The 115,022-nt window shown below is 71.6% G+C and carries 99 protein-coding genes, 3 tRNA genes, 1 rRNA gene and 1 other RNA gene (1 of these 104 running past the window's edge); 48 read left to right on the top strand and 56 right to left on the bottom strand.

The features are described 5' to 3' along the window. A protein-coding gene (eccD, locus tag ACX27O_RS22530) for a type VII secretion integral membrane protein EccD (protein WP_458940042.1) crosses the window boundary here: on the bottom strand, positions 1-767 show its 5' portion. The gene continues 637 nt to the left of window position 1, outside the view; only the first 767 of its 1,404 coding nucleotides appear in the window; its start codon is at positions 765-767; the stop codon falls past the left edge of the window. A 101-nt stretch (positions 768-868) separates the two neighbouring features. On the opposite strand from eccD, the gene eccCa reads away from it, so the two are divergent. From eccCa to ACX27O_RS22510, 4 genes are all read left to right on the top strand, one after another. Then, on the top strand, positions 869-4,852 hold the full coding sequence (gene eccCa, locus ACX27O_RS22525) for a type VII secretion protein EccCa (RefSeq protein ID WP_458940041.1): 3,984 nt from the start codon (positions 869-871) through the stop codon (positions 4,850-4,852). Between the two features lie 74 nt (positions 4,853-4,926). Further along, positions 4,927-6,267 (top strand): type VII secretion-associated serine protease mycosin, encoded by a 1,341-nt coding sequence (gene mycP, locus ACX27O_RS22520; RefSeq protein ID WP_030328020.1) that lies wholly within the window; start codon positions 4,927-4,929, stop codon positions 6,265-6,267. 52 nt (positions 6,268-6,319) lie between these two features. Further along, entirely contained in the window at positions 6,320-7,111 is a 792-nt protein-coding gene (locus ACX27O_RS22515; RefSeq protein WP_358127934.1) for a phosphatase PAP2 family protein, read from the top strand. 37 nt (positions 7,112-7,148) lie between these two features. Then, positions 7,149-7,856 carry a phosphatase PAP2 family protein gene (locus ACX27O_RS22510; RefSeq protein WP_458940040.1) on the top strand — a complete coding sequence of 236 codons (708 nt, stop codon included), beginning with the start codon at positions 7,149-7,151 and terminating at the stop codon, positions 7,854-7,856. A 16-nt stretch (positions 7,857-7,872) separates the two neighbouring features. On the opposite strand, the gene ACX27O_RS22505 is transcribed toward ACX27O_RS22510, so the two are convergent. The 6 genes from ACX27O_RS22505 to ACX27O_RS22480 form a co-directional block, all read right to left on the bottom strand. Then, complete coding sequence (locus tag ACX27O_RS22505; protein WP_030328027.1) at positions 7,873-9,051, bottom strand: MarP family serine protease; 1,179 nt, start codon at positions 9,049-9,051, stop codon at positions 7,873-7,875. A gap of 63 nt (positions 9,052-9,114) precedes the next feature. Further along, complete coding sequence (locus ACX27O_RS22500) at positions 9,115-9,807, bottom strand: NUDIX hydrolase (protein ID WP_030328028.1); 693 nt, start codon at positions 9,805-9,807, stop codon at positions 9,115-9,117. Next, a complete protein-coding gene (locus tag ACX27O_RS22495; protein WP_210859676.1) occupies positions 9,804-10,457 on the bottom strand; it encodes a TlpA family protein disulfide reductase in 654 nt (217 codons plus the stop codon). The genes ACX27O_RS22500 and ACX27O_RS22495 overlap by 4 nt, the downstream gene beginning before the upstream one ends. Then, positions 10,454-11,242 (bottom strand): endonuclease III, encoded by a 789-nt coding sequence (gene nth / locus ACX27O_RS22490; protein ID WP_357636082.1) that lies wholly within the window; start codon positions 11,240-11,242, stop codon positions 10,454-10,456. The genes ACX27O_RS22495 and nth overlap by 4 nt, the downstream gene beginning before the upstream one ends. Before the next feature lie 40 nt (positions 11,243-11,282). Continuing rightward, a complete protein-coding gene (locus ACX27O_RS22485; RefSeq protein WP_279515380.1) occupies positions 11,283-12,461 on the bottom strand; it encodes a CapA family protein in 1,179 nt (392 codons plus the stop codon). A gap of 11 nt (positions 12,462-12,472) precedes the next feature. Continuing rightward, positions 12,473-13,180, bottom strand: a complete 708-nt coding sequence (locus ACX27O_RS22480; protein ID WP_358127940.1) for an adenosylcobinamide amidohydrolase — start codon at positions 13,178-13,180, stop codon at positions 12,473-12,475. A gap of 143 nt (positions 13,181-13,323) precedes the next feature. On the opposite strand from ACX27O_RS22480, the gene ACX27O_RS22475 reads away from it, so the two are divergent. The 9 genes from ACX27O_RS22475 (at position 13,324) to ACX27O_RS22435 (ending at position 24,589) form a co-directional block, all read left to right on the top strand. Continuing rightward, complete coding sequence (locus ACX27O_RS22475; RefSeq protein WP_007466162.1) at positions 13,324-14,001, top strand: Crp/Fnr family transcriptional regulator; 678 nt, start codon at positions 13,324-13,326, stop codon at positions 13,999-14,001. 114 nt (positions 14,002-14,115) lie between these two features. Then, the gene (locus ACX27O_RS22470; RefSeq protein ID WP_210859678.1) at positions 14,116-14,859 is read left to right on the top strand and encodes a metallophosphoesterase family protein; all 744 of its coding nucleotides are present in this window, start codon (positions 14,116-14,118) and stop codon (positions 14,857-14,859) included. A 560-nt stretch (positions 14,860-15,419) separates the two neighbouring features. Continuing rightward, positions 15,420-16,025 carry a TetR/AcrR family transcriptional regulator gene (locus ACX27O_RS22465; RefSeq protein WP_458940039.1) on the top strand — a complete coding sequence of 202 codons (606 nt, stop codon included), beginning with the start codon at positions 15,420-15,422 and terminating at the stop codon, positions 16,023-16,025. Between the two features lie 37 nt (positions 16,026-16,062). Further along, on the top strand, positions 16,063-16,860 hold the full coding sequence (locus ACX27O_RS22460) for a TIGR03084 family metal-binding protein (RefSeq protein ID WP_458940038.1): 798 nt from the start codon (positions 16,063-16,065) through the stop codon (positions 16,858-16,860). Next, a complete protein-coding gene (locus ACX27O_RS22455; protein WP_210864884.1) occupies positions 16,857-18,530 on the top strand; it encodes an acyclic terpene utilization AtuA family protein in 1,674 nt (557 codons plus the stop codon). The genes ACX27O_RS22460 and ACX27O_RS22455 overlap by 4 nt, the downstream gene beginning before the upstream one ends. Continuing rightward, positions 18,527-19,723, top strand: coding sequence for an acyl-CoA dehydrogenase family protein (locus tag ACX27O_RS22450; protein ID WP_210864885.1), 1,197 nt, complete (start codon positions 18,527-18,529; stop codon positions 19,721-19,723). Before ACX27O_RS22455 ends, ACX27O_RS22450 begins: the two co-directional genes overlap by 4 nt. Beyond that, on the top strand, positions 19,720-21,321 hold the full coding sequence (locus ACX27O_RS22445) for an acyl-CoA carboxylase subunit beta (protein ID WP_458940037.1): 1,602 nt from the start codon (positions 19,720-19,722) through the stop codon (positions 21,319-21,321). The genes ACX27O_RS22450 and ACX27O_RS22445 overlap by 4 nt, the downstream gene beginning before the upstream one ends. A 71-nt stretch (positions 21,322-21,392) precedes the next feature. Then, positions 21,393-23,429, top strand: coding sequence for an acetyl/propionyl/methylcrotonyl-CoA carboxylase subunit alpha (locus ACX27O_RS22440; protein ID WP_458940036.1), 2,037 nt, complete (start codon positions 21,393-21,395; stop codon positions 23,427-23,429). Then, positions 23,426-24,589: an acyl-CoA dehydrogenase family protein gene (locus ACX27O_RS22435; RefSeq protein WP_357636096.1), complete on the top strand. Its 1,164-nt coding sequence runs from the start codon at positions 23,426-23,428 to the stop codon at positions 24,587-24,589. Before ACX27O_RS22440 ends, ACX27O_RS22435 begins: the two co-directional genes overlap by 4 nt. Before the next feature lie 110 nt (positions 24,590-24,699). On the opposite strand, the gene ACX27O_RS22430 is transcribed toward ACX27O_RS22435, so the two are convergent. Beyond that, the gene (locus ACX27O_RS22430) at positions 24,700-25,914 is read right to left on the bottom strand and encodes a hypothetical protein (protein ID WP_458940035.1); all 1,215 of its coding nucleotides are present in this window, start codon (positions 25,912-25,914) and stop codon (positions 24,700-24,702) included. Then, positions 25,911-26,852 carry a transporter substrate-binding domain-containing protein gene (locus ACX27O_RS22425; RefSeq protein ID WP_458940034.1) on the bottom strand — a complete coding sequence of 314 codons (942 nt, stop codon included), beginning with the start codon at positions 26,850-26,852 and terminating at the stop codon, positions 25,911-25,913. The genes ACX27O_RS22430 and ACX27O_RS22425 overlap by 4 nt, the downstream gene beginning before the upstream one ends. Positions 26,853-27,030: 178 nt before the next feature. Here ACX27O_RS22425 and ACX27O_RS22420 point away from each other — a divergent pair, with 178 nt between their 5' ends. Further along, complete coding sequence (locus ACX27O_RS22420) at positions 27,031-27,363, top strand: hypothetical protein (RefSeq protein ID WP_210864891.1); 333 nt, start codon at positions 27,031-27,033, stop codon at positions 27,361-27,363. Here the strand turns inward: ACX27O_RS22420 and ACX27O_RS22415 are convergent. The 7 genes from ACX27O_RS22415 to ACX27O_RS22385 all read right to left on the bottom strand — a co-directional run bounded on the left by ACX27O_RS22415 (position 27,350) and on the right by ACX27O_RS22385 (position 35,257). Beyond that, positions 27,350-28,846, bottom strand: coding sequence for a serine/threonine-protein kinase (locus tag ACX27O_RS22415; RefSeq protein WP_030328060.1), 1,497 nt, complete (start codon positions 28,844-28,846; stop codon positions 27,350-27,352). The two genes, ACX27O_RS22420 and ACX27O_RS22415, sit on opposite strands and share 14 nt — an antisense overlap. 30 nt (positions 28,847-28,876) lie before the next feature. Continuing rightward, entirely contained in the window at positions 28,877-29,380 is a 504-nt protein-coding gene (locus ACX27O_RS22410; RefSeq protein ID WP_030328062.1) for a hypothetical protein, read from the bottom strand. Between the two features lie 126 nt (positions 29,381-29,506). Then, positions 29,507-33,160, bottom strand: a complete 3,654-nt coding sequence (locus tag ACX27O_RS22405) for an adenylate/guanylate cyclase domain-containing protein (protein WP_458940033.1) — start codon at positions 33,158-33,160, stop codon at positions 29,507-29,509. Then, a complete protein-coding gene (locus tag ACX27O_RS22400) occupies positions 33,157-33,993 on the bottom strand; it encodes an MBL fold metallo-hydrolase (protein ID WP_030328066.1) in 837 nt (278 codons plus the stop codon). Before ACX27O_RS22400 ends, ACX27O_RS22405 begins: the two co-directional genes overlap by 4 nt. A gap of 123 nt (positions 33,994-34,116) precedes the next feature. After that, positions 34,117-34,578: a RidA family protein gene (locus ACX27O_RS22395; RefSeq protein ID WP_210857580.1), complete on the bottom strand. Its 462-nt coding sequence runs from the start codon at positions 34,576-34,578 to the stop codon at positions 34,117-34,119. Next, positions 34,575-34,730, bottom strand: a complete 156-nt coding sequence (locus ACX27O_RS22390) for a DUF4177 domain-containing protein (protein ID WP_007466198.1) — start codon at positions 34,728-34,730, stop codon at positions 34,575-34,577. The genes ACX27O_RS22395 and ACX27O_RS22390 overlap by 4 nt, the downstream gene beginning before the upstream one ends. 44 nt (positions 34,731-34,774) lie before the next feature. After that, entirely contained in the window at positions 34,775-35,257 is a 483-nt protein-coding gene (locus ACX27O_RS22385; protein ID WP_030328070.1) for a hypothetical protein, read from the bottom strand. 355 nt (positions 35,258-35,612) lie between these two features. On the opposite strand from ACX27O_RS22385, the gene ACX27O_RS22380 reads away from it, so the two are divergent. The 3 genes from ACX27O_RS22380 to ACX27O_RS22370 are packed head-to-tail and all read left to right on the top strand — an operon-like array spanning position 35,613 to position 38,529. After that, entirely contained in the window at positions 35,613-36,320 is a 708-nt protein-coding gene (locus ACX27O_RS22380) for an Rv0361 family membrane protein (protein ID WP_245233497.1), read from the top strand. Positions 36,321-36,346: 26 nt separating this feature from the next. After that, positions 36,347-37,324, top strand: coding sequence for an ArsA-related P-loop ATPase (locus ACX27O_RS22375; RefSeq protein WP_210864893.1), 978 nt, complete (start codon positions 36,347-36,349; stop codon positions 37,322-37,324). Positions 37,325-37,377: 53 nt separating this feature from the next. Further along, a complete protein-coding gene (locus ACX27O_RS22370; protein ID WP_458940032.1) occupies positions 37,378-38,529 on the top strand; it encodes an ArsA family ATPase in 1,152 nt (383 codons plus the stop codon). Between the two features lie 6 nt (positions 38,530-38,535). Here the strand turns inward: ACX27O_RS22370 and ACX27O_RS22365 are convergent, their stop codons facing one another. Then, positions 38,536-38,856, bottom strand: coding sequence for a WhiB family transcriptional regulator (locus ACX27O_RS22365; RefSeq protein WP_030328078.1), 321 nt, complete (start codon positions 38,854-38,856; stop codon positions 38,536-38,538). 407 nt (positions 38,857-39,263) lie between these two features. On the opposite strand from ACX27O_RS22365, the gene ACX27O_RS22360 reads away from it, so the two are divergent. Next, entirely contained in the window at positions 39,264-41,708 is a 2,445-nt protein-coding gene (locus tag ACX27O_RS22360) for a penicillin-binding protein (protein WP_387220145.1), read from the top strand. 114 nt (positions 41,709-41,822) lie between these two features. Here ACX27O_RS22360 and ACX27O_RS22355 read toward each other — a convergent pair whose 3' ends face one another. Then, a complete protein-coding gene (locus ACX27O_RS22355; protein ID WP_030328082.1) occupies positions 41,823-42,278 on the bottom strand; it encodes a GatB/YqeY domain-containing protein in 456 nt (151 codons plus the stop codon). 25 nt (positions 42,279-42,303) lie between these two features. Between ACX27O_RS22355 and ACX27O_RS22350 the strand changes: the two genes are divergently transcribed. From ACX27O_RS22350 to ACX27O_RS22335, 4 genes are all read left to right on the top strand, one after another. Further along, positions 42,304-43,197, top strand: coding sequence for a metallophosphoesterase (locus tag ACX27O_RS22350; protein WP_030328084.1), 894 nt, complete (start codon positions 42,304-42,306; stop codon positions 43,195-43,197). A gap of 220 nt (positions 43,198-43,417) precedes the next feature. Then, positions 43,418-43,494, top strand: a tRNA-Pro gene (locus tag ACX27O_RS22345). A 106-nt stretch (positions 43,495-43,600) separates the two neighbouring features. Continuing rightward, positions 43,601-44,233 carry a SigE family RNA polymerase sigma factor gene (locus tag ACX27O_RS22340; RefSeq protein WP_458940031.1) on the top strand — a complete coding sequence of 211 codons (633 nt, stop codon included), beginning with the start codon at positions 43,601-43,603 and terminating at the stop codon, positions 44,231-44,233. Beyond that, entirely contained in the window at positions 44,230-45,681 is a 1,452-nt protein-coding gene (locus ACX27O_RS22335) for a hypothetical protein (RefSeq protein ID WP_458940030.1), read from the top strand. The genes ACX27O_RS22340 and ACX27O_RS22335 overlap by 4 nt, the downstream gene beginning before the upstream one ends. 106 nt (positions 45,682-45,787) lie before the next feature. Here the strand turns inward: ACX27O_RS22335 and ACX27O_RS22330 are convergent, their stop codons facing one another. Then, positions 45,788-46,516, bottom strand: coding sequence for a hypothetical protein (locus ACX27O_RS22330; protein ID WP_458940029.1), 729 nt, complete (start codon positions 46,514-46,516; stop codon positions 45,788-45,790). 379 nt (positions 46,517-46,895) lie between these two features. Between ACX27O_RS22330 and ACX27O_RS22325 the strand changes: the two genes are divergently transcribed. After that, positions 46,896-48,947: an FG-GAP-like repeat-containing protein gene (locus tag ACX27O_RS22325; protein ID WP_458940028.1), complete on the top strand. Its 2,052-nt coding sequence runs from the start codon at positions 46,896-46,898 to the stop codon at positions 48,945-48,947. Between the two features lie 147 nt (positions 48,948-49,094). Here ACX27O_RS22325 and ACX27O_RS22320 read toward each other — a convergent pair whose 3' ends face one another. After that, a complete protein-coding gene (locus tag ACX27O_RS22320; protein ID WP_030328096.1) occupies positions 49,095-49,568 on the bottom strand; it encodes a hypothetical protein in 474 nt (157 codons plus the stop codon). Between the two features lie 150 nt (positions 49,569-49,718). Between ACX27O_RS22320 and ACX27O_RS22315 the strand changes: the two genes are divergently transcribed. After that, positions 49,719-51,002, top strand: a complete 1,284-nt coding sequence (locus ACX27O_RS22315) for an MFS transporter (protein WP_358127965.1) — start codon at positions 49,719-49,721, stop codon at positions 51,000-51,002. A 196-nt stretch (positions 51,003-51,198) separates the two neighbouring features. On the opposite strand, the gene ACX27O_RS22310 is transcribed toward ACX27O_RS22315, so the two are convergent. Continuing rightward, entirely contained in the window at positions 51,199-52,926 is a 1,728-nt protein-coding gene (locus tag ACX27O_RS22310) for a bifunctional metallophosphatase/5'-nucleotidase (protein WP_458940027.1), read from the bottom strand. 276 nt (positions 52,927-53,202) lie between these two features. Between ACX27O_RS22310 and ACX27O_RS22305 the strand changes: the two genes are divergently transcribed. After that, the gene (locus tag ACX27O_RS22305) at positions 53,203-54,000 is read left to right on the top strand and encodes an alpha/beta fold hydrolase (protein WP_458940026.1); all 798 of its coding nucleotides are present in this window, start codon (positions 53,203-53,205) and stop codon (positions 53,998-54,000) included. 170 nt (positions 54,001-54,170) lie between these two features. Here ACX27O_RS22305 and ACX27O_RS22300 read toward each other — a convergent pair whose 3' ends face one another. Together ACX27O_RS22300 and ACX27O_RS22295 are read right to left on the bottom strand one after the other, a co-directional pair. Next, positions 54,171-54,821, bottom strand: coding sequence for a hypothetical protein (locus ACX27O_RS22300; RefSeq protein ID WP_051708125.1), 651 nt, complete (start codon positions 54,819-54,821; stop codon positions 54,171-54,173). A gap of 9 nt (positions 54,822-54,830) precedes the next feature. Beyond that, the gene (locus tag ACX27O_RS22295) at positions 54,831-55,610 is read right to left on the bottom strand and encodes a phosphodiesterase (RefSeq protein WP_030328106.1); all 780 of its coding nucleotides are present in this window, start codon (positions 55,608-55,610) and stop codon (positions 54,831-54,833) included. A gap of 228 nt (positions 55,611-55,838) precedes the next feature. Between ACX27O_RS22295 and ACX27O_RS22290 the strand changes: the two genes are divergently transcribed. Continuing rightward, positions 55,839-57,248, top strand: a complete 1,410-nt coding sequence (locus ACX27O_RS22290) for a GGDEF domain-containing protein (RefSeq protein WP_458940025.1) — start codon at positions 55,839-55,841, stop codon at positions 57,246-57,248. Positions 57,249-57,376: 128 nt separating this feature from the next. Here ACX27O_RS22290 and ACX27O_RS22285 read toward each other — a convergent pair whose 3' ends face one another. Together ACX27O_RS22285 and ACX27O_RS22280 are read right to left on the bottom strand one after the other, a co-directional pair. Beyond that, positions 57,377-58,438: an aspartate-semialdehyde dehydrogenase gene (locus ACX27O_RS22285; RefSeq protein WP_210857585.1), complete on the bottom strand. Its 1,062-nt coding sequence runs from the start codon at positions 58,436-58,438 to the stop codon at positions 57,377-57,379. A 5-nt stretch (positions 58,439-58,443) separates the two neighbouring features. Next, on the bottom strand, positions 58,444-59,709 hold the full coding sequence (locus ACX27O_RS22280; protein WP_030328111.1) for an aspartate kinase: 1,266 nt from the start codon (positions 59,707-59,709) through the stop codon (positions 58,444-58,446). A gap of 257 nt (positions 59,710-59,966) precedes the next feature. Between ACX27O_RS22280 and ACX27O_RS22275 the strand changes: the two genes are divergently transcribed. Both ACX27O_RS22275 and ACX27O_RS22270 read left to right on the top strand, forming a co-directional pair. Then, a complete protein-coding gene (locus ACX27O_RS22275) occupies positions 59,967-60,755 on the top strand; it encodes a hypothetical protein (protein WP_245233500.1) in 789 nt (262 codons plus the stop codon). An 84-nt stretch (positions 60,756-60,839) separates the two neighbouring features. Beyond that, on the top strand, positions 60,840-61,379 hold the full coding sequence (locus ACX27O_RS22270; RefSeq protein WP_357636144.1) for a nitroreductase family protein: 540 nt from the start codon (positions 60,840-60,842) through the stop codon (positions 61,377-61,379). A 12-nt stretch (positions 61,380-61,391) separates the two neighbouring features. Here ACX27O_RS22270 and ACX27O_RS22265 read toward each other — a convergent pair whose 3' ends face one another. Beyond that, on the bottom strand, positions 61,392-62,378 hold the full coding sequence (locus tag ACX27O_RS22265) for an ArsR/SmtB family transcription factor (RefSeq protein ID WP_030328116.1): 987 nt from the start codon (positions 62,376-62,378) through the stop codon (positions 61,392-61,394). 79 nt (positions 62,379-62,457) lie between these two features. Here ACX27O_RS22265 and ACX27O_RS22260 point away from each other — a divergent pair, with 79 nt between their 5' ends. Together ACX27O_RS22260 and leuA are read left to right on the top strand one after the other, a co-directional pair. After that, complete coding sequence (locus ACX27O_RS22260; RefSeq protein ID WP_387220167.1) at positions 62,458-63,729, top strand: MFS transporter; 1,272 nt, start codon at positions 62,458-62,460, stop codon at positions 63,727-63,729. Between the two features lie 236 nt (positions 63,730-63,965). Continuing rightward, entirely contained in the window at positions 63,966-65,717 is a 1,752-nt protein-coding gene (leuA, locus tag ACX27O_RS22255) for a 2-isopropylmalate synthase (protein ID WP_030328119.1), read from the top strand. A 30-nt stretch (positions 65,718-65,747) separates the two neighbouring features. Here the strand turns inward: leuA and ACX27O_RS22250 are convergent, their stop codons facing one another. Further along, entirely contained in the window at positions 65,748-67,241 is a 1,494-nt protein-coding gene (locus ACX27O_RS22250; protein WP_357636153.1) for an MFS transporter, read from the bottom strand. Between the two features lie 107 nt (positions 67,242-67,348). Between ACX27O_RS22250 and ACX27O_RS22245 the strand changes: the two genes are divergently transcribed. Both ACX27O_RS22245 and ACX27O_RS22240 read left to right on the top strand, forming a co-directional pair. Continuing rightward, on the top strand, positions 67,349-67,987 hold the full coding sequence (locus ACX27O_RS22245) for an HNH endonuclease family protein (protein ID WP_210859005.1): 639 nt from the start codon (positions 67,349-67,351) through the stop codon (positions 67,985-67,987). After that, entirely contained in the window at positions 67,981-68,370 is a 390-nt protein-coding gene (locus tag ACX27O_RS22240) for a hypothetical protein (protein ID WP_210859008.1), read from the top strand. The genes ACX27O_RS22245 and ACX27O_RS22240 overlap by 7 nt, the downstream gene beginning before the upstream one ends. Positions 68,371-68,396: 26 nt before the next feature. Here ACX27O_RS22240 and ACX27O_RS22235 read toward each other — a convergent pair whose 3' ends face one another. The 7 genes from ACX27O_RS22235 to ACX27O_RS22205 all read right to left on the bottom strand — a co-directional run bounded on the left by ACX27O_RS22235 (position 68,397) and on the right by ACX27O_RS22205 (position 75,470). Next, on the bottom strand, positions 68,397-69,518 hold the full coding sequence (locus ACX27O_RS22235) for an ABC transporter ATP-binding protein (RefSeq protein ID WP_030328126.1): 1,122 nt from the start codon (positions 69,516-69,518) through the stop codon (positions 68,397-68,399). Then, positions 69,515-70,528, bottom strand: coding sequence for an ABC transporter ATP-binding protein (locus tag ACX27O_RS22230; protein WP_030328128.1), 1,014 nt, complete (start codon positions 70,526-70,528; stop codon positions 69,515-69,517). The genes ACX27O_RS22235 and ACX27O_RS22230 overlap by 4 nt, the downstream gene beginning before the upstream one ends. A gap of 7 nt (positions 70,529-70,535) precedes the next feature. Beyond that, positions 70,536-71,498 (bottom strand): ABC transporter permease, encoded by a 963-nt coding sequence (locus ACX27O_RS22225; protein WP_030328130.1) that lies wholly within the window; start codon positions 71,496-71,498, stop codon positions 70,536-70,538. After that, on the bottom strand, positions 71,495-72,499 hold the full coding sequence (locus tag ACX27O_RS22220) for an ABC transporter permease (protein ID WP_030328131.1): 1,005 nt from the start codon (positions 72,497-72,499) through the stop codon (positions 71,495-71,497). The genes ACX27O_RS22225 and ACX27O_RS22220 overlap by 4 nt, the downstream gene beginning before the upstream one ends. Positions 72,500-72,584: 85 nt before the next feature. Next, on the bottom strand, positions 72,585-74,246 hold the full coding sequence (locus ACX27O_RS22215; RefSeq protein WP_030328133.1) for an ABC transporter substrate-binding protein: 1,662 nt from the start codon (positions 74,244-74,246) through the stop codon (positions 72,585-72,587). A 313-nt stretch (positions 74,247-74,559) separates the two neighbouring features. Then, positions 74,560-75,153, bottom strand: a complete 594-nt coding sequence (gene recR / locus ACX27O_RS22210; RefSeq protein ID WP_030328135.1) for a recombination mediator RecR — start codon at positions 75,151-75,153, stop codon at positions 74,560-74,562. Between the two features lie 8 nt (positions 75,154-75,161). Further along, the gene (locus ACX27O_RS22205) at positions 75,162-75,470 is read right to left on the bottom strand and encodes a YbaB/EbfC family nucleoid-associated protein (RefSeq protein WP_030328137.1); all 309 of its coding nucleotides are present in this window, start codon (positions 75,468-75,470) and stop codon (positions 75,162-75,164) included. 201 nt (positions 75,471-75,671) lie between these two features. Here ACX27O_RS22205 and ACX27O_RS22200 point away from each other — a divergent pair, with 201 nt between their 5' ends. Then, positions 75,672-76,394 (top strand): DUF998 domain-containing protein, encoded by a 723-nt coding sequence (locus tag ACX27O_RS22200; protein WP_458940024.1) that lies wholly within the window; start codon positions 75,672-75,674, stop codon positions 76,392-76,394. A gap of 14 nt (positions 76,395-76,408) precedes the next feature. On the opposite strand, the gene ACX27O_RS22195 is transcribed toward ACX27O_RS22200, so the two are convergent. The 3 genes from ACX27O_RS22195 to ffs form a co-directional block, all read right to left on the bottom strand. Next, the gene (locus ACX27O_RS22195) at positions 76,409-79,504 is read right to left on the bottom strand and encodes a DNA polymerase III subunit gamma and tau (protein WP_458940023.1); all 3,096 of its coding nucleotides are present in this window, start codon (positions 79,502-79,504) and stop codon (positions 76,409-76,411) included. Continuing rightward, positions 79,501-79,671 carry a hypothetical protein gene (locus tag ACX27O_RS22190; protein WP_458940022.1) on the bottom strand — a complete coding sequence of 57 codons (171 nt, stop codon included), beginning with the start codon at positions 79,669-79,671 and terminating at the stop codon, positions 79,501-79,503. The genes ACX27O_RS22195 and ACX27O_RS22190 overlap by 4 nt, the downstream gene beginning before the upstream one ends. A gap of 44 nt (positions 79,672-79,715) precedes the next feature. After that, an RNA gene (ffs, locus tag ACX27O_RS22185) (signal recognition particle sRNA small type) lies at positions 79,716-79,805 on the bottom strand. A gap of 82 nt (positions 79,806-79,887) precedes the next feature. Between ffs and ACX27O_RS22180 the strand changes: the two genes are divergently transcribed. The 3 genes from ACX27O_RS22180 to ACX27O_RS22170 all read left to right on the top strand — a co-directional run bounded on the left by ACX27O_RS22180 (position 79,888) and on the right by ACX27O_RS22170 (position 81,359). Then, positions 79,888-79,972, top strand: a tRNA-Ser gene (locus ACX27O_RS22180). A gap of 245 nt (positions 79,973-80,217) precedes the next feature. Next, positions 80,218-80,772, top strand: a complete 555-nt coding sequence (locus ACX27O_RS22175; RefSeq protein ID WP_210861644.1) for a hypothetical protein — start codon at positions 80,218-80,220, stop codon at positions 80,770-80,772. A gap of 92 nt (positions 80,773-80,864) precedes the next feature. Next, complete coding sequence (locus ACX27O_RS22170) at positions 80,865-81,359, top strand: hypothetical protein (RefSeq protein WP_030328144.1); 495 nt, start codon at positions 80,865-80,867, stop codon at positions 81,357-81,359. Positions 81,360-81,443: 84 nt separating this feature from the next. Here ACX27O_RS22170 and ACX27O_RS22165 read toward each other — a convergent pair. Continuing rightward, positions 81,444-81,530: transfer RNA gene (locus ACX27O_RS22165), tRNA-Ser, on the bottom strand. 75 nt (positions 81,531-81,605) lie between these two features. Between ACX27O_RS22165 and deoD the strand changes: the two genes are divergently transcribed. Further along, positions 81,606-82,313: a purine-nucleoside phosphorylase gene (gene deoD / locus ACX27O_RS22160; protein WP_030328147.1), complete on the top strand. Its 708-nt coding sequence runs from the start codon at positions 81,606-81,608 to the stop codon at positions 82,311-82,313. A gap of 109 nt (positions 82,314-82,422) precedes the next feature. On the opposite strand, the gene ACX27O_RS22155 is transcribed toward deoD, so the two are convergent. Genes ACX27O_RS22155 through ACX27O_RS22140 form a run of 4 tightly spaced genes read right to left on the bottom strand, consistent with a single transcriptional unit; the run spans position 82,423 to position 85,920 of the window. Next, positions 82,423-83,622, bottom strand: coding sequence for an ABC transporter permease (locus ACX27O_RS22155; protein WP_030328149.1), 1,200 nt, complete (start codon positions 83,620-83,622; stop codon positions 82,423-82,425). After that, a complete protein-coding gene (locus ACX27O_RS22150) occupies positions 83,622-84,305 on the bottom strand; it encodes an ABC transporter ATP-binding protein (RefSeq protein WP_458940073.1) in 684 nt (227 codons plus the stop codon). The genes ACX27O_RS22155 and ACX27O_RS22150 overlap by 1 nt, the downstream gene beginning before the upstream one ends. Positions 84,306-84,313: 8 nt before the next feature. Further along, positions 84,314-85,399, bottom strand: coding sequence for an efflux RND transporter periplasmic adaptor subunit (locus ACX27O_RS22145; RefSeq protein ID WP_358127983.1), 1,086 nt, complete (start codon positions 85,397-85,399; stop codon positions 84,314-84,316). Then, positions 85,396-85,920, bottom strand: a complete 525-nt coding sequence (locus tag ACX27O_RS22140) for a hypothetical protein (RefSeq protein WP_030328154.1) — start codon at positions 85,918-85,920, stop codon at positions 85,396-85,398. The genes ACX27O_RS22145 and ACX27O_RS22140 overlap by 4 nt, the downstream gene beginning before the upstream one ends. Positions 85,921-86,049: 129 nt before the next feature. On the opposite strand from ACX27O_RS22140, the gene ACX27O_RS22135 reads away from it, so the two are divergent. Both ACX27O_RS22135 and ACX27O_RS22130 read left to right on the top strand, forming a co-directional pair. Further along, positions 86,050-86,706: a response regulator transcription factor gene (locus tag ACX27O_RS22135; RefSeq protein WP_030328157.1), complete on the top strand. Its 657-nt coding sequence runs from the start codon at positions 86,050-86,052 to the stop codon at positions 86,704-86,706. Beyond that, entirely contained in the window at positions 86,703-87,857 is a 1,155-nt protein-coding gene (locus ACX27O_RS22130; RefSeq protein WP_210860209.1) for a sensor histidine kinase, read from the top strand. Before ACX27O_RS22135 ends, ACX27O_RS22130 begins: the two co-directional genes overlap by 4 nt. Before the next feature lie 14 nt (positions 87,858-87,871). Here the strand turns inward: ACX27O_RS22130 and ACX27O_RS22125 are convergent, their stop codons facing one another. The 4 genes from ACX27O_RS22125 to ACX27O_RS22110 all read right to left on the bottom strand — a co-directional run bounded on the left by ACX27O_RS22125 (position 87,872) and on the right by ACX27O_RS22110 (position 89,727). Further along, entirely contained in the window at positions 87,872-88,318 is a 447-nt protein-coding gene (locus ACX27O_RS22125) for a nucleoside deaminase (RefSeq protein ID WP_279515566.1), read from the bottom strand. A gap of 145 nt (positions 88,319-88,463) precedes the next feature. Beyond that, complete coding sequence (locus ACX27O_RS22120; RefSeq protein WP_030328163.1) at positions 88,464-88,991, bottom strand: tRNA adenosine deaminase-associated protein; 528 nt, start codon at positions 88,989-88,991, stop codon at positions 88,464-88,466. A gap of 117 nt (positions 88,992-89,108) precedes the next feature. Next, the gene (locus ACX27O_RS22115; RefSeq protein WP_167337265.1) at positions 89,109-89,276 is read right to left on the bottom strand and encodes a hypothetical protein; all 168 of its coding nucleotides are present in this window, start codon (positions 89,274-89,276) and stop codon (positions 89,109-89,111) included. Between the two features lie 112 nt (positions 89,277-89,388). Continuing rightward, on the bottom strand, positions 89,389-89,727 hold the full coding sequence (locus ACX27O_RS22110; protein ID WP_030328166.1) for a hypothetical protein: 339 nt from the start codon (positions 89,725-89,727) through the stop codon (positions 89,389-89,391). A 115-nt stretch (positions 89,728-89,842) separates the two neighbouring features. On the opposite strand from ACX27O_RS22110, the gene ACX27O_RS22105 reads away from it, so the two are divergent. Both ACX27O_RS22105 and ACX27O_RS22100 read left to right on the top strand, forming a co-directional pair. Then, positions 89,843-90,604, top strand: a complete 762-nt coding sequence (locus tag ACX27O_RS22105) for a M23 family metallopeptidase (RefSeq protein ID WP_458940021.1) — start codon at positions 89,843-89,845, stop codon at positions 90,602-90,604. Position 90,605: 1 nt separating this feature from the next. Next, a complete protein-coding gene (locus ACX27O_RS22100) occupies positions 90,606-91,679 on the top strand; it encodes a PHP domain-containing protein (RefSeq protein WP_030328170.1) in 1,074 nt (357 codons plus the stop codon). A gap of 83 nt (positions 91,680-91,762) precedes the next feature. On the opposite strand, the gene ACX27O_RS22095 is transcribed toward ACX27O_RS22100, so the two are convergent. Then, positions 91,763-92,743: a DMT family transporter gene (locus ACX27O_RS22095; protein WP_209444463.1), complete on the bottom strand. Its 981-nt coding sequence runs from the start codon at positions 92,741-92,743 to the stop codon at positions 91,763-91,765. A gap of 130 nt (positions 92,744-92,873) precedes the next feature. Between ACX27O_RS22095 and ACX27O_RS22090 the strand changes: the two genes are divergently transcribed. Continuing rightward, positions 92,874-94,544, top strand: coding sequence for a DUF885 domain-containing protein (locus ACX27O_RS22090; RefSeq protein ID WP_030328174.1), 1,671 nt, complete (start codon positions 92,874-92,876; stop codon positions 94,542-94,544). Positions 94,545-94,614: 70 nt separating this feature from the next. Here ACX27O_RS22090 and ACX27O_RS22085 read toward each other — a convergent pair whose 3' ends face one another. Further along, positions 94,615-96,111, bottom strand: a complete 1,497-nt coding sequence (locus tag ACX27O_RS22085) for a DUF6114 domain-containing protein (protein WP_458940020.1) — start codon at positions 96,109-96,111, stop codon at positions 94,615-94,617. 76 nt (positions 96,112-96,187) lie between these two features. Beyond that, complete coding sequence (locus ACX27O_RS22080) at positions 96,188-96,802, bottom strand: DUF6230 family protein (protein WP_030328177.1); 615 nt, start codon at positions 96,800-96,802, stop codon at positions 96,188-96,190. A gap of 400 nt (positions 96,803-97,202) precedes the next feature. Here ACX27O_RS22080 and ACX27O_RS22075 point away from each other — a divergent pair, with 400 nt between their 5' ends. Beyond that, positions 97,203-97,967 carry a class I SAM-dependent methyltransferase gene (locus tag ACX27O_RS22075; RefSeq protein ID WP_051708130.1) on the top strand — a complete coding sequence of 255 codons (765 nt, stop codon included), beginning with the start codon at positions 97,203-97,205 and terminating at the stop codon, positions 97,965-97,967. A 54-nt stretch (positions 97,968-98,021) separates the two neighbouring features. Here ACX27O_RS22075 and ACX27O_RS22070 read toward each other — a convergent pair whose 3' ends face one another. Then, the gene (locus ACX27O_RS22070; protein ID WP_358127988.1) at positions 98,022-99,227 is read right to left on the bottom strand and encodes a PorA family protein; all 1,206 of its coding nucleotides are present in this window, start codon (positions 99,225-99,227) and stop codon (positions 98,022-98,024) included. Positions 99,228-99,338: 111 nt separating this feature from the next. On the opposite strand from ACX27O_RS22070, the gene ACX27O_RS22065 reads away from it, so the two are divergent. After that, the gene (locus tag ACX27O_RS22065) at positions 99,339-100,595 is read left to right on the top strand and encodes an acyltransferase family protein (protein WP_081883664.1); all 1,257 of its coding nucleotides are present in this window, start codon (positions 99,339-99,341) and stop codon (positions 100,593-100,595) included. Positions 100,596-100,712: 117 nt separating this feature from the next. Continuing rightward, complete coding sequence (locus tag ACX27O_RS22060) at positions 100,713-101,891, top strand: glycosyltransferase family 4 protein (protein WP_156057253.1); 1,179 nt, start codon at positions 100,713-100,715, stop codon at positions 101,889-101,891. Here the strand turns inward: ACX27O_RS22060 and ACX27O_RS22055 are convergent. From ACX27O_RS22055 to ACX27O_RS22045, 3 genes are read right to left on the bottom strand one after another with little or no spacing between them, the layout of a single operon-like run. Beyond that, positions 101,876-102,070 carry a hypothetical protein gene (locus ACX27O_RS22055; protein ID WP_030328187.1) on the bottom strand — a complete coding sequence of 65 codons (195 nt, stop codon included), beginning with the start codon at positions 102,068-102,070 and terminating at the stop codon, positions 101,876-101,878. The genes ACX27O_RS22060 and ACX27O_RS22055 overlap by 16 nt on opposite strands. A gap of 35 nt (positions 102,071-102,105) precedes the next feature. After that, a complete protein-coding gene (locus ACX27O_RS22050; protein WP_458940019.1) occupies positions 102,106-103,815 on the bottom strand; it encodes a hypothetical protein in 1,710 nt (569 codons plus the stop codon). Then, a complete protein-coding gene (locus ACX27O_RS22045; RefSeq protein WP_374224220.1) occupies positions 103,816-105,693 on the bottom strand; it encodes a hypothetical protein in 1,878 nt (625 codons plus the stop codon). 167 nt (positions 105,694-105,860) lie between these two features. Here ACX27O_RS22045 and ACX27O_RS22040 point away from each other — a divergent pair, with 167 nt between their 5' ends. Beyond that, positions 105,861-110,273, top strand: a complete 4,413-nt coding sequence (locus ACX27O_RS22040) for an alpha-(1->3)-arabinofuranosyltransferase (RefSeq protein WP_458940018.1) — start codon at positions 105,861-105,863, stop codon at positions 110,271-110,273. Continuing rightward, a complete protein-coding gene (locus ACX27O_RS22035; protein WP_374224216.1) occupies positions 110,270-111,520 on the top strand; it encodes a lipopolysaccharide biosynthesis protein in 1,251 nt (416 codons plus the stop codon). Before ACX27O_RS22040 ends, ACX27O_RS22035 begins: the two co-directional genes overlap by 4 nt. Here ACX27O_RS22035 and nudC read toward each other — a convergent pair. Further along, entirely contained in the window at positions 111,517-112,434 is a 918-nt protein-coding gene (nudC, locus tag ACX27O_RS22030; RefSeq protein ID WP_210864915.1) for an NAD(+) diphosphatase, read from the bottom strand. The two genes, ACX27O_RS22035 and nudC, sit on opposite strands and share 4 nt — an antisense overlap. A 194-nt stretch (positions 112,435-112,628) precedes the next feature. On the opposite strand from nudC, the gene ACX27O_RS22025 reads away from it, so the two are divergent. Further along, positions 112,629-114,449: a VanW family protein gene (locus tag ACX27O_RS22025; protein ID WP_458940017.1), complete on the top strand. Its 1,821-nt coding sequence runs from the start codon at positions 112,629-112,631 to the stop codon at positions 114,447-114,449. A 44-nt stretch (positions 114,450-114,493) separates the two neighbouring features. Here the strand turns inward: ACX27O_RS22025 and ACX27O_RS22020 are convergent, their stop codons facing one another. Together ACX27O_RS22020 and rrf are read right to left on the bottom strand one after the other, a co-directional pair. After that, the gene (locus tag ACX27O_RS22020; RefSeq protein WP_051708133.1) at positions 114,494-114,745 is read right to left on the bottom strand and encodes a hypothetical protein; all 252 of its coding nucleotides are present in this window, start codon (positions 114,743-114,745) and stop codon (positions 114,494-114,496) included. Positions 114,746-114,951: 206 nt separating this feature from the next. Further along, positions 114,952-115,022 (bottom strand): 5S ribosomal RNA (gene rrf, locus ACX27O_RS22015); the annotation flags it as partial.

The raw sequence follows: 115,022 nt of genomic DNA, 5'->3' as shown, positions 1-115,022 counted from the left end.
ACCAGCGCACCGAGCGCGGCCCCCGCACCGATCAGCCCGACAGTGACACCGGCCACGAAGACCCGCAGCCGGCTGGCCACCCCGAGGAAACCGATCAGCGCCACCAGCAGCAGCGCGACCGAGCCGGCCAGCAGTTCCGGAGCGCCCACCCAGCGGGCCGGCCCGAACGGTCCGACCGGGTCGCCGGAGCCGACCGCCAGGGCTCCGGCCGTGAACGCGTAGGGCAGCGCGTAGCCGCCGAGCGTCGCCCCGGCGGCACCGTCGCCGTTGGCCCGGGAGGTCACCGTGGCGGCGACGGTGAGCACCAGCGCCACCGCGCCGGCCGCCAGCCAACCGGCCCGGTGGGTCGGTCCACCGGCGAGCAGCGCGAGCACTCCGACAGCGAGCGGTACGGCGGCACCGGCCAGACCGGCCGCCCGGGTGGCGGTGGGCGACCAGGCGCCACCCCGGCGACGGGCGCCCTCGGCGATCGCCTCGATGACGTCGTCGTACTCCAACTCGGGCCAGTGGGCGCGGGCCGGCACGAGGTGCAGCACCTCACCGTCGCGGACCCCCTGCGGCAGCAGCGCCTGCGCCGTCACCAGCAGCGCCCCGTCGGTGCGGCGGAGCACCCAACCGCCGTGCTGCTCGCCGTCGTCGGCCAGCCCGACACCGGCGTGTCGGAGCACGTCGGGCAGCAGCTCGGCCAGGGGCACCTGCTCCGGCAGGGCGACGTCCACCCGTCGTTGCGGCGCGCTGATGGTGACGCGTGCCAGCCCGGTAGTCATCGACTGATCTCCATATCGACTGGGATCGGAGGCTGCGCGGACGACAGGACTTTACCTACCATGAGCCAGGCTCGGGTTACCCAGCGCTGTCAGGAGGCCGAGTGTCCACCGTCGTCATCAAGCGCCCACCACGCCGACCAGCGCCGGAGATTCCCGCCGGTGAGGTGTCGGTGGAGGCGCCGCCGGAGATCCCCGTGGTGACCGGTGGACGGTGGCAGCAGATGCTCATGCTGCTGCCCATGCTCGGCGGCACGGTGGCGATGGCGATGATGTTCGGCCGCGGTGGCGGCGCCTACTCGTACGTGGTGGGCGGGATGTTCGGGCTCTCCTCGTTGGCGATGCTGGTGACGTCCTGGGGCAGCGCCTCCGGCACCCCGAAGAAGTCCGAGATGATGGCCGCCCGCAGGGAGTACCTGCGCCACCTGGCCACGCTGCGGCGGCGGGTCCGGCGGACCGCCGGCCAACAACGGGCCGGGCTCTACTACCGGCACCCGGATCCGGGTCGACTCTGGTCGACGGTGGACAGCCACCGGGTCTGGGAGCGGCGTCCCGCCGACCGGGATTTCGCCGTGGTACGCGTCGCCGTCGGGCCGCAGACCCTCGCCACGCCACTCGTCCCACCGGTCACCCGACCGTTGGAGGAGCTTGAGCCGATGACCGCCGGCGCGCTGCGCCGCTTCCTGGACGCGTACTCAGTGGTGCCGGACCTGCCGGTGGCGCTGTCGCTGCGCAGCTTCGCCCGGGTGCACGTGCGACCCGCCGGCCGCACCCCGGCGACCACCCCGACCACCGGCGCGCCCCCCAGCGCGGACCCGGCGGCGCAGGCGCTGGTCCGGGCCGTACTGACCCAACTGGCGGTCTTCCACGCCCCCGACGAGCTGCTCGTCGCGGTCTGCGCCGGGCCGGAACGCCGGGCCTGCTGGGAGTGGGTGAAGTGGCTCCCGCACGCCCACCACCCCACCCGCACCGACGCGCTCGGCCCGGTACGGCTGGTCACCAGCTCCGCCGCCGAACTGGAGTCGCTGCTGGCCGACGTGCTGGCCACCCGGTCCCGGTTCAGTCCGGCCGGCCCGGCCACCGACGGCCCGCACGTGGTGGTGGTCCTCGACGGCGGCGACCTGACCGGGGCCAGTGAGCTGACCGGCGACGGCGGCATCGACGCGGTCACCGTGCTGGACCTGGACACTCCGCCGCCCCGACTGCTGGACCGGTACGCGCTGCTGTTGGAGTTGCACGGCCGACGGCTGCACTCGTGGTCGTCCGACGGGCACGCCGAGGTGGGCACCGCCGACCAGTTGGACCTGGCCGACGCCGAGGCGGTGGCCCGACGGTTGGCGCCGCTGCGCCTCGCCGGCACGGCCCGTGGGCCGGACGCCCCGTTCCAGGCCGACCTGGGTCTGCCCGAGCTGCTCGGTCTCGGCGACCCGGAGAGCTTCACAGCGGAACAGGGCTGGTTGCCGCGTTCGGCACGAGACCGGTTGCGGGTGCCGATCGGGGTGGGCGCCGACGGCGGCGCCATCGAGCTGGACCTCAAGGAGTCCGCCCAGGACGGCATGGGCCCGCACGGCCTGCTCATCGGGGCGACCGGGTCCGGCAAGTCCGAGCTGCTCCGCACGCTGGTGCTGGGGCTTGCCGCCACGCACAGCTCCGAGCAGCTCAACTTCGTGCTGGTCGACTTCAAGGGTGGGGCCACCTTCGCCTCGTTCGACCGGCTGCCGCACACCGCGGCCGTGATCACCAACCTGGCCGACGCGTTGCCACTCGTCGACCGCATGGTGGACGCGATCAACGGGGAGCTGGTCCGCCGTCAGGAGTTGCTGCGACGCGCCGGCAACTTCGCCAGCGTGCGCGACTACGAGCGGGCCCGGGCGGCCGGCAGCCCGCTCGCACCGCTGCCGTCACTGCTGCTGATCTGCGACGAGTTCTCCGAACTGCTCTCCGCCAAGCCCGACTTCATCGACCTGTTCGTGCAGATCGGCCGACTGGGCCGGTCGCTCGGCGTGCACCTGCTGCTCGCCAGCCAACGGTTGGAGGAAGGCCGGCTCCGTGGGTTGGACACCCACCTGTCGTACCGGATCGGGTTGCGCACCTTCTCGGCGCTGGAGTCCCGCACGGTGCTCGGCGTCGCGGACGCCCACGAGCTGCCCCGCTCGCCGGGCCACGGCTACCTGCGCGCCGGCACCGACCCGCTGGCCCGCTTCAAGGCCGCGTACGTCTCCGGTGCCGTCCGCCGACGGACCGCACCGGGCGTCGCCGCCGCCGAGGGGGGCGCCCGGCTGCTCACCTTCACCACCCACGTCGTACCGGTGGCCGAGCCGGCGTCCCCGGTCGTACCGGTCGTGGCAGAGGAGGAGGGGGGCAGCACGCTGCTCGACCTGCTGGTGGACCGGCTCGTCGGGCAGGGCCCCCCGGCGCACCAGGTGTGGCTCGCACCGCTCGGTCAGCCGCCGGCCCTGGACGAGGTGCTCGGCCCGGTCGAGGTGCACCCGAAGCGCGGGCTCACCGTCGGCAACCCGGAGCTGCACGGCGCACTCGGCGTGCCGATGGCGATCGTGGACAAACCCTTGGAACAGCGCCGGGACCTGCTCTGGCTGGCACTGGACGGCGCCGCCGGGCACGTCGCGGTGGTCGGTGCGCCGCAGAGCGGCAAGTCCACCGCCCTGCGCACGCTGATCTGCGCGTTGGCGCTCACCCACACGCCGGCCGAGGTGCAGGTTTACTGCCTCGACTTCGGTGGCGGCGGGCTGGCCGCACTGCGCGACCTCCCGCACGTGGGCGGTGTGACCGGCCGCGCCGACCCGACCGCGGTACGACGCACCGTCGGCGAGATGACCACCCTGCTGGTCGATCGGGAACGCCGCTTCGCGGAGTTGAGCGTGGAGTCGATGGCCGCGTACCGGCAGCGGCGAGCGGCGGCGGGGACGGCCGGTCAGCCGGGCGTCGACCCGTACGGTGACGTGTTCCTGGTGATCGACGGGTGGAGCACCATCCGCGGCGAGTACGACGACCTGGAGCCACTCGTCACCGACCTGGCCACCCGGGGCCTGTCGTACGGGCTGCACGTGGTCGCCACCGCGCTGCGCTGGCTGGACTTCCGCCCGGCGATCCGGGACCTGTTCGGCTCCCGACTGGAGCTGCGCCTGGGCGACCCGGCCGACTCGCTGGTGGCCCGGCGTGCCGCCGCGAACGTGCCGGAGCGCCCCGGCCGAGGGGTGACCGCGGAGGGCCTGCACTTCCTCACCGCACTGCCTCAGCTCGGTACCGCCGGTGGCGACACCGCCGATCTGGTCAAGCGGGCCGCCGAGGGGTGGGCGGGTCCCGTGGCGCCCCGGGTGCGGCTTCTCCCGCCGGCGCTGCCGTACGCCGATCTGGACCTCACCTCGACGGCCGGGCTGCGGCTGCCGATCGGGATCGCGGAGGCGGACCTGCGCCCGGTGCTGCTCGACTTCGCCGCCGAGCCGCACTTCGTGGTCTTCGGGGACTCGGAGTGCGGCAAGTCGTCGTTCCTGCGCGCGCTGGCCACGTCGATCATCACCCGGTTCACTCCCGAGCAGGCCCGGGTGATCCTCGTCGACTATCGGCGCAGCCTGCTCGGCGCGATCGAGACACCACATCTGATCGGGTACGGCACCGCCGCCGCGCACACCGCCGACCTGATCGAGTCGGCCGCCGGTTACCTGGAGCGGCGGGCACCGGGGCCGGAGGTCACCCCGCAGCAGCTGCGGGACCGGTCCTGGTGGTCCGGGCCGGAGCTGTTCGTGCTGGTGGACGACTACGACCTGGTGGCGGCGGGGCCGGCGAACCCGTTGCGGGCGCTGGAGGAGCACCTGCCGCACGCCCGGGATATCGGACTGCACCTGGTGCTGGTCCGCCGTTCCGGTGGGGCGGGCCGCGCCCAGTACGAGCCGATCGTGCAGCGTCTGCGGGAGCTGTCCACCGCCGGCCTGGTGATGGCGGGCAGCCCCGAGGAGGGCGCGCTCGTCGGGCCGGTCCGGCCCGGACCACTGCCGCCGGGGCGTGGCCGACTGGTCACCCGACGGGAGGGCGTACGCCTCGTTCAGCTGGCGCATCTGCCGCCGCAATGAGCTGACTCGCCGGTTCTTCCCGTGACGGGTGGGGAAACCGGTAATCTCCGATCGTCATGGTTCCGTCGGGATGAATGGCTGGGGATGTGACTGGGGTGCGGCACAGCGGTCCGTCAGCGGCCCGACGAACGACCGGCCGAGTGCTGCTCGGCGTCGCCGCGGCGCTCGCCGTCGTGGCACCCACCGCGGCGGCCGTGCCGGTCGCCGCGCCCACGAACGGTGGACAGCTCGCCGGCGCGCCGATGGCGTTCGCCCCCGGTGACGCCGTCGCCCGCACCGACCAGGTCCGCGATGAGCAGTGGCAGCTCGACGAGTTGCAGGCCGAAACGGCGTGGCGCAGCTCGACCGGGCGGGGCGTGACCGTGGCGGTGGTCGACTCCGGAGTGGACGGCACGCATCCCGACCTGGTCGGTCAGGTGCTTCCCGGCAAGGACCTGGTCGGCGCCGGCGGCGCTCCGGGCCCGGACCCGGTGGGCCACGGCACCACTGTCGCCGGCCTGATCGCCGGGCGCAGTGACGACAAGCGGGGCGTGGTCGGCCTGGCACCGGACGCCCGGATCCTGCCGGTCCGGGTGCTGGACGAGGAGAACCGTTACGACGACGCGCTGATCGTCGCCCAGGGCGTGCGCTGGGCGGTCGACAACGGCGCCCGCGTGATCAACTTGTCGCTGGGTGGCAGCGGCGACAGCCCGGCCCTGGCCGCCGCCCTGGACTACGCGTTCGTCCGGGACGTGGTCGTGGTTGCCTGCACCGGCAACCTGGCCACCTCCACCAGCACCAAGGTCTGGTATCCGGCCCGGGAGCCGGGTGTGATCGCGGTGGCCGGTCTCGAACGCAGCAGCGACAACCTGTGGTCCGGGTCGATCACCGGCCGGGCGACGGTGCTCACCGCCCCCGCCAGCGGGCTGGTCGGCGCCAAGCCGCCCAGCGGGTACTGGCGGGTGCAGGGCACCAGCTTCGCCGCGCCGCTGGTGGCCGCGACCGCCGCGCTGGTCCGGTCCCGTTATCCGCAGATGCCGGCGGGTGAGGTGGTCAACCGGTTGTTGGCCACCGCCCGGGACCTCGGCCCGACCGGGCGGGACGACCGCTTCGGGTACGGGGTGGTCGACCCGGTGGCCGCGTTGACCGCCCAGGTGCCGCCGGTGACCGTCAACCCGCTCGACGATCAGACGTCGCCGGGCGTGACCGGCTTCGGTCCGGCGCCCGGCTCGGTCGACGACGGTCCGGTGTCCGGTGCCGGTAGCGATCCCCTGGGTCTCGCCGCGTCCGGTCAGCAGAGCCGGTGGACGGCTCGGGCGGCGGGCGGTGCGGACACCCCCGCGCCGGAGCAACTGGCGACCACCGTCGTGCTCCTGGTCGCGCTGGTCGCCGGGGCGGCGCTGGTGGTTCGCCGGCTCCGCCAGCGGACCCGTTGATCGCAGCCAACCGGTAGGCCTGACCGGCCGTCTGGTCGGGTAGAACAAGGTCATGAGGACGCACCGGCCGCCCACGCTCGCCCCCACCGGCCGGCCGTCGTGGCGGCACCGCCGATTCGACCCGGACCACGCGCTGGGGCTACGGCTCACGCTCGCCGCGACGGCGGCGTTTCTGGTGCTGGTGCCGTTCGCGCTGCTCACACTGCTGGTGCTCGACGCCTGGGCACCGCTGCACCGGTTGGACACGACGGTCACCGACGCGCTGCACGGCTACGCCCAGGATCATCCCGCGTGGGTGGTGCTGATGCGGGTCTGGACCGAGGTGTTCGCCCCGATGCCGCTGCGCGCCGTCGTCCTGCTCCTGGTGGTCTGGTTGCTGCGCCGGGGCGCCCGCCGCCTGGCCCTCTGGGCGGCCACCACCATGGTCGTCGGCGGGTTGCTCGGTCCGCTGCTCAAGCTGCTGGTCGGCCGGGACCGACCGGAGCTGCTGGACCCGGTGGCCCGGGCCGCCGGTTACTCGTTCCCCTCCGGGCACGCCCTGAACGCCACCCTGGCCGCCGGGGTGCTGCTGCTGGTGCTCCTTCCGTACGCCCGGCGGTGGCCGGCGCGGGTGGCGCTCTGGGTCGCGGCGGTGCTGCTCACCGTGGTGACCGGCCTGAGCAGGGTGGCGCTCGGCGTGCACTTCACCAGCGACGTGGTGGGTGGATGGCTGCTCGGGGTGGCGGTGGTCGCGGCCACCACCGCCGCGTTCACCAGTTGGCGGGCACACACCGGGCTGCGGCCGGTCCGACCGATTCGCGACGGCGTCGCTCCCGAGGTCGAGCGGCACCCCGGGGCTGCCTGAGGACTGACGACGGGGCCGGCCGGGTACTGGCGCACCCATGTCCGACCTCGTGCTCCAGATCGTTCGGCGGGTGCTGCTGCCGGTGTCCCTCCTGCTCGGACTCATGGTGCTGCTCGGGGTGCTGGTCACCCGGGTGTTCGCCCGCACCTGGCCGTTCACCGCAGAGGACACGGTGAACCGGGAACTGGCCGCCGACCGCACCGGTGACTGGAACAACGTCTCGCTGGTGTTCAGCACGCTGGCCAGCACCCAGATGATCGTCGTGGTGACCGTGCTGGTGGCGTTGGCGCTGCGGCTCTGGCTGAAGCGTTGGCGCGAGCCGCTGTTCCTGTGCGCGGCGGTGACCGCCCAGGCGCTGGTGTTCCTGCTGACCACTCTCGCGATCGACCGGCGGCGGCCGGCGGTGGAACACATGGACGTGTCGCCACCGACGTCGAGCTTTCCGTCCGGGCACACCTCGGCGGCGGTGGCGCTCTACGTCGGCATCGCCGTGCTGATGGCGCTGCGCGCCCGGAGCACCGGGGCGAAGGTCGTCTGGTGGACGCTGCTGCTGATGGTGCCGCTGGGCGTGGCGCTGACCCGGATGTACCGGGGGATGCACCATCCGAGCGACGTGGTGGCGTCCTTCGTCAACGGCGGCACCTGCGTCGCGATCATGGCTCGTGCGGTGCTGGACCGGGGGCTGCGATGGGGTCGGGCGAAGTTGCCGACGGCCGGGAGTCGCGCTCTGCCCGCTCAGACCTGAGCTGACCCGCGGCGACTCAGGTGCACTCGCCGGTGCCGACCTGCCGGTTGCGTTCGGCTCCCGCCAACGCCACCGGACGGGCCTCGGCCGCCGTCACCGCGAAACCGGTGTTCGGGTCGTCCGACGCCGCCGCGAAGATCACGCCGAGCACCAGGCCGTTGGCGGAGAGCAGCGGACCGCCCGAGTTGCCGCTGCGGACCAGCGCCCGGATCGTGTAGATCTCCCGGGTCACCTCGTTGGCGGAGTAGATGTCCGGGCCCTTGATCCGGTCGACGTCCCGGACCCGCGCCGACTGCGCGTTGTACGGGCCGTCGAGCGGGAAGCCGAGCACGATGGCGTCGGCGCCGCTGCCCGCGTTGCCGGCGGCGAACCGTAGGGACGGTCCGGGCAGTCCGGGTACCAGCAGCACCGCCAGGTCACGGTTCGGGTCGTAGACGACCACCTTGCCGTCGTACCGCTCGCCGCCCAGCTCCACGGCGACCGAGCGGGTGCCGGCCACGACGTGCGCGTTGGTCATCACCCGGTCGTCCGCGTAGACGAACCCGGAACCCTCGATCCGGCGCGAACAACTGGGCGCCGAGCCGAGCACCTTGACGACCGACTGCTGACCGCTGACCACCACCTGCGAGCCGGCCAGTGCCGGGTCCGGCGGGTCGACCTGCCGGGCCCGGGTAGGCGCCAGGTCGCCGAAGACGTCCGGGAAGCCGTCGGTGTCGACGGTGTCCTCCAACGCCGTGGACAACCGGTGGGCCTGCTCCGGTAGGACCTGGTTGACCACCGTGATCAACGCGCTGTTGCGGACCGAGGCGGCGAGCCAGGGCACCGAGGACGAGCCGAGCGGCACGGCCACCAGCCAGGCCAGCAGGAGCACCGCGAACAGCGAGACCAACGCCCCTCCGACGTCGTCGGCCCGTTTGCCCACGTCGCTGGTGATCGTCTTGCGCAGGTGCGAGCCGAGCCAACCGGCGAGCGCCTGCCCGACCACCGCCAGCCCGAAGATGGCCACGAGCGAGATCAGCACGCGGGTGCCGGCGTCCACGAACTGTCTGGCGAACAGCGGCCCGAGCTGGAGACCCAGCAGGAGACCCAGGAAGAAGCCGGACAACGACGTGACGCCGATGACGAAACCCTGGCGGTATCCGCTGATCGCGAACACGAGCATGAGCAGCAGCAGGACGAGATCCACGACGGACACGGGTCAAGCGTACGGGCAGTGTGCCCGGCGGATGACCATCGCTTGCGGAAGGTGACCGTGCGGTCAGCGCAAGGCGTTCTCGTCGGCCTCTTCGGTGCCGGCGGACGGGGCCGGTGTCGCCCCGCTCGGCGGAAGTTCCAGCACCCGGCCCGGCGACCACGGACGCGCCCAGCCGCCCATCTCGAGCAGGGTGGCGAGCACCCCCGCGGTGAAGCCCCAGACGAGCATCCCACGCGCCGAGAACGCCGGCCCGATCCAGCCGCTCGGGTGGCGGACCCGCAGTCGGTTGGCCGGATCGACCAGCTCGCTCACCGGCAGCCGGGCGACGTGTGCCACCTCGGCCGGCTCCCGTGGGTGTACCGGGTGCGGGTCGTGCCACCAGGCCAGCACCGGCGTGACCACGAAGTCGCTGACCGGGATCCACAGTTTCGGCAGCTCGGCCAGCACCGTCACGCTGGCCGGGTCGAGGCCCACCTCCTCGTTCGCCTCACGCAGGGCGGTGGCACGGACGTCGGCGTCCTCCGGGTCGGCCGCACCGCCGGGGAAGGCCGGCTGACCGGCGTGGTTGCGCAGGTTGGCGGCGCGTTGCAGGACCAGCACGTCGGGGCCCACGCCGGGCTGCTCGCCGAGCAGCACCAGCACAGCGCTCTCCCGACCGCCCTCGGCCGGGGTGGTGAGCCGGGTGAAGTCCTCGGCGCGGGCGGTGCCCAGCCGGGTCAGCAACGGTTCGATCCACTCGGGTGGCCGACGGGTCACGCCGGCACCGCCAGGTTGAGGTGCTGGCGGACCAGCGTGGCGAGCGTGGCGTCGTCGAGAGCGCCGGTGGCGTCGATGTGCCGGATCTGACCGTCGGCGGCGACGAAGAGGGTCAGCGGAATGGCATTGCGCCTCAACTCCCGCTGCAACGCCTCCCCCTGGTCCACCAGCATCGGGAACCGGACGCCGAAGTCCTCGCCGATGGACTGCGCGCCGCTGCGGCTGTCCCGGCTGTTGACCCCGACCACCTGGAGCTGACCGGCGGCCCGCTCGCTGAGGCGTTGGAACGCGGGCAACTCCTTGCGGCACGGCGGGCACCACGACGCCCACACGTTGATCACCGCCGGTCCGGCCACCGCCCCCAGCGCGACGGGGGCACCGCCGGTGAAGCAGGAGAGCGTCAGCGCCGGCAGTGCCTGCCCACCGGCGGCGGGCGCTGACGTGCCGGAGCCGGGGGTCGCGGAGGTCGACGCGCCGGAGCCAGGGGTCGCGGCCGTGGGCGCGGTGCTCAGCGTGGCGCAGTCCCGGAACGGCGATGGCCGCTCGGCGGCGGCCGGACGGGGGGCCGGCTCGTCGTCGGCAGTGCCGCTGGTGCAGGCGGTGACGGCCAGCAGCAGTGGCAGGACGGCGAGGGCGAGGCGGCGGTTCACGGCACCTCCGCCGTGACCGCCTGCGCGGGCACCAACTCCGGGTCGACCCCGGCGGCCACCGCGAGGTCGCGTGCCCGAGGGCCCTTGAGCAGCTTGGCGGCGGCTGCCGGCTCGGTCGGGCCGGTGCCGTACGAGGGGCAGAGCCTGGCGAGCGTGCACGCCCCGCAGGCCGGTTTGCGGGCGTGGCAGACCCGTCGCCCGTGGAAGATGATCCGGTGCGAGAGCATGGTCCAGTCGCGCTTGTCGTACAGCGCGCCGATCGCGTGCTCGATCTTGACCGGGTCGGTCTCGGTGGTCAGCCCCCACCGGTGGACCAGCCGTTGGAAGTGCGTGTCGACGGTGATGCCCGGGACGTCGAAGGCGTTGCCGAGGATCACGTTGGCGGTCTTGCGGCCGATGCCGGGGAGCGTCACCAGGTCGACGAGCCGGCCGGGGACCTTGCCGTCGTACCGGTCGAGGAGGGCCTGACCGAGCTTGAGCAGCGAGTCGGTCTTGTTGCGGTAGAAGCCGGTGGGCCGGATCAGCTCCTCCATCTCGCCCCGGTCGGCGCCGGCGTACGCGGCGGCGTCGGGATAGCGGGCGAAGAGCTTCGGGGTGACCTCGTTGACTTTCTTGTCCGTGCACTGCGCGGACAGGATCGTGGCGACGGCCAACTCCAGAGCGTTGGAGTGGTCCAGCTCGCAATGCGCGTCGGGGTGCGTCTCGGCCAGCACCCGGCCGATCTTGCGGGCACGGCGTTTGCGCCCGAGGTCGGTCTCGCTGGCACCGGGAGGGCTACTGGTCACGACGGTCAGCCTACGTCGCACCCCGGACGTCCTCCTCGGGTCAGCCGGCGGTTGGCGGCGAGATCTTCCCCTGCCCGTCGAACCGGGCGCCGGCCTTCGGGAAGTCGGCGCGGCTCAACTCGGTGACCAGACCCAGGCCCCGGTCGTCCGGGTCCATCGTCGGCTTGCCGGCGGAGTTCATGTACGTGGAGGTGAACGAACCACCCGCCCAGCTACCGTCCGGCTTGAGCGACACCTTCAGCACCCCGCCCCAGCCGAGGCGACCGGCGTTGCTCAGCGAGTTGCCGCCGCCGGCGAAGTTGCCCAGGCTGTACGCGATCAGCCGGCCCTGGTAGAACTCCATCCCGCGCAGCACGTGCGGGCCGTGCCCGACGATCAGGTCAGCGCCGGCGTCGATCATCGCGTGTGAGAACTTCACCGGGTCGCCCCGGTTCTCGCCCAGGAACATCTCGGTGCCCGGCTTCACCCGGGTCTTGTCGGCGCCCTCGCCGCCCATGTGCACCTGCACCACGACCAGGTCGGCCATGGTGGCGGCCTTGGCAACGACTGTCTTCGCCTTGGCGATGTCGACGAGACTGTTGGACCAGACGTACGACGAGAAGCCGGCGACAGCGACCTTGACGCCCTTGACGTCGACCACGGTGATCTCGTTCGGCGCGCCGGTGTGCTCCAGCTCGTACTTCTGCAGCGCCTTCTGGGTGTTCTCGTAGCCCTTCGGGCCGTAGTCGTAGCCGTGGTTGTTGGCCTGGTTGAGCACGTCGAAGCCGGCGTCGCGCAGGTGCCCGGCGTACTCCGGCGGGGCGCGGAACTGGAAGCAGCGGGTGGAGTTCGCCCCGCACTTGCCGGTGCCGGTGTCGACGGTCAGCGGCTCCTCCAGGTTGCCCATCACCAGGTCGGCCTTGAGCGCCTCGGTGACCGAGTTGAAGAAGCCCTTACCGCCGGCGGCGGGCAGCCGACTGGGCGCGTTGCCCATGATGATGTCGCCGGTGGCGGAGAGCGAGATCGCGCCACCCGTACCGGAGGAGGCGGGCCCGGTGGCCTTCGGGCCGGCGGTGGAGACCGGTGCGCCGGTGCCACCACCTCCCGCGCCGGGCTGCCAGACGGGTGCCTCACCACCGGGGTCGGCACAGCCGGCCACGAGGAGGGCGGCCAGCAGCGCGGCGAGGCCGAGGGCGACGCGGCGACGCGGGCGGGACGCGAGGGGGGCGGGAGCGTACATCGCCCGCGACCCTACCGGTCGTTAAACCCGCCGACGATGGCCGATCGGTTGGACTTTGCACCCGTGAGCTGCTCAGACCACGGCACGACCGGCCGGGCGCCGCCGGCCAGGACTGCCGCGTGCACCGCTCGGGCGAGCGCGGCGCCCCAGGTGGAGCGTGGCCCGCCGTACGCGGCCTCCGGCCCGTCCACCGGGCAGAGCACGGTGACCGCGTCGGTGGGCGTGCCGGTCCCGGGCACCCCCAGCTCGGTGATCGCCTGGGTCTTCGCCTCGGTCGCGGTGGCCACCGCGTTGACGAGTGCCGAGTCGGCGAGCCGGGCCGGCACGTACACCACGATGTTGACTGTGCCGACGCGTTCGGCGAGCGCGGCCGGCGTCGGCGCGGCCGCGGGCACCGGCGTGCCGAGCCCGACCGTCGCCCAGGCCCGCACCCCGGTGTCGGTCCGCGCCACCACCTCGGCCACATCGACGCCGGTCAGCAGACCGACCCCGGCGCCGTCGAGGGCCAGCTCAGCGGCGAGCGAGGCCAGGTGCGCCGCGGGGTCCTCCCGGTCGTACGACATCGGTACCGTCGCGTTCAGCACCCACCGCCGGACCCCGATGCCACCGCCCAGCGGGCCACTGCTCACCGCCCGCAGCGGGACGTCCGCGCGCCAGACGAGCAGCGGGACGTGCCGCCCGTCCTCGGCGCGGCTGGTCAGAATCGGCTCGCTTAGCACGTCGGGCAGGTTACGCCCAACGATCAAGATTCCAGGGGCGACCTCTGATTCATGCTCACGTGCGCCTAGACTTGGCGGCGCGCGAGGGGATCAGCGGACGGCGGCCCCGGCCGACGGACGGCACGCGCAACCGGAGGTGCGCAATGGACGAGGTACTGGCCCGCAGCGGGATCTTCCAGGGTGTTGACCCGGAAGCTGCCGAGGCGCTTGCCAAGGAGATGGAGACGATCGAGGTCCGCAAGGGCGAGATCGTCTTCAATGAGGGCGAGCCCGGTGACAGCCTCTACATCCTGCTGTCCGGGAAGATCAAGGTTGGTCGCCGCGCGGCGGACGGCCGGCAGAACCTGATCGCGGTGATGGGGCCGTCGGACATGGTCGGTGAGCTGTCGCTCTTCGACCCGGGTCCGCGTACGGCGACCGCTACCGCGGTGACCGACACCCGGCTGGTGCGGCTGCGTAAGCAGGCGCTGCGGCCGTGGCTCAACAACCGCCCGGAGATCGCCGAGCAGTTGCTCCGGGTGTTGGCCCGTCGACTGCGCCGGACCAACGACTCGCTCGCCGACCTGATCTTCACGGACGTGCCGGGCCGGGTCGCCAAGAACCTGCTGCAGATGGCGGGTCGCTTCGGCACCCGCGACGGTGGCGTTCTGCGGGTGACCCACGACCTCACCCAGGAGGAGATCGCCCAACTCGTCGGCGCCTCCCGGGAGACCGTCAACAAGGCGCTGGCCGACTTCGCCTCGCGCGGTTGGCTGCGCCTGGACGGCAAGAGCATCATCATTCTGGACCCGGAGCGCCTGGCCCGTCGCGCCCGCGTCTGAGTGGCACAGCACGTCCCCGCCTGCGGCCGGTGCCGGCCGCAGGCGGGGACGTTTGCCATCTGCCTGGCGCAGAATCGCTGGCCCCGGGGCGGTACCAGCGGTGAGGGTGGGGCCATGGTGAACCGTGTTGCGGTGCTCTCCGACATCCATGGTGTTCTGCCGGCGCTGGAGGCCGTACTGGCTGAGCCGGACGTCGCCACCGCCGATCTGATCGTGCTCACCGGTGACATCGCCGCGGGTCCGCAACCGGTCGAGGTGCTGGACGTGCTCGCCGACCTTGGCGACCGGGTGTGCTGGGTCGGTGGCAACGCCGATCGCGAGCTGGTCGAGGCCCGGGCCGGGCATCCCGCGTCGATCGAGGTGTCGAACTGGGCCGCCGGGCAACTGCGTGACGACCAGGTGGCCCGGCTGGGCGCGCTGCCGGCGACGGTGACGTTGGAGGTCGACGGCCTCGGGCCGACGCTGTTCTGCCACGCGACGCCCCGCGACGACGAGGAGGTGGTGCTCGTCGACTCCCGGTTGGCCCGCTGGGCGGAGGTGTTCGACGGTCTTCCCGCCGAGGTTTCCACGGTGGTCTGCGGCCACACGCACATGCCCTTCACCCGGCTGGTCGACCGGCGGCTGGTGGTGAACCCGGGCAGCATCGGCATGCCGTACGGGGGCGCCGGAGCGTGGTGGGCGCTGCTCGGGCCGGGCGTCCAACTGCGCCGCACCGCCTTCGACGTGGACGCCGCCTGCGCGCGGGTGGCAGCGGAGTCGACCTTCCCCGATGCCGCCGCCTGGGCCGACGAGTACCTGCGCTCCCGACACAGCGACGCCGACGCGCTGACCGTCTTCGGCCCCCGCGACGGCCGCTGACCCGGCAGCCTGACGACGCAACGGCGGCGCAACAGCGGCGGGCCGAGGCATGGAGCCGACGGTCCGAGACGGCGCACAGCCGACGGCCCGTCGCTGGGAAGACCGCCCGACAGCCGCTGACACGGCGTCCGGCGGTCGCCGAGCAGGCACCCGACGGCCACGCCGGCAGCACTCCGATTACGGGTCAGGGGCCCTTTGGAGCTGAATCGTTTGCGGCATCAGCGGTCGGTGATCGGCAGGCCGATCCAAGGCAAGGCCAGTGGGCAACGGGCAGTGGGCATCAGGCATCAGCAACGGGCAAGGAGCAAGGAGCAAGGGGCAAGGGGCAGCAGGCAGCGGGCAGCGGGGCCGACGGGTGATTCGTTTGTGACATCAGCTCCAAAGCGAGGCCACTGCCCCCATGCCGTCTCCTGGGCGGCGCCACCATGGCCCACCCGAAGTCCCGTCACCCGTCCACTGCGCCTTCGCGGGGCCCGAGCCCGCCCGGCTCGCGCCCGAGCGACACGGGCCTAGAAAAAGTCAGTCTTGACTGTTTGTTTTGTAGGCCCCAGGCTGTTCGCGTGCCCCCCGCATCGACGCGTGTCCCCCAGCAGGAACGCAGCCGCGCCACCCAGGCCCGGCTGCTGGAGGCGACCGTCGACTGCCTGATCGAGCACGGTTGGTCCGGCACCACGACCACCGTCGTCGCGGCGCGGGCCGGTGTTTCCCGTGGGGCTCAGCTGCACCACTACCCGACGAAGGCGGCGCTGGTCACGGCCGCCGTGGCTCACCTGGCCGAGCGTCGGGCCGACGAGTTGCGCACCGAGGCCGAAGCGTTGCCTGCTGGCCCACAACGGTTGGACCGGGTCGTCGACCTGCTCGCCGTGGCGTTCACCGGTCCGCTTTTCGTGGCCGCGCTTGAGCTCTGGGTCGCCGCCCGCACCGACCGGGAACTCCGCGACGCCCTGGTGCCGCTGGAGGCGACGGTCGGGCGGGAGATGCACCGGCTCACCGTCGCCCTGCTCGGTGTCGACGAGCGTCGACCCGGCGTCCGCGAAGCGGTGCAGGCCACCCTCGACCTGCTCCGCGGGCTCGGGGTGGCCAATCTGCTCAGCGACGACTCGGCCCGCCGGGCCGCCCTGCTGACCACCTGGAAGCGCCAGCTCGCCACTCTGCTCACCCCCTGACCGCCGGCCGCACCGGCCCCCACCGACCGGAGGCACCATGGTCGACCTCAGCGACCTGCTCACGGACCTGGCCGACGAGTCCGCCCAGCTGGACGCCCTGGTGGCCACACTGCCCGCAGCCGACTGGGCGAGGCCGACCCCCGCGCCGGGCTGGAGCATCGGGCATCAGATCGCACACCTCGCCTGGACCGACCACGTGGCACTGTTGGCCGCCACCGACGCGGAGGCGTTCTACGCGACGGTGACCTCCGCGCCGGACGTGACGCGGATGGTCGACGCGGGGGCCGAGGAGTTCCTGGCACCGCCGGCCGAGCTGCTCGCCCGCTGGCGGGCCGGACGAACCGCGCTCGTCGACGCGCTGGCCGCCGTTCCGGCCGGTGACAAACTGCCCTGGTACGGCACCCGGATGTCGGCCACCTCGATGGCCACCGCCCGGCTCATGGAGACCTGGGCACACGGCGGGGACGTCGCCGAGGCCCTCGGCGTGGTCCGCCCCGACAGCGACCGGCTTCGGCACGTGGCGCACCTGGGCGTGCGTACCCTCGGGCACGGTTTCATCGCGCACGGCCGGGAGGCGCCGACGGCGCCGGTCCGGGTCGAGCTGGTCGGGCCCGGCGGCGACACGTGGAGCTGGGGCCCGGCGGACGCCGCCGACCGGGTCACCGGCCCGGCCCGGGACTTCTGCCAGCTGGTCACCCAGCGCCGACACCGTACGGACCTCGCACTGGTCGCCACCGGGCCGGTCGCCGACGACTGGCTCGACGTGGCACAGGCCTTCGCCGGGCCGCCGGGTGACGGCCGCAAGCCGGCCGGCGGGAACGGGGTACGGGCATGATCCGTATCGGCAACGCCTCCGGCTTCTACGGCGACCGGTTCACCGCCTGGCGGGAGATGCTCGACGGCGGTGAGCTGGACGTGCTGACCGGCGACTACCTGGCCGAGTTGACCATGCTGATCCTGGCCCGGGATCGTCTCCGTGACAGCGACCTGGGCTACGCGAAGACGTTCCTGCGGCAACTGGAGACCTGCCTCGGCACCGCCCTCGACCGAGGGGTGCGGATCGTGACCAACGCCGGCGGGTTGAACCCGGCCGGCCTGGCCGCGGCCATCGAGAAGCTCGCCAACCGGCTCGGCCTGCCGGCCCGGATCGGATACGTCGAGGGCGACACGATCCAGCGGCCGGACGCGTTGAGCGCTAACGCCTACCTCGGCGCGTTCGGGATCGCCGCCTGCCTGGACGCGGGTGCCGACGTGGTGGTCACCGGCCGGGTCACCGACGCGTCGCTGGTGGTCGGCCCGGCCATCGCCTGGTACGGGTGGGGCCGCGACGACCTCGACGAGCTGGCCGGGGCCACCGTCGCGGGGCACCTCGTCGAGTGCGGCGCACAGGTCACCGGCGGCAACTTCAGCTTCTTCACCGAACTGCCCGACGGCGGTCACCGGCCCGGGTTCCCGATCGTCGAGGTGCACTCCGACGGCTCGTCGGTGGTCACCAAACATCCGGGCACCGGTGGCGCGGTCACCGTGGAGACGGTCACCGCCCAACTGCTCTACGAGATCGGCGGGCCGTCCTATCTCGGGCCGGATGTGGTCACCCGACTGGACACCGTGGCGCTGCACGCCGACGGGCCGGACCGGGTCCGGGTCTCCGGCGTACGGGGCACGCCGCCACCGCCAACCCTCAAGGTGGGCGTCAACAACCTCGGCGGCTTCCGCAACTCGATGACGTTCGTCCTCTGCGGTCTGCACATCGAGGCGAAGGCGGCACTGGTCCGAGGGCAGATCGAGGAGGCGGTGGGCGCTGACGGGCTGGAGTTCACGCTGGCCCGCACCGACCACGAGAACGCCGCCGACACCGAGGCGGCCAGCGCCCTGCTGCACGTACACCTGCGTGACGGCGACAAGACGCGGGCCGGTCGGGCGTTCTCGGCCGCCGCGGTGGAGTTGGCCCTGGCCTCGTACCCGGGCTGCACCCTGACCACGGTGCCCGGCGACGCGACACCGTACGGCGTCTTCACCGCCGACGCGGTGCCGCAGGACGCGGTGGCGCACGTCGCGGTGCTGCCCGGTGGCGAGCGGGTGCCGATCGCCCCGCCGATCCGCACCGCCCCCACAGCGCAGGACGAGCCCGCCTCGGGTGACGAGGTGGCGGTCAACGGCTCGACCCGGCGCGGGGCGCTCGGCGAGGTGGTCGGCGCGCGCTCCGGGGACAAGGGCGGGGATGCCAACCTCGGTGTCTGGGCGCGTTCCGACGCCGGGTACGCCTGGCTGCGGGCCTGGCTGACAGTCGACCGGCTGGCGGAACTACTGCCGGAGACCGCGCCGCTGACCGTGCGGCGCTACGAGTTGTCGAACCTGCGTGCTGTCAACTTCGTGATCGAGGGTCTGCTCGGCGCGGGGGTGGCCGCGTCCACCCGGTTCGACCCGCAGGCCAAGGCGCTCGGCGAGCTGCTGCGCGCCCGGATCGTCGACCTGCCGGCCGACCTGTCGACGGAGGCGCGATGAGCATCGTGGACACCCCGGAGCGCCGGCAACTGCGCGAACTGACCCGGGCGTTCGTGACCCGGGAGGTGTTGCCGCACCTGGACGACTGGGAGCGGGCCGGCGAGGTGCCCCGGGCGTTGCACGCGACCGCCGCGAAGCTCGGCCTGCTCGGCATCGGCTTCCCGGAGTCGGTCGGTGGCAGCGGCGGTGACCTGCTCGACTCGATCATCGTGACCGAGGAGCTGATCCGCTCCGGCGGCTCGTCCGGGCTGGTGGCGGCCCTGTTCACGCACGGGATCGCGTTGCCGCACATGGTCGCGGCGGCCGGTGCCCGCACCGGCGGCTCGCTGGGCGGTCGGCTCGGCGGCACCGCGTCCCCAGCCGACGACAGCCTGATCGAGCGGTACGTCCGGCCCACCCTGTCCGGCACGATGATCGGGGCGCTGGCCATCACCGAGCCGGACGGCGGTTCGGACGTGGCGGGCATCCGCACGACCGCCCGCCGCGACGGCGACCACTACGTGGTGAACGGGTCGAAGACGTACATCACCAGCGGCCACCGGGCCGACTTCGTGACCACCGCCGTGTGTACCGACTTCCCCGGCAGCGGTGAACTCACCCTGCTGGTCATCGACAAGGGGTCGCCCGGGTTCACCGTGGGACGCCGGTTGGAGAAGCTGGGCTGGCACTGCTCGGACACCGCCGAGCTGTCCTTCGCTGACGTACGGGTGCCGGTCGCCAACCGGATCGGCGCGGAGAACACCGGCTTCCTGGCGATCATGCAGCACTTCGCTGCGGAACGGCTGTCGCTGGCGACCCAGGCGTACGCGACCGCGCAGCGCTGCGTCGAGCTGGCGGTGCGTTGGTGCCGGGACCGGGAGACCTTCGGGCGTCCGCTGGCCAGCCGGCAGCTGATCAGGCACCGGTTGGCCGAGATGCACACCCGCACCGAGGCGGCCCGGTCGTACGTGCACGACGTCGCCGCTCGGGTGGCTGCCGGCGAGCCGGTGGTGACCGAGGTGGCGATGGCCAAGAACATGGCGGTGGCCGCCTGCGACCACGTCGTCGACCAGGCGTTGCAGCTGCACGGCGGCTTCGGCTACCTGCGCGACGCCGAGGTGGAGCGGCACTACCGCGACGCGCGGATCCTCGGCATCGGCGGCGGCACCACCGAGATCATGAACGAGATCATCGCGAAGGGCATGGGCTTATGACGATCCTGGACAGCTCGGTCGACCCGTCCGCGCCCTCGTATGTGGCGAACCGGGCGGCGTTGCTGGAGCGGCTGGCCGAGTTGGACGCCGCGCTGGACCAGGCGCGGGCCGGTGGTGGCGAGAAGTACGTGACCCGGCACCACGCCTGCGGCAAGCTGCTCCCCCGGGAGCGGATCGAGCTGCTGGTGGACGCCGACAGCCCTTTCCTGGAGTTGTCGCCGGTCGCCGCGTACGGCTCGGACTTCCCCGTCGGAGCCAGCGTGGTCACCGGTATCGGGGTGGTCGAGGGCGTGGAGTGCCTGATCGTCGCGAACGATCCGACCGTACGCGGCGGCGCTGTCAATCCGTGGTCGCTGGCGAAGACCCGGCGGGCCGGCGAGATCGCGCTTGCCAACCGGCTGCCCATGGTCAACCTGGTCGAGTCGGCCGGGGCGGATCTGCCCACCCAGGCGGAGATCTTCATCCCCGGTGGTCGGGTGTTTCGTGACCTCACCCGGCTCTCGGCGGCGGGCATCCCCACTGTCAGCGTGGTCTTCGGCAACGCGACGGCCGGTGGCGCGTACGTGCCGGGGATGTCCGATCACGTGATCATGATTCGGGACCGGTCCCAGGTCTACCTGGCCGGTCCGCCGCTGGTGAAGATGGCGACCGGCGAGGTCACCGACGACGAGTCGTTGGGTGGAGCGGCGATGCACGCCGGCACGTCCGGGCTCGCCGATCACCTGGCCGCCGACGAGCGGGACGGCATCCGGCTGGCCCGGCAGTGTGTCCGCCGGCTGAACTGGCGTAAGCAGGGCCCGTCGCCGCGTACGGCGGTGCCGCAGCCGCCGAAGTACGACCCGGAGGAGTTGCTCGGCATCACCAGCGCCGACCTGAAGGTGCCGTTCGACCCCCGGGAGGTGCTGGCCCGGATCCTCGACGGCAGCGACTTCGACGAGTTCAAGCCGGCGTACGGGGACGCGCTGGTCACCGGTTGGGGCGAGCTGCACGGGTACCCGGTGGGGGTGCTGGCGAACGCCCGAGGGGTGCTGTTCAGCGCGGAGGCGCAGAAGGCGGCCCAGTTCATCCAGCTCGCGAACGCCTCGGACACCCCGTTGATCTTCTTGCAGAACACCACCGGCTACATGGTCGGCACCGAGTACGAGCAGCGCGGCATCATCAAGCACGGCGCCCTGATGATCAACGCGGTGTCGAACTCGACGGTGCCGCACCTGACGGTGAACCTGGGTGCCTCGTACGGGGCCGGCAACTACGGCATGTGCGGCCGGGCGTACGAGCCGAGGTTCCTGTTCACCTGGCCGAACGCGAAGTCGGCGGTGATGGGCCCGGCGCAGCTCGCGGGGGTGCTGTCCATCGTGGCCCGGCAGGCGGCTGCCGCCCGGGGGCGCGACTACGACGAGGAGTCCGACGCGGCGATGCGGATGATGGTCGAGCAGCAGATCGAGTCGCAGTCCGGGGCACTCTTCCTCTCCGGCCGGCTCTACGACGACGGGGTGATCGATCCTCGGGACACCCGGACCGTCCTCGGGCTCTGCCTCTCGGCGATCCACAACGGACCGGTGAAGGGCGCCGACGGTTTCGGCGTCTTCCGGATGTAGGCACCGTGAGCGCGAGGAACGCAGCGAAGCGGAGTCCCGCAGTCGCGAACGAAAGGCAGGCTCAGGGGACCATGATCAACCGACTGCTCGTGGCCAACCGGGGCGAGATCGCCCGTCGGATCTTCGCCACCTGCCGTGCGATGGGCGTGCAGACCGTCGCCGTGCACTCGGACGCGGACGCCGACGCGCCGTTCGTCGCCGAGGCCGACCAGGCGGTCCGGCTGCCCGGGAACACGCCGGCCGAGACGTACCTGCGGGTGGATCTGATCCTGGACGCGGCCCGGCGCACCGGCGCGGACGCCGTCCATCCCGGTTACGGGTTTCTCGCCGAGAACGCCGAGTTCGCGGCGGCGGTGACCGACGCCGGCCTGACCTGGGTCGGGCCGCCGGCCAAGGTGATCGCCGCGATGGGCGACAAGCTGGCGGCGAAGGCGCTGCTCGCCGAGGCGGGCGTGCCGATGCTGCCCAGTTGGACCGACCCGGACGAGATCACGGACTTCCCGGTGCTGGTGAAGGCGTCGGCCGGCGGTGGCGGCCGGGGGATGCGGATCGTCCGGACCGCCGACGAGCTGGCCGAGGCGGTCGCCTCCGCGCGCCGCGAGGCGGCTGCCGCGTTCGGCGACGGCACTGTCTTTATCGAGCGGTACGTCGAGCGCGGCCGGCACGTCGAGGTGCAGATCTTCGGCGACACCCACGGTCGGGTGGTGGCGCTCGGCGACCGGGAATGCTCGATCCAGCGGCGGCACCAGAAGATCGTCGAGGAGGCACCGGCGGTCGTACCGGAGCGGGTGCGGACGGCGTTGCACGAGGCGGCGGTGGCGGCCGGGCGAGCGGTGGACTACCTGGGCGCGGGCACTGTGGAGTTCCTGCTCGCCCCGGGTGGCGAGTTCTTCTTCCTGGAGATGAACACCCGGCTCCAGGTGGAGCACCCGGTCACCGAGCTGTGCACCGGCCTGGACCTGGTGGGGTTGCAACTGCTCGTCGCCGAGGGTGAGCCGCTGCCGGCGGACCTTCCGGGGAGCACCGGGCACGCGATCGAGGTGCGCCTGTGCGCCGAGGACGCGGCGGCGGGGTGGCGGCCGGACACCGGGACGCTGCACCGGTTCAGCGTCGGCGCGGTGGTGACCGAGTTCGGTGGGCTGGCCGGGCCGGGGCTGCGGCTCGACTCGGGTGTGGTGGCCGGCTCGGTGGTCGGGGTGCACTACGACTCGATGCTCGCGAAGCTGATCGCCTGGGGTCGTACCCGGGCGGAGGCGACCCGGCTGCTGGCCGGCGCGCTGACCCGGGCCGAGCTGCACGGGGTGACCACCAACCGGGACCTGCTGGTCCGGGTGCTGCGCAGCCCCGCGTTCGCCGCCGTGGAGATCGACACGGGTTTCCTGGACCGGCACCCGGGGGTCTTCGACCCACTGCTCCCCACCGAGCAGGTGCCGCTCACCGCCCTCGCCGCCGCGCTGGCGGGCGCGGCGCACCGTCGGGCGACCGCGCCGGTGCTGTCCGGGCTCCCTTCCGGGTGGCGCAACGTGCCCGCCGTCCCGCAGGTCACCCGCCTCGTCCAGTCGGACGGCCACGAGATCGAGGTCCGCTACCGCCTGGACCGGACCGGCCGGCTCGCGGACTGGGGCAGCACAGCCCCGGGCTCCGACGCCGCTGGGTCGGCGGACCCGCCGGCAGTGGCGCTGGTTCAGGCCGCAGCGGACCGGGTGGTGCTCGACGTCGACGGGGTTCGGCGCGGGTACCGCGTACACCGGGTGGGGTCGGCTGTCTTCGTGGACGGCCCGGACGGGGCGGCGAGCCTGACCGAGCTGCCGCGCCTTCCCCTGCCCACGACGGAAGTGGGTGCGGGGTCGCTGCTCGCGCCGCTGCCCGGCGCGGTGACCCGGGTGCACGTCCAGGTCGGCCAGCGGGTCAGGGCCGGCGATCCGCTGCTCACGTTGGAAGCGATGAAGCTGGAACATCCCGTGCTCGCCCCGATCGACGGTGTGGTCGCCGAGTTGCCGGTGCCGACCGGTGGTCAGGTGCAGGCGGGCGCAGTGCTGGCCGTCATCGACAGCTCCCCCGCATCCGCCGATCTGGAGCCGTCGAATCCCGAGGAGGACCCCCGATGACCTTCGACCTCACCCCCGAACAGGACCAGTTGCGCGACGCCGTGCGGGCCCTGGGCCGCCGCTACGGCCACGGCTACTTCGTCGAGAAGGCGAAGGCCGGTGAGCACACCACCGAGTTGTGGGCCGAGGCGGGACGGCTCGGCTACCTGGGGGTCAACATCCCCACCGAGTACGGCGGCGGGGGCGGCGGCATCACCGAACTGGCCATCGTCTGCGAGGAGTTGGCGGCGGCCGGTTGCCCGTTGCTGCTGCTGGTGGTCTCCCCAGCCATCGCGGCGACCGTGATCAACCGACACGGCACCGAGGAGCAGCGCAAACGGCACCTGCCGGGCCTGGCCGACGGCTCCCAGAAGATCGTCTTCGCGATCACCGAGCCGGAGGCCGGTTCCAACTTCCACCGGCTCGGCACGGTGGCCCGGCGCGACGGTGGCGACTGGGTGCTCAACGGTCGCAAGTGCTACATCTCCGGAGTCGACGAGGCCGGGCACGTGCTGGTGGTGGCGCGTACCGAGGATTCCTCGACCGGCAAGCTCAAGCCGGCGCTGTTCCTGGTGCCGACCGACGCGGCCGGGCTGACCCGGTCCAAGCTGGACATGGAGATCGTGTCTCCGGAGAACCAGTTCCTGCTCTACCTGGACGACGTGCGGGTGCCCGCCGACGCGCTGCTCGGTGAGTCGCTGGACGCGGGACTGCCGGCACTCTTCGCCGGGCTCAACCCGGAGCGGATCACGGTGGCCGCGATGGGCGCCGGCACCGGCCGGTACGCCATCGAGCGGGCCAGCGAGTACACCGCCACCCGCAAGGTCTGGGGTGGTCGGACCATCGGCACCCACCAGGGCGTGTCGCACCCGCTGGCCCACGCGGCGGTGCAGGTGGAGCTGGCCCGGCTCATGATCCAGAAGGCGGCCACGCTGTACGACGCTGGCCGCGACCTGGAGGCCGGGGTGTCCGGCAACATGGCCAAGTACGCGGCCGGTGAGGCCGCCGCGCTCGCCGTGGACACCGCCGTCCAGGTGCTCGGCGGGGCCGGCATGACCACCGAGTACGGGGTGGCGACCCTGCTCGGCGCGGTCCGGGCCGGCCGGATCGCCCCGGTCAGCCGCGAGATGATCCTCAACTTCGTGGCCCAACACGTCCTCGGCCAGGACAAGTCGTACTGACCCGGCCTGCACGGCCACGCCGATCTTGCAGTTTCGGTCGTCGATATGCGTGAGATGCCCTTTACGTCGGGACAGTAGTGCAAGATCGCGGCATAAGGGGCGGGACGGGGTCAGGCCGGCGTACGGCAGGCGGCGTCGATGCGGTGGACCGGGCGGACCCGACGACCCATGCCTTCCAACAGTGAATCCTCGACGTGAAAGTCGTGAATGCGCAGTTGGTGGCGGGGCAACTCCTCCTCGCTCGGGCACAGCACCTGGGCGCGGACCTGATCGACAGGGACGTACCGGACCCCACCCCGTTCCTGGAGAATCACCATGTTGACGTCGTCGGTGGTGACCACGTGCCCGCGGACGTCCTCGGTGGGCCCACTCTCCGGGCCCACGGTGGTGACGGTCAGCGGCAGCACCGGTGTGCTGATCACCGGCACCGCTGCCCAGACCAGGGTGGCGAGCACCGCCACCTCGGTCACCGACGCCAGCGGCCGGATCACCATGCCCGGCAGCGGCCCCGCGATGAACAGGGCCAGCAGCGGAGGCACCACGATGAGCGCGATCACCAGCAACTCGCCACCCTGCTGCACCGCCGCACGCAGAGTCGGCAGCATCAGCCAGCCGTACCCGGCGAGCAGCGCGCCGATCAGCAGCAGCCGAGGCACCACCCGTTCGTGCAGCCGCCCGGGGCGCAGCTGGAACGCGGCCACGAACGCCGGCAACAGCAGCGGAAGGTAGAGCAACGGCCAGGTGATCAGGGCGAGCAGGAAGCTGGCCAGCACCACCCAGGCCGGCGTGATGTCGGCCCAGCGGGCGAAGAGCGGGCGACGCCGGGCGCCCGGCGGGAGTCGGTCCGCGCTGACGGCCAGCACCGCGCCGAGCGCGAACACCGCGACCAGGCCGGTGGAGAGCAGCCGGGCCGCCGTGGTCAGGAAGCCGGCGAGCAGGTTGACCGGCCCGACGTTGGCCACCAGCAGCAGCGTGGTCTGAAGCTCGCCGCCGGCCTCCACGCCGAGGCGGAGCACCGAGAAGATCGCGGGTACGCCCACCACGGCGGTCCAGAACGACTGGCTGGCTCGGGCCCGCCGCTCCGCCGGATCCCAGCGGACCCGCCCGGGCTGCACCTCGGCGACGACCGGTTCGGCCGGTTCGGCGACCGGCACGGCGGCCGGCCAGGCAACCTCACCGTCCGGATTGGCCGGTGGAGGGTCGACGACCGGTGCTGCGGTGACCGTACCGTCGACTCTCGGCGCCTCGGCAGCGCCGCCGGGCACGGAGCTGCGGGGCGGCGGCACCGGCCCGTCGCCGCCGGTGGCGGTCGGTGCCGCGCTCACTTCGCGGGCGCCTTGTCGTCGAAGTCGACGAGCTTCGGCACCTCCAGCGGCTGCGGCTGGCGCTTCTCGGCCTTCAGCCACGGGCCGAGGGTTCGGTTGTACGCGGTCTGCCAGGGGCTGGCATCCCCGTCGCGACCCTGCTCGTAGCTCTTCTGCAGGAAGTACGCGACCAGGTCGCGCAGCGCGGGATCACCGATCGGCACGCCGATGCCCAGCAACTCGCTGGTGCCGAACGGCATGTCGACGATCTCGAACTCCTTGGGGAAGCTGGCCAGGAAACCGGCGAGGATCGACTCGTCGGAGCTGACCGCGTCGTAGCGCCCCTTCCGGATGCCGTCGACGCAGTCGCCGACGTCCTTGACCACGAACGTCTTGACCTGGTGCTTCTCCAGCTCGGCCTCGGTGGTGGAGCCGCCGCTGGTGCAGACCTTGTAGGCCGGGTCGCGCAGGTCCTCAATGGTGCGGATCTTGTCTTTGAGTCGGACCGGCACCATCACCTCCTGCGTGGTGACGAAGTACGGCCCGGCGAAGCTGACCAGCTTCTTACGGTCCTCGGTCATGGAGAAGCTGGACACCACCAGGTCGACGGTGCCGCCCTGGAGCGACGGGATGCGGTCCTCGGTGGCGACCGACACGAACTCCAGCCGCTGCTCACCCTCGTAGCCGAGGGAGGCCGCGATGTACCGGGCGATCTCGACGTCGAACCCGACGTGCTGGCCGTTTCGCAACTCACCCATGAGCGGCTCGTTCGTGGCGACACCGATGCGCAGCTTCGACTGACCGTAGATGTGGGTCTCGCGCATCTTCTCCTGCACCGACGACAACTCCGGTTCCTTGCGGCTGTCGCAACCGGCGGCAGCGGCCAGGGTGAGAGTCAGGGCGACCGCCAGCGTCGACGCGATCGAGCGGAGCCGGGATTGCGAACTGCCTGAGCTCATGGGCGACCTCGCTGCCGGAAGAGCCTGCGGGACACTGAGAGTAGCGGTTCTTGTCCAGTCCGTGTGGGTGCCGTGGGCCATGTCGGCCGGGTCGGCCGGGATCGACGCCGATCGGCACGACAGTCGGCTCTGCGGTTGACAGCCGGCCTCGTCACGACATGCTGGACGGGTGAGCCGATTGCCCAGACCCGATGCGCGCACAGTGGCGGTGCTCGCGGCGCTCGGAGCCCTTGCGCCGCTGGTCATGCTGGTCGTGTGGCGCCGGCAGGATCTGCTCGGCGTGGTTCTCGCGCTGCTCTGCGTGCTGATGACCATGGTCGCCGGGGTGGCCGTCTCCGCCGCTCGTCAGGTCGACGGTCCGGAGCCGGTGGACCGGTCGGCAGCCGTCGGGCCGCCCGAGCTGATGCCGTACGGCATCGACGCGGACACCCTCGACGCGTTGGACAGTCGGGACGCGTTGCGTGCGGTGCGTGACCGCCGACGCGGGTCGAACGGCCTCAGCGGCCGGTGAGCGTGGGCGCGGTGAGGGCGTCCACGCCGCGCCCCGCCAGACACCGGTAGGTCCGGTCGATGCTGCCGTCGACCGGCGGTAGCACCTCCAGGTGCCAGCCGGTCACCTCGGCGATCCCGGTGGTCAGTCGGAACGTGGTGACGCTGCACACCTGCCGCACCGGTTCAGCGGCGGCCACCTCGTCGTAGGTGGCGCCGACCAGCGACACCGGCAGGATGCCCTCGGCGTACGTCTCCCAGGTGTGTCGGCCGGCGCAGGACAGCCGGGCCGCCTCGGCGCGGCTGCCGCGGATCCGCATCGGGCCGAAGCACTCCAGCTCGGGCAGGCACCGGGCGCCCTCGGGCAGGGCGGTGGGCCCACCGGTGCCGGTCGCGCAGCCGGGCAACGGCCCGGTCGCCGGCGCGGCGATCTGGGTGGCGGACGGGTACGGGGTGGGTGGTGGCGCCCGGTCCGCGACCCAGGCCCCGGCGGTCGCGGAGGCGGCCAGGGCGAGCACCCCGATGCCGCCGAAGAGCCACCGCCGCCAACGCCGGCCGGTGGAGAGGGTCGGCTGGGTGTCCTCAACGGGTGGGCGGGGCACCGGCTGGCTGGCCGCGTACGGGCCGGACAGCGTCGCGCCCCCGCTGATCGGAGCGCCGCTGACCGGTGCCGACGGCGAGCCGAGCGGCAGGTTGCTGAGCAGGTCGTGCAACTCCAGGGCGGAGGGGCGCTCGCCCGGGTCGTTGGCCATGCCCGCGCGCAGCACGTCGATCAGCTCGTCCGGCACGCCCGGCAGGGCGGGGAGCGGCTGGTTGAACATCTCCAGCACGGTGACCAGGCTCGGGTTGCGCTCGGACTGCCAGCGCGGCGGTCGGCCGTGCATCACCGCGTAGAGGGTGGCGCAGAGCGCGTACACGTCGACGGCCGGCGATGGCGGGCTGTGGCTGAACATCTCCGGCGGCGCGTACGCCGGGGTGAGCACCTCGAGGGTGACCGAGGCGTCCCGGTGCTCGGCGAGGACGGCGAGCCCGAAGTCGGCGAGCACCGCCGAGTTGAAGCCCGAGTAGAGGATGTTGGCCGGTTTCACGTCCCGGTGCAGCACCCCCGCGGCGTGCGAGTGGGCCAGGGCGTCCGCGATCTTGATGCCCAGGTCGCGGGCCTCCACCGGGCCCAGCGGCGAGGTGCGCATCCGTTCGGCGTACGAGCCGTCGCAGAGTTCCATGATCAGGTAGGGGTGCTGATCGATGGTGACCCCCACGTCGAAGAGGTCCACCACGTGCGGGTGTGACGACATCCGCCCGGCGGCCCGCGCCTCGCGCAGGAAGCGGGCCTGGTCGCGCTCGCTGTCCAGCGTCCGGTTCTCGACCTTGACGGCGACCTCGCGGTCCACGGAGATCTGGGTGGCTTGGTAGACGGTCGCGTACCCGCCCCGGGCAAAGACCCGCAAATCAGTCAGGCCGGGCACGATCGGCACGCGCACGCCGCCGGTCGGGGAGTCGGTCACCGCTCGAAAATACCCAACCCGACCGATGGCTCAGCGCGCCGCGTCCGCCGGAGCCGCACCGGTGGGACCGGTACCCTCCTCGGCGACCGCGGTCGTCCCGGCACCCTCGGACGTTCCGGACCCGCCGGCCGGGATGCCCCGTCGGGCATCCAGACGCAGACCGATGGCGGTGGCGACCGCGCCCAGCCCCTCCCACGCCGCCACCCCGAAGAACCGGTCGGGGGCGATGTCGGCCAGCACCGCGATGGTGAACACGGTGAACGTGACCAGCCGGAAGACCACTGTGAAGCGGAAGAACACCCGCCACTCGGTCACCGTGGCGAGCAGGTAGTAGACGCCCATGTTGAACGCCGCCATCGACGACGCCAGCAGGAACGTCCCGGTGTGGTCACCGACGGCCCGCGTCGCCGGCACCTCGAACCCGAGCATGCGCAGCTGTGCCTCCGGCCAGAGCAGCCCGACCGCGCCCATCACCAGCGCCAGCACGCCGAAGACCGCGATGGTCCAGCCCGCGATGGATCGCGGCAGCTTCATGAAGGGCCTCCCCAGGCACGGCGACGGTCACCACTGTGGACCCGTACGCGGTGGTGACACGCTAGCCCCTCACCCCGGGCACCACATCCCCAGAACCGGCAGAACCTGCACCCTCCCCGGGACGGTTCAGACCAGTGCGGCCAGGCGGGCGTGGAGGGCGTCCGCCGCGGCCCGCTCGCTGCGCTGCTCGGTCGCGTACGCCAGGCGGACCGCCTCCTGCGCACAGGACAGCGCCTCCGCCGGGCGTCCGCAGGCGGCCAACGCCTCGGCCAGCACACTCGCCGCGATCACCTGGCTGCGCACGTCCTCGGCGGGTGCGCCGACCGCTCGGCGGGCCCAGTCCAACGCCTGCTCCCGCTGACCGTGCGCGAGCAGCGCCGCAGCGTACTGGGCCATCGTCTGGCGGCGGGAGAAGAGCAGCGAGGGTGCGTTGGCGGCGGCAGTGGCCACCGGAGCGAGCAGTCCCACAGCGGTCGCCGAGTCGCCGGCGGCGAGCCGGGCCGTCGCCAGCAGCACCCGGGGCGCCACCTGCGCCGGGGCCTGCGGGTTGTGCGGCTCCACGGCGGTCAGCACCGCCCGGGCCACCTGCTCGGCCGTCTCGCAGTCGCCCATGTCCAACGCGACGAAGCCCCGCAGCGTCCCGGCCATCCCGGTGAGCAGCGGGTGCGAGGTGCGCTCCGCGTACGCCAGGGCGTCGGTGAGCAGGTCGGCCGCGTGCTCCGGCTCGCCCAGCCCGCGCGCCACCACCGCCCGCACCACCAGGGCGAAACCTCGGCCCCAGTCGTCGGAGGCGGCAGCGAACTCCCGGTACGCCCGCCGGGCCTCCCGGTCCGCCTCGGCCAGATCGCCCAGCTCGGCGGTGGCGAACGCCGCCACCGCGCGCAACGTCCCCACCGCCCACGCCTCGCCGACCCGCTCACCGAACGGCAGGAACACCTGCGCCATCCGACACGCCTCGCGCAGTCGACCGGCGAGCAGCCGGGCGAACGCCGTGGTGCCGCGCAACCAGGCCCGCCCGTACGGATCCTTCAGCTCGGCGAAGAGCCGGGCCGCCCGGCCGAGCACCGCGTCGGTGCCGGCGAAGTCACCCCGGGTGGTGGTCACCCAGGCCAGGTTCTGCAGGGACCACGCCTGCCCGCGCCTGTCCTGGACGCCCAGGCTCACCTGGTACGCGGCCGCCAACCGACTGCTCGCCTGACTCAACCGCCCGGCCACGAAGTCGGCCATGCCGAGCCGGCGCATGGCCGTGGCGCGCTGGGTGGGCAGCTGACCCTCCGTGGCCACCTGCAACGCCTCCTGCCAGGCGGTCACCGCCCGGCCCTGGTCCCCGAGGGTCTCCTGGGCCTGCCCCGCCAGCAGCAGGGCGCTGACCCGGGTGGCCTCGTCCCGCGCGTTCGCGGCGATCTTCTCGGCGTACGCCAACGCGTCGGAGACCCGGCCGACCTGGAGCAACGCCCGGGCGTGCACCACCTGGTCGGCGGCCGGCACCCCGTCGCGGGCCAGTTCGGTGGCGCGCTCGGCGTACTCGACGGCCATTGCCGGCTCACCGGCGGACAGCGACCGGCGCGCGGCCCGGCCGAGCGCGGCGACGCCGAGCGGAACCACCGCCCGGGCCGGCGCGTCCGGACGCAGCTTCACCGCGTCGGCGAGCGTGGCGGCCCGCTCGACGTGCATCGCCACGAAGTCGTCCCGGGCCTCGTCGGTGAACCCGCCCACCGTGCTCGGCGTGGCATCGTCCACCGGTGCCGCCCAGCGGGCCAGCGCGGCGTGCCGCTCAGCCAACTCGGCCTTGCTCACCCCGGCGTACGCGGCCTCCCGCATGAGCGGCGTCGCGAACGAGTAGCCGGCACGCGAGCGGTGCAGCATCCGGCGTTGCAGCAACTCCTCGACCGCCCGGTCGAGTTCGACGGCGACCACCGCCGACGGCCGGCCGTCGCGACCGGCCCGCTGCTCGCGCATCGCCTCCAGCGCGCCGGTCGGCACCGTGTCACCGGTGACCGCCGCGTCGCGCAGCACCGACCGGGCGTCCGGCGGCAGCGCGTCGATCCGGGCCGCCAGCACGGCGGCGAGGTCGCGGGAGAGCAGCCGGCTGCCCAGCGAACCCGGCACCAACCGCCAACTGGCCGTCCCGCTCTGCTCCCGATCACCGGAACCGGACCGCTCCACGGCGACGCCGCGGACGGACGCGGCACCGGCACCGCGCACCGACTCGGTGGTGAGCGCACCCCGCTCGATCAGCAGGGTGACCAGTTCGGCCAGGTAGAACGGGTTGCCCTGGGCGGTGGCGAGCAACCGGTCGGCGTCGGCCTGGGGCAGCTTGCCGCCGCCGAGGTAACTCGTCAGCAGCCGGGCCGCGTCGGCGCCGCGCAGCGGCGGCAACGAGTGCACCTCGGCGTCCGCGACCCGGGTCAGCGCTCCGGCGGTACGCACCAGTTCGGGGCGGCCGAGCAGCAGCACCAGCACCGGGCCGGTGAGCCTGGACAGCGTCAACCCGAGGGCCCTGATCGTCTCTGCGGTGGCATCGTGCAGGTCGTCCACCACGATCACCAGCGGGGCCTCCGAGGCGAGCCCGCTGAGCAGGTCGGCGACCGCGTTCGGCACCACTTCGGCATCCGCGGCCGGGGTACCCGACCCGCCCCACTCGCCGCTGTCGGTGCCGCCGTGCGCCGGGAGTTCGGCATAGCCGAGCAGGGCGAGCAGCTGCTCGGTGGCGATCGGCGCGGTCTCCGCACCGGATCGGGCGAGCCGCTGCCCGAGCCGACGCAGCCGCTCCTCCACCGCCGGGCGGGTCAGTGCGGTGGACGCGTCGCTGGGCAGGCCGACAGCGGCCCGCACCAGGTCGGCGAGGGGCGCGAGCCGGCGCCGCTCGCCGAACGCGGCACAGCGCACCGAGAGCACCCGGGCCCCGGTGTGCGCCGCGTACCGGCCGGCACCGACGTCGTACCCGGCGGCGAGGCGCTCCACCTCGGCGGCGAACCGGGACTTGCCGATACCCGCCTCGGCGGTCATCAGCAGTACCCGTGGGTCGCCCTGGTCGATCACCTCGGCGAGCCGGCCGGCGACCCGACCGATCTCCGTCTCCCGGCCGACGTACGGCGCCTCGTCGCCGAGCCCCGAGCGGGTGCCCGGCGCGTCCAGCAGACCCAACAGCTCGTACGCCTCGACCGGTTCACGCTTGCCCTTGAGCCGCAGTGGGCGCAACGCCCGCCAGGAGGAGACGTGCCTGGTCGCCGCGGCGGTCCGCCCGCCGGCGTAGACGGCTCCGACCGCGGCGGCGTCGGCGAGCCGGGCCGCGGTGTTCACCGTGTCGCCGATGACCGTGTACTCGATGGCGGCCTGGATGCCCGCGATGACGTCGCCGGTGTTCAACCCGACCCGCAGCCCGAGCGGCGCGCCGCCGCCCCGCTCGTCGTCGAGCACCCGGCGGACGGCCCGCTGCATGGACAGGGCGGCCCGCACGGCGCGTTCGGCGTCGTCCTCGTGCGCCACCGGGGCGCCGAAGACCGCCATGATGCCGTCACCGGTCAGCTTGTCGACGTGCCCGCCGAAGGTCTTCACCGCACCGGCGAGGGCGGCGAGCACCCGGTCGGTGACCGCGCCGACGCGTTCCGGGTCGAGGTCCTCCGACCAGGAGGTGAACTCGGAGAGGTCGCCGAAGAGCACGGTGACCACCCGACGCTCGGCCGCCGGCAACGTGGCGGCGGCCGGCAGCGCGGCACCGCAGTTGTGGCAGAACCGCGCACCGGGAACGGCAACGGTTCCACACACGGGGCAGGTCACATGTGCTCCAACCCACTGACCCCGGGCGGGGATTCCCCGGTGTCGACGCCCAGATACTCCAGCTGGGCACGGACCGACCATTCGGCCGCCCACCAGAGCGAGCGGTCCACGTCCGCGTAGACCGCTGCCACCACGTCGGCGGGAGTGTGGGCACCGGCGGCGACCGCCGCCCGGACCTGGTCGAGCCGGGCCCGACGGTGGGCGAGGTAGAAATCGGCGGCGGCGGCGCAGTCGGCCAGCGCCGGGCCGTGTCCGGGCAACGCCGGAATCCCCCGGTACGCGGACAGCAGCTCCAGGCTGGTCAGGTAGTCACCGAGGTGCCCATCCGGGTGGGCGACCACGGTGGTGCCCCGGCCGAGGATGGTGTCGCCGGTGAGCACCACCCGCTCGTCGTCGTGCTCGACCAGGAAGCAGACCGAGTCGGCGGTGTGCCCCGGCGTCGGCAGCGGACGGATGCGCAGACCGAAGTCACCGAAGCTCTCGCCCGGCCCGGTCAGCGGTTCCACGCCGATGGTGTGCGCCGGGTCGACGGCGAGGACGGGCACCGCGCCGAGCAGCTCGCTCAGCCGGGCGGCGCCCTCGGTGTGGTCGGGATGGCCGTGGGTGATCAGGATCAGCCCGACCGGACCGTGCTCGACGATCCGGGTCAGGTGCCCCTCGTCGGCCGGCCCCGGGTCGACCACGGTGGCGTACTCGGCGGCCGGGGCGCGCAGCACCCAGGTGTTGGTGCCGTCGAGGGTCATCGGCCCCGGGTTGGGGGCACGCAGCAGCGAAACCCAGCGGGGCAACTCGTCGGCAAGCGCCGCCACCGCCCCCGTCACGTGCCCGCTCATGGCTGCGATCGTACGACCCCGCCCGCCACACCCCACGATCTTGCACTGGCGGCCCCTGATTCATCCCCGTTCAGGGTTTTCGTCCGAGCAGAAAGTGCAAGATCGCGGGGCGATGGGGACGCGTCAGGCGACCTCGACGATCAGTTCGATCTCCACCGGGGCGTCGAGGGGCAGCTCGGCCACACCTACCGCACTACGCGCGTGGCGGCCGGCCTCCCCGAAGACGGTGCCGAGGAGGTCGGAGGCACCGTTGATCACGGCGGGCTGACCGGTGAAGCCGGGCGCGGAGGCCACGAACCCGGTCACCTTCACCACCTTGACCACGTTTTCCAGGCCGACCAGCGAGTCGACAGCGGCCAGCGCGTTGAGCGCACACCGCTGGGCCAGATCCTTCGCCTGCTCGGCGGAGATCCCGGCGCCGACCTTGCCGGTCCCGAGCAGCTTGCCCTCGGCCATCGGCAACTGGCCGGAAACGTACACGTGCTGCCCGGACTGCACGGCCGGGACGTAGCTGGCCACCGGCGGCACGACCTCGGGCAGTTCGAGGCCGAGTTCGGCGAGCTTCGCGTGCGGACCGTTGCTCACGCCTTCGGCCGCTTCAGGTAGGCGACCAGCTGGTCCGGGTTCGGGCCGGGGACCACGGCGACGAGCTCCCACCCGTCCTCGCCCCAGTTGTCGAGGATCTGCTTGGTCGCGTGGACCAGCAGCGGGACCGTGGAGTATTCCCACTTCTGCATCGCTGAAGGGCTCCCTCTCGGTGCGGAATTGTTCGAGGGACAGCCTACGGTCCGCTGGCGGGACGGGGTACGGGACGCTGCTCCGACGTGGCCGGCAGTTCCCCGCAGCGCCCTTCGTGCTCGTACCCCTGGGGGCAGCGGGACCGGTCCGGCAGCAGCAGGTCGCAGAAGACCCGGTGCCGGTTGTTCTGATCGTCGGCATTGGACACGGTGGTCTCGCCGGCGTCCAGCTCGGGCAGGAACCCCAGGGACACCGCGACCCGTCCGGCCAGCACCGTCGCCGCCGCCAGGTTCGGCACCCGGATCGGCAGATGGATGACGAAGCCCGGCTCGTCGTCGTCGCGGATCCGCTCGACGGGCTGGCTCGGCACCCGGGCCGCCTCCGCCTGCTCCGGCGTCCGGCGGTACGACCGTTCGTTGATCGGCTGGTTGGTGACCTGCCCGCCGGCCTCGGCCACGGTCCCCGGCCGGCGGGGCCGGTCGTTCGTCGGGAAGTGGGTACGAGGAACGTTGTCCGCGTCGCGCATGCACTGCCTCCGGTCGTACCTCTCGGACCATGCTTCCGGCCCGGCCCCATTCGTCCGTTCCGGCCCCCGCACCGGGGACGAAGGTAGGTCTGTGGCCCCAGTCCCGCCAACAGGACGCGCACAAGAGGTCACCAACAGTCACATATGCGACACACCGCAGGTCGGGGGCCCGACACCGGAACCGACCCGGGTACCGCTCACCGGATCGCTGGACCTCCCGGGCAGGCAGGGGCGACACCGAGGGGGTCATCGACCGCTACCCTTCCGGTCGGACGGTCGCGCAGCGCCCGGACGCCCGCTCGATCACGCTCGGCGCCAGGGGTGGCGGCGGGCGCCGCACCCCTGGGGGAAAGACATGACCCACCCGCCCAGCGGCGACCAGGCCGGCCCACCCGTCCACCCGCCGGCGCACCCGGATCAGCCCGGCGCGCCGGGTGTCCCCAGCCAGTCCACCCCCACCCCGCCGCCGGGGCAGCCCAGTCTCCCCGCGCCCCCCGCCCGGGCGGCGCTGCCCGCCGCCCCGGCCTCGGCCGCCGCGCCGACGTCGGGCACCCCGAACCCCTCGCCGATCCCCCCGGCCCCGCCGGCCTACCCGCCCTACCCGGGCACGGCCGAGCCGAAGAAGAAGCGCGGCCTGCTGATCGCGGCCATCGCACTCGTTGTGATCATGGTGCTGTGCGTGGGCGGCGGCGTGGTGGCCTTCCTGACCCTGCGCAATGCCGAGACCGGCGAGGGCGCCAAGGAGCCGGCGGTCGCCGTCGACGAGTTCCTCACCGCGATCTACAAGGACCGCGACGCGACAAAGGCCGCCAGTCGCGTCTGCGCCGCGGCCCGCGACGACGACAAGATCGCCGCGAAGGTCGCCGAGGTGGACAAGTACGCCTCCGCGTACCAGAACCCGCGCTTCCGGTGGACCACCCCGAAGGTGGACAACCAGACCGGGGAACGGGCCACCGTCTCCACCCGGCTCACCATGACCACCGCCGACGAGAAGGTGGCCGACCAGGAACTGCGCTTCACTGTGGTGCAGAAGACGGGTTGGTGGGTCTGCGAGGTCGCGTGACCCCGATGCCTGGATAGGCTCGACGGGTGTGTGCAGCTGAGCGCCCGATCGACCCGGCCGGTGCCGGATGGCCTGCCCGTCTCCACGTGGTGACCGGCAAGGGCGGCACCGGTAAGACCAGCGTGGCGGCGGCGCTGGCCCTCGCGCTCGCTGCCGGGGGTCGGCGCACCCTGCTGGTCGAGGTCGAGGGGCGGCAGGGCATCGCGCAGCTGTTCGGCATCGACCCGCTGCCCTACGAGGAGCGGCACCTCGCCGACGCGCCGGACGGCGGTGAGGTGCGGGCGCTCGCGGTGGACGCCGAGGAGGCGCTGCTCGAGTACCTGGACATGTTCTACAAGCTGGGCGCGGCCGGCCGGGCACTGCGCAAGCTCGGTGCCATCGACTTCGCCACCACCATCGCGCCCGGCCTGCGCGACGTCCTGCTCACCGGCAAGGTGAAGGAGGCCACCACCCGCACCAACGGGCAGCGGCGCGCGTACGACGCCGTGGTGCTGGACGCCCCGCCGACCGGGCGGATCGGCCGGTTCCTCAACGTGACGGCGGAGACCGCCCGGCTGGCCAAGGTGGGCCCGATCAAGACCCAGAGCGAGGGGGTGGCCGCGTTGCTGCGGTCCCCGATGACCGCTGTGCACGTGGTCACGCTGCTGGAGGAGATGCCGATCCAGGAGACCGTCGACGCGATCGCCGACCTGACCGCGCTCGGCTTCGGCGTCGGGAAGGTGCTCGTCAACGGCGTCCGACCCCCGCTGCCCGCCGGGCAGGCGGTCACCGCCGCGGAGTTGCGGCGCGGACTGGTCGCCGCCGGGCTCCCGGCCGATCGGGACATCGTGGCCGGGCTGCACGACGAGGCACGTGACCAGGTCATCCGGCGCGAACTGGAGGATTCGCTCCGCGCCGACCTGGTGGAGTTGGGGCTGCCGATGATCGAGCTGCCGTTGCTGCCCGACGGGGTGGACCGGGCGGGGCTGGCGACGCTGGCCCAGGCGCTCGTCCGCGCCGAATGACTCACACCTGAGCGCAGCACGGGCGCGCGGGCCCACCGGCCCGATACGCTCGATTGGTGCCTTCCGAAGACGCGGCGCCGCAGCTGGACGTCGACCAGATCCTCGCCGATCCGGGCGTGCGGATCGTCGTGTGCTGCGGTGCCGGCGGAGTGGGAAAGACGACCACGGCCGCGGCGCTGGCGCTGCGGGCCGCCGAGCACCACGGCCGACGCACCGTGGTGCTCACCATCGACCCGGCCCGCCGGCTGGCCCAGTCGCTGGGCCTGACCGAGCTGGACAACACCCCTCGCCAGGTCAAGGGGATCGACATCGAGGGCAGCGGCGGCGAGTTGCACGCCATGATGCTGGACATGAAGCGCACCTTCGACGACGTGGTGTTGCAGCACACCGACCCGGCGAAGGCCGCGGAGATCTTCGCGAACCCGTTCTACCAGGCGATGAGCTCGACCTTCGCCGGCACTCAGGAATACATGGCGATGGAGAAGCTGGGTCAGCTGCACGCCCGGGGCGAATGGGACCTGATCGTGGTGGACACGCCACCGTCCCGTTCGGCACTTGACTTCCTGGACGCGCCGGCCCGACTCTCCCGTTTCCTCGACGGCCGGATGCTGCGACTGCTGCTGGCCCCGGCGCGAAGCGGCGGCCGGAGCATGTTCAGCCTGGTCACCGCCTCGTTCGGGATGTTCTCGAAGGTGGTGCAGAAGGTGCTCGGCGCGCAGCTGCTCACCGACCTGTCCGGCTTCGTGGCGGCGCTGGATTCGATGTTCGGCGGTTTCCGGCAGCGCGCCGAGCAGACGTACCGCATCCTGCAGGCGCGGGAGACGGCCTTTCTCCTGGTCGCGACGCCGGAGCCGGACGCGGTCCGGGAAGCCGCCTACTTCGCGGGCCGGCTGCGCGAGGAGCAGATGCCACTGGCCGGCCTGGTGCTCAACCGGGTGCACCGCCCGGCGGTCCCGGAGCTGGACGCCGAGCAGAGCCGGGTCGCCGCCGAGCGGCTGACCGAGCTGGGTGGGCACGAGGCCACCGCCGACGTGCTGCGGGCGCACGCGGCGCTGGCGCGCCAGGCGGTACGCGAGCAGCAGGTCGCCGCACGCTTCACCGAGGCGTTCCCGGCCGTGCCGGCGGTTTCGGTTACGGCGCAGCCCGCCGACGTGCACGACGTCGACGGGCTACGGACGATCGGCGCGGCGATCAGCCGGCCGTGACCGGCGTCAGTTGGCCGCGCTGACGAGAATCTTGTCCTTGCCGGCCTTGTCCTTGCTGTTCTTCTTCATCGCGGCCTCGAACATCTTGCGCCAGCTCGTCACCTGCGGGTGACGACGCAGCAGCGCCCGCCGTTCGCGTTCGGTCATGCCGCCCCACACACCGAACTCGATCCGGTTGTCCAGCGCGTCGGCCAGGCACTCGTACCGAACTGGGCAGCTCCGGCAGATCCGCTTCGCCACGTTCTGTTCGGCGCCCTGTACGAACAACGCGTCCGGGTCCCCGTTCTGACATGCCGCCAGTGACGGCCAGTCAGTGATCATGCCCATGTGTACACGTCCCCCCTTGCAGTACCTACCGACCTCGTCGATGCACGTCAGCCGGCAATTCCCCCCGATCGCCCGGCCCGCCTTCCCCAAGGCGGCGCGGACGACATGTGGCGCTGTCGCCGCCCCCATCATGCTCTGTAGTCGACCGATTACGCAACGTTGTCGACGAAATCCATCATTCCGGACACTCCCGGCTTCCCGGGCCTTCGACCGCCGGTTACCCCGCCGAGGTCAGCGATAACGCTGCGCCGCCTCACTGAATCGGAGGAGACTCACGCCAGGTCACACGCAACCAAGCACCGGGGGTCGTGCGTTTAGCACAACGAGGGCAGCGCGCGCAGGAAATGGGGAAAGAACGCCCCAGCGCCCCTCGTTCCCTACTCGCGTACCCTGTCGAGGTGACCTGGATGCGGAAACGTGACCACAATGTGCTGACCAACGCCGCATCGCTACTCGTGTGTGGCCTGCTGGCCGGCGTGGTGGTCGCCGCGGCGGCCTTCCCCGCGGTAGCGATGTCCGGCCTGGCCGCGAAGGCCGGCGCCGAGACATTCGGTGCCCTGCCCACGGAGCTGACGGTGGCCCGCGCGCCACAGATCAGCTACCTGATGGCCTCGGACGGCAAGACCCCGCTCGCGACGATGTACGACGAGAACCGGCGGGACGTGAAGCTCCCAGACATCTCGCCGGCAATGCAGAAGGCCATCATCGCGGCCGAGGACCACGACTTCTACAAGCACAACGGCGTCGACATCAACGGTGTCGCCCGCGCGTTCGTGAACAACCAGAGCGAGGGCGCCGGTCGGCAGGGCGCATCGACGCTGACCATGCAGTACGTCCGGCTGGCCATCGCCTACTCGGCCACCCACCCGGCGGACGTCGTCGCGGCGACCGAGGACACCAGCGCCCGCAAGCTCCGCGAGATGCGGCTGGCTCTCCAGGTCGACAAGGAATTCTCCAAGGACGAGATCCTCACCCGCTACCTCAACCTCGCCTCGTTCGGCAACGGCGCGTACGGCATCTACGCCGCCAGCCAGGTCTACTTCGGCAAGCCGCCGAGCAAGCTGAAGATCGAGGAAGCGGCCCTGCTGGCCGGCATGGTCAAGGCGCCGACGACGAACGACCCGACCACCGAGGCCGGCTACCCGCTCGCACTGGAGCGGCGTAACTACGTCATCCAGAACATGGTCGACATCAAGGCCATCACCCAGCAGGAGGCGGACGCCGCCAAGGCGACCAAGCTGGTCGTGAAGGACAAGCGCACCCCGAACGGCTGCGTCGCCGCCAACGTCAACGAGTGGGGCTTCTTCTGCGACTACTTCTACCGCTGGTGGATGGATCAGGAGACGTTCGGCTCGACCACGTACGACCGGGAGCGTCGGCTCAAGAGCGGCGGCTACACCGTCGTGACCTCGCTCGACGTCCAGGCGCAGCGCGGTGCGGACAAGGCCGTCCGTAAGGCCAAGAGCGTGAACAGCAAGGAAGCGGCAATGGTCGCGGTGGTCGAGCCGGGCAGCGGCCGGGTGCGGGCCCTCGCGGTCAACCGGCAGTTCAAGCTCGACGACCCGAAGAACCCGAAGAACAAGCTCTCCAGCGACCCGGCCAAAAGCAGGAAGGGCATCCGGGGCAACTACCCGGCGACAGTGAACCCGCTGCTCACCGGCGGCAACGGCATCACCGGTTACCAGGCCGGCTCGACCTTCAAGATCTTCAGCATCCTGGCCGCGCTGGAGAAGGGCATTCCGCTCAGCTACACGATCAACGCGCCCCAGCAGTTCAAGTCGGAATACATCATCGACAGCAGCAGCCCGGCTGCCTGCAAGGGCACCCACTTCTACTGCCCGACCAACTCCGGCCTGAAGGCCGGCGGCGTGCAGAACATGTGGAGCGCCTTCAGCGCGTCGATCAACACGTACTTCGTCCCGCTGCAACAGCAGGTCGGCGCGGAGAACGTGGTCGACGCCGCCCGGCGGGCCGGCATCCAGTTCCGGGCGAGCAACGACGCCAAGTTCGCCGCGACCAAGGATGCCGCCCACCAGTGGGGCGCGTTCACCCTCGGTGTCTCCTCCACCACGCCGCTCGACCTGGCCAACGCGTACGCCACCCTCGCGGCGGACGGGAAGTACTGCGAGCCGATCCCGGTGCAGGAAATCCGCGACCCGGAGGGCAACAAGCTGGACATCGCCAACCCGCGCTGTGAGAAGCGGTTCAGCACCGAGGTGGCCCGGGCCGCCGTGGACGCCGCCCGCTGCCCGGTCGGTGACAACTCCAGCACCAGCAAGTGCGGTGGCAGCCGTACGGCCCGCGTGGTGAAGGGCATCGTCGACGCGCCGGTGGCCGGCAAGTCCGGCACCACCGACTCGGAGAAGACGGCCGCCCTGGTCGCCATGACCAAGCAGTACTCGGTGGCCGGCATCATGGCCGACCCGGACTGGCCGCAGACGAACGTCAAGATGAAGCACGCCGAGAAGGACGGCATCAACCCACCGGTGTACGAGACCCTGCGCGATGCCATGAAGGGCAAGGACCGGGTCCAGTTCACACCACCCGGCCAGAAGATCTCCGAGGGTGACCAGCGCAGCATCCCCGACGTGAAGTGCGTGTCGGTGGAGCAGGCGAAGTCCCGGCTCAAGGGCGCCGGCTTCGAGCCGGTCGTCTCCAGCACCAAGGTGCCGTCCTCCTGCAAGGCGGGCGACGCGGCCGGCACCAGCCCGGACGGACGCACGATCAAGGGTGGTGTGGTCACCATCCAGGTCAGCAGCGGCGGCGGCACGCCGGGCAACACCGACGGCACTCCGGGCAACCCGCCCGGCAACCAGCCAGGTAGACCCGGCAACGGCCGCCCCAACGGCTGAGCCGACGGGTAGGACACGACGGGCGGGCACCCTCCTCGGGTGCCCGCCCGTTTCGTCTGCCCGGACCAGCTGGCGGCTACGACCACAGTCGTGCCGCGCCACCGACCCGGTGAGTCAGAGACCGAGCTGTCGGCGTACCTCGGCGGCCACCCGGCCACCCTCGGCCTGGCCCGCCACAGCGGCCTGGGCCGCCTTCATCGCCGGGCCCATCTGGGCCTTGCCGGTGAAGCCGCCCGCGGCGAGCGCCCCCGACACCAGCTCGGTCAACTCGGCGTCCGAGAGCTGCTTGGGCAGGTAGCGGTCCAACACCTCGCCCTCGGCGCTCTCCTTCGCGGCCTGCTCGGCGCGGCCGGCGTCGGCGAAGGCGGTGGCCGCCTCCCGACGCTTCTTGGCTTCCTTGGTCAACACCGCGAGCACCTCGTCATCGGTGAGCTCGCGCTTGGCCTTGCCGGCGACCTCGGCGGTGCCGACGGCGGCCAGGGCCATCCGCAGCGTGGAGGTGGTCAGCTCGTCGCGCGCCTTGAGCGCGGAACGCATGTCGGCGGTGAGGCGGTCCTTCAGCGTGCTCATGGACGGTCAAACTACCCTGAACGCCATGCGAAAGCGCACACTATTCCGGCTCGCCGCCGGAACCGCCACGATCGGCGCGGCCACCCTCGCGTACGCGTCGCTCATCGAGCGCAACATGTTCACACTGCGGCGGTACGACGTGCCGGTGCTCCCGACCGACGCGGAGCCGCTACGTGTGCTGCACCTGTCGGACCTGCACATGATGCCCGACCAGGCGCGCAAGCAGCGCTGGGTGGCGTCGCTGGCCGCCCTCGACCCCGACCTGGTGGTGGTGACCGGCGACAACATGGCGCACCCGGGCGCGGTGCCCGGGGTGCTGCGGGCCCTGCAACCGCTGCTGGACTACCCGGGCGCGTTCGTGTTCGGCTCCAACGACTACACCGGGCCGGTGTTGAAGAACCCCTTCACCTACTTCCTGCCCGACCGGGAGTACACCGAGGGCGTGGAGCTTCCCTACGAGGAGCTGCGTCAGGTCTTCACCGGCGCCGGCTGGGCGGACCTGAACAACGCGCGGACGAGCCTCAAGGCCGGCGGCCGGGAGCTGGACCTCGTCGGCGTCGACGACCCCCACATCGACCGGGACGACTACCCGTCCGTGTCGGGCCGGGTGGCGTCCTCCGCCGACCTGTCCATCGCCGTGACGCACTCCCCCGAGCCACGGGTGCTCGACCAGATGGCGGCGGACGGATTCGGCCTCCTGCTGGCCGGGCACACCCACGGTGGTCAGGTGTGCGTACCGGGCTTCGGGGCCCTGGTGACCAACTGCGGCCTGCCGCGCTCGATGGCGCAAGGGCTGCACCGGTGGCCCGGCTCGGACTCCTGGCTGCACGTCTCCGCCGGTCTCGGCACCCACCCGACCGCCCCGGTCCGCTTCGCCTGCCCCCCGGAGGCCAGCATCCTCACCCTCATCCCCCGCTGACCCCTCTCGCGCCACCCGTCGCGGCGAGACCAGGCAGCGGTCGTTGATCGACTCGGGTTCCTGAAAGTTGGGGTGTCCTGGTCACGTCGACAGCCCGACTTCCTGGAACCCGAGTCGATCAACGAACCAGCCCGGCCGGCGTTCGCGCTGACGGGTCCGGTCGGCGGGGGTACCGAGTTTGACCATCGGGGCGGGTGGGCTACTATTTGTCGGCACGCCTCGGGGTGTGGCGCAGCTTGGTAGCGCGCTTCGTTCGGGACGAAGAGGTCGTCGGTTCGAATCCGGCCACCCCGACCAGAGGTAAGAGGGCACATCCGATCACGGATGTGCCCTCTGGCGTTTGTTGACCATGCACGGCCCAGCGCTGTGGCGATGCTGCCCAGCTGCGGCCATCCGGGGCACGTTGAACGCGCCCGCTGCCGCCTTCAACCTTTTGACCCCCGGCGGGGTCGTGACAGGTAACCAATCGAGGCGGGGGCTTATGGCAGCTGACGACGAGCATTTCCGAGAGTTCGTCGACACGCGCTACATGGATCTCTTGCGCGTGGCGTACCACCTCACCGGGTCGGCACAGGATGCGGAGGATCTGGTGCAGGCGGCGCTGGTGAAGGTGATGCGTCGGTGGCGGCGGGTCGAAGATCCGATGGCCTACCTGCGGCGCGTCATGATCAATCAGCACATCAGTAGTTGGCGCCGCTACCGGGTGCACGAGTTGGTGACGACGATTCTGCCGGAGCGGTCCACCCGGGACATGACGGATGCGGTGGCGGAGCGGCACGCCCTGTACGCGGCGATGCGGGCACTGACGCCGCGCACCCGGGCCGTGATCGTGCTGCGGTACGTGGTCGATCTGCCGGAGGCGGAGGTCGCCGCCACCCTGGGCTGCTCGGTCGGGTCAGTCAAGAGCCGTGCGTCGAGGGGCCTGGCTCGCCTGCGGCTGGCACTGGCAGCGGACGCGCCGCCGTCGACACCGGCATCAACGGCAGCTCAGCCGGCACCGGACGGCACAACGAGGATGACGGGGGCAACGCCATGACTGTCGACGAGGAGCTGGGCCGGGCCCTGGCCGAGCTGAGCAGCACGCTGACCCCGCAGCCGGATCCGTACGGTCGAGTCCTGGCGCGTTATCGACGGAGGCGGCAGCGACGCCTCGGCGGGCTGGCCCTGGCCCTCGTGGTCTCGGTGGGTGGCACAGCCTTCGCCGTGGCCGGCCCGGCCCGGACCACGCAGCCACCACCAGCGAACTCGAACGAGTCCATCGCACCCGTACTGGCCTGGTCGGACAAACTGCTTCAGTCGCCGCCACGCGGTGCGGTCGCCCGGGACACCAGCTATGTCCGCCAGCTTTCCGACCTTCTGTTGGACGCCCAGCGCCGAGGAGACTTTCCCAACCTGACGGTGCCGGTCAACGCGGTGAAGGTCCTCTTCATCGAAGACGTCAACGACCAACGGATCGCGCTCGCCGCCTTCGTCCGTGCCCAGCCCGATCCGGTCACCGGCTGGCCCAGCGCCGCAGTGTGGCTCGTCGCCGAGAAGGGCGCCAGCGCCGAGAAGCTGGCCAGCACCGGCTCTGTTCGGGGTACGAGCGACGCTCTGGAACCCTACGAGAGCCTTGCCGTGGACGACCCGTCCGGTCCGGGAAAGGCGATACACGTGGCGATCGCACCCGCCGGCTGCGCCTTCCTCACCTCACCGGTGCTCAACGGCAACGCGTTCCAGTGGGCCTCGGAGCCGACCGGTTCCTACCTGATCCGCACGCCGCAGACCCAGCGACCCGAGTGGTGGCGGGTCAACTGCGGCGCGGTGACGCGCAAGATAACTCCCGGGCCGGGCTCACTGGCGGCCAAGCCGATCACCGACGCCCAGCTCGCGACCGCGATGTCCCGGGTACGGGGAGATGTCACGGCGCAGCGGGCCCGAGAGCTGGTGTACCAGTCGGCCCAGTCGGCGGGCTACCGCCTGACCGCCCTGCCGAGCGTGGTGTGGGGCGGGCACGTTGCCGGCATCCCGACCGGCGGATCACCAACCGCCGGCGAGCCGTCGGTGACGAACGGCCAGGTGACCGTCCTGGCTGCTCCCGCAGTCGACGGCAGCTGGGTCGGCGAGGTGACGATCGAGCCCGATCAACCACGGTCCGACAGCGTCATCAGCACCGGCACCTCGTTCACCGTGCCGACGGATCCGACCGATCCCGCAAGCGTGCTGGCCGTGCCGATCGACGGCGACGCGGCCGGTGGCGGGGACCAGCAGTTCCTGCTGGTGGTGACCCCGGTTGCGGCCACCACTGTGCGCGTCCTACGGGACGGGCAAGAGGTGGCGAGGGCCCCGGCCAGCGGCTCCGGGGCGGCGTTGACAGTGCCCCGACCCACCGCGGGTCTCGTGGTGACGGCGCTCGACGGCTCCGGCAGGACACTCGCCAGCGCGCAGGTGTCTGACGAGGGTGCGCAGGGGACACCGGAGACGGATGCCTGGAACCAGGAATGACCGCGAGGAAGTGGCCCGGTCCGAACGACCGGGCCACCTCCGGGTACGCCGTCAGTCCGTCTTCCGCTTCACGTGAGGCAGGTCTGCGCCGGGTACGGAAGCCTGGTCACTCGACCACGATCCTGGTGCGTCGGCATCGGGCAAGCCCCACGACAGTGGCGCCAACGACGAGCAGCAGCAGGCCACCAACAGTCAGAGCGGTCACCGGGGTGCCGGTCACCGGAAGCCCCCCACCGGATTCGCTGCCCCCACCGGCACCGCCGCCGGGGGAAGAGGTGCCGGTTGGCTGGACCGTGCCATCACCATCCGGGGACTGTCGCGTGGGCGTGGGCGTAGTCGTGGGTTGGGCGGCCGACGGGCTCGGAGTCGGTGTCGCTCCAGCCGTCACGGTGACGTCGAGCGACTGGTCCTCATACGGGTGGTCACCGGACCAGACCCACTGGGTGATGGGCACGGTCGGGGTGATCTTCCAGCTGCCATCCCTGTTGCGGCCCACATTGCGGTAGGACGTGTTCGCGGGCATGTAGTAAAGGCCGACCGGGTAGGTCCCCGCCTTGGCCGTCGGCGGTGCCGTGACCCGGAATGGGTTGCTGGCCCCCCACGTCTCGGACGTCTGCCCGGGGGTGATCACCTCGGGGAGGTAGCAGAGCAGCTCGACGTCTCCGGTGCACGTCGCGCCCGTCGGGCCCGTCAGCGTCAACGGCGATTTGCCATAGGTCTGGATGGTCACGAAGGCCCCCTCGGCGTCGTAGTTGCCGAGGACGCTGAGGGGCACCGGAAGCTCTGCGGATTGCCCCGGAGCCAAGGTGATGTCGGCAATCTGGGGTGCCGACATGAACGTCCGGTACTCGACGTCGGCTCTGGCCGGGGCTGCGACAGCTAGCGGAACGCACATGGCCATAAGGGAGGCCAGACCGAACCGTGCCACCGCTGTACTTCGTTGCATGAACTGTTCCTTCGGGGTGCCTGAAGGGCGATGACCGTACAGGGGGGGGTGAGCAAGACCTACGAAGCTAGCGAATGACCAGCAACCTCGTTGTCCCACAAGCCGGAATCTGGATCAGTTCAACCAAACGAACGATGTCCCTCCCGGCTTTTCCCTCGGTCTGGGCCACGTTCGTTGAGCTGTCCGCCGTCCCGTCCCCGCGTGACGATCCCGAATGTGCCAGCGCTGTACGAGCGGCTGCCCGTACAAGCCCTCGGGGGATCTGGAGATGCGTATGTTGTCGCAACTGCGGTTGCTGAATCGTGGCGTGCTGGCCTTACTGACGGCCCTGCTGGTGTTGGTTGCGTCCGGTACACCGGCGTTCGCGGCGGCCCTGCCGCCACCCGCTCCGGTCAGCGCGAAACTGGTGTCCGAGACCCAGGTCGAGGTGAGCTGGCCGGCGGTGGCGGGCGCCAGCAGCTACGAGGTACGGCGTGGGACCGTCTCGGGTGGCCCGTACACGACGGTGGGTACCGTCACCGGGACGTCGTACCTGGACGGAACCGTCGCCGCCGAGACCACGTACTACTACGTGGTGCGGTCCCGATCCGGCAAGCGGGCGTCGGGTGACTCGTCCGAGGTGTCGGTGCAGACCTCGCTGGCGAAGCCCGTTAACGTACGGGCGACCGCGGCGGAGACGAGCATGACCCTGCGGTGGAAGGCCGTGGCCGGCACCGCGCGTTACGAGATCGTCCGCCTGAGTAACGATGCCCCGGTGGAGACGGTCGTCGGCACCACGACGTCAACCGAGTACGTGGACACCGGCCTCACTGTCGCCACCCGCTACGTCTACTGGATCCGGGCGGTCGCCACGGGCGGCGCCACTGCCACGTCCGACGCCGTGCGGGTCTACACCGGACCTGCCACCACGACGACTGTCACTGTGTCGCCGGGCTCGGTGGAGCAGGGACAGCGGATCCTGCTCATCGCGAACGTGCGGTACGCCGACGGTCGGATCCCTGGCGGTGAGGTCGCGTTCATGTCCGCCGCCGGAGCTGTCGCGTTCGCCACTGTCAACGGCACCGACGGCACGGCGATCGCCATGGTCAACGGCGCCGGCTGGACTCCGACCTCGGTCTACGCCCAGTTCCAGGGCTACGACTGGCCGGCGGCCGGGGCGAGCGTGTCCGGCGACGCGGTGCCAGTGGTCACCCAGCCCTACGGCGCGGTGGCCTTCAACGGCCCCTCGTGGCTGAAGCTCGGTTCCTGGGAGGAGGCGGTCGCCGCCGGCGACCTGACCGGCGATGGCCTCTCCGACGTGGTGATCACGACGACCGAGTACTTCGACGACGCCAACGACCATTCCGCTTTCCTGTTCGTGCAGGAGGCGGACAACCAGCTCGTGATGAAGCAGCAGGTGGCGATGTCCACCTCCAGCGGCGGCAGTATGTATCCGGTGATCGGCGACCTGGACGGTGACGGCGCGAACGAACTGGTCGTCGCCACCGGCGACGGTGTCGACGTGTTCCGTCGTACCGGATCGGGGCTCTCGGCGGCGGAGCACCTGTCGTTCGGCGACGACCTCATCGACCTCAGGCTCCGCGACCTCGATGGTGACGGCCGGACGGACATCGTCGCGGTGAGCGACAACGGCGTCCTGGTCCGGTACGGCGACGACAACGGCAGCTTCGCGCCGGCGGCCCTCGTCTCCGCGCACCGTGGCTTCGTTCTGGACGTGGTCGACATGACCGGGGACGGCCGGGCGGACCTGGTGGTGCAGCTCGGGCAGCTGATCCAGATCAGCGCCCAGGCGCAGCCCCGGTCGTTCGCGGCCCCCGTGGGATATCAGGCGCCCGCCGGGCATCAGCAGACGGTGGCTTCCATGGCGGTCGGCGACGTGACCGGCGACGGCAGGAAGGACGTCGTCGTCACCGTGTCCGGCAACGCGCCGAACGCCCAGGTGCAGGTGCTCACGCACGACAGCGCCGGTGTGCTCGGACGGTGGATCCGCTACCCGGTGTACGAGATGCCGGACGCCATCGCGATCGCGGACGTCAACAACGACGGTCGGGACGACGTCGCCATCACCCACGGCGGTTGGAGCGCGGCGAGTGTCCTGTTGCAGCGGCCGGACGGCTGGCTGGGCAACGAGTTCCGGGTCTCCCAGTTGCCGCCCGCCAGCTCCTTCACCCCGCGTGGCCTCGCGGTGGCCGACATCAACAACGACGGCCTGAAGGACCTGCTGATGGCCAACTACAACTACGGTCTGGTGGTCGTACCGCAGCGGCCCGCAGCCACGTCGGCGGCAGCGTCACCGAAGGTCCAGGTGGGTCGGGCCTGAGCGACGGTGGCGACGGGCCCGCTTCCCGGGCCCGGGCGGGCTTTGCCTGCAACCACCAGTGAGCACGAGGAACGGCCCGGTCGCTTCGACCGGGCCGTTTCCTCGTACGCAGCGAGTTCGGCGCCTTCTCAGCGGCGTTCGCGCCTGTCAGTCCTGTCGTTCGGTGCGTTCGATCTCCGCGAACGCGGCGGCCAGGTAGTCGCCCAACGGCACGCTGGTCGTCGCCAACAGGTCGGCCACCAGCAGCGGGGCATGCCGGGCCAGCGCCGACGCGTCAGGCGGTGCCTCGTCGCCGTCGGGGTCGTACACCCCGAGCGCGCCGGCCAGCAGGACGAGCACCACGTGCGGGTCGACATCGGAACGCCACCGCGTCGACTGCTGCACGCAGCGGGTCAACACCTGGCGGATGTCGTCGCCGGTCAACCCGTCCGGATGGCTCTCCTCCAGCAGCAGTCGGACCACCGCGCCGAGCACCAGCCCGGACCGCTCGTCCGCGGCGAGACCGCCGACTGCCTCGTCGTACGCCTGACCGTCGCGTGCCTGGGCGGCGGCGACGGCCGTCGTGGCGGTGACCGCGATGGCGCGGGCGGTAGCGGGCAGGTGTCGCCAGGTGCCGGTCATCGGGTCAGCATCGCAGACCCGGCGGACAACGCCGGACCGCCGTCAGCCGAGTGGATCATCGTGGGATTGGTCACCCGGCGGCCTGCGGCCAGCGGGGCGACGTCCAAAAGTGTTCGCGCGGTGTCGCACCCGGCGAACAGAATGCCGGACATGCTGCGTCGTGCCCTACCCCGCCGTTTCGAAGCTCGCCGACTCCTGATCGGCACCCTGTTGTCGGCGATCGGGCGCGGTCTGACCCTGCCGTTCCTGTTCATCTACTTCACCGACGTACGCGGACTCACCGACACCCGGGCGGGCCTGGTGATCGGCTGGTACGGCGCGGTCACCCTGGCGCTGTCACCGCTGGGCGGGACGCTCATCGACCGATTCGGCGCCCGCCGGGTGGTGGTGCCCTGCCTGCTGATCGAGGCCATCGGCACCGGCTCGCTGGCGCTGGTGAACTCGACCGGCTCGGCGGTGCTGGTGATGACGGTGATCGCCGTCGGCAGCTCGGCGATCTGGTCCGGGCAGAACACGATCCTCGCCTCGTTGACCGGAGACGACGAACGGCAACGGGTCTTCGGGCTGAACTTCGCCCTGCTCAACCTCGGTATCGGCATTGGTGGCATGACGTCCGGCGCGATCGTCGACACCGCCCGGCCAGGCACGTTCCAGATCATCTACGTGCTCGACGCGGTGAGTTACCTGATGCCGGCGCTGATCCTGCTGACCCTGCCGGGCGTTGGTCACCGACTCGTCCGCCCCAGGACCGGCGGCGAGCCGTCCGCCGGTGGCTACCTGACAGTGCTCCGCGACCGCCCGTTCCGCCGACTGGTGATCTTCGGTCTCATCCTCACCACCTGCGGGTACGCCCAGATCGAGGTGGGCTTCGCCGCGTACGCCGTGCGGGTCGTCGAGGTGACGCCCCAGGTGGTCGCCTGGGCGCTCGCGGCCAACACGGTAATGATCGTGCTGGCCCAGCTCCTGGTGCTCCGCCGGATCGAGGGGCGTAGCCGTACCGGTGCACTCGCCGTGGTCGGGGCGGTGTTCGCCGGCGCCTGGTTGGTCCTCGGTGCCGGCGGCCTGGTCAGCGCCGAAAACGCCGTCTTTGCCGCGCTGTGCGTGGTGGCCTGCTCGGCGATCTTCGGCTTTGGCGAGACGATGCTGTCGCCGGTGATGCCCGCGCTGACGAACGCTCTGGCCACCGACGAACTGCGCGGCCGGTACAACGCCATGAGTTCAATGATCTTCGGGATCAGCGGCGTGATCGGACCGGTGACCGCCGGCCCGCTCCTCGGCGCCGCCCACGGCAGCGTCTGGGTGGCGACAGTGGTCGGCGGTTGCCTGATCGCCTCGCTGGTCGCCCTCTCCCTGCGCCGACTGCTCACCGCCGAGCAGGACGGCGTAGCGACGACCGCCCCGTCGTCCCGCACCGCCGCGCCCACCCCCGCCTGACGTGCTCGATCCTGGATGTAGTGGCCTCGATGCGTGTCAATGCCACTACATCCATGTTCGAGCGCGATCCTGCAGCAGGCGGCGGGCGCGCGGCGGGCGGCGAGCGGCGGGCGCGGGCTGATGCGGGGCGGCGGGCTTTGGAACGGGTCGGGCCCCGGAGCTGGTGCTCCGGGGCCCGATCTCGCGGGGTCGGCCGTCAGGCGGCGGGGACCTCAGCGGTGGTGCGGATCCGGTCCAGCGTCGGTGCGGAGACCGGCGACTGGGCGGTCAGGTAGTCCACGAACGCGTCCAGGTCGATCTGGCCGGTGACCAGGTTCGTCCCGGCGGTGAGGGCGCTGAACCCGTCGCCGCCGCCAGCCAGGAAGTTGTTCACCGTCACCCGGTAGGTGGCGGCGGTGTCGACGGCGGTGCCGCCGAGGGTGAGGCTGCCCCGGACGACGCGGGTGCCGGCGCACGGGTCGGCGGTGGGGGCGGTAGTGCCGTTGAGGTCGACCACGTAGCCCACGGTGGAGGACGGGTACAAGATCCGGCCGGTGACGAACTGCTGCTCCAGTACGCAGTAGAGCTGCGCACCGGTCAGGTCCAGCGTCACCAGGTTGTTGGCGAACGGCTGCACCGTGAACGCCTCCTCGTAGGTGACCGGGCCGGCGTCGAGGTCGGCCCGGACCCCGCCCGGGTTCATGAAGGCAGCGACGGCGTTCTGCTCGTCGTCGGTGGCAGCAAGCTGCGCGTCGGCGATCAGGTTGCCCAGTGGCGATTCACCGCACGAGGCTGGCACCTGCGGCGAGCAGGTGGCGAGCAGATTCTCCTGGGTCTTGGTGATCGCGGTCGTGGTCTCGCCGACCTGGCGGTCGGCGACCGGGCCGAGCACGGTCTTGTACCGCTCGATCAGCGCGGTCTGCTTCTGGTCCGGGTCGACGTCCCGGCTGACCACCACGTTGTTCGCGCTGGCGGAGACCACGTCACCGCTGTGCCGGTCGATCTTGAGGTCGATGTCGGTGACCAGGCGACCGAACGAGCTGGCGCTGGTGACCAGCTTGCCGTTGATGTCGCAGTTGTACGCCTGGTGGGTGTGCCCGCTGACCACCACGTCGATCGACGGGTCCATCCGGTTGGTGATGTCCACGATGGGGCCGGTCATGCCGACGCAGTCGTTGATCCCGCCGGTCGCCGCCTGGGTGCCACCCTCGTGCAGCAGCACGACGATCGCCTCCACGCCCTTGCGGCGCAGCTCGCGAGCGTACCGGTTGGCGGTGTCCGCCTCGTCGGCGAAGCTGAGACCGGCGACGCCCTGCTGGCTGACGATCTGCGGGGTGCCCTCCAGGGTCATGCCGATGAAGCCGACCTTGACGCCCTGCACCTTGTGAATCGCGTACGGGGCCATCAGCGGCTTGCCGGTGGCGGTCGTGAAGGCGTTCGCGGACAGGTACTGGAAGTCGGCCCCCCGGTACGGGGTGCCGTCGACGCAGCCGTCCACCGGGTGGCAGCCGCCGTTCTGGATCCGCAGCAGCTCGGCGGCGCCCTCGTCGAACTCGTGGTTGCCGACGCTGGCGTAGTCCAGCCCGGCCATGCTCAGCGCCTCGATGGTCGGCTCGTCGTGGAACGCGGCCGAGAGCAGCGGGGACGCGCCGATCAGGTCACCGGCGGCGACCGTGATGGTGTTCTTCTTCTTGGCTGCGGCGCGCAGCTCGGCCAGGTGGGTGGCCAGGAACTCGACGCCACCCGCGGTCTGCCCGGCGATGGTGCCGCTGGACCCGCTCGGCGGTTCGAGGTTGCCGTGGAAGTCGTTGAGGGCCAGCAGGGTGACGTCGACCGGCTTCGGCCGCGCGTCGGCTTGCTCAGGGCTGGTGGCGACCGCGCCGAAAGCGGCCACCGCGAGCGCGGTCAGGCCGACAGCGGCCCGGCGCATCCCGGGTATGAACATGGATCTCCTCGTGAGAATCGGCGCGGACGGTGCCCGGCCTCTGGGTCGACCGGGCCGCCGACGGACGCCGTCGGAAGGGTCGCGGTTGGGCGGCGGTTGAGCATGGCCCCCGCCCCGACAGCCTCTCATCCGTACGCCGACCGGTCGAGCCGGGCAGCACATCGGAGCAGCGCGTACGCCGGGACCAGAATCGATCACCGTTTACCGCGGTCTGCCGGACAGTGTCGGAGCCAGGGTCTAGAAAGGACGGGACAGTCATCGCGGGCAGGAGGCATCGTGAGCGGAACGACACCGGTGGCGGAGCAGGTGCGATCGGCCGACGGCACGCCCATCGCGTTCGAGCGGTCCGGTGCCGGGCCGGCGCTCATCCTGGTCGGCGGCGCGTTCGCCGATCGCCAGGCGACCCGTGACCTGGCCGCCGCGTTGGCGACGGATTTCACCGCCTTCGGCTATGACCGTCGGGGTCGCGGCTACAGCGGCGACACCGCACCGTACGAGGTCGGTCGTGAGATCGACGACCTGGCCGCCGTGATCGCCGCGGCAGGTGGTTCCGCCGCCCTCTACGGCATCTCCTCCGGTGCCGTCCTGGCCGCCCTCGCCACCGCACAGGGCCTGCCGGTGACCAGGCTGGTGCTGTTCGAGCCACCGTTTCAGGTTGGTTCGCACGTGGGCGTCAGCAAGGACATCACCCCGCAGCTCATCGAGCTGATCGCCGCCGACGACCGGGACGGCGCGGTGACGACCTTCCTCAGCGCCTCGGTGGGGCTGCCGGCCGAGCAGATCACCGCGATGCGGTCGCAGCCGATGTGGGCGGGGCTGACGGCGCTCGCGCACACCCTGGTGTACGACGCGATCGTCACCACCGGAGGGCGACTCCCCGCCGAACGGCTGGCGGCCATCACCGCGCCGACCCTCGCCCTGGACAGCACTGGCAGTCCAGAGTGGTTGCGGGACGCGAGTCGGGCGGCGGCCGAGGCAGTGCCGGGCGGCCGGTCGGTGAGCCTCGACGGCGGCTACCACGACGTGCCGCCGGCGACGTTGGCCCCGGTGCTGCGCGAGTTCCTGCTCGGCTGACGACACCGGCGCGCCGCCCGACCAGCGCACCGCCGACCAGCACACCGGCGACCAGCGCACCGGCGGGCCAGCGCACCGCCGACCAGCGCACCGGTGGGCCAGCGCACCGACGGCCACCGCACCGACGGGACATGACTGGCGGGCCACCTGGCCGGCGCGAGCCCGGCGGGTCAGCCGTCGATCAGTGCCTCGTCGACCAGTGCCGTCACGGCGTCCGGTGGCCAGGTGCCCGCGACGCCGGGGCGGGCCGACAGGTAGGTGGCGATCCGCTCGGCCGGCCAGCCGTGCGACTCGCGTAGCCCTTTGGCGATCATGCCGAGGTAGATCGGCGCGGGTGGCCGGCACCGCGCGGCAGACGCCCTCTCGGGGGCGGTGAAGGTGAGCAGCGGAACGCCGTCGCGGTGGCCCGGGCAGACGAGCGTTTCGTACCGGCCCGGGCCGAGGGTCGCCCGTCCGTTGGCGACGGCGGCGGCAATGGCCGCGCCGGTCGCCGGAATCAGGTCGGTCGGGTCGCCCGGCGGGCGGTACATCTCCTGCGCGGCGATGTCGGTGAACTGCTCCAGGGTGACCAGGTAGGCGCGGGCGGCGGCCTCGCCCGGTAGGTGCGGGTCGTAGAAGGCCATGCCGCCGGTCCAGGCACCCGACTCGCCGGCGAAGTAGATGCCGCCGGGCAGCGACACGGCCGCCGACCGGCTCGGTGGGCGCCGGTCGCGGCAGCCGGGGTACGTCCGCTTTCCGCCGGGTGGGCAGCCACCACCGATGTACCAGCCCAACCGGGCGGCGTGCATGTTCGAGCCGTACGAGACGTACCAGACCAGCACGACGACGCCTCAGAAGCCGCAGGTCTGCCCGGCGGAGTGGCTCACCGGCACGGTGTGGGTCACGCAGCCGCCGGCCTGAACGGAGTGCAGCAGGAAGGCGGTGGGCTCGTGGACCCAACCGATCTGCTCGTCGGCGCTCATGGTGAGCGTGCTCTGCTTCCAGGTGCTGGGTGCCACGGTGAGGACCGTGCCCGCGTACGCCGTGGTGACCGGGCGGTGCAGGTGGCCGGCGGCGACCCGTACGACGTGCCGGTGCCGGCCGATCACCTCGGCGAGCGCGTCACCGTCGGCGAGCCGGATGGCGTCCGCCACCGGGATGCCGACAGCGACGGGTGGGTGGTGCAGGAAGATCAGTGCCGGCGCCTCGGGTCGCCCGGCCAGCACCCCGTCGAGCCAGCCGAGCTGTTCCTCGCCGAGTTGGCCACCGTCGCTGCCGGGGACGAGCGAGTCGAGCACCACGACGGTCGCCGCCTCGTGGTCGACGTGGTAGTAGGCCGAGAAGCCGCCGCCGAGCCACTGAGTGCCGCCGAACGCGTCGAGCAGGGACTCCCGGTCGTCATGGTTGCCGGCGGCCAGGTGCACCGGCAGCGGGAACCGGCCGATGACCTCGCGCAGCGCCGCGTACTCGTCGGGCTGGCCGTGGTCGACCAGGTCGCCGCTGATCACCACGCAGTCCGGGCGGGGTCGTATCGCCAGCACCCGGCCGAGCGCTCGGTGCAACCCGGCGGCCGGTTCGGCGGCGAGCAGGCCGGTGGTCAGGTGCGGATCACTGAGCTGGGCGATGAGCATGGGCTCGCCTCCTCGGCGCCGGATGCCTCACGCTATCGCCGGACGCGGCATCCCGGGAACCGGGTTACCGGGATGCCGGAGCTGCGGCGGCGGGAGTCCACAGGCTGCGTCCACAGCCTGTGGATAGCACGTGTGTACGAAGACGGATTGGTCCCCGCCGCCGTGAGTACGCTTGATCGAGCGGCTCGGCGTCAGCCGGGCCCCTCCCCTACCTGGAACGACGTGCGAGTGGATCATCAGCGAGTCATCCGTGACGTCACCGTCCGCCTGCCGATGGCGTCGAGCACGCCGGAGGCGTGTCGATGGACGGTCACCGCGCTGTCCCGCCACACCCCGGCGACCATCTCCGTGCTGCTCGCGGTCCACGACCGCCTGCGCTGCGTCGCGGCGACCGGGGCCTGGCAGGTCTTCGCCACCGTGCCGGCGCGCACCGGCATCGTCGGCCGGGTGTACGCGACGGGCGTTCCCGCCGTCGTCCCGGACGTCAGCGTCGACCCGGACTATCTACCGGTGCGCCCGGACGTGACGGCCGAGCTGTGCGTACCGGTGCTGGACCCGACGGGCCGGGCGATCGGCGTGCTCGACCTGCAGTGGAGTGAGCCGACCGACCTGGAGCCGTGGCGGGGGACCGCGCAGCGGCTGGCCGACGGGCTCGGCGCGCGGATCGCCGCCCTCGGCGGCCCACCGGCGGAGAGCCGCAGCGAGACGTTGCTCCGGCACGCCGCCGCGCTCTCCTCCGCCCCGACCGAGGGGGAGGTGATGGGGGCGGCGGCCCGCGCCGCCCGGGAGGTCTCCACGCTCTCCACAGCGCTGCTGCTGATCGGCGGTCAGCTCGGCCCGTCCCCGGCGACGCCGAGCGATCTGGAGACCCGGATCCGCGCCGAGTTGGCCGGGGCGGGTCCGGTTGCCCTGGACCGGATGGTCGACCGAGCTCACCGGTACGGCGCCGGGTACACGCTGGGCGAGGCCGGGCACCCGCCGACCGAGGACTACCGCCCGCTGACCCGAGCGGGGGCACGCACGCTGGTCGCCGTGCCGGTCGGGCCGGCGGATGCCGGTGGGGTGTTGCTGGTCGCCGACGAACGCGCGCTGCGCCCGGACCCGACCACCGTCAGCCTGATGGAGTTGCTCGCCGGGCAGGCCTGGACGAGCGTGGACCGGCTGCGCACGCTGGCCCGGTTGCGCGAGCAGGCCAGCTCCGACCCGCTGACCGGGTTGCGGCACACCGGCCCGTTCGGGCAGCGGATCGCGGCGGCCACCCCCGGCCGTACGGCCCTGCTGGCGATCGACGTGGACGGCTTCAAGACCGTGAACGACACGTACGGCCACCAGGCCGGCGACCGGGTGCTGGTCGGGTTGGCCCGGGCGTTGGAGGCGGCGTTGCGGCACGGCGACGAGTTGTACCGGATCGGCGGCGACGAGTTCGTTGCGGTGATCGAGGTGAGCCGCCCGGAGGAGGCGGTCCGGATCGCCGAACGGCTGACCGAGGCCGCCCGACGGATCGGCCGCACGATCAGCGTGGGTGTCGCAGTACCCCGCCCCGGCGAAGCCCCCGAACGCACCCTGAGAAGAGCCGACCAGGCCCTCTATGCGGTGAAACGGCAGGGCCGAGACGGCGTACACCTCTCAGCAGCCTGACCCCCTGCGGCCCGCAGCCGTCGATCTTGCGCTTTCGGTAGGCGTTTTGCCGCTCTTACCCCTTGTGTCGGCACCGAAAGTGCAAGATCGCCGCAGTCGGGGAAGGGCAGGGCCGGGAAGGGCCGGGGTTAGGGGGTGTGGAGTTCCTTGGCCAGGAGCTCGGCGATCTGGGCGGTGTTGAGGGCCGCGCCCTTGCGGAGGTTGTCGCCGGTGACGAAGAAGTCGAGGGCGCGCGGGTCATCCAGGGCGCGGCGGATCCGCCCGACCCAGGACGGGTCGGTGCCGACGGCGTCGATCGGCATCGGGAACTCCCCGGCTGCGGGGTCGTCGACCAGGATCACCCCGGGAGCGTTGCGCAGCGCCTCGCGGGCGCCCTCGGCGTCCACCTCGCTGGCGAAGACCGCGTGCACGGCCACCGAGTGCGCGGTGACCACCGGCACCCGGACGCAGGTGGCGGAGACCTTGAGGTCGGGCAGGCCGAGGATCTTCCGCGACTCGTTGCGGATCTTCACCTCTTCCGACGACCAGCCGCTGTCCGCCGGGGAGCCGGCCCAGGGGACCACGTTGAGCGCCATGGGTGCCGGGAACGGACCCAGGTCGTCACCGACCGCCTGGCGTACGTCGCCGGTGCGCGAACCGAGCGTCCGGTCGCCGGCGACCTTGGTGAGCTGGTCGTGCAGGATGTCGACGCCGGACTGACCGGCGCCGGAGACCGCCTGGTAGGAGGCGAGCACCAGCTCTCGCAGGCCGTACTCGCGGTGCAGTGGCGCGACCGCGACGATCATCGCGAGGGTCGTGCAGTTGGCGTTGGCGATGATGCCCCGGGGCCGGTTGCGGACCTGCTCGGGGTTGATCTCGGGAACGACGAGCGGGACGTCACGGTCCATGCGGAACGCGCCGGAGTTGTCGACGGCGATCGCGCCCCGGGCGACGGCGATCGGCGCCCACTCGGCGGAGACCTCGTCGGGCACGTCGAACATGGCCACGTCGACACCGTCGAACGCTTCGGGGGTCAGCGCCTGGACGACGAGTTCCTCACCCCGACAGCGCACCCGACGCCCGACGGAGCGCTCGGAGGCGAGCAGGCGGATCTCACCCCAGACGTTGCGCCGCCCGGTGAGCAGCTCACACATCACGGTGCCGACGGCACCTGTCGCTCCGACCACGGCGAGGGTGGGCAGCGCCGTCATCGGCGCTACCTACCCGTCCCCGCGTAGACCACGGCTTCGGTGTCGCCGCCCAGCTCGAACGCGTCGTGGATGGCGCGGACGGCGGCGTCGAGGTCGGTGTCCCGGCAGACGACGGAGACCCGGATCTCGGAGGTGGAGATCATTTCGATGTTGACTCCGGCCGCGCCGAGCGCGGCGAAGAAGCCGGCTGCCACACCGGGGTGCGAGCGCATGCCGGCGCCGATCAGCGAGACCTTGCCGACGTGGTCGTCGTAGAGCAGGCCCTTGAACTTGACCGGCTCCTGGATCTTGCTGAGCGCCGCCATCGCGGTGGGCCCGTCGGCCTTGGGCAGGGTGAACGAGATGTCCGTCCGGCCGGTGCCCTCGGTGGAGACGTTCTGCACGATCATGTCGATGTTGATCTCGGCACCGGCGACGGTGTCGAAGATCCGCGCGGCGGCACCGGGCTCGTCGGGCACCCCGACGATCGTGATCTTGGCCTCGCTGCGGTCGTGTGCGACCCCGGTGATCAGTGCCTGCTCCACGGAAAGGTCCTCCATCGATCCGGTGACCATCGTGCCGGTGTTGGTCGAGTATGACGAACGGACGTGGATCGGCAACCCCGCCCGGCGGGCGTACTCCACGCTACGCAGGTGCAGCACCTTCGCGCCGCAGGCGGCCAGCTCCAGCATCTCCTCGTAGGTGATGTCCTTGATGTGCCGGGCGTTGGGCACGATCCGCGGGTCGGCGGTGAAGACGCCGTCCACGTCGGTGTAGATCTCGCAGACGTCGGCGTGCAGGGCGGCGGCGAGCGCCACCGCTGTGGTGTCCGAACCACCACGGCCCAGCGTGGTGACGTCCTTGGTGTCCTGCGAGACGCCCTGGAAGCCGGCCACGATGACCACCGACCCCTCGTCGAGCGCGCCCTTGAGCCGCCCGGGGGTGACGTCGATGATCCGGGCGCGGCCGTGCACCGAGGTGGTGATCACGCCGGCCTGCGAACCGGTGAACGAGCGGGCTTCGTACCCCAGGTTGTGGATGGCCATGGCCAGCAGGGCCATGGAGATCCGCTCCCCGGCGGTGAGCAGCATGTCCAGTTCGCGACCCGGCGGCAGCGGACTGACCTGGTTGGCCAGGTCGAGCAGCTCGTCGGTGGTGTCGCCCATCGCGGACACCACCACCACCACGTCGTCGCCGGCCTTGCGGGCGGCGACGATGCGCTCGGCCACCCGCTTGATCCGCTCGGCGTTGGCGACGGAGGACCCGCCGTACTTCTGCACCACGAGTGCCACGACGGTGCACTCCCTCCCAGCGACCCTGAGCGTGCCGACGCCGCCGGAACCGGGGCCGGCGGCGCGTGTCAGACCCCTTGAGGGTATCCGGCGGGTAACGAGGCCGGGTCAGGTGATCCCACCATCCGGCCCGCCGGACGCCGGCGGGGCCGGTCCCACCAGGTCGGGCGGTACGCGGGAACGGCCCGCCCGACACGCCGGGACGAGCGCGGTACGCGCGGCGCCCACCGATCGCCCGCACCCACCAGAATGGGCCGGTGCCCGTCCTCCTCCGCTCGGCCGGCCGCGTGCTCGGGCCGCTCGTCCTCGCCCTACCGACGCTCCTGGCCGCCTGCACCAGTGAGCAGCCACCGGCTCCACCACCCGCCGATGCCGCGCCGGTCCAGGTGGACGCCGCGTGGGACGAGTTGGCCGCGCTGGCTGCGGCTGCTCAGGACCGCCACCTGGTGGCGCAGTACGTGTACGGCCGGCCCGGTCAACCGGACCGGACCATCGTCTTCACCAGCGCGAACGACGGCAGTTGGCGGGTCGACGTGCCGGGGGGCGCGTTGGGCGGCACCGCCGATGTCTCGATGGCCAGCACGGCCGACGGGCTGTTCCAGTGCGCCCTGCCGTCGGCCGGTCACGCCGGGTCGGCGAGCTGCGTACGCCTGGGTGACCGCGACGACGCGGTGCCGCGCCGGTTGGACCCCCGGGTGCAGCACCCGCTCACCGACTGGCTGGATGTGCTCACCGACCGACGTGCCCCGCTGGCGGTCGCCCCGGCCACCGCGCCCGAGGGCGTCACCGGCACCTGTTACTCGGTGGAATCCACCTCGGCGTCGCTCAACGCCCCGCTGGACGTGGGCATCTACTGCTACGACCGGGACGGCACGCCGACCGGTGTCCGGACCGGGGCCGGGACGCTGCGGCTGGCCGCTCCCCCCGCCCCGGCACCGGCCACCGTGCAACTGGCCGGCCCGGTGGTGATCGACCGGGAGCCGCTCGACACCGCGGCGCCGCCGACCCCGGACCCGTCGGAGAGCCCGAGCGCGGGAACGCCCTGATCTTCGTCCCGTTACGGGTGCTCTTGCCCACATTTCGCCACCCCGTCCTGAGCGACGAATCACCCATACGGGACGATCCGTCTTATGGCCGATCTCACCCCGCTGCTCGCCTACCGCTGGAGTCCGCTGGCGTTCCACCCCACCGCGGAGCTGAGCGCGGCCGACGCGTCCTCCCTGCTGGAGGCCGCCCGCTGGGCACCCTCCCTGGGCAACCGCCAGCCCTGGCGGTTCACAGTGGGCTACCGCAACGACGACACCTGGAAGCGCATCCTGGTCAACCTGACCGAGCGCGACCAACGCTGGGCGCACCGGGCCGCCGCGCTGCTGCTCGCCGCGCACGTCGACCCGGACGCCGCGGCGGCTGACGGGATCGCGTACGACCTGGGCCAGGCGGTCGCCCACCTCACCGTGCAGGCCACCGCGCTGGGGTTGCACGTCCGGCAGGTGCTGAGCGTGGACCGCGGCGGGCTCGCCGCCGACCTGCACCTCCCCGCCGACGTGCGGCCGTACGCGGTGCTCGTCGTCGGGCAGCTCGGCGACCCGCTCAGCCTGCCGGCGGACCTCGTCGCCGAGGAGACCGGCCTGCGCCGCCGCCGACCGTTGGCCGACCTGCTGCTCGGCTGACCGGTCAGCCGGCTACCCGCCGCGGCTGGCGCGCAGCAGGACCACTGCGGCCTCGGTGTTGCGATAGAGCACGTGCCGGCCCTGTCGGGACCGGTTGACCAGGCCGGCGGCGTGCAGCGCGGCCAGGTGTTGGGAGACGTTCCCGGCGGACATCCCGGTGAGTCGGGCCAGATCGGTGGTGGTGGCCGCCGTGTCGAGCCGGTGCAGCAGCACGGCCCGGCCGGGGCCGATCACCCGCCCCAGCGGGTCGCCCGGCGGCGGCGCTGTCGCCTCCCAGAGCGTCCCGACCGCTCGGACCGGGTACGCGCCGGCCGGCAGCGAATCCTCCAGCAGGTTCCACAGCACCCGCCGCCCGCTGAACACCGTCGGGTTCAGCGCCAGTCCACGACCCCGCAGGTCGAAGTCCCGCTCGAACGGGTCGTCGCTGACCACCCGGTCGCCGAGCCAGCGCAGGCTCGGGTGCAGCTGCTCGAAGAACCGGCCGGCGCCGTTCTCCGCGAGCTGGGCGGCCCGGTACGTCACGTCGGCGTCGAGCAGGGCCTGCATCCGTGGCCAGTCCGGGGCGATCGCCTCGTCGTACCAGACCCGCACCGCGTCGACGAGCTGCGGCAGCAGCCCACCGGGGTCGGCGAGCAGCGCCTGCCCGAACGTACCCAGCGGCCGGCGCGGGGTGGTCGCCAGCAGGTCCTGGACCACCACGGCCGGCGGCGTGGCGGCGATCTGTTCGAGTTGCTCGGCCATCTCCACGTTCGGCCGGGCGGCCGGGGTGAGGAAGTCGGGCAGCCAGCAACGCGGTCGGGCCAGCTCCACCAGCGGTCGGACCCGGGAGGCCACCTCGGGCCGACGCAGGGTCACCCGGGCGCGGTCGATCCAGGGCAGGTGCACCGCGTAGTGAATTGGGCTGGCCAGCGCCCACATGCTCATGACCGTCTCGTTGACCGGCGACACGGCCAACCGCACTCCCGCCACGTCGGCCACGTTGAACCGCAACTCGGACACGTACCCTCCCCGGGAGCAGGATTCGGTTGAGCCTAAAAGACTCGACCACCGTCATGGGGGCACGGTTCACTCACCGGCCATGGGGGCCAGAGACACCATTCGCACCGTTGTCCACCACGTCGTACCGCCGGCCGGGCTGACCCGCGCGCTGGCCGTGCAGGCCATGGTCGGAGCCGTCGGCAGCGGCCTGTTCCACGCCGGCAGCGCCGTCTTCTTCACCCGGGCACTCGGGCTCAGCGCCGCCCAGGTGGGGCTGGGCCTGTCCGTAGCGGCGGGGGTGTCGCTGCTCGGCACGGTGCCGCTGGGTGGGCTCACCGACCGGTACGGGCCGCAGCGGGTCTGGATCGTCGGGCTGGCACTGGACGCGGCGCTCTTCGCGACCTACCCGTTCGTCGGCGGCTTCACGGGTTTCCTCGCCGTGGTGGTGGCGCTGGCCGCCGTGGAGGCCGCGACCGGTGTGGCCCGGCAGGTCTACTCGATCAACGCGCTCCCCCCGGCCGAACGGGTCACGGCGATGGCGTACCAGCGCTCGTCGTTGAATGTCGGCTTCGGGCTCGGCGCGGTGATCAGCGGCGTGGTGCTGGCGGTCGACACGATGGCGGCCTACCGGGGGATGGTCTGGTTCATCGCGACGGTCTTCCTGGTGACGGCCCTCTTCGTGCGACGACTGCCCCGCCTGCCGCAGGTGGCCCGGCCGGTTGAGCCGATGAGTCGGCTCGCCGTGCTCCGGGACCGCCCGTTCATGGCGGCATCCCTGCTCTCCGGGCTGCTCACCGCGCACCAGACGCTCTACCTGACGGTGATGCCGCTCTGGATCCTCACCCACACCGACGCCCCGAAGACGGTGATCGCCGCCCTGGTGCTGCTCAACACGATCCTGATCGTGCTGCTCCAGGTACGCGCCAGCCGAGGCGCTGACACCGCGTCGGGCGCGGCCCGGGCCTCCCGCCGGGGCGCCCTGCTGATCGCCCTGTTCTGTCTGGTCCTGCCGATCTCCGGGCTGACCCGGGGCGGCCTCACCGTCGTGGTGCTGGTGGCCGCCGCGACGCTGCTGATCCTGGCTGAGCTGATCGAGTCGGCGGGCGCCTGGGGGCTCACCGCCACCCTGCCGCCGGCCGCCCAGCGCGGCGCGTACGTGGGGGCGTTCCGGCTCGGCTCCCAGGTGCAGTACTTGATCGCCCCGGCGGGGTTGACCGCGCTCGGGGTGAGCACCGGCGGCTGGGGTTGGTTACCGACGGCAGCGATCTTCGCGCTGGTCGGGCTGGCGATCGTGCCCGCCGTGGCCTGGGCCGAACGGACGCCGAGGCTGGGTTGCCAGGCCCCGGAGCCGGCGATGACCTCGGTCCCATAGTCCGGACCGGCCTTTCCACCCCCCGTTCCATCACGTAGGGTGACCTGGTCATGTGGCAGGCGCTGCTCCTCCTTAGCCGCCGCGACGAGGCCTGACCGGCCGGCACCTCGTCGCGGAGTCGCATCGCGCCGTCCAGCACATCTGAGTTTCCTCTCGGCACCGCCGCGCATCGTCGCCCGGCATCCGCCGACACCTTCCGATCTGCTGACGCCACATGTTCCAGGGAGCACTCTGAGATGGCTCAACCTGTCACCGACACCGAGTCCAATCCGTTCGCCCGGCAACGCCCCAGCCGGATGCCGTACCACCGCTACCAGCCCTACCAGGAGCAGTTCCGGGTCGACCTGCCGGACCGCACCTGGCCCACCCGCACCGTCGACGCCGCCCCCCGGTGGTGCGCGGTGGATCTCCGCGACGGCAACCAGGCCCTGATCGACCCGATGTCGCCGGAGCGCAAGCGCCGGATGTTCCAGCTGCTGGTCCAGATGGGCTACAAGGAGATCGAGGTCGGCTTCCCGTCGGCCAGCCAGACCGACTTCGACTTCGTCCGGCAGCTCATCGAGCAGGACATGATCCCCGAGGACGTCACCATCCAGGTGCTCACCCAGTGCCGGGAGCACCTGATCGACCGGACGTTCGAGTCGCTGCGCGGCGCCAAGCGGGCCATCGTGCACTTCTACAACTCGACCTCCACCCTGCAGCGGCGGGTGGTCTTCGGCCTGGACAAGGACGGCATCGCCGACATCGCCACCACCGGGGCGCGGCTCTGCCAGAAGTACGCGGAGATCCACACCCCGGACACCGAGATCTTCTACGAGTACTCGCCGGAGTCGTACACGGGCACCGAGCTGGAGTACGCGCTGGAGGTCTGCTCCCGGGTGATCGACGTGATCGACCCGACCCCCGACCGGCCGCTGATCATCAACCTGCCGGCCACCGTCGAGATGGCCACCCCCAACGTGTACGCCGACTCGATCGAGTGGATGCACCGGCACCTGCCGCGCCGGGACAGCGTGGTGCTGAGCCTGCACCCGCACAACGACCGGGGCACCGGCGTTGCCGCCGCCGAGCTGGGCCTGCTGGCCGGCGCGGACCGCATCGAGGGCTGCCTGTTCGGCAACGGTGAGCGCACCGGCAACGTCGACCTGGTGACCCTGGGGCTCAACATCTTCTCCCAGGGCATCGACCCGATGATCGACTTCTCGAACATCGACGAGATCCGGCGGGCGGTCGAGTACTGCAACCAGCTGCCGGTGCACGAGCGCCACCCGTACGCGGGCGACCTGGTCTACACCGCCTTCTCCGGCTCCCACCAGGACGCCATCAAGAAGGGCTTCGACGCCCTCGCCGCCGACGCGAAGGCGGCCGGCGTGCCGGTGGACGAGCACACCTGGGCGGTGCCGTACCTGCCGATCGACCCGAAGGACCTGGGCCGCACCTACGAGGCAGTGATCCGGGTCAACTCGCAGTCCGGCAAGGGCGGCGTCGCGTACATCATGAAGAGCGAGCACCAGCTGGACCTGCCGCGCCGGCTCCAGATCGAGTTCTCCGGGGTGGTGCAGCAGGTCACCGATCACGACGGCGGCGAGGTCGACCCGGCCGCCATGTGGGAGATCTTCGCGACGCACTACCTGCTCGACCACCAGCCCGACCCGGCGGTCCGGCTGGCCGGCTACACGATCGGCACGGCGGACGGCAAGGTCGAGATCGAGGCCCACGTCGGGGTGGGCGGCGAGCAGCGGTCCCTCGCCGCGGTCGGCAACGGCCCGATCGACGCGTACGTCAACGCGCTGCAGTCGGTCGACGTGGGCGTGCGGGTGCTCGACTACCACGAGCACGCGCTCTCCTCCGGCGGTGACGCGCAGGCCGCCGCGTACGTGGAGTGTGAGGTGGACGGGAAGACGGTCTGGGGTGTCGGCACCGACGCCAACATCGTCACCGCGTCGATCAAGGCGGTCACCAGCGCCGTCAACCGCGCACGTCGCTGATCCCAGGCGTCGCGTCCCCGAGGTGGTCCGCTACCTCGGGGGCGTGGCGGCGGGCAGCGAGTGGCAGGGCTGCGACGGCGGGGCTTCCCGGGGCGGTCGGTGGACCAGCACGAGGGCCAGCACCGCGCCGGCCAGCAGCAGCCCCGCGCACCAGACCAACGCCGCGCGGTACGCGTCGGTCAGGTCGGCCTTCTGCTCGTAGCCGGCGCCGGAGAGACCGACCAGCAGCGGCAGCGCCGCCACCGCGAGCAGGCCGCCGGCACGGGACGCGGCGTTGTTGAAGCCGCTGGCGACACCGGAGAAGCGGTCCTGCACGGCGGCCAGCACCGACGCCGTCAGCGGTGCCACCACCAGGGTCAGCCCGATGCCGAAGAGCAGCACGCCGGGCAGCACGTCGCGCCAGTACGACGCGCCCGGTCCGACTCCGCGCAGCAGCAGCAGACCGACGGCGGCGATCACCGGTCCGACGGCGAGGGGCAGGCGCGGGCCGATCCGCGCCGACAGCGCGCCGGCCCGCGCCGACCCGACCAACAGCAGCAGCGTCATCGGCAGCAACGCGATGCCGGTGCGGAAGGCCGACCACTCGACCACGTTCTGCAGGTAGACGGCGAAGAAGAAGGTGAAGCCGCCGAGGGCCGCGTAGACGACCACCGTGAAAAGGTTCAGCACCGAGAAGAGTCGGCTGCTGAACAGCCCGGTGGGCAGCATCGCGGCGTCGCCCCGCCGCCGCTCCAGCAGCACGAAGGCCACCGCGGCGAGCACACCGACCGCTGCCGCGATCAGCACCTCGGCGGAGTCGAACCCGCGAGCCGGCGCGTCGATCAGGGCGTAGGTGACGCCGGCGAGCGCGAGCGCTCCGAGGAGGGCTCCGGCGACGTCGAACCGACGTCGGGTCCGATCCCGTCCCTCGATCCGGGAGGCGCTCTCGTCCCGGCTCTCCGGCACCCAGCGCAGCGCGGCCAGCAGCACCAGCACGGCGATCGGCAGGTTGAGGAAGAAGATCCAGCGCCAGGAGAGCGCGTCGATGAGCCAGCCGCCGATGAACGGGCCCAGCGCGGTGGACACGCCGGACAGCCCGGCCCAGGCACCGATCGCGCGGCCCCGGTCGTCGGGGTGGAAGCTCGACTGGAGCACCGACAGCGACCCGGGCGTGAGCAGCGCGCCGCCGGCGCCCTGGAGGAACCGCGCTCCGATCAGCCAACCGGTGTCCTGGGCGAGCCCACAGAGCACGGAGGCGGCGGTGAACCAGACCACGCCGATGAGGAAGATGCGTCGCCGGCCGAAGCGGTCCCCCAGCGCACCACCGAGCAACACGAACGCCGCCAGCATCAGCAGATAGCCGTTGATGGTCCACTGGAGATCGGCGACGTTCGCGCCGAGATCCTGCCCGAGCCTCGGCAGCGCCACGTTGACGACAGTGCTGTCGAGGAAGACCATGCCAGAGGCGAGTACGGCGGCGAGCAGCGTGCCCCGGCCGGCGGTGGTGCCCATCCGGAGGGCTGCGGCCGGCACGGGTGCGGTCATCCCACCAATCTGCCTTGCATCATGTGGGAGACGCCACGAAACGCCGAAACCGTTCCCGGGTACTGTGCGCAATCGCCGGGAGCCCCCAAGCTGGAGAGGTGTCGTCTGTGCGTACCAGATCAGGACCGCGAGCGGCGGTGGCTGCGCTTGCCGCGGCGCTGGCGCTCGGCGTGGCCGGTTGCGTCCCGCCGGATGAGCCGGCCACCCCGCCGCCGAGTGACGGCGGCAACGCGGTGGAGCAGTTGAGCGAGCTCACCGTCGCCACCGCCGGCTCGATGAAGGGCTACAGCCGGGACCGCTTCCCGCACTGGCGGGACACCGGCAAGAACTGCGACGTCCGGGACAGCATCCTCCAGCGCGACGGCAAGGACGTGAAGCTCTCCGGCTGCAACGTGGTCGGTGGGCGCTGGGAGAGCGTGTACGACGGTCGCAGCTTCTCGGATCCCTCCGACGTGGACATCGATCACATGGTGCCGTTGGCCAACGCGTGGCGCTCGGGTGCCGACGAGTGGGACAACGCGAAGCGCGGCGACTTCGCCAACGACACCACCCGTCCGCAGCTGTTCGCGGTTTCCGCCTCGTCGAACCGGGCAAAGGGTGACCAGGACCCGTCCCAGTGGAAGCCGGCAAACCGATCGTACTGGTGCAAATACGCCCAGGATTGGGTGACGGTCAAGCACTACTGGCGGCTGACGGTGACCAGCGCCGAGAAGGCCGCACTGACCGACATGTTGGAGGGCTGTTGAGTGGGGAGCGAATCGTGACCGCCGCCGGGGAGGGCGTCCCGTCCGCCGCCGGCATGACCGCCGACGGCACCGCCGAGACTCCCGCCGCCGTGCCAGGTGCCGGCATGGTCGCGGATTCCGGCGGCGCGGCCGGCCCGCAGAGCCGCACCACCGACATCGTGCCCGGCCCGGGCGGCGTGATGACCGACGAGGTCGGCGTCGTCACCGGGGACCTGACGCTGCGCACCGAGTACGCGGACGGCAAGGTCACGGTGCGGGTGCAGTACAAGGACGCGGACGAGTGGTACGCGGTGACCGGCACGTCGGTCACGCTGGCCGACCCGGCCGGGCTGGACGCGGTGCACGGCGTCGCGGTGGGGCTGCTGAACCGCCCCGAGGGCTGACGACCGCCGGCACCGCGTCCTGCGGCTCAGACGTACGAACCGGGCTCGGTGGGCGCGGAGACCACGCCCGGCGCGTCCCCCTCGCCCTCGGGCCGGACGATCTGCGCGCTGACCCCGTGCGGACGCAGTTCGCCACTGGCGATCTGCTCGGCGAAGTGACACGCCACCCGGCTGCCACCGATCTCCCGCAACACCGGTCGCTCGTCGGCGCAGCGGGTGGGCTGCGCCCACGGGCAGCGCGTGTGGAAGCGGCAGCCGGACGGCGGGTTGGCCGGCGACGGCAGGTCACCGGCGAGCAGGATCCGCTCCCGGCGGTCCTCCACGTCCGGGTCCGGCACCGGCACCGCGGACATCAGCGCCCGCGTGTACGGGTGCAGCGGCTCGTTGTAGAGCCGGTCGCTCGGCGCCTCCTCGACCAACGCCCCCAGGTACATGACGCCGACCGTGTCGGAGATGTGCCGGACCACCGCGAGGTCGTGCGCGATCACCAGGTAGGTCAGCCCCAGGCTGTCCTGGAGTTCGTCCAGCAGGTTGACCACCTGGGCCTGGATCGACACGTCGAGCGCCGAGACCGGCTCGTCGGCGACGATCAGCTCCGGCCCGAGGACCAGCGCGCGGGCGATGCCGATGCGCTGCCGCTGCCCGCCGGAGAACTCGTGCGGGTAACGGGACAGCGCCCAGCGCGGCAGCCCGACCGCGTCCAGGGTCTCGCCGATGATCCGTCGACGGTCGGTGCGGTCGGCGCCGATCCCGTGGGTCTGCAGGCCCTCGGTCAGGATCGACTCGACGTTCTGCCGGGGGTCGAGACTGGACATCGGGTCCTGGAAGATCATCTGCATCCGGCGACGCATGCCGCGCAGCTTGCCGGGCGGCAGCGTGGTCAACTCGACACCGTCGAAGCTGACCTCACCGGCGGTCGGCGGGGTGAGCTGGAGCAGCGCCCGGCCCAACGTGGACTTGCCGCAGCCGGACTCACCCACCAGGCCGTACGTCTTGCCCCGCGCGATGCTCAGGTCGACCCCGTCGACGGCCTTCACCTGGCCGACCACCCGGTCGAAGAGCACCCCCCGTTTGATCGGGAAGTGCACCTTCAGATCGCGCACCTCGACGAGGACGTCGTTCTCGGTTCGCTCGCTACGCTCGCTCACGCTGATTCCTCCTCGCGCGGGGCGGGCACCGTGCCGGGCACCGGCTCCGGGTTCACGCACCGGTAGCTACGTCCGTCGTACGCCTGCACCAGCTCCGGCGGCTCGCCCACGCACTCGTCGATCCGTCGGGAGCAGCGCGGGGCGAAGGCACAACCGTCCGGCCAGGGCAGCAGGTCGCGGACCGAACCGGGGATCGGGTTGAGCTTCTCGCCCCGCCCGGCGTCCAGGCGCGGCACCGAACCGAGCAGACCCACCGTGTACGGGTGACGCGGCTGGCGGAACAGCGGGCGTCGGCGGGCCGTCTCCACCACCCGGCCGCCGTAGAGCACGTTCACGGTGTCGCACATGCCGGCCACCACGCCCAGATCGTGCGTGATCATCAACAGCGCGGTGCCGGAGTCCCGGACCAGTTCCTTCAGCAACTCCAGGATCTGGGCCTGGATGGTGACGTCGAGCGCGGTGGTCGGCTCGTCGGCGATCAGCAGCCGCGGCTGGCAGGCCACCGCCATCGCGATGAGCGCACGCTGACGCATCCCACCGGAGAGCTGGTGCGGGTACTCCTTCAGCCGCCGCTTCGGGTCGGGGATGCCGACCCGGTCGAGCAGCGCCGCCGCCTCCTTCGCCGCGGTCTCACCCTTCATCCCCCGGTGCCGGGTGAGCACCTCGGTCACCTGCAACCCGATCGGGATGACCGGGTTCAACGAGGAGAGCGGATCCTGGAAGATCATCGCGATGTCCCGACCCCGGATGTCCCGCCGCGACCGGTCGTCGAGCTGGAGCAGGTCGGTGCCGTCGAAGACGGCCTTGCCGCCGACCCGCAGGCCCGGCTGCTTGGGCAACAGACCCATGATCGCGAGCGAGGTGACGCTCTTGCCGCAGCCGGACTCACCGACCAGGCCGACCACCTCACCGGCGTCGACCGAGAAGGACACCCCGTCGACAGCGTGCACGGCCCGCTGACCGCGGCGGGCGAACGTGACGGCGAGATCTTCAACTTCGAGCAGTGCCATCAGGGGCCTACTTCCGCAGCTTCGGGTCGAGGGCCTCACGCATCGCCTCACCCAGCAGGGTGAAGCCGAGCGCGGTGATGATGATCGCGACCGCCGGGTAGATCGCCAGCGACGGCCGGATGCCGAGGTACTGCTGCGCGTCGGCGAGCATGACCCCCCACTCCGGTACGGCGGTGTCCGGGTTACCCAGACCGAGGAACGACAACGCCGCAGCCTCGATGATCGCGGTGGCCAGAGTCAGGGTGGCCTGCACGATCACCGGGGCGAGCGAGTTCGGCACCACGTGGGTCAGCGCGATCTTCGACTTCTTGACGCCGAGCGAGGTGGCCGCCAGCACGTAGTCGCTGTTGGCCTGCGAGATCATCGAGCCGCGCAGCAGCCGGGCGAACACCGGCACCGAGACCACACCGACAGCGATCATCACAGTGGTCAGGCTGGCCCCGAGCAGGGCGGCGATGCTCACCGCCAGCAGCAGGCTCGGCATCGCCAGCAGCATGTCGATGAAGCGCATCAGGGTGGTGTCGACCCACCGCCCCCACCGGCCGCCGAGACCGGCCGCGGCACCGGAGATGCCACCGATCAGCGCGCCGATGGCCAGACCGATCAGGGTGGAGACCACACCGACCAGCAGGGTCTGACGGGCTCCCACGATCATGCGGCTGAACTCGTCACGGCCCTGGTGGTCGTAACCGAACCAGTGATCGCCGTCGGGCCCGGGGATGACACCCGGCTTGATCAGCCCTTCCCGGATACCGATCGTGTCCGTCGGCGCGTACGGCACGAGGAACGGGCCGAGCACCGCTACCAACACGAAGAGCGCCAGGATGACCGCGCCGACGATCGCGGCCGGGTTGCCGCGCAGCCGCCGGAACGCCTCCTGCCAGAGGCTGACACCCCGCTCGTCGTCGCGGGCGGCCAGTTCGGAGAGCCGGTCGATCTTTTCGCGCTTCTTGCCCGGGCTGAGGGTCATCGCACCCTCACCCTCGGGTCGATGAAGCTGTAGGAGAGATCAACCAGGAGGTTCACCAGCACGTACACCACCGCGATGATCAGGATGAAGCCCATCAGCACCGGATAGTCGCGCTGGCCGATGGCCTCGGCGACGAACGCTCCGATGCCACTGAAGGCGAAGACGGTCTCGGTCAGCACGGCGCCGGAGAGCAGGCCGCCCGCGAGCAGACCGATCGAGGTGGCCACCGGCAGCATGGCGTTGCGCAGGACGTGCCGGCGACGGACCGTCTGCTCGGTCAGGCCCTTCGCCTCGGCGGTGCGTACGAAGTCTTCGTTGAGCACCTCGAGCACGCTCGCCCGGGTGATCCGGACGATGATCGCCAGCGGGATGCTGGCCAGCGCGATGGCGGGCAGCACCAGATGCCAGAGGGCGTCGGCTGCGGCGTCCCACTCCCGGGTCATCAACCCGTCGAGGACGAAGAAGTTGGTCACCCGGGTCGCCCCGAGCGTCGGGTCCTGCCGGCCGCTGGACGGGAACCAGTGCAGGTTCTCCGAGAAGATCGCTTTGAGCACGTAGCCCAGGAAGAAGACCGGGATGCAGATGCCGATCAGCGAGCCGCCCACAGACGCGTGGTCCAGGAAGCGGCCGCGACGACGGGCGGCCAGGTAGCCCAGCGGGATGCCGACACCGATCGCAATGATCATCGCGGTGATGGTCAGCTCGACGGTACCGGGGAAGCGCTCGATGAACTCCGTGGTGACCGCCCGCTTGGTGGAGGTCGAGGTGCCCAGATCGAGCTTGATCATCCGCCGTACGAAGCGGCCGTACTGGACCAGGATGGGCTCGTCGAGCCCCATGTTGCGGCGAATCGCGGCCCGCATCTCGGGGGTGCCGCGCTCGCCGAGGATGGCGGTCTCGGGGCCGCCGGGGAGACGGCGGAGCCAGATGAAGAGCAGGAGGGAGAGCCCGAACAGCGTGGGTATCAGCTGAAGCAGGCGCCTGACGATGAACCGGAACACGGCGGCCTCGAAGGGGTGCGGAGGGTTGCGGGCGGGCGCTGTGCGACAGCGCCCGCCCGCGTTCCTTGCTGCGTCAGATCAGGACTTACTTGAACTCGGCGGTGGCGAAACGCTCGTCGGTGAGCGGGCTCGCCTTGACGCCGGTCACGTCCTTGCCGAACACGATCGCCGGCGGCGAGTGCGAGATCGGCACACCGGGCAGGAACTCCATCACGGACTTGTTCAGGGCCTTGTACTTCTCGGTACGGGCCGCGATGTCCGCGGTGGTGTCCGCGTCCTTGAACTGGTCGAACAGGGCCTTGTTGTTGAAGCCCCACTCGTCCTTCGGCCGGTCGAAGAAGGTGCCGATGAAGTTGTAGGCGTCGCCGTAGTCACCGGTCCAGCCCAGGAAGTGGATGTCGTGCTTGCTACCCGAGGTGGTGGCGTTCAGGTAGTCCGGGCTCCACTTCAGCGGGATCGCCTCGACGGTGATGCCAACGGCCTTCAGGTCCGCCGAGAGCAACTCGAAGATGTCCTTCGGGTTCGGCATGTACGGCCGGGTGACCTCGGTCGGGTAGTGGAACTTCAGGGTCAGGTTCGACGCGCCCGCCTCGGCCAGCAGCGCCTTCGCCTTGGCCGGGTCGTAGGTGTACTTCGGAACGTCGCCGTTCCAGCCCTCGACGGTGTCCGGCATGAAGTTGTCGGCGACCTTTGCGCCCGGCGGCAGCTTGGAGGTGACCAGCTGCTCACGGTTCAGGGCGTACGCGATGGCCTGCCGGACCCGGAGGTCGGCGAGCTTCGGGTTGCCCTTCTGGTTGATCGCCAGGTAGAGCACGTTGAACGCCGGGCGGGTGAGCATGTTGAAGCCCTCGGACTTCAGCGGCTCGACGTCGGCCGGGCCAACCAGGTCGTAACCCTGGATGTCACCGGAGCGCAGCGCCTGCTTGCGGGCGTTCTCGTCCGAGATCGTCTTGAAGATGAGGGTCTTCAGCTTGGCCTTGGGGCCCGAGTAGTCCTCGTTGCGCTCCAGGGTCAGCGTCTTGTTCGCGACGTCCCAGGCCTTGAACTTGAACGGGCCGGTGCCGGTCGGGTGCTCCGTCGCGTACGCCGGGTACTTGATGTCCTCGGCGCTGCCCGCGACGTTGCTGGCGTCGAACTCCTGCAGCGCCTTCGGGCTGTGGATGGAGAACGAGGGGAGCATCAGCGCGGCCGGGATCTTGCTGGAGACCCGGGTGAACGAGAGGTCCACAGTGGTCGCGTCCTTGGCGGTGCACGACTTGAAGAGGCTCGGCGGAAGGTCCGCGTTCTCGTTGTTGGCGAAGCCGCCCATGACGTCCTGCCAGTACGCGGTGACGTCCGGGCTCTGCATGAGGCCCTTGGCGTTGTACCAGCGGTTGAAGTTGACGCAGACGGCCTCGGCGTTGAAGTCGGTGCCGTCGTGGAACTTCACGCCCGAGCGGAGCTTGAAGGTCCAGGTGGTGCCGGCGGCGTCCGGGGTCCAGGACTCGGCCAGGCCGGGGGTGACCTTCGTGCCACCCTCCTCCGGCCGGACCAGGGTCTCGAAGACCTGACGCGCCACACGCAGCGACTCACCGTCGCTGGCGAAGCTCGGGTCGAGCACCTTCGGGTCTCCGGCGACGCCGAAGACGAGGGTGTCCTTCTTGCTTCCACCGGATTTGTCGTCGCGGTTGCTCTCGGCGCAGCCTGCTACCGCGAGGGCCGCGACCGCGACGGCCGCGATCGCGACCTTCGGCCTGGGTGCACGCATGTGTGCTTCACCTCGTCCTTGGGGGTACGGACAACGTGGTGACAGGGGTCACCGATGGCGGTGACCATAGCTCCCGATGCGACCAGCCGGAAACAGCCGGGTGGACTGTTGGTATCGGATCGTGCCTCAACCGCCGCTTGACATTCGATTCGTAGGTAAACGGCGGCCAAAACCGATCAATCAGCACCCGCGATGCCAAACTGTTACGTCGAACAGCCCCGATGAGGGCACAGGTGTCAGATCATTTCCGGGCAGGGACACAGCGGTGGCCGGCACCCACCCGGGTGCCGGCCACCGGTCGTACGCCAGGGGGTCAGACCGCGCGACGCCCCTCGAAGGCCCGACCGAGGGTGATCTCGTCGGCGTACTCCAGGTCGCCGCCGACCGGCAGCCCGCTGGCCAGCCGGGTCACCGAGATGCCCATCGGCTTCACCATCAACGCCAGGTAGGTCGCTGTCGCCTCGCCCTCGGTGTTCGGGTCCGTGGCCAGGATCAGCTCCCGCACCCCGCCGCCACCGAGCCGGATCATCAGCTCCCGGATGCGCAGATTGTCCGGGCCGATCCCCTCCAGCGGATTGATCGCACCGCCCAGCACGTGGTAGCGACCGCGGAACTCACCAGTCCGCTCGATGGCCACCACGTCCTTGGGCTCCTCCACCACGCACAGCACCTCGTCGGTGCGGCGCGGGTCGCGGCAGATCCGGCACTGCTCGGACTCGGCCACGTTGTAGCAGGTAGTGCAGAACCGGACCAGCTCCTTGACCTTGCGCAGCGCGCCGGCCAGCCGGTTGACGTCGGCCGGATCCGCCGAGAGAACGTGGAACGCGATCCGCTGAGCGCTCTTCGGACCCACGCCCGGCAGCCGACCCAGTTCGTCGATCAGATCCTGGATGGCACCTTCGTACATCTGCCGGCTCAGAAACCGGGCAGGCCGAGGCCGCCCATGCCGCCGGCGACCGGGCCCATCTTGCGCTCGGTCAGCTCCCGGGCCGCCTCGGCGGCATTGTGCACGGCCGCGATGACCAGATCCTCCAGCGTCTCCACGTCCTCCGGGTCGACGGCCTTCGGGTCGATCTTGATGGCCTTCAGCTCACCGGAGCCGGAGACGGTCGCGGTGACCAGCCCGCCACCGGCGGTGCCGGTCAGCTCGGCCTCGGCCAGCTCGGCCTGCGCGGCGGCGATCTGCTGCTGCATCTTCTGCGCCTGCTTCAGCATCTGCTGCATGTTCGGCTGTCCACCTGGGCGCACGGGATGGCTCCTTCTCGCACTCGTCTGCTCGACCGCCGCTCAGCCTATCCGCTGGGACCGACCTCGCCCCGCCCGGTGCGTCCGCCCACGCCGGCGCTCCGGGTACGGCTACCCCTACCCCGAACCGGCCATCTGGTGGTAGTGCGCCCACCGCCGTCGCACTGGTCTGCTCGGGGTATGAACCTCACCCGTACTGGCCGGGTCGGCGCGCTGTGCTGGCTGGCGGCCGCGCCCGTCTTTCTGGTCGCCAGTCTGGTCACCGGGCTGCGCTGGCGCGAGCCGACCTACAGCTGGGCCACCCACAACATCAGCGACCTCGGCAACGTCCACTGCGGCAGCTGGGACACCACCCGCCCCCGCTACGTCTGCTCGCCGTGGCATCCGCTGATGAACACCGCGACCCTGGCCACCGCCGTACTGCTCGCCGTCGGGCTCCTGCTGACCTGGCGGATCCTCGGCCGCGGCCCGGTGGTGCGGTCGGCTCAGACCCTCCTGTTGCTGGCCGCCGGCGGATACGCCCTAGCGGCCGGTTACCCGGCCGACGTCGACGAGAACCTGCACGTTCTCGGCGCATTCCTGATCATGGGTCTGGGCAACGTCGGTCTGCTCCTCGCCGGCTTCGCCCCGAGCGGCACGACACTGGGCCGGTACCGACGACTCACCCTCACCGCAGGGCTCATCGCGCTGGTCGGGACGGCATTGTTCGCCGCCCAGCAGGGCCTGGGAATCGGGGTAGGCGGCATGGAACGAATAGCCGTCCTACCCTTCCCCCTCTGGGCCTGCTGCCTGGGAGTCTCGCTGGCCGAACCCCCTCCCCTGCGCGATCTTGCACTTTCCGCGCCGACACCGGAGGGCATTCTGCCCATCTCGACAACCGAAACTGCAAGATCGGGGAGCTGAGGGCGGGGCGGGGGCTAGCGGGCGTCGACTTCGTTGATCTTCTCGGCGCCGAAGGTCTCCCGGAGCAGCCGTACCGCCTGCTCCTCGCTCGACTCCCGCGCGGTCTTCTCGTCGATGATCTCGTCCAACGGCTCGTCGCCCGGGTCGAACCCCTCATAGACCGGGGTCGCCGCCGGTGCCGCGCCGCCGGGCCGGCCGGCTCGCGTCGGACCATCGAAGTCCGGATCGTAGGGCGGCTCGCCGGCCCATTCGGCGTCCGCGATGGGCCGGGCCGCCGCTCCGGTACGCGCACCGCGCCCCGCCGCCGCCGCGCGAGCCGCGGCGATGGCGCTGCTCACCGGGGCACCACCGGCTGTCGCCGGCTGCCGGGCCGCCGGCGTCGGGTTACCCCGCCCGCCCGGCCTACCGCCACCGGCCGCCGCCCCGGGACCACCCGAACCGCCGGGTCCGGCACCGTTCGCACCGCCGCCGCCGTTGGTGCCGGTGCCGTTGGTACCGCCGCCGTTGGTGCCGCTGCCGTTCGCGCCCCCGCCGTACGCGCCGGTCGACGCCGATGCAGGCTGGGAGCCGTCCGGGCTCGACCCGCTGCCGGCCGACGCGCCGCCGGGTCGGGCGGCCTCCGGCCAGTCCTCGTCATCCGTCGCCTCGGCGACGGGCGCACCGCCGCCGGGGCGGGCCGCCTCCGGCCAGTCGCCCTCGTCGTCCGCCGCCGGGGCGGACGGCACCGCACCCTGACCACCGCTACCCGCGCCGACACCGCCCCGCGAAGCCGGGCCGGCAGCGCCGGTCGGGTTCACCGCAGCGTTCGACCCTGACGCAGGGTCGAAGCCTGACGCGGGGTTCGAGCCCGGCGCGGGGTTGAAGCCAGAGGCAGGGTTCGAGCCCGGCGCAGCGTTCGACCCTGACGCAGGGTTGGAGCCCGGCGCAGGGTTCGAGCCAGGCGCAGCGTTGAGGCCTGACGCAGGGTTCAAGCCCGGCGCGGAGTTCGAGCCCGGCGCACCGTTCGACCCTGACGCAGGGTCGAAGCCTGACGCGGAGTTCGAGCCCGGCGCAGGGTTGAAGCCAGAGGCAGGGTTCGAGCCCGGCGCGGAGGGCGAGCCAGGGGCGTTCGAGTTCGGAACGGCTGGCGGCGCGCTCGTCGGGCCGACCGTCGGGGTCGCGGCGGGCGGGGCTGCGGAGCGGGCCGGGGCGGCGGGTTGCGAGCGCGGAGGGCCGGACAGCGACGCGCCACCGCGCTCGCCGGCCACCTCACACCGGATCTGCCAGCGCCCGCCCAACTCCTCGTAGAGCGCGTCGGTGAGCACCGCCGCGTGGTCGGCCATCATCTTGGCCAGCACTGTGGACTTCACCGTCAGGACCAGCATGTCGCCGTCGAGTTCACGGACCACCGCGTCCCGCATCAGGGCGGCGATCCGCTTGTTGGTCCGGTTGACCTTGCCGACCACGTCGGGCCAGACGCGGCGCACCGCGACCGCGTCCAGCGCGGGGGCCGGTGCCCCCGGGCGGGGCGGCGCGGGCGTGGCCGGGTCGGGAAGCACCGCCGACGGTGGCACCACGCGACGCGGGGCCGGCCCGGCGGGCGAGACGGGGACGGTCGGGTCAGCGGCGGCCGAGCCGGTCGACGCGCCCGGGGACGCCGGGATCGGCGAGTCGGCCGTCGACACGTACGAGGCCGGCGCACCGGAGGTCGGAGCACCCGAGCTGGGAGCGCTTGACATCGAAGCGCCGGAGGCGGGTGCCCCGGTGGCCGAGGCGGCCGGCGCGGGAGCACCCGGGGCCGCAGCGCCCCGGATCGGGGACGCGGCCGGGTCGACCTCCCACGGCGGGGCGGAGGTCGGGGCGTTCGCGGGGGTGGCGGCAGCCGGGACCGGTGCGGCGGGCTGTGGGCGTACCCCTGGGTGGTTCGCGGGCGCGGAGGCGGCGGCTGCCGACGGCGCGTCGGTGCCGCCCAGGGTGAGCCGGCGTTCCATCCGTTCCAGGCGCTGGAGGAGGCCGCCGGTGGAGTCGTCGACGCCGGGCAGCAGCATCCGGGCGCAGATCAGCTCCAGCAGCAGGCGGGGCGCTGTGGTGCCGCGCATCTCCACCAGGCCGTCGTGCACGATGTCGGCGCAACGGGAGAGCGTGGCCGGGCCGAGTTGCGAGGCCTGGGCGGCCATCCGCTCGATCTGGTCGGCCGGACCGTCGATCAGGCCCTTCGCGGCGGCGTCCGGCACCTGCTGGAGCACGATCAGGTCGCGCAGCCGTTCCAGCAGGTCGGAGGCGAACCGGCGCGGGTCGTGACCGGCCTCGGCGACCCGGTCGACGGTGGCGTACGCGGCGGCGCCGTCCCCGGCGGCCAGCGCGTCGCACATCTCGTCGATCAACGCGGCGTCGGTGACCCCGAGCAGCGCGGCGGCCCGGGCATAGGTGACCCCCTCCGGGCCGGCCCCGGCGATGAGCTGGTCGAGCACGGAGAGGCTGTCCCGGGCGCTGCCGCCGCCGGCGCGGACCACCAGCGGGAAGACCGCCGGCTCGACGGCGACGCCCTCGGCCTGGGTGAGCTGCTCCAGGTACGGGCGGAGCACCTTCGGCGGGATCAGCCGGAACGGGTAGTGGTGGGTCCGCGACCGGATCGTCCCGAGGACCTTCTCCGGCTCGGTGGTGGCGAAGATGAACTTGACGTACTCCGGAGGCTCCTCGACCAGCTTGAGCAGGGCGTTGAAGCCCTGGGTCGAGACCATGTGCGCCTCGTCGATGACGTAGATCTTGAAGCGGCTGCTGGCTGGCGCGAAGAAGGCGCGCTCGCGCAGCTCACGGGCGTCGTCGACACCACCGTGGCTGGCCGCGTCGATCTCGATCACGTCGATCGAGCCGGCACCGTCGGTGGCCAGCGAGCGGCAGGACTCACACTTGCCGCACGGCTCCGGGGTGGGGCCCTGCTCACAGTTGAGCGACCGGGCCAGGATCCGGGCGCTGGAGGTCTTGCCGCAGCCGCGTGGGCCGGAGAAGAGGTAGGCGTGGTTGAGCCGTCCGCTGCGCAGCGCCTGCGACAGCGGCTCGGTCACGTGCTCCTGACCGATGACCTCAGCGAAGGTACGCGGCCGGTACTTGCGGTAGAGCGCCAGCGTCACTCGTCCCGCCTCCTCTCGACCGAGCCATTCTGCGCCGGTCGGGCGCGGGTGACCACCCACCCCGCCGCGGCGCCCGGGCCTACGGACTTGATCGACTCGGCTTCCTGGCCGCCGCGCTTGATCGACTCGGCTTCCTGGAAACCGCGGTGTCCGTCTGGCCGGGACACCGCGACATCATGAATGTCGAGTGGATCAACCAGCCCACAGACAAAAAGGCCTCCCGTGCACCCGGCAGAGCTCGCTTATCCTTGCTGCCTTCCGGCCCTGGGGAGGTTCACGAGATACCGCCGCACGGGAGGTAACGCCCAGCCTACCCGACCGCCCGTCGATCTTCAGGGGGTGGTGGGGTGGCCCGGCCGACACGGGCCTGTATCCTGGCTCGCGGAGGATTCGCCTAGAGGCCTAGGGCGCACGCTTGGAAAGCGTGTTGGGTTTACACCCTCACGAGTTCGAATCTCGTATCCTCCGCTCGCCTGAGCAGCACGAACGACAGGGCCGGCCCCAAACGGGACTGGCCCTGAGTCGTCTGTGCGGTGGCGTCAGCCGACCACCTGGACGTGCCGGGGCGTCGCCTTCAGCAGGGACACCTTGTGGTGCTGGAGCACGACGCCACCCCGGGGTGAGCGCGGACGGCGGGTACGGTCCCGGGGCCGGTGGAGCCCGCCGCCGTCGTACACATGTTCTATCCACACCCTGTGGACGACGGGGGATTGATGAGTTACCAGCTCAGCGCGGTGGTCGCGGACGCCGAACTGCTCCGCGAGCAGACCGCCGAGCTGGACCACGCCGTCCTTGGCGAACTGCGTCAGGACTTCGCGTTGCTGCCGGTCACCCCACAGTTGGTGATCGAACTGACCGGGTCGTTACCGGATTTCGCGACTGACGACCGGAGCGCCGAGCGTCCGTTCGGCCTGGTGCTGTCCACGGCCCTGGTCGAGGTGCTGAGCCGCTGGTCGCGGTCGGGGCCGGTGGCGTACCTGGAGGCGGAGTTCGGTGCCGGCGCCGGCTACCAGTCGGCGGCGGTGTGGTTGGGCGGGGAGCTGTCCTGGGGCCCGTGCTTCGACGACGAGTTGGAAGCGCCGCGCCCGCTCTGGCCGATCAACGGGGCCCTGACCCGGCTCGGCGTCGAGCCCGGCACCTGGATCGACCCGTTCGCCGAACTGGGGTTGCACCTGGAGCGAAACACCGACGGCTGGTTGGCACACGGGCGGCGCCGGCTCAGCGCCGACTACTGGGACGAGCTGGTCGAGCAGTGGGAAAATCAGTAATCCGGCCACTGGCAGCAACCTGAATGCTCCCGTTCCGTTGGGGACTGGGGGATTCCATGAAATTGCGACAATTTGCGTTTATCGCCACGCTGATGACTGCTGCCTCAATCGCCGGCAGCGGCGTACCACCAACCGGGCCGATCCCGGACGGCCGGCCCGTCGGCAGCGTGGAGATCATCGACCTGAACGGCCTACGGAACATCGAATTCGGTGCCACCGAGGACGAGCTGACCAGACGCGGCATCCTGCGTACCAGCCTGGACGCCTGCGGGCCGGTGCTCGCCGGCCACGACACCGTCAGCCCGGTCTTCATGGACGACAAACTCGTGCTGCTCTGGGTCGGCGACCCGATGCGGACACCGGAGGGCATCACCGTCGGCTCGCCCGTCGACCAGGTCTGGGACAGCTACCCCCAGGTCAGCCGACTTCGCGCTCCACAGGGGACACATCGCCTCGACGGGCTGCTCGCCCGCAGCGGCGACCGCGCGTACCTGTTCCTCCACGACGGGCGCACGGTCCGGAAAACCATCGCCGGGTACGCCGACTGGGCCCGCCGCCTCTTCCACGACGGCGTCGGCCCCTGCTGACCCACCACCACCGCCCTACCGGCCGACGAAGAAACGCCCGACTCGATCCTCGCGGGTCGAACCGGGCGTTTCCGCACTACAGAGCGGTGGCGGAGGGATTTGAACCCTCGGAGGGCGTTAACCCTCACACGCTTTCGAGGCGTGCTCCTTAGGCCGCTCGGACACGCCACCGCCGACGAGGGTACAGGACCGCTGGTTCCGACGCCGAACCGGTATCGCCCGGGCCGGCCTGGCAGGATCTTTGCCATGAGTACGCACATCGGCGCGAAGCCGGGCGAGATCGCCGAGCGGGTCCTGATGCCGGGTGACCCCCTGCGGGCCAAGTGGATCGCGGAGACCTACCTCGAGGGCGCCACCTGCTACTCGACGGTCCGGGGCATGCTGGGCTTCACCGGCCGCTGGAACGGCGTCGAGGTTTCCGTCCAGGGCTCCGGCATGGGCATGCCGTCGGCCTCCATCTACGCCCACGAGCTGATCAACGAGTACGGCGTGAAGACGCTGATCCGGGTCGGCTCCTGCGGTGCCCTCAGCACCGACCTGCAACTGCGGGACGTGGTGGCGGCGATCGGGTCGTCCACCGACTCGAACATGAACCGGATGCGCTTCGACGGGCTGATCGACTACGCCCCGGTGGCCGACTTCGGGCTGCTGCGGACGTCGGTCGAGGTGGCGGAGCGGCGCGGCATCAGCATGCACGTCGGGCCGATCCTGGCGGCGGACGCCTTCTACACCGACCGGCCGGACCTCTACGACACCCTCGCCGACTACGGCGTGCTGGCCGTGGAGATGGAGTCGGCGGCGCTCTACACGATCGCCGCGCGGTTCAAGGCCCGCGCGCTGACCGTGTTGACCGTCAGCGACCACATCAAGACCGGCGAGAAGACCACCTCCGAGGAGCGGGAGCAGACCTTCAGCCAGATGGTCGAGATCGCCCTCGACACGATCATCGCCTGACCCGTTCCGGCGGCAATACCGCAAAGAGCGTGATGACTGTGTGGCATCAAGATGCCTCAGAGTCATCACGCTCTTTCGCATCAGGCCGCCGGGCCACAGCCGCAGAAAGTCAGACGGCGGCCAGCGCCTCGGTCGGTGAGAGGCGAGCGGCGCGCACGGCCGGGTAGAGGCCGGCGAAGCCGCCGATGATCAGCGTGGCACCCACCCCGCCGAGCATCGCCCAGGCCGGCACCACTGTCGGCCAGTGCTGCGACAGCGCGTATCCCGAGGTGACCAGGATGCCCAGCACCACCCCACCGATCCCGCCGAGCGCGGAGAGCAGCAGCGACTCGGCGAGGAACTGGGTCCGAACCTGACCACGGGTGGCCCCGAGTGACCGGCGTAGGCCGATCTCGGCTCGGCGTTCCAGCACCGAGATCACCATGGTGTTCGCCACACCGACCCCACCGACCAGCAGGGCGACCGCGCCCAGACCCAGCAACAGACCGGTGAACGCGTCGTCGGTCGCCTCGGCGGCGGCCAACGCGTCCGAGGGCCGGGACACCTCCACCTCGTTCGGCGCCTCCGGGTTGGCGGTCGCGCCGAGCACCGACCGGACCGCCTCGACCTGCGACTCCTCGGCCCGCGTGTAGACGATGGTGGGGTGGCCGTCGAAGCCCAGGTATTCGGTCGCCGCCGACCAGCCGATCAACGCCGAGGTGTCCAGCTCCGGGGCGAGAGGTGCGGCGGCGAGGGTTCCGACCACGGTGAACGGGCGTCCACCCAGCCACACCTGCACCTGCGGGTCGGCCGCGGTGATCCCGAGCCGCTGCGCCGCGGTGGCGCCGAGCACGACCGCCGGGTAGCGGGCGGTCGCCTCGTTGAGCCAGGTGCCGGTGGCCACCTCGGCCCCGACGGTGCCGAGCAGATCCAGCCCTGCCGCCCGGGTGGCGATGCCGCCGGTCTCCGCCGCCGGGATCCGGTCCGAGCGGTACACCTTGGCGTCGGAGACCTGCCCGGTCGCGGACACCTCGGTCACCGGGCCGATCCGCCCGATCATCGCGATTGACTCCTCGGGCAGTTGCGCGTCCGCACCAAACAGGGTGCTGCCCGGCTCGACGGTGAGCAGGTTGGTGCCGAGCGCGTCGAGCGCCCGGTCCAGTTCGGCCCGGGACGACGAGGAGATGCCGACCACCGCGATCATCGCGGCGATGCCGATCGCGATGCCCAACGCGGAGAGGAACGCCCGCAGCGGACGGGTCCGCAGCCCCACCCCGCCGACGCGCAGCACGTCCGCCGGTCCCAGGCGGGCCGGGGTCAGCGTCGCCATCAGCCGACCCCGTCCGACGTGCGGGCCGAGTCGTGTCGGACCGCGCCGTCGCGCATCCGCACCTGCCGGGGCAGGCTTGCCGCGATCTCCCGGTCGTGGGTGATCACCACGACGGTGGTCCCGGCCCGGTGCAGGTCGTGCAGCAGATCCAACACCTCGGCACCGGAGTGGGAGTCCAGGTTGCCGGTCGGCTCGTCGGCGAGCAGCACCGCCGGCTCGCCGACCACCGCACGGGCCACGGCGACCCGCTGCCGTTCCCCACCGGAGAGTTCGTGCGGCCGGTGCCCCAACCGGTGGCCCAGGCCAACCCGGACCAGCGCGGCCTCCGCACGGTCGCGCCGCCGCCGCAGCGGTACGCCGGAGTAGAGCAACCCGTCGGCGACGTTGTCCACCACCGGAACGCCCGGGGCGAGGTGGAACTGCTGGAACACGAAGCCGATCCGGGTGGCCCGCAACGCGGACAGCTCCCGGTCGGTCAGCTTCGCCGCGTCGTACCCGTCGATGAGCACGCTGCCCGACGACGGCCGGTCCAGGGTGCCGATCAGGTGCAGCATCGTCGACTTTCCCGACCCGGACGGGCCGACGATCGCGACCAACTCGCCGTGGCCGATCCGCAGCGACACGTCGTCCAGGGCGACGACGCCGCCGGCATACCGCTTGCTGACCCGGTCGAGCACGATCACCTCGCCGCTCACGTCGGCACCACCACCGTCGCGCCCTCGGTGAGGCCCGTGCCGGTGACCTCCACCCGCCCACCGGCGAACAACCCGGTGGTCACCGCGAGGATCCGGCTCGTGCCACCCTCGGCGACCTGGACGCCGTAGCCGCCCTCGGCCAGCGCCAACAGCGCCGCCACCGGCACGGTGAGCACGTCGCGGCGCTCCGAGACGGTGAACGTGACGTCCGCGCTGGCCCGGTCGAACCCGGTGAGGGCCTTCGGGTCGGTCACCGCGACGGTCACCTCGATCTTCGTCTCGGCGTCGCCGGACTGTCCGTTGGCACCGGCCGTACCGGCCTGGACGATCGTCTCGACAGTGCTGATCGTGCCCGCCACCGTCTGGCCGTCGGGCAGCCGCACGGAGACCTTCGCGTCGCGCTTGGCCAGCCGCTGGTCGTCCACGTCCAACTCGACTGTGACAACCCGGCTGGTGCCGGTGTAGGTCAGCACCGCCTGGCCGGGCTGTGTCAGGTCGCCGACGTCGGCCTGGTGGCCGTCCACCCGGACCTCCCGGTCGGCGTACACGATTCGCCCTGGCTCGACCCGACCGGTCTCGGTCAGACCCAGGTCCTCCTGCCACTGCCGGACCGCGTCCGCGGTGGCGCCGGTGTACTCGTCGTCGACGGTGAAACCGGTGTAGCCCAGCGCGTCGAGGTTCCGCTCGAACTGCGCGACGTCGGCGCCGTCCACCCCGGGGGCGAGGGTCCGGTACGCGGGCAGCCCGCCGTAGAGGAGCACCACGGCCTCGTTGTCGACCCGGTAGAGCGCCTTGCCCCGCCGTACCGTCGACCCGGTCGCCGCCAGCGCGGTGACGGTGCCGCTGAGCTTCGCCGTGGCGGTACGCGTGGTGCCGTACCCCAGCTCACCGTCGGCGGTCTCCGAGTCGGCGAGGGTCTGCCGGGTGACGGTGGCGGTGGCGGGTGGTGCGCTGCCGGCCTGGGCGCGTCCGCCGTCGGCACCGCCGCCGAAGCCCACCGCGGCGACCACGCCCACCGCCGCGACCAGCAGGACGATGCCTCCGGTGACGGCGGCGCGCAGCCGCGAGCGTCGGATCGTCACCGGTCACCCCCGAACTGCGGTGCGTGCTGCCGGCACTTCTCCAGCGCGGCCTTCATGGCCGGGTCGCCGATGTTGATCGCGTTGTCCCCCGCCCCGATCCGGACCCGTCCGTCGGCGTCCGGGTCCGGGAAGTCGGGCACCCCGTTCTCCCGCATGCACTTGGCGAGCGTGCGCATCCGCTCGGCCTGCTCGGGGTTGAGCTGCGGTCCCTGCCCGCCGTTGGGCAGCTTGTCCTGGCACTTCTCCATGGCCGCCTGGACCTTCTGCTGATCAACGTCAGCGCCGAACCGGAAGCCGGGACGGCCGCCCGCCTCCGGGTCGGGCAGGTCCACCCCGTTCTCCCGCATGCACCTGGCGAAGGCGAGCTGCCGGTCCGAGTCACTGACCGGCGTGCCGGTCGCCGTCGCGTCGGCCTTCGTCCCGCCGGCGGTAGCGACCCCGCCGCCGTCGTCACCTCCCGCGCCGCACCCGGACAGCGCCAGGGCGAGCAGGACGGGGATCGCAAGCAGATGTCGTCGCATGATGTCCACCTCCGCTCAGGTCCGGCGCGGTTCGCCGAACGTGGCACCCAGTGCACGGCAGCGCGCGTATCCCCGGCGTTACCGTCGGCGGTTATGCCGCCGTTACGGAGCCCCGAGCACCATTGAGGGGTGAGAGTGCTGGTGGTCGAGGACGAGAACGTGCTGGCGGACGCCATCGCCGAGTGGCTGCGCCGGGAGTCGTTCGCTGTCGACGTGGCGTACGACGGGGACGCCGCGTTGGAACGGCTCGGCGTCAACGAGTACGCGGTGGTGGTCCTGGACCGGGACCTGCCGGTGGTGCACGGCGACGACGTGTGCCGGGCGATCGTGGATGCGGGCGGGGAGACCCGGGTGCTGATGCTGACCGCGTCGGCGGCGGTCCGGGAGCGGGTGGCCGGGCTGGCGCTCGGCGCCGACGACTACCTGACCAAGCCGTTCGCCCTGGTTGAGCTATCGGCCCGGGTGCACGCGTTGACCCGCCGGTCTCGCCCGGCGGCGCCGCCGACGCTACGGCGCGCCGGCATCCAGCTCGACCCGGCCCGACACGAGGTACGCCGGGACGACCGGTACGTGGCGCTGTCCCGCAAGGAGTTCGCGGTGCTGGCCGAGCTGCTGCGTGCCGACGGCGCGGTGGTCTCCGCCGAGGACCTGCTGGAACGCGCCTGGGACGAGCACATCGACCCGTTCACGAACGTGGTCCGGGTGACAGTCATGAAGCTGCGCCGCAAACTCGGCGACCCGCCGGTGATCGAGACGGTGCCCGGGGCGGGGTACCAGATCCGATGAAACGCCTGACGATCCGCGCCCGGCTCACCCTCATCTACGGCGGGCTCTTCCTGCTGGCCGGCGTGGTCCTGCTCGCCGTCACGTACGTGCTGGTGGATCAGCGGATGCCGCAGCCGTTCGGGGTGAGCCTGCGCGACCTGCCGAGGACCACCCCCACGACGCCCAGCGGGCAGAACCTCGACAACCTGCGCGCCCTGGTGCAGGAGGTGCAGGACGAAGCGAAACGCAACGCGTTGGAGTCGCTGCTCACCCAGGGCGGCATCGCGTTGATAGTGGTGTCGACGGTGGCGATCGCGTTCGGCTGGTTGCTCGCCGGCCGGGCGTTGCAGCCACTGCACCAGATCACCGGCACGGCCCGCCGGATCGCGGGCGCGGACACCGCCGGCCGTGGTCTGCACGAGCGCATCGCGCTGACCGGCCCTCCCGACGAGGTACGCGAACTCGCCGACACGTTCGACGAGATGCTGGAACGGCTGGACCGTTCCTTCGACGGGCAGCGCCGGTTCGTGGCGAACGCCTCGCACGAGCTGCGTACCCCGCTGGCGCTCAACCGCGCCCTGGTGGAGCTGGCGGTCACCCGCCCGGACGCCTCGGCCGAGACCCGGCGACTGGGTGAGTCGCTGCTGGCGGTCAACGAACGCCACGAGCGGCTGATCGACGGCCTGCTGACCCTGGCCGACTCGGAGAACGAGCTGACCGAGCGTACGCCGGTCGACCTGGCCGAGGTCTGCGCGCACACCACCGATCAGGCCGGCGGGCAGGCACCCGGCGTGCGGGTACGGCGGGCGCTGGCCCCGGCGCCGACGAGCGGCGACCCGGTGCTGTTGGAGCGGCTCACGTTCAACCTGGTGGAGAACGCGTTGCGGCACAACCTGCCCGCCGACGGCTGGGTGGAGGTGCGTACCGGGCTGGTCGGGGGTCGGCCCACCCTCACGGTGACCAACACCGGCCCGGTCGTTCCCGGCTACGACGTGGAGACGATGTTCCAGCCGTTCCGGCGGCTGTCGCGGGAGCGGGTCGTCGGCGCGCGGGGCTTCGGGCTGGGGTTGTCCATCGTCCGCGCGGTGGCCCGCGCCCACGGTGGCATCGCCGAGGCGCAGCCCCGTCCGGGCGGAGGGCTGGTCGTCACCGTCACCCTGCCGCCGGCCTGACCGGCGACCCGGCCTCAGCGGAAGAACGCGCGCAGGACGGTGGCGGTTTCGGCCTCCAGCACCCCGCCGTAGACCTCGGGGCGGTGGTTGAGCCGGCGGTCGCGCAGCACGTCCCAGAGCGATCCGGCCGCGCCGGTCTTGGGTTCCCAGGCGCCGAAGACGACGGTGGAGACCCGGGCGAGCACCAGCGCCCCGGCGCACATGGTGCACGGTTCGAGGGTGACCACCAGGGTGCAGCCGTCGAGCCGCCACCGGCCGGTGCGTTCGGCGCCTCGGCGCAGGGCCAGCACCTCGGCGTGCGCGGTGGGGTCCCCGGTCAACTCCCGTTCGTTGCGTCCGGTGGCCAGCTCGGTGCCGTCCGGGCCGTAGAGCACCGCCCCCACCGGCACGTCGTCGACGTCGGTGCTGACCGCGTCGTCGACCGGCGGACCGGCGACGGCGACCTCCAGGGCGCGGCGCATCCACAGTTCGTGCCGCTGCCGCCGGCCGATCTCACCAGTGTCGGCAAGGCCCTCGTGGGCACCGGGCCCGGCGCGGCCCACCGCACCGGGGGTGGGTTGGCCCGGCCGGATCGACTCCAGCGATGGATCGGTGGCGTCGGCCGGCTCAGACCTCACGCAGCTCCTCGACCTCGTCGGCGCAGCCGAGCACCTGGCAGATCTCGGCGGTGACGTCCGCCGGCATCATCCCCTCGTGGGTGCAGAGGGTCAGCAGCTTCTGCGCGGAGATGCCGAGGTTGGCCAGCAGGTCGGCGTCACCGACCGGGTCGGCCTCCGGGTCGACGACGGGCTGCTCGCTCTCGTCGTCGCCGGTGCTCGCCGGGCGGGGCTCGTCGTCACCGTCGAGCCCGGTGACCGAGGTCTTCAGGTCACCGACCAGCAGCGCCCCCAGCTGCGACTCCTCGGCGTACGCGGAGTCCGAACCGAACACCCGCAGGTCCTCGCCCTCGTCCAGGCGCAGGATCACCAGGTACGCGTCGTCGGCCTCGACGAAGAGCAGCGACACGTCGGCCTCCTGGTCGACGTCACGCAGCCGGTCGGCGACCTCGTCGATGTCGGTCGCGCCACGCAGGCTGACCTCGGCGGCGGTCCAGCCACTGTCGTCGCGCACCACGGCCGCAGCGAAGTACGACACGGTCCCCCCAATAGCCCTCGACACAGCGTCGACTCGTTACGCGTGCACGTTAGCCGGTCGGGTCGGCAGGCGACCCGTCAACGCCCCGAAGGGCGGGTCATTCCTGACAAAGTCGAATCAGCCGACGACTCGACGGCGGGTGGCGATGAGTTGCCGCAGGCGCTCGGTGCGCTGCCGCTGTGGTCGGCTGCGCTGGCGGACCGCCCGGGCACCCGCCAGCTCGGCCAGCAACTGCAGGCGGCGGCGGCTGCGATCGGGATCCTGTCGCGGAGTGGTCCAGACCATAGTGCCGAGCGTGCCGAGTCTGGGCGGCCACGTCAAGACGGCGTTCGCTACGCAGCCAACCGGGCACGCGGCGCAGTCAACCGGGCGACGTTCCGGGGCCGGTCCGTGCTGGTCACCACAGCGGCCAGTCACCACTGGTGGCCCAGCGGACCGCCACCACGGCGGCGGCGATGCTCCAGCCACCGGCCGTGACGATGGCGACCCCGGTGGCCACCCCCCGGTCGCCGTAGCGGACCAGCACCAGGGCGGTGACCCAGGCCAGCAGGCCGGCGAACACCGTCCACCAGGCGTAGCTGGCCACGTCGGTGCCGAGCAGGCCGAACAGCAGCAACCAACCGGCTGCCGCGCCACCACCGGCGGCGACGCCACCGCCGGTGACCGGGTGCGGCTCGCGGTAGGTGGGTCGGGTCGGAGGACCGGAGGGGAAAAGACCCGACGGGGTACGCGGCATCGGGCGGGCGGCACCGAAGTCCGGGCCAGGTTCGGGTCGGGCAAAGGTCACCGTCGCTGCCCTCCCTCACGCGTGCCGCTCGTGCCCACGGTACCGGCTCTGCCAGGATGACCGGATGGCCTCGCCGACGATCAGCCGCCGCGCTCGTCCGGCGTACCCCATCCTGCTGCTGCTCGCCCCGGTGCTGGCCGCCGGTTGCGCGACCACCCGGCCGGGGGTGCCCGACGGCGCCGCGCCGACGCCACCGGCGGTCTGGGCGACAGCCGACCAGCCGGCGTCGCAGCCGCCGTCGCCGGCGGCGACCGACCCGAGCCCGCCCGCGCCGTCGTCGGCCGCGCCGTCGGCGACGGCACCCCGCGTCGGGCTGAAGCATGTCTTTCCGGTACGCGCCGACAACGTCGACTACCACCCGACGCACGGGGCGTACCCGGCGACGGACCTCTTCGCCGACTGCGGCGAGCCGTTCGTGGCGGTGACCGACGGGACGGTGCTGGAGGTGAGCCGCGTCGACCGGTACCGCAAGCGCGGGCCACAGGGCCCGGACAACGGCGGCCTGTCGGTCTCCCTGCTCGGCGACGACGGGGTGCGGTACTACGGCTCGCACCTGAGCGCCGTGACCAGCGGTGTCGACGCCGGGGTGCGGGTCCGCGCCGGGCAGCAGCTCGGCAAGGTGGGCCGCACGGGCAACGCGAACAACGTCTGCCACGTGCACTTCGGCATCTCGCCGGGGTGCACCGGTAAGGACGGCTGGTGGATCCGGCGTGGGGTGATCTGGCCGGCGCGTTACCTGGACTCCTGGCGGCGCGGCGGCAACCGGGAGCCGGCCGCCGAGGTCACCGCGTGGCAACGCCGGCACGGCTGCCCGAAGGCGCCCTGACATGGCTCGCGCGAGAGATCCCATCGCCGACCTGCGCCGGATCGCGTTCCTTCTGGAACGGGCCAACGAGGCCACCTACCGGGTACGCGCGTTCCGGTCGGCGGCGAAGGCGTTGGCCGGCCTACCAGCGGCCGAGCTGACCGAACGGGCCGGCAACGGCACGCTCACCGAGCTGGCCGGGGTCGGTGACGTGACGGCCCGCTGTGTGGCGGAGTCCCTCGCCGGTGAGGAGCCGGTCTACCTGCGCCGGCTGGTGGCGACCGAGGGCAGCGACCTGGACGCCGAGGCCACGGCGCTGCGCGCCGCCCTGCGCGGCGACTGCCACACCCATTCGGACTGGTCCGACGGCGGTTCGCCCATCGAGGAGATGGCGTTGGCCGCGGTGGAGTTGGGCCACGAGTATCTGGTGCTGACCGACCACTCGCCCCGGCTGACGGTGGCCCGGGGGCTGACCGCGGCCCGGCTGCGCCAGCAGCTCGACCATGTGGCGCAGGTCAACGCGGCGCTGCCCGAGGGTTTCCGGATCCTCACCGGGATCGAGGTGGACATCCTCGCTGACGGCTCCCTGGACCAGGACGACGACCTGCTGGCGCGCCTCGATGTGGTGGTCGGGTCGGTGCACAGCGGGCTGAAGGACGAGCGGTCGAAGATGACCCGGCGCATGGTGAAGGCGGTTGCCAACCCGCACCTGGACATCCTCGGCCACGTCACCGGCCGGATGGTGTCGTCCCGGCCCGCCGGGGTGACCGGTCCGGGCGATCGGGGGCACCGGGCGCGTACCCGGGCGGAGAGCGACTTCGACGCGGACGCCGTCTTCGCCGCCTGCGCCGAGCACGACACCGCCGTCGAGATCAACTCTCGGCCGGAGCGGCAGGACCCACCGAAGCGTCTGATCCGCCGCGCGTTGGAGGCCGGCTGCCGGTTCGCCATCAACACCGATGCGCACGCGCCCGGCCAGCTCGACTGGCAGCGGTTCGGCTGCGAACGCGCGGCACTGTGCGGTGTCCCTGCCGACCGGGTGGTCAACACGTGGTCGGCGGAGCAACTGGTGGCCTGGACGCACGACCGGCGCTGATCCACTCGCGTTTCTGGACATCGGGGTGTCCGGGTCCGCCGGACACCCCGATTTCTGAAAAGCCGTGTCGATCAGGTGGTCGCTCAGCGGCGGGCGGGTTCGGCGGCCGGGGTGGCGGGTGCGCCGACGCCGACCACCGGGCTGGTCCGGCGGCGACTGAACATCCCCTGCGAGACCGCGACCCCGAGCAGCACGATCAGCGCGCCGACCGGTTGGTGCCAGTTGAGTCGTTCGTCGAGCGCCACGGCACCGATCAGCACCGCGAAGATCGGGATCAGGTACGTGACGGTGGACGCGGTGCTCGCGCCGGCCACCCGGATGTTGCGCATGTTGATCACGAACGCGAGGCCGGTGCCGAGCGCGCCGAGGGTCAGCACGCTCGCCACCACCCCCGCCGAAAGCTCGGTGGGCAGCGGCGGCAGGCCGGCGACGAAGGGGGTGACGATTGCCAACTGCGCGGCGGCGAGCAGCAGTTGCGCGGTGGAGAGCGACAGACCCGAGTGCGTGCTGCCGGCGACGAACCGCTTCTGGTACGGGATGGCCACGCCGTAGCAGGCCGCCGCGCCGAAGCACATGAGCTGCCCGACGAAGTGGGCCCCGCCGATGCCCTCCCAGACCCCGAGCACCACCAGCACCCCGACGAAACCGAGCCCGAGCCCGACCGCCCGGCGCACCGTGAGCCGCTCGGTGCGGAAGACCAGCACCGCCAGCGGCAGCACGATCAACGGGGTGGTGGCGTTCCAGATGCCGGCCAGCATCGACTCGACCCGCTGCTCCCCGTAACCGAAGAGGGTGAACGGCACTGACACGCCGAAGGCGGCGACGACGGTCAGGTGCGCCCAGACCCGGGGCTCGCGGGGCAGTCGGTCGCGGAGCACGGCGAGGACCACCAGCAGAGTCAGCGCCCCGGCGAGGACCCGGTAGAGGGTGAGTTGAACAGGGTGCAGCTCGGCCACCCCGACCTTGATGAACAGGAAACTGGAGCCCCAGATCGCGGCGAGGGCGACGAAGCCGGGCAGCCAGGCGCGGACCGGCGCTTTGTCAGGAGTGGTATCGGTGGTCACCCCTGACACTCTGCCGTAACCGTACGACAAAGTCGCGCGCCTTTCGGCCGTCACGCCGTGCCCGAACCCGCAGCTCGAACACAACAAACGTCGGCGACAAAGCGGTGGGGCGGTCACGTAGTGTCGCAGCGTGGGACGAATTGATGAACTCGCCAACCGCTACGTGGCCGAGTGGGCGCCGTTGAGCCCCACCGGCGCGACCTTCGTCGGCATCGCCGGCCATGACGATCAGCTCGACGACCTGTCGCCCGACGGCTACCGGGCCCGCGCGGACCTCACCCGCCGGACGCTCGCCGAGCTGGAGGTGACCGAGCCGGAGACCGAATCGGAACGGACCGCCAAGGAGGCCATGCAGGAACGACTCGGCCTGGACCTCGCCCGGTACGACGCCGGCGAGGTGACCAGCGAGGTCAGTGTGATCACCAGCGGGCTGCACGAGATCCGCATGGTGTTCGACCTGATGCCCACCGCGACCAGCGACGACCAGGCCAACATCGCCGCCCGGCTCAACGGTTTCGGCGCCGCGCTGGAGGGCTACAAGACCACCCTGCGCGAGGCGCTCGCCGTCGGTGCGGTCAGCTCGAAGGTGCAGTTGGTCGAGGTGGCCAAGCAGTGCGACATCTGGGTCGACCCGACCGGTGACAACTTCTTCCACGGGCTGGTCGAGCGGCTGGGAGCGGAGGGCACGCTCGGCTCGGAGCTGCGTCGGGGCGCGGCATCGGCGACGGCGGCGACCGCCGAGTTCGGCCAGTTCCTGCGTACCGAGCTGGCCCCGCACGGGCGGGACAAGCAGGCCGCCGGCCGGGAGCGCTACGAACTCGCCTCTCAGTACTTCCTCGGCGCCAAGGTCGACCTGGACGAGACGTACGCCTGGGGTTTCGCGGAGCTGGCCCGGCTGGAGGAGGAGATGCGCGTCGTGGCGGGGCGCATCGCCGGCTCCGGTGCCACAGTCGACGAGGCAGTGGCCCGGTTGGACGCCGACCCGGCCCGGACCATCCAGGGCAAGGAGGCCTTCCGGGACTGGATGCAGGCGCTGGCCGACAAGGCGATCACCGAGCTGCACGGCACCCACTTCGACATCCCGGAGCAGGTCCGCCACATCGAGTGCTGCCTCGCCCCGACCAGCGACGGCGCCATCTACTACACCGGCCCCAGTGAGGACTTCTCCCGCCCGGGTCGGATGTGGTGGGCGGTGCCGCAGGGCATCACCGACTTCTCCACCTGGCGGGAGGTGACCACGGTCTACCACGAGGGCGTGCCCGGTCACCACCTCCAGGTGGCGCAGACCGCCGTCCGGGCCGACCTGCTCAACCGCTGGCAGCGGCTGCTCTGCTGGGTCTCCGGGCACGGCGAGGGCTGGGCGCTCTACTCGGAGCGGTTGATGGACGAGCTGGGTTACCTGGACGACCCGGGCGACAAGCTGGGCATGCTCGACGGCCAGGCGATGCGCGCGGCACGGGTGATCGTGGACATCGGCATGCACCTGGAGCTGGAGATCCCGAAGGACAATCCCTTCGGCTTCCACCCGGGCGAGCGCTGGACGCCCGAGCTGGGCTGGGAGTTCATGCGGGCGCACTGCCGGGTCCCGGACGAGAACCTGCGCTTCGAGCTGAACCGCTACCTCGGTTGGCCGGGGCAGGCGCCGTCGTACAAGGTGGGTGAGCGGATCTGGTTGCAGGCCCGCGAGGACGCCAAGGCCCGCAAGGGTGCCGACTTCGACCTGCGGGAGTTCCACCGGCAGGCGTTGGACCTGGGTGCGCTGGGTCTCGACCCGCTGCGTCGGGCGCTGGCCCGGCTCTGAGTCTCTGACGGCCCGGGTGCTGGCGGTTCGTCGTACCGCCAGCACCCGGAGCCATCGGGACGGTTGTCGTTCAGCCGAGTGCCAGCGCCAACGAGGGCCGGGCGGTCAGCGTGTCACTGGTGACGAACGCCAGATCGATGACCGGGTCGGTGAACGTGATCGAGATCGGCAGGGTGACCGGGATCCCGTCCGGCAACGGCAGGTCCGGGGTCAGAGTGAGCTTGATGCCGAGCAGCTTGCCGACGAACCGGGTGGAGTAGAAGGCCACGTCACCGCGGACGGTCAGCCGGTCGGTCTTGTACCGCTGGGTGCGCCCGTCGGGGCCGTCGGCGACCAGCAGGAAGTCGTCGGTCACCGCCTCCCGCATGCTGAACTTCAGCACCTTGAGGCTGCCCTTCTCGGTCCGCAGCTCGGTGGTCCCGTCGAACCGCAGCCCGGTCATGGTGACCTTGGAGCCGGTGAGCTTGGACGGCGTCTCGCCCACCATCGGCAGATTCGGGTCGGCCGCGATGCGGGGCAGCGGCTTGCCCGGCTCCGCTTTGTCTGGCTTGTCGGGTGTCGTGGTCCCGGGCTTACCTGACCCGCCCGGGTTCGGTGACGGGCAGGCCGTGGACCCGGGACGGGCCGTCGGCGTGACTGTCGGCTTCGCCGACGGGTTGGCGGTCGGGGTGGCCGCCGGCGTCGCGGTCTTCTCGTCGCGTCCACCGTTGAGCAGGTCCCCGATTCCATCCAGGATGTCGGTGATGATGTTGCCGTCCCGCTCCGGGCTGACGCTCGGTGTCGGGGTCGGCGTCCTGGTGGGAGTGGAGGGGCTGCGCGACGGCGTGACGGACCGGGACGGGGTCGGGCAGGCGGTCGCGGCGGGTCGGGTCGGTGCGGCCTGCACCGCTCCGGGCTGGGTGGCCAGGCCGGCCGCGGCGAGGCCCAGCACCAGCAGCGCGACTCCGAACACCCGCGGATCAGCAGGACGTCCCGGCCACTCGGGGGGTGCTCCCGCGTCGGTCGCGTCGCTCGCCGGGCGGTCCACCGGTTCGCCGGCCGCGTCGGTCTGCCCGACTCCGATCCGCTCCGTGTCGAGCCGCTCGACTCCGCGCTGATCCGCGTCTGCCTGATCCGCATCGATTCGTTCGGTGAGGGGCAGTTCGGTGTCGGACAGGTCGGCAGCGGCTGGCGCGGGTCGGGTCGGGGTCCAGGCGAAGGCGAGCGCGCTGCCGACGATGCCGAGCAGAAGACCGACGAAGAAGCCGCCGAGGTTGAGCCCGATCAGCGAATAGACCGTGGTGACCGCCGCGACGACCGAGTAGAACAGCCGCTGCGTCGGGCTCAACCAGAGCAGCAGGGCGCAGGTCACCAGGATGACCGGGATCAGGAGCGAGAGCAGACCGGTGGCTCCGCTGTGGAAGCTCAGGCCGTTGATCGTCATCCGGGTGGAGGCGAACATCTCCACCCCGGCCAGGGCGACGAAGAGGCCTCCCCAGAACGGTCGGCTCCGCTGCCAGCGGCGGAAGGTCTGCCACGCCTGGGCCGTGCCGCCGGGCCGGGCGTGGGACGCGTTGGCGGTTGTCACGTACTCCTCCTGGCGGAGCGGGGACGGGGAAGGGGACGGCACCCCCGGTGGTCGGCCACCGCGGGCCCGACTCACCTCAGAAGCACTCCTTGCCCTTGGCCTCGTCGCCCACGTTGACCTTCAACCGGAGTCCGACCAGGTTGAAGGTGGCCGCCGTGGTGTACCGGGACACCTGCTGCAGGTTCGTGATGCTGACGTGGTCGGAGTTCTGGCCGAATGAGCCCTTCTGCGCCGTGGCGTTCAGGTCGCTCGCGTCCCGGCCAATCTTGATGTTGGTGAACGTCGCGTTGCCGTCGAGCGAGTCCATGGCGATCAGCAGGTCCTTGGCCCGGGCGGGCTCCTTGCCCTCACCGGCGTTGATGGTGAGCACCACGGGCAGGCCGGGCAGGTCGGAGCGGATGGACTGGCAGAGGTTGTAGAGCTCCGCGCTGCTGATTTCGGCGACGGCGATCGGGTGGGTCCTGCCGTCCTCACCCTTCTCGCGGACGACGCCGCCGTACTGCTTGAAGCCGTCGCCCTCGAGGCGCGCCGCGCCGATCTTGAACGTCTGTCCGGACACGGTGACGTCGGACGCGATGGCGCCGGTCGACATGCCGAACAGGATGGCGCCGACGGCGGCGGTGGCGGGGACCGCCATGGCGGCGAACCGCCGCCAACGGGTACGGCCCTGATCCTCAAAGCGATCCTGCACGGGTTCCTCCTCAGGTGGCCGGTCCCGGACTGGCGGCCTCGCACCGGGCACGGCATGTGTTACCGGCGGGTAACGATCGAGCCTGATCGTGCACCCGTTGCGGCGCGACTCACAACCCCCTGACCATCCGGCGGTAACAGGAGGGCGATCCAACAGACGGTCGACGTCACGATTCGTGGAACTACCTGTGTGGACAGAAGCCTCGGCAGGCGACAAAAGCGGCACAACCCCGCCCCCCGACAGCAGAGAGTCGCAGGGCATCGAGGAATTACAATTAGGTAACGGATGTAAAGTACGCAGGCTGCGGAGAGCCGTTCGGCTCGTCCTCTCGCCCGAACATCCAGGCGATCCCGGAGACAGCAGGACCCCACCGAGCGGCCCGAGGTCCTAGGGTTTCGGCGTGCATCTGAACGACGTGCGACGCGACTGGACCAAGCTCGGAGCTGAAGATCCGCTCTGGGCCGTACTCGTCGAGCCCGGCAAACGCGGCGGACGGTGGGACGTCGGGGAGTTCCTGGCCACCGGCCGCACCGACGTCGAGGAGACGACCGGCCAACTTCGCCAACTCGGCCTGCCCACCCGCTGGGAGCGGGTGCTCGACTTCGGCTGCGGCGTCGGGCGACTGTCGCAGGCACTCGCCCCACACGCGGACGAGGTCGTCGGTGTGGACATCGCTCCGACGATGCTGGAGACCGCCCGGCGACTGAACCAGAGCGCCGAGAACATCCGGTTCGTCCTCAACGACGCACCGGACCTGAGCCAGTTCCCCGACGGTCACTTCGACCTGGTCTACAGCGCCCTGGTGCTGCAACACCTACCGCGCCCCGCCATCGATCGCTATCTGGCCGAGTTCCTGCGCGTGTTGCGGCCAGGCGGCACCGCCGTCGTGGGATTCCCCACCGAACCGGCGCACACGGCCAGGGGCATCGTCTGGCACCTGGCGCCGGCCCGCCTGATCAGCTGGGCACAGCGTCACCTGCTCAATTACCCGGCGCCGATGAAGATGACGGTCGTACCGCACGCCGACATGGTGCGGCTCATGGCCGCACACGACGGGGAGATCGTCGGGCAGTGGCGCGATCGGCTGTACAGCGAAGACTGGGTCTGCACGCGGTACGCCGTGCGCCACGCAGGGCATCCGAGGCAGACGCCGCCTCACGACTGAGGGGTGGACCGCACCCGCGGTCCACCCCTCGAACGTGCATCGCGTCGTACCCGTCTAGCGCTGCTCGACCTCGCCGTGCGCCGGACGCTGGGTCGGCACCGTCGGGTCCTCGGACTTCCAGTTCGTCGACGCCGGCGGGATCTCGTCGGTCAGTGGACCGCCTGCGGGCTCGGTCCGGGGCTGCTCGGCGGTGTCCGCGTCGCGTACCGGCTCCTGGTCCACCCGGGTACGGGTCGGGTCGGTGCCGGGTGCCACAGCCGCGTCGGCGCGGTGCCGGGCGGCACCGTCGTCGTTCCGCATCACCAGCCACACGCCGACGACGAGGGCGATCAGACCGAGGACACCGGCGGCGATCGGGCCCCAGAAACTGATCAGGCCGATCTTGAAGCGGTTGTCCTTGACCGTCTCGACACTGCGGCTGACCGTGTCGTCGTTGTAGTTGAAGTCCGCGTCCAGCAACACCGTGGCGGTGCCGGTGTCCGGGCGCAACTCCTTCTTCTGCTGTTCCCGGACGTTCACGTAGGAGCCCGTCACCGGGTCGACCCAGAGCGTACGGGTGTTGCTGTAGACGATCTGACCGCTGGTGGCGGTGGGGGCGAACCTGCCGAGCAGCGGCTTGAGGCTCGCCTCCGGGGTGTTGAGCGCCTCGTTCTCGATGCGCTGCTCGAAGCGGTACGCCTCGATGCCCTTGATCTTTTCGGTGCCGACGAACTTCGCCGGGACGGCCCGCTTCAGGTCACGGTCGAAAACCTGGTAGTCCCGCTTGTCGGTGCCGAACGGGAACTTGTAGATCTGGCCGGAGTAGGTCACGTTCCCGACCGGAGTCTGCTCCGCGCCGCTCTCGTTGAGCCACTGCTCCTTCCACGGGGCGGCCGCGCCGGAGATCCGGTCGAGAGCCAGCTCGGTGCTGTACTGGCTGACCACATCAGGGGTGTCGGCACGCCTGACGGTCTGGTAGACGTCCCAGATCACCGCGTCGCCCTTGAGGTCCTCGGGTAGCCGGTCCCTTGTGTCGTCCGGCTGAGGAATGACCTCGACGCTGGAGACGAGGTCACCTTGCAGGACCTCGATGCTCACCGACTCGCCGACGCGAGTGATCTTCAGGAACTTGGCGTTCTTTGCCTCCGCGACGGACGTCGTTGGTTCAAGGTCATACGGGAGCTTGGTCACGGAAGGGGCCACGTAGAACGGCAGCCCAGCCGCGAAGACCAGCAACAAAACACCGAGCCCGAAGAGCGCGGCGCCCACGCGAAGCTTCACTCATCCTCCTGTAGCCTGCCGCCCTACGACCTGTTGTCCGGGGCACCCGATCCTTAACATGGCGGGAGGTTACTCCCCGGTCACCTTCAAAGCGACCCCCTGGATGTCCAGATGTCCACAGCCGCCGCGCCAACAATTCCGCAGACTTCGGTTACCGACCGACTCCCCGCACTCGACGCGCTGCGAGCAATTGGCGCCGTGGCGGTCGTCGGTCACCACATCGGGTTCCAGACCGCTGCCACCATGAACACCCCGTGGGGCGGTTGGCTGGCTCGGCTCGACGTCGGCGTTGCCATCTTCTTCGTGCTCTCCGGATTCCTGCTGTTCCGACCGTGGGCCCTGAACGCCGCGACGGGACAGGCCCGACCGCGCGCCGGGCGGTACCTCTGGCGGCGGGCGCTACGAATCCTGCCCGCCTACTGGCTGGCGGTGCTGGTCTGCCTGATCGTCCTGCCGCAGAATCGGCCGGCGTCCGTCGGTGACTGGATTCGCCATCTCACCTTCACCCAGATCTACGAGCCGGGCCAGTTGCGCTCCGGGCTCAGCCAGACCTGGAGTCTCGCCACCGAGGTCGCGTTCTACCTGATCCTGCCGCTGATCGCCGTGCTCGCTGTTGGTCGGTCGTGGCGTCCCGTCCGAACCGTCGTGATCGTCTGCGGGGGTTTGTTGGTGACCGCCGGATGGCTTGCGCTGCTGGGGATCGGCTGGCTCAGCAATGGCCTGCACACCATGTGGCTCCCCTCGTACGCGGCCTGGTTCGGCGCGGGGATGGCCCTGGCGGCGGCGCACGTCGCCCTGCGCACCGGGACCGCGCCCGCCGCCTTCCGCGTACTGGACGACCTCGCTTCGGCGCCGATTGCCTGCTGGGCAGCGGCGGTCGCCCTGATGGCGATCGCGACGACGCCCATCGCCGGACCCCGCGACCTCACCGGTCCGACAGCCGCCGAGTTCGCGGTCAAGCTGGCCCTGTACCTCGCGATCGCGACGCTGATCCTGATCCCGGTGGCCTTCGGCGGGCGGACGCGGGCCAAGGAAATCTTCGCCGCCGAGTCGGCCCGATGGCTCGGCACCGTCTCGTACGGGCTGTTCCTGTGGCACCCGCTGGTCATCGAACTCATCTACCTGATCGACGACCGACCGCTCTTCACCGGCGGACTGTTCAACACCTTCGCACTCACCATGGTCTTCGGCCTGATGTACGCCACCGTCAGCTACTACGGCGTCGAGCGGCCCCTGCAGGTGCTCGGATCGCAGCGTCGGAAGCGACCGGCCAGGCGCGGGCAGGCGTCCGGCACACCCACCGTCGACGTGGCCGCACCGGCCGTCGCGGCGCCGACGGTCACGCCGGCACCCACTGTCGGCACGTAACGCCAGTCGATCAGCGCTGCCCCATCAGGGCATTGCCGGCCGGCACCCCGGCCCCCTAGTGTGACGCGCGTCCCTAAATTACTTGAGAGTAGGGTTCGCGTGGAGCGTCGCTTCGGCATGCCCGGACACGTGCTGTTCCTCAACTGGCGAGACACCCGCAACCCCGAGGGTGGCGGTTCCGAGGTGTACGTGGAACGGATCGCCGCCGAGTTGGTGGCGCGCGGTTTCCGCGCGACCCTCTTCTGCGCCGCCCACAGCGAGGCACCCGGCGACGAGGTCAACGAGGCAGGCGTTCGGCTGGTGCGGCGCGGCGGCAGACACACCGTCTACCTCTGGGCGGCGCTCAGCTACCTGGCCGGCGCGCTGGGCGTGGGCCCGCTGTCGAGCCGTCGGGGCGGCCGGCCCGACATCCTGGTCGACGTCTGCAACGGGTTGCCGTTCCTCTCCCCGCTGTGGGCACGGCGCCCGGTGGTCAAGCTGATCCACCACGTGCATCGCGAGCAGTGGCCGGTGGTCCTTCCGAAATGGGCCGCCCGGTTCGGCTGGTGGGTCGAGTCGTCGCTGGCTGTGCGCGTCTACCGGCGGTGCCGGTACGTCACCGTCTCTGAGGCCACCCGCAGCGAGCTGGCCGTGCTGGGCGTACCGCCGGAGCAGGTCGCCGTGGTGCACAACGGCACCCCGGCGCTGCCCCGCACCGACGCCGAGCGGGCGCCGTTCCCGCTGCTCGTGACGCTGAATCGGCTGGTGCCACACAAGCGGGTCGAGGTGGCGTTGCGGGCGGTCGCGGCCCTCGCCGACGAGTTGCCCCAGCTGCGGCTGGTCGTCGCCGGCCAGGGCTGGTGGGAGTCACACCTGCGTGAACTCGCCGCGGAGCTGGACATCACCGAGCGGGTGGACTTCCGGGGCTTTGTGACGGAGGAGGAAAAAGCCGCTCTGCTCGCCTCGGCCTGGGTCGCCCTGACCCCGTCACTCAAGGAGGGCTGGGGCCTGACGATTGTCGAGGCGGGTTCCGCCGGCACGCCAACGGTTGCGTTCCGGGAAGCGGGTGGGGTCGCCGAAGCTGTCGTCGACGGGCGTACCGGCCTGCTGGCCGACGACATCGACGACTACCTGGCGAAGGTGCGCACGCTCCTGCGCGAGGACGACATGCGGCGAGAGATGGGGGCGCAGGCCCGGGAGCACGCGGCGAGCTTCACCTGGCAGGTCGCGGGTGGGCGCTTCGCGGACCTGCTGAGCGGGGTGGAGTCGCCCCGCCCAGTGCAGCAGCGGGGCGAGCCGTCCTACCTGTCGCCGTAGACCTCGGGGGCGTACGGGTCCTTCTTTCCGGCACGCTTGGCCGCTTCCGAAACACTCTTGGCCTCGTTGGCCGCCTCTTTGTCGGTGGCGGTCGCGGCGGCCGAGAGCCCGCCGAGGGCCAGGATCCCCAGCAACGCCGCCACCATGCCGGAGACGACCAGGGTCAGAGCTCTACGCATGCCAATCCTCCAATGGCGAGACGTGCGAGCGGACGTTACCACGCGGTAGGACGCCGGTGTAGTGCCGAAATGGCGGCCGCCATGACCACCAGAAGGGCAGCGCCGAGCGCCATCACGACGGCCCACGCACCACGTCCAGGGGCGTCCGATTCCGGAGGAACAGCCGGGTTTCGGTAGAGAGTGAGAAACGGTCCCTCGTGGACGACTTCGAGATCACGAAGGGTCGCCGGGTCGACCTCGCTGGGCCCCTGGTGCTGCACGACCACCCAGCGCACACCGGTGGCCGAGGCGGGCCGCCCCTCGGCCAGCACCCGGCGCACCTCGCGGAGCCGTGGGTTCTCCCCGGCCACCGCGACGTCGCCGACCCGGAGCGTGTCGTCGGTCAGCACCGTCCCCGGCAGATAGCGCGGCGCCGGATCCAGGACGATACGTCCCGGGTTCCATGGGTAGGCCCGGTAGGCGGACAGCGGCAGCGCGAGGATCTCCCCCGGCTCGCCGGCCACCCGCTCGGCCACCGCCTGCCAGTCCGCCGGATAGCTCACCGGACGAAGCCGACCGGCACCGCCGAAGGCAAGGTCCGGCATGACGGCCACCGGCAGGAGCAGCAGGCCGACCAGAACCACCCCCGCCACCTCCCGGTCGATCCTGGCCACCAACCGCTCGGCTCCCAACGCGGCACACACCACCAGCAGCAGAGCGTACGGGGCCAGGAATTTCTGGCCGTCTCGAAGCAGCCCCGCACCCGGCAGATGCACCACCGCCCAGCGCAACACGGCGGCCCCACCGGGGAGTACCCCGAGGGCAGCGAGAAGACAGGCGATCCCGGCGAGCAGCGCCAGCCGCACCGCCACACCCGGGGGCACCCGGCGCCGCAGCAGGCCGGTACCGACACCGGCCAGGACCAGCAGGAGCAGGGTCGCCAGCGGTACCAGCGGCGCAGCGCGACTGGCGGGGGTCGCCTGTGCGCTCCAGACGCCACCCGTACCCGCGAGCGCCACCAGCGGACCGGCCCAGTTCTCCGAACGCGCCGCGAACGCCGCCACCCCCGCCGGATCGGATGACCCGCCAGCGCCGGTGACCAGGGCCGCGGTCACCCAGGGGGCGTTGAGTAACGCGACGCCGCCCACCACGAGCGCCGACCGGCGAAGGCGCGTCCGGTCCGGCACCAGCAGGGCCACAGTGCCCAACGCGATCAACCCACCGGTCGGGGTGATCGCGGCGGGAGCCGCGGCGAGCACCACCCGGGCGAGCGCGCCGTCACGACCCGCCCGCAGGTCCAGCGCCGCCCGGACCAACCAGGGCAGCGCGGCGTACGCGAGCAGCAGCCCCCACTGTCCGATCAGCAACCGCTCGGCCAGGTACGGCGTCCACGCGTACGCCACCGCGGCCAGCAATCGGACCGCGAGCCGTTCCGTCGGCACCAGACGGCCGGCACCGACCGCGGCCAGGAGAACCGCTCCACCGAGCGCCACCCGCTGCACCGCCCAGCCCGGCACGAGCTGGGTGACCAGGGACATCAGTGCGTCCATCGGCACCGCCCGGGGCAGAGTCTGCGCAGGGGCGACGAGATCCCAACTCAGCGGCTGCCGGGGTACGAACACCATGTCGTACAGCAGCGCGTATCCCGGTGCCGCGAGCGGGGCCAGCACCAGCACCGTGACAGCCGCCGCAACGGCGTACAGCGGCAACGTGTCCCGCGCCCGCCGCACCGGTGGGGCCCCGACGCCGGTGGTCTGCTCAACCATTCACAGTGCCGGCACCGCGCGGCCGACGGTGATCAGTTGGGTGCACACCCGGACCCCCGAGGTGCTCACGGTGACCTCGACGGCGTCCCCAGCCCCCTCCAGCAGGAAGAACACGTCGTTCAGCCCGCGCTTCAGGGTGATTACCCGGACCGCGTCCCCGAGACGGAAGAGTGCCGTCGAGTCGCCCGAACTGACATAGCCGAAATGGACCGCGTACGGCCACTCCTCCAGGTACCCGTCCAACGGGATCCGGGCGGGTACACCACCCTCCGCCAGGTGCCCGCAGTTGGGCACCGTCCCGGGCACGACCTTCCGCCCCTGAACCACTACCGGACGGATCCGGCCGAAGTCGTCGAACATGAACGGCTTCTCGGCCTCCTCCACGAAGGTGGGCCGCCGCTCGGCCGGGCGGAAGAAGTGCGACTGGAGATTGTCTGGCCAGAAGTAGCCGGCGATGACGCGGTCCGGGACGGTGGTCTCCAGGAAGACGGTGCCCGGCGCGGCGGCGGCAAGCTCGATCTGCGTCGTCGCGAGGTAGTCCCGTCCGTACTTGGTGCTCCAGTTGTCCCCGAAACGGGCCGTGCTCCACAGCGTGCCCACCCCGATGGTGGCCAGGACGACGATTATCGAGACCAGACCGACCGCGAAGGCACCCGGCTCCCGCAGAACGGTCGGCAGCGGCCACGCGGACACGTCGTCCTCATCGGCGTCCTTCGTCCCCAACAGGGCCGCGCCGACACAGATCGCGGCGACCAGCACCACGTCGGCGACGTACCGGGGAATGATGCCCACGAACGAGCCGAGCGGCCCACCGAGGCGGGTCACGGCGAAGAGCGCGGCGACCAGCCCGAGGTAGCACGCGAGCAGCAACCAGGCCCGCCGGGCCGACGGGCGCCGCCGCGCGGTGACCACGATGAGAGCCCCCAGCACCGCCCACGACAGCCACTTGGCGATGTCGTACGGGTTCACGGCCGGCGGACCGTCACCGGCGTACGCCCAACGCCAGGGTCCGCCGAGCAGACCCGGAACGACGGTTTCGCCGACCAGGTCACCGAGGAATTTGAGGACCTGACCGACGGATGTGGGTTCGTCCAACTCGCGGGCGGGACGGGTCAGATAGAACGCCAGGTACGCCCCCGAGAGCGCACCGAGCACCAGCCACGCCGGCCAGTGCCGGCGGACCGTCGTCACCAGGCTGCGCCAGGGGCCGCCCGACGTGAAGAGGAAGACGGTCAGCAGGAACAGCAGCGGCACGATCAGCAGGGACTTGGTGTCGAAGAGCAGGCCGAACACCACCCACAGGACAACCACCACGAGGTGTCGCAGCCGACCGGTCCGCACGTACCAGACCTGGGCCGTCGCCGCCATGACCAGGGCCAACTGCATCGGCATCACGAGCAGCCCGACCAACCACAGCGAGGAGACCTCAAGCGTCAGCGGGCTGAACACGAACAGGCACAGCGGGATGAGCAGCCCCCAGCCTGGTCGGAGCAGATCGCGCAGCAACCGGTAGACGGCGAACCCGATCGCCGCCTGGCCGACCGCCAGCAGCAGCACCCAGGGCCAGGTGACAAAGCCCGCCACCCGCACCATCGCCCACGCCACCAGCAGGCCGCCGGGCATGAGGTGGTTGTTGAAGGTACGCAGGAGGAAGTCCGCGTCCAACCGGGTGTCGAGGACCTGGGCGGCGATGACGAACTCGTCCTGCGAGAACCAGCCACGGGTGGCAAGGCCGGCGCGCCAGGCGACGGACACGACGATGAGGGCGATCGCCACCGCGCGGACGCGGTCGGCACGGACCCATCGGCCGATCGGCCCCGGCCGGTCACCGTCGGACGTGACGCCTTCCGGATGCGTCTCGGCCTCAGCTTCTGGCATTGACATGGTCGGCAGCCTGCCACACGCTTACACGCCGTGGGGACGGCCGTTCTCCCGATAACGCCACCGCAGCGCCCCTGGTCGCCCGTCCGTGCCCGGTCCGGATAACGTCGCGCGACAGTAGTCGGCTGCAGGTGCGCGTCCGGCCGGTGAAGACAGGAGCCGAAATGCGTGCAGAGGTGACCGGTGGCGCCGCTCCGGTGTCCAGTCGAAGCCGGCACACGGCCCGACGGTTCCGGCACCTGGTCATCTGCATCGCGCTGACCGCCCTCGCCTTTCAGCAGGCCCCGGGCCAGGTCGTCCCCGACACCAAGATCGACCTGAGTGTCAACCCAGCCGGCTGGCTGCTCCGCTCGCTGCACCTCTGGGACCCCAACGGCACGTTCGGTCAGCTACAGAACCAGGCGTACGGATATCTCTGGCCGATGGGCCCGTTCTTCCTGCTCGGATCGGAACTTGGCATCGCGCCGTGGGTGGTCCAGCGGCTGTGGTGGGCGCTGATCTTCTGTGTCGCCTACCTGGGAGTGGTACGGCTGGCGGGCAGGCTGGGTATCGGCACGCCCGCCGGACGCATGATCGCCGGTGTCGCCTTCGCGCTGTCACCCCGCATCCTCACCCAACTCGGCTACGCCTCGGTCGAGTCCTGGCCCAGCGCCATCGCCCCCTGGGTGCTCATCCCGCTGGTGGGCCTCGCCGGCGGCACCCCGCTGCGGCGCGCCGTCGCCGGGTCGGCCGTAGCCGTCGCCTGCGCCGGCGGAGTCAACGCCACAGCCGTGGCCGCGGTGGTGCCACTCGCCCTGCTCTGGCTCGCCACCCTCCAGCCCGTACGCCGCCGCGTCACCGCCATCGCCGCGTGGTGTGGCGCGGTGGCGCTGGCCACGGCGTGGTGGTTGGTTCCGCTGCTCGTTCTGGGCCGGTACAGCCCACCCTTCCTGGACTACATCGAGACCGCCCGGAACACGACCAGCGTCACCGACGCGGTGACGACCCTCCGCGGCGCCTCCTACTGGCTCGCCTACCTCGCCACCCCGTTCGGGCCGATCCTTCCGGCCGGCGCACGACTCGCCAACGAGGCGCTACTGGTCGCCGCCACCCTGGTGGTCGCCGCCCTCGGTGTCCTCGGGCTGTCCCGACGCGGGATGCCGCACCGCCGGTTCCTCATCACCGGTCTGGTGCTGGGCGCCGCGCTCGTCGGTCTCGGGCACGTCGGTGACCTGCCGAACATCCTCGCCGGCCCGCAGCGGGAGTTCCTCGACGGCGTCGGTGCCCCCCTGCGTAACGTGCACAAGTTCGACGTTCTGCTCCGCCTGCCCCTGGCCCTGGGTATGGCGCACCTGATCGGCCTGGCCATCCGCGCGGCACGCACCGCGCCCGAGCAGCACCGCCCACGAACTGTCGCACGCGCCTGGCTCACAGCCGGTGTGGCCATGGTCGCCGTCACGGCGGTTGCCACGCCCGCGCTCGCCGGCGGTCTCGCCACGCCAGGCGGCGTCAAGGCGGTGCCCGGCTACTGGCACGAGGCCACCGACTGGCTCGACGCGAACACCGGGCGCGGGCGGGTACTCGTCGTACCCGGGGCGCGCTTCCCCTCGTACGACTGGGGCAACACCACCGATGAGATCGCCCAGCCGCTGCTGAACAGCCGGTGGGCGGTACGCAACTCCATCCCCTTCACCCCACCGACCACGATCCGGCTGCTGGACGCGATCGAGTCGACACTCGCCACCGGCGCCGGGTCGGCGGGCCTGGCCGACCTGCTCGCCCGGTCCGGGATCAGCCACGTCCTGTTCCGCGCCGACCTGGACCACGGCCGCTCGGACACGGCCCGCCCGGCTGTGGTCCGCCAGGCACTGGACCGCTCACCCGGATTGACCCGCGTCACCTCCTTCGGCCCCCTGCGCGGCGGGCCCTCGTCCCCGGACGAGTTCCGCGACCAGGGGCTCGACGTGCCCGTGCGAGCGTTGGAGGTCTACCGGGTCGACCGGCCGGTCGAGCCGGTTGTCGCGTACGACCGTGACGCCATGACCACAGTTGTGGGCGGCCCCGAGTCGCTCCTCGACCTCGCCGCGGCAGGGCAGCTCGGCACGGCGCCGACGGTCCTGGCCGGCGATGCGACGGCGGCCGGCATCGCCGGGCCGGTCGCGATGACCGACGGGCTGCGCAGGCGCGACGTGTCGTTCGGCCGCTCGCGCGACAACGCCTCACAGACTCTCACCGCCGACGACACCTTCGAGGTGACAGCGCCCGCCCACGACTACCTGCCCGAGTGGGGGGCGCAGCAGTCCACCGTCGCCCGTTTCGAGGGCATCAGCGCGATCCGCGCGTCGACCGCCCGCTCGCAGGTGGACTCCCCCGGCGGTGCCCGCCCCGAGCACCAGCCGTACGCGGCGATGGATGGCAATCCGGAAACGTCCTGGCAGTCCGCGCCGTACTCGCCCAGCGACCGTCAGTGGGTCGAGGTGGGCCTCGCCAACCCGACCCGGGTCACCCGGGTCGAGGTCTGGTTCGACCTGAAGGCCGACGCCCTGCCCACGACGGTGACCGTCGCCGCCGGGTACGAGAGCCGCACCGTCGAACAGTTCAGCGATCACATGGTCTTCGAGCTGCCCGGCGTCCACGCCACCCGCACGGTCAAGATCTCGATCGACGACGCGTACGACCTCCGCTCGTTCGGCAACGGGTCGGTCGGCCTCGCCGAGATCACGATTCCCGGCGTCCAGACGAGCCGGACCCTTGTCCTTCCCGCCGCACCGGCCACCGACCGGCCGGCGACCGTCGTCGTGTCGGCGCCGCCCACCACCCCGGCCTGCTTCACCGTCGACGGCCACCCCCACTGTTCCACCGACGCCGTCCGCGGTTCCGAGGACGCCTCCAGCATCGACCGGACCCTCACCCTGCCCGCCGCCGGGGCTTACGAGGCCAAGCTGTGGGCGCGGCCGACGGCCGGCCCGGACCTGGACAACACTCTCGACAAGCTGGTGGCCGACGCACAGCCACTGCGCCTCGCGGCGCAGGTCAGCGCCTCCTCGACGGCCGTTCCCGACCCGACAGGTCGGGCCGGCGCGGCACTCGACGGGGACCCGACCACCAGTTGGTCACCGGCGGTCAGCGACGAGGCACCGATCCTGCGCCTCAAGTGGCTCAAGCCGCAGACCATCACCGGACTCCGGTTCTCCGTGGACGACGAGGCGGCCGCCACCCGCCTCGGCAGTGTGCGGGTGGTCGGTGACGACGGTTTCCGAAGCAGCCTGCTCGGCGACGACGGGCTCCTTCGCCTGGACCCGCCGATGCGGACCGACGAGATCACCATCCAGTTCCTCGACAAGCCGGCCGCCACCAGCACGGACCCGTACAAGCTGCGGTTGCCGGAGAAGCTGCCCGTCGCGGTCGGCGAGGTGACAGTGCTGCCCGGAGCGTCAACGGTCAAACCGCGCCCCGACGCACCAGTGACGCTGGCCTGCGGGTCGGGTCCGACGCTGCGGATCGGCGCGTCCCGGGTGACCACCACGCTCCGCGGGACACTCCGCGACCTGCTGGAACTGCGCGAGATGGCGGTGACACCGTGCGGGCGGGACACGCCCCGACAGCTCGACCTGGGCCGCGGGGAGCACCGCATCGTGACCACACCGAGCAAGCTCGCCTCGCCCACTCGGGTCGCCCTGGTGCCGCGTACGCCCACGCCGACCCCTGCGGCGGTCGCCAGCGCCATCGAGGTCGGCTCCTGGACGGCCACCGAGCGGCGGGTACGGGTGGCCGACCACCCCGTCGACCGCGTACTCGCCGTTCGGGAGAACACCAACACCGGCTGGGAGGCGACCATCGGCGGGCGGACGCTGAAGCCGCTGGTGGTGGACGGATGGCAGCAGGGCTGGATTCTTCCCGCTGGCACCTCCGGGGAGGTGGTACTCCGCTTCGCCCCGGACACGACGTACCGGGCGGGCCTTCTGCTCGGCGGCGTCCTGCTGGCGGCGGTGGTCCTCCTCGCGGTGCTGCCCGCCCGCCAGCCCACCGGGCGAACCTCGACGAGCGCCCTACCGCGTGGCAGACGCCGGGTCACCCGCTCACTGCCACTGCTGGCGGTCGGGGCCGGCGCGTTGGTGCTGTGGAGCGGCCTCATCGGCGGCCTGCTGGTCGCCGCCGGATTCATGCTGGCGGTGCCCGGGCCACGCCGCCTGCCCTGGTCGGCTGACCCACGTCGGGCCAGGACGATCAGCCGGGCCGTGGAGACCTGGCTGCCGGGAGCGCTCCTGGTGCTCGCCGGGTGGCTCTACCTGAATTCGACGCAACGCGACACCGACGCCCTGCTGCAACTCACGACCGTCGTCGCCCTGGGTGCTCTCTGGCTCTCCACCGCCGCCCGCCGACGACCCGTACGCCGGACCACGCCGACCGCCGTGACCTCGGCCGTTGCGGCGACTGCGCTGGTCGCGGAGGAGTCGAAACCGGACGCGGCGAAGCCCGACCAGACCGAGCCCGACCAGACCGAGCCCGACGCGGCCGAGCCCGACCCGGCGACCGGCCCGGACCAGGCGACCGGCCCGGCCGACGGGCAGCGTCCGACCTTCTCGGAGATCACGTGAGCCTTCGGCGACCCGTCCGTCCGAAGGCGACAGAGCGGACGGCGGAGACGGAGGAGCCGGGCCGACGGAACAACGGTCTCGGTGCGGCCGGGATCAGCGTCACGGTGGCCGGCGTACTCGTCAACGGCCTGGCGTACGTGGTGCCGGTGCTGGCCGCCCGGCGGCTCGACCCGGCCGACCTCAGCGCGCTCGCCGCCGCCCTCGGTCTGGTGGCCATCGCCGGTGTGCCCGGGCTCGGTCTGCAACTGGCCGTCGCCGTGCACCACGCCCGACACGGGTCCTCCGACACTCGACGGCTCACCGCGATCACCGCTGCCGTCTGCGCGGGGGCCCTCATCGCGGCGACGCCACTGCTGGTCACCGCCCTGGACCTCCCGGTCGAGATGCCCGCACTGCTGGCGGTCAGCACAGCGGCGATCGTGCTCTCCTCCCGGTCCCTCGGCGAGTTGCAGGGTGGCCAGCGCTTCGTACGACTCGCCATCGGGATGGCAGTGCTCGCCGCCGGCCGCTACGGCGGCGTGATCGCCGGACTGCTGCTCGGCGCGGGACCGACCGGCGCGCTGGCGGCCGGCGCGCTGACCGCCGCGCTCGCCCCGCCGGTGCTGGCCCGACTCGCCCGCGAGCCCGGACGACAGTCCGACGTCCCACGGCTGGCCGTCGCTCAGATTGTCGCCGGCTGCGGTGCGACGCTGGCGATGCTCGTCGTCTCCTACGCCGATCTGCTGCTGGCCCGGCAACTGCTGCCCCCGTCGGATGCCGGGGCGTACTCGGTCGGCACCGTGCTGAGCAAGGGCGCGCTCTGGGCGCCGCAGGTCGCCGCCGTCCTCGCCCTACCGCGGCTGGCTCGCGGTGACCGGCGCAGCCGAACGGTTGCGCTCGCGGTGACCGGCGGATGCGGCCTGGTCCTGGTGCTCGCCTCGGCGCTCGCCGGAGGGCTCGCCTTCCGCCTCGCCGGTGGGCCCGACTACGACCACCTCGGCCGGTACGCGCCCCTCTTCGCGGCGGTCGGCGCCCTCTACGCGGTGACGTTCGTGCTGCTCAACGACCGGCTCGCGGCCGGCACGCGGTGGGCGGCGACGCCGTTGTGGGTGGGCATTGCCGGCCTGGTGGCCGTCACCGCGACGCTGCGGCCGCACACCGTCCCCGGTCTCCTTCTCGCCGCCCTGGGCACGGCTGTCGTCGTCACCGCCATCATGGCGGTGGCGGCCCGTCGGCCAGCCCGGGCACCGGTGGGCGAGCCCGACTAACCCTCCGCGAGCCAGTCCGCCAGGAGGCGGTGGTCGATCGCGTCCACCCGACCGAGCTGACGACCCGAGGCCACCCGGTCCCGCAGCTCCGCCCGCGTGAACCAGCGCGCCTCCAGCAGTTCCTCGCCGTCGACGCGTACCTCGTCGGACGTGGCGGTGGCCCGGAAGCCCACCATCAGGCCGGCGGGGAACGGCCACGCCTGCGACCCCTGGTAGGTCACGTCGGTGACGGTCACGCCCGCCTCCTCGGCCATCTCCCGACGGACCGCGTCCTCCAGGCTCTCGCCGACCTCGACGAAACCGGCGAGCGTCGAGTACGCGTCCTCGGCCGCGCCCGCGTGCCGGGCCAGCAGACACCGCCCGGGCGGACCGGGTGCCTCGACCAACACGATGATCGCCGGCTCGATCCGGGGAAACAGCAGACGCCCGCACTCCGCGCCGGTGCAGGTCCGCAGGTGCCCGCCGCCGCCGGTGACGGCCGCCGCGCCGCACGTCCCGCAGAATCGCTGCTGCCGGTGCCAGTGCAACAAACCCCTGGCGTACGCCTGGACGGCCGCGTGACCGGGTTCGAGTCGCCCGACCAGGGCCCGCACGTCGACGGACCGCACCGCACCGGCCAGTTCGACGGCGGACCGCTCGGGCAGGTCGGAGAGGTCTGCGGCGAACACGGCGGTCTCCGCGTCCAGCCCCAGGAAGACGGTCTCGGCGGCGGCGGATCGGACCAGCGCCGCGCGCTCCGCGCTGAGCCGAACCGGCCCGTCGCCGTCGACGAGACAGCGGTCCCGCCATATGGCCAGCAGCACCGTGGTCGGCTCGGCGAACAGCTCGCTCAACCGCGTCGGATCGGTGCGCAACGGGCCTGCCCGGTCCAGCCAGCCGCCCCCGTACGCCAACACCCGCTCCGCAGTGCCCACCCGGTCACCGTGCCACGTCGGTGATCCGCCCCCGGCACCGCCCCCGGCACCGCCCCCGGCTCGGTGCGACACGCCGTACGACACGCGGTGGCAGCGCCTGGTGGGCGCAGCCACGAGGACGGCTGGGCATTCGTTACCGTAGGTGGCTCCGGGAGGGAAGGACCTCCCGCGGCACCCTGGCGATCGAGGTTGCAGTGACGCTGTACGGCGAAAACAGTCCACCTGTCGACGACCGGCCCACCGTGCAGGTCACCGCCGTCACCTGGCCGGACGATGGACCTGAGCCGGTCACGACAGCCGCTCCCGGCGAACCCGACAACGGCCCGCGCCGGTCACGCCGGGTGCGGATGCTGCTCGCCGCCGGCATCACCGGTGGTGTCCTCGCCGCCGTGGCGGGCGCCGGCGCCTGGGCGTACGCCGGTGACGTTCCCCGTGGCACCAGCGTGCTCGGCACCGAACTGGGCGGCCGGAGCCGCGCGGACGCCGACCGGGAGTTGCGGGCGGAGCTGGACCGGCGGGCGGCGACGCTGGCCACACCGCTGAAGGTGACCGTCGACGGGCGTACCGCCGAGATCAAACCGGCCGACGTGGGGCTGGCCGTCGACGTGCCGGCGACCGTCGCGGCGGCGGCCGAGGCCGACGCGCACCCGGTCAGCCGGCTGGTCGGCTCCCGCACCGTCGAGCCGGTGGTGACGGTCGACGTGGGCCGGTTGGACGACGCGCTCCGCAAGGTGCTCGGCGACCAGGCCCAGGGGATGACGATGCCGGCGATCACCTATCAGGGCACCACCCCGAAGGTGGTGCAGCCCAAGCCCGGGCTGGCCTTGAACCCGGAACGCTCCGCCGAGGTGGTCCGCGCCGGCTGGCTGGCCGGCGAGCCGGTCACCGTGCCCCTGGTGGAGACCCACCCGGCCACCACCCCGGAGGAGTTGGATCGGCTGGTCAACGAGCTTGCGAAGCCTGCGGTGGCCGCACCGGTCACCCTGCGCACCAGCAAGGGCTCGGTGACGGTCCCGCCCGCCGCCATCGCGAAGAGCCTGCGGTTCAACGCCGACAAGACCGGCAAGCTGACCCCCACGGTGGACGTCAAGCGCCTGCGCACCGCGCTCGGCGAGAAGTTGGCCGCCATCGAGGTGCCGCCGAAGGACGCCACGATGACGATTGCCGGTGGCCGGCCCACCGTGAAGGACGGACAGTCCGGGCAGCAGCTGGACACAGCGGCGCTCAGTCGGGACCTGCTCGCCGTGCTGCCAAAGGCAGACGGTCGCGAGGTGACCGGAGAGCTGAAGCCGACGCCGCCGCAGCTGACCGCGGAGAAGCTCGCCGGCCTGGGCATCAAGGAGCGGGTCTCCACCTTCACCACCCGGTTCACCGGCGGCATGGCCTCGTCGCGCAGCCAGAACATCGCCACGATCGCGAAGAAGGTGGACGGCACCGTCGTGCTGCCCGGGAAGACGTTCTCGCTCAACGGTCACACCGGGGAACGCGGCTACGCGCAGGGCTACCGGGACGCACCGGTCATCCTCGACGGCAAGTTGGTGCCGGGGGTCGGTGGTGGCACCTCGCAGTTCACCACCACGCTGTTCAACGCGACCTACTACGCCGGCTTGGAGGACGTCGAGCACAAGCCGCACTCGTACTGGTTCGACAGGTACCCGGCGGTCATCGAGTCGACCATCTTCTGGCCCAACCTGGACTTCAAGTTCCGCAACAACACCGAGTACGGCGTCCTCATCGACACGTCGTACACGTCCAGCTCGGTCACCGTGTCGATCTGGAGCACGAAGATCTACGACAGTGTGAAGACGGAGTACGGCCCGCGCCGCAACATCACGACGCCGAAGCAGATCCACCTGACCCCCGGGCCCTCGTGCATCGAGACCAACGGCATCAACGGCTTCACCCAGGACGCCTTCCGGGTCATCAAGAAGGGCGGCGTGGTGGTCAAGCGGGAGAAGTTCACCTGGCGCTACGACGCGGAACCCCGTTACGTCTGCGGCCCGAAGACGTCCTGAGGTCCACTCCAGGTCGGCCTTTTTCCTGAAGTCACAGGTGTGGGTCAGCTCGGCGGCGTTGCCGCCGGGCCCCCATCGCGCCTCCCACCCTGTGGCGGCATCGGCACCGTGCGGCTCTCCTGCACCCGGATCTCGGCCCGGAAGCGGTGCGCCGCCGGGTGCCACATCTCCTCGAACGGGCCCATGACCTCGCCCCCAATGCCACGACGACGGACCCGGGATGCGAGCCACCACAGGGTGCTCAGGACCGCGGCCACGCAGCCCGCGAACACCACGAATATCAGGACCTCGTCCACAGACCGAGCCTATCCGTGGGCACCCGGCCCAGGGGCGGACGCAAGATCGCGCAATATCCTGGTTGTCGTGGTGCCCGCACACAACCAAAGCCACTACATCCTGGATCGAGCGCGACCTTGACGCTCAAGGACGGTCCACCCGTTCCCGTTGGCGGCTGAGACGCAGAAAAGGCCACCCCGTGAGGGGTGGCCTTTTCTGAAAGATTGTCCGGCGGCGTCCTACTCTCCCACACCCTCACGAGTGCAGTACCATCGGCGCTGGAGGGCTTAGCTTCCG

It is taken from the genome of Micromonospora sp. SD19, from assembly GCF_054462275.1.
Note: the sequence above shows the minus strand (reverse complement) of the source record. Positions and strands in the feature narration are given on the sequence as shown.

What these genes read in the sequence shown, in the direction of transcription:
- mycP (WP_030328020.1), top strand. Translation starts at nt 4,927, where the DNA reads ATGGCTGGGGATGTGACTGGGGTGCGGCACAGCGGTCCGTCAGCGGCC.
- ACX27O_RS22515 (WP_358127934.1), top strand. Translation starts at nt 6,320, where the DNA reads ATGAGGACGCACCGGCCGCCCACGCTCGCCCCCACCGGCCGGCCGTCG.
- ACX27O_RS22510 (WP_458940040.1), top strand. Translation starts at nt 7,149, where the DNA reads ATGTCCGACCTCGTGCTCCAGATCGTTCGGCGGGTGCTGCTGCCGGTG.
- ACX27O_RS22485 (WP_279515380.1), bottom strand. Translation starts at nt 12,461, where the DNA reads ATGTACGCTCCCGCCCCCCTCGCGTCCCGCCCGCGTCGCCGCGTCGCC.
- ACX27O_RS22475 (WP_007466162.1), top strand. Translation starts at nt 13,324, where the DNA reads ATGGACGAGGTACTGGCCCGCAGCGGGATCTTCCAGGGTGTTGACCCG.
- ACX27O_RS22470 (WP_210859678.1), top strand. Translation starts at nt 14,116, where the DNA reads ATGGTGAACCGTGTTGCGGTGCTCTCCGACATCCATGGTGTTCTGCCG.
- ACX27O_RS22460 (WP_458940038.1), top strand. Translation starts at nt 16,063, where the DNA reads ATGGTCGACCTCAGCGACCTGCTCACGGACCTGGCCGACGAGTCCGCC.
- ACX27O_RS22455 (WP_210864884.1), top strand. Translation starts at nt 16,857, where the DNA reads ATGATCCGTATCGGCAACGCCTCCGGCTTCTACGGCGACCGGTTCACC.
- ACX27O_RS22450 (WP_210864885.1), top strand. Translation starts at nt 18,527, where the DNA reads ATGAGCATCGTGGACACCCCGGAGCGCCGGCAACTGCGCGAACTGACC.
- ACX27O_RS22445 (WP_458940037.1), top strand. Translation starts at nt 19,720, where the DNA reads ATGACGATCCTGGACAGCTCGGTCGACCCGTCCGCGCCCTCGTATGTG.
- ACX27O_RS22440 (WP_458940036.1), top strand. Translation starts at nt 21,393, where the DNA reads ATGATCAACCGACTGCTCGTGGCCAACCGGGGCGAGATCGCCCGTCGG.
- ACX27O_RS22435 (WP_357636096.1), top strand. Translation starts at nt 23,426, where the DNA reads ATGACCTTCGACCTCACCCCCGAACAGGACCAGTTGCGCGACGCCGTG.
- ACX27O_RS22425 (WP_458940034.1), bottom strand. Translation starts at nt 26,852, where the DNA reads ATGAGCTCAGGCAGTTCGCAATCCCGGCTCCGCTCGATCGCGTCGACG.
- ACX27O_RS22410 (WP_030328062.1), bottom strand. Translation starts at nt 29,380, where the DNA reads ATGAAGCTGCCGCGATCCATCGCGGGCTGGACCATCGCGGTCTTCGGC.
- ACX27O_RS22400 (WP_030328066.1), bottom strand. Translation starts at nt 33,993, where the DNA reads ATGAGCGGGCACGTGACGGGGGCGGTGGCGGCGCTTGCCGACGAGTTG.
- ACX27O_RS22390 (WP_007466198.1), bottom strand. Translation starts at nt 34,730, where the DNA reads ATGCAGAAGTGGGAATACTCCACGGTCCCGCTGCTGGTCCACGCGACC.
- ACX27O_RS22385 (WP_030328070.1), bottom strand. Translation starts at nt 35,257, where the DNA reads ATGCGCGACGCGGACAACGTTCCTCGTACCCACTTCCCGACGAACGAC.
- ACX27O_RS22380 (WP_245233497.1), top strand. Translation starts at nt 35,613, where the DNA reads ATGACCCACCCGCCCAGCGGCGACCAGGCCGGCCCACCCGTCCACCCG.
- ACX27O_RS22365 (WP_030328078.1), bottom strand. Translation starts at nt 38,856, where the DNA reads ATGGGCATGATCACTGACTGGCCGTCACTGGCGGCATGTCAGAACGGG.
- ACX27O_RS22360 (WP_387220145.1), top strand. Translation starts at nt 39,264, where the DNA reads ATGCGGAAACGTGACCACAATGTGCTGACCAACGCCGCATCGCTACTC.
- ACX27O_RS22355 (WP_030328082.1), bottom strand. Translation starts at nt 42,278, where the DNA reads ATGAGCACGCTGAAGGACCGCCTCACCGCCGACATGCGTTCCGCGCTC.
- ACX27O_RS22350 (WP_030328084.1), top strand. Translation starts at nt 42,304, where the DNA reads ATGCGAAAGCGCACACTATTCCGGCTCGCCGCCGGAACCGCCACGATC.
- ACX27O_RS22335 (WP_458940030.1), top strand. Translation starts at nt 44,230, where the DNA reads ATGACTGTCGACGAGGAGCTGGGCCGGGCCCTGGCCGAGCTGAGCAGC.
- ACX27O_RS22330 (WP_458940029.1), bottom strand. Translation starts at nt 46,516, where the DNA reads ATGTCGGCACCCCAGATTGCCGACATCACCTTGGCTCCGGGGCAATCC.
- ACX27O_RS22325 (WP_458940028.1), top strand. Translation starts at nt 46,896, where the DNA reads ATGCGTATGTTGTCGCAACTGCGGTTGCTGAATCGTGGCGTGCTGGCC.
- ACX27O_RS22320 (WP_030328096.1), bottom strand. Translation starts at nt 49,568, where the DNA reads ATGACCGGCACCTGGCGACACCTGCCCGCTACCGCCCGCGCCATCGCG.
- ACX27O_RS22315 (WP_358127965.1), top strand. Translation starts at nt 49,719, where the DNA reads ATGCTGCGTCGTGCCCTACCCCGCCGTTTCGAAGCTCGCCGACTCCTG.
- ACX27O_RS22310 (WP_458940027.1), bottom strand. Translation starts at nt 52,926, where the DNA reads ATGTTCATACCCGGGATGCGCCGGGCCGCTGTCGGCCTGACCGCGCTC.
- ACX27O_RS22295 (WP_030328106.1), bottom strand. Translation starts at nt 55,610, where the DNA reads ATGCTCATCGCCCAGCTCAGTGATCCGCACCTGACCACCGGCCTGCTC.
- ACX27O_RS22285 (WP_210857585.1), bottom strand. Translation starts at nt 58,438, where the DNA reads ATGACGGCGCTGCCCACCCTCGCCGTGGTCGGAGCGACAGGTGCCGTC.
- ACX27O_RS22270 (WP_357636144.1), top strand. Translation starts at nt 60,840, where the DNA reads ATGGCCGATCTCACCCCGCTGCTCGCCTACCGCTGGAGTCCGCTGGCG.
- ACX27O_RS22260 (WP_387220167.1), top strand. Translation starts at nt 62,458, where the DNA reads ATGGGGGCCAGAGACACCATTCGCACCGTTGTCCACCACGTCGTACCG.
- leuA (WP_030328119.1), top strand. Translation starts at nt 63,966, where the DNA reads ATGGCTCAACCTGTCACCGACACCGAGTCCAATCCGTTCGCCCGGCAA.
- ACX27O_RS22250 (WP_357636153.1), bottom strand. Translation starts at nt 67,241, where the DNA reads ATGACCGCACCCGTGCCGGCCGCAGCCCTCCGGATGGGCACCACCGCC.
- ACX27O_RS22230 (WP_030328128.1), bottom strand. Translation starts at nt 70,528, where the DNA reads ATGGCACTGCTCGAAGTTGAAGATCTCGCCGTCACGTTCGCCCGCCGC.
- ACX27O_RS22225 (WP_030328130.1), bottom strand. Translation starts at nt 71,498, where the DNA reads ATGACCCTCAGCCCGGGCAAGAAGCGCGAAAAGATCGACCGGCTCTCC.
- ACX27O_RS22215 (WP_030328133.1), bottom strand. Translation starts at nt 74,246, where the DNA reads ATGCGTGCACCCAGGCCGAAGGTCGCGATCGCGGCCGTCGCGGTCGCG.
- recR (WP_030328135.1), bottom strand. Translation starts at nt 75,153, where the DNA reads ATGTACGAAGGTGCCATCCAGGATCTGATCGACGAACTGGGTCGGCTG.
- ACX27O_RS22205 (WP_030328137.1), bottom strand. Translation starts at nt 75,470, where the DNA reads ATGCAGCAGATGCTGAAGCAGGCGCAGAAGATGCAGCAGCAGATCGCC.
- ACX27O_RS22200 (WP_458940024.1), top strand. Translation starts at nt 75,672, where the DNA reads ATGAACCTCACCCGTACTGGCCGGGTCGGCGCGCTGTGCTGGCTGGCG.
- ACX27O_RS22175 (WP_210861644.1), top strand. Translation starts at nt 80,218, where the DNA reads ATGAGTTACCAGCTCAGCGCGGTGGTCGCGGACGCCGAACTGCTCCGC.
- ACX27O_RS22170 (WP_030328144.1), top strand. Translation starts at nt 80,865, where the DNA reads ATGACTGCTGCCTCAATCGCCGGCAGCGGCGTACCACCAACCGGGCCG.
- deoD (WP_030328147.1), top strand. Translation starts at nt 81,606, where the DNA reads ATGAGTACGCACATCGGCGCGAAGCCGGGCGAGATCGCCGAGCGGGTC.
- ACX27O_RS22155 (WP_030328149.1), bottom strand. Translation starts at nt 83,622, where the DNA reads ATGGCGACGCTGACCCCGGCCCGCCTGGGACCGGCGGACGTGCTGCGC.
- ACX27O_RS22140 (WP_030328154.1), bottom strand. Translation starts at nt 85,920, where the DNA reads ATGCGACGACATCTGCTTGCGATCCCCGTCCTGCTCGCCCTGGCGCTG.
- ACX27O_RS22130 (WP_210860209.1), top strand. Translation starts at nt 86,703, where the DNA reads ATGAAACGCCTGACGATCCGCGCCCGGCTCACCCTCATCTACGGCGGG.
- ACX27O_RS22125 (WP_279515566.1), bottom strand. Translation starts at nt 88,318, where the DNA reads ATGCGCCGCGCCCTGGAGGTCGCCGTCGCCGGTCCGCCGGTCGACGAC.
- ACX27O_RS22115 (WP_167337265.1), bottom strand. Translation starts at nt 89,276, where the DNA reads ATGGTCTGGACCACTCCGCGACAGGATCCCGATCGCAGCCGCCGCCGC.
- ACX27O_RS22110 (WP_030328166.1), bottom strand. Translation starts at nt 89,727, where the DNA reads ATGCCGCGTACCCCGTCGGGTCTTTTCCCCTCCGGTCCTCCGACCCGA.
- ACX27O_RS22105 (WP_458940021.1), top strand. Translation starts at nt 89,843, where the DNA reads ATGGCCTCGCCGACGATCAGCCGCCGCGCTCGTCCGGCGTACCCCATC.
- ACX27O_RS22100 (WP_030328170.1), top strand. Translation starts at nt 90,606, where the DNA reads ATGGCTCGCGCGAGAGATCCCATCGCCGACCTGCGCCGGATCGCGTTC.
- ACX27O_RS22065 (WP_081883664.1), top strand. Translation starts at nt 99,339, where the DNA reads ATGTCCACAGCCGCCGCGCCAACAATTCCGCAGACTTCGGTTACCGAC.
- ACX27O_RS22060 (WP_156057253.1), top strand. Translation starts at nt 100,713, where the DNA reads ATGCCCGGACACGTGCTGTTCCTCAACTGGCGAGACACCCGCAACCCC.
- ACX27O_RS22055 (WP_030328187.1), bottom strand. Translation starts at nt 102,070, where the DNA reads ATGCGTAGAGCTCTGACCCTGGTCGTCTCCGGCATGGTGGCGGCGTTG.
- ACX27O_RS22050 (WP_458940019.1), bottom strand. Translation starts at nt 103,815, where the DNA reads ATGGTTGAGCAGACCACCGGCGTCGGGGCCCCACCGGTGCGGCGGGCG.
- ACX27O_RS22045 (WP_374224220.1), bottom strand. Translation starts at nt 105,693, where the DNA reads ATGCCAGAAGCTGAGGCCGAGACGCATCCGGAAGGCGTCACGTCCGAC.
- ACX27O_RS22040 (WP_458940018.1), top strand. Translation starts at nt 105,861, where the DNA reads ATGCGTGCAGAGGTGACCGGTGGCGCCGCTCCGGTGTCCAGTCGAAGC.